The sequence below is a fragment of the Bacillus sp. LJBS17 genome, from assembly GCF_019334685.1.
Taxonomy (GTDB): Bacteria; Bacillota; Bacilli; order Bacillales; family Bacillaceae; genus Bacillus; species Bacillus subtilis.
In genome coordinates this window covers 57,672-170,000 of the sequence record NZ_CP079759.1, presented here as the reverse complement: position 1 = coordinate 170,000, position 112,329 = coordinate 57,672, and the positions used below count along the sequence as shown (strand labels likewise).

The 112,329-nt window shown below is 44.5% G+C and carries 107 protein-coding genes, 17 tRNA genes, 11 rRNA genes, 1 pseudogene and 2 other annotated features (2 of these 138 running past the window's edge); of the genes and pseudogenes, 2 read left to right on the top strand and 134 right to left on the bottom strand.

From position 1 onward, the window contains the following. The 11 genes from KXZ66_RS00990 to KXZ66_RS00940 all read right to left on the bottom strand — a co-directional run. Window positions 1–2,262: ribosomal RNA gene (locus KXZ66_RS00990) — 23S ribosomal RNA — on the bottom strand (it extends 662 nt beyond the left edge of the window). Window positions 2,263–2,432: 170 nt separating this feature from the next. Next, window positions 2,433–3,981: ribosomal RNA gene (locus tag KXZ66_RS00985) — 16S ribosomal RNA — on the bottom strand. 172 nt (window positions 3,982–4,153) lie between these two features. Further along, window positions 4,154–4,229 (bottom strand) — tRNA-Ala (locus tag KXZ66_RS00980). An 8-nt stretch (window positions 4,230–4,237) separates the two neighbouring features. Further along, a tRNA-Pro gene (locus KXZ66_RS00975) sits at window positions 4,238–4,314 on the bottom strand. 27 nt (window positions 4,315–4,341) lie between these two features. Beyond that, a tRNA-Arg gene (locus KXZ66_RS00970) sits at window positions 4,342–4,418 on the bottom strand. A 31-nt stretch (window positions 4,419–4,449) separates the two neighbouring features. Beyond that, a tRNA-Gly gene (locus tag KXZ66_RS00965) sits at window positions 4,450–4,524 on the bottom strand. Between the two features lie 60 nt (window positions 4,525–4,584). Further along, a tRNA-Thr gene (locus KXZ66_RS00960) sits at window positions 4,585–4,657 on the bottom strand. A 2-nt stretch (window positions 4,658–4,659) separates the two neighbouring features. Next, window positions 4,660–4,734: transfer RNA gene (locus KXZ66_RS00955), tRNA-Asn, on the bottom strand. Window positions 4,735–4,779: 45 nt separating this feature from the next. Next, window positions 4,780–4,895, bottom strand: a 5S ribosomal RNA gene (gene rrf / locus KXZ66_RS00950). A gap of 133 nt (window positions 4,896–5,028) precedes the next feature. Continuing rightward, window positions 5,029–7,951 (bottom strand): 23S ribosomal RNA (locus tag KXZ66_RS00945). 170 nt (window positions 7,952–8,121) lie between these two features. Then, window positions 8,122–9,669 (bottom strand): 16S ribosomal RNA (locus KXZ66_RS00940). The 16S, 23S and 5S rRNA genes sit together here with 6 tRNA genes alongside, the layout of an rRNA operon. A 349-nt stretch (window positions 9,670–10,018) precedes the next feature. Here KXZ66_RS00940 and pdaB point away from each other — a divergent pair. Beyond that, complete coding sequence (gene pdaB / locus KXZ66_RS00935) at window positions 10,019–10,783, top strand: polysaccharide deacetylase family sporulation protein PdaB (RefSeq protein ID WP_021481998.1); 765 nt, start codon at window positions 10,019–10,021, stop codon at window positions 10,781–10,783. On the opposite strand, the gene kbaA is transcribed toward pdaB, so the two are convergent. Beyond that, entirely contained in the window at window positions 10,784–11,380 is a 597-nt protein-coding gene (gene kbaA / locus KXZ66_RS00930; protein ID WP_004399693.1) for a KinB-signaling pathway activation protein, read from the bottom strand. Between the two features lie 109 nt (window positions 11,381–11,489). On the opposite strand from kbaA, the gene gerD reads away from it, so the two are divergent. Next, on the top strand, window positions 11,490–12,047 hold the full coding sequence (gene gerD / locus KXZ66_RS00925; protein WP_003235126.1) for a spore germination lipoprotein GerD: 558 nt from the start codon (window positions 11,490–11,492) through the stop codon (window positions 12,045–12,047). 35 nt (window positions 12,048–12,082) lie between these two features. Here the strand turns inward: gerD and salA are convergent, their stop codons facing one another. The 122 genes and pseudogenes from salA to KXZ66_RS00315 form a co-directional block, all read right to left on the bottom strand. After that, window positions 12,083–13,141, bottom strand: coding sequence for an iron-sulfur carrier protein/transcriptional regulator SalA (gene salA, locus KXZ66_RS00920; protein ID WP_038827773.1), 1,059 nt, complete (start codon window positions 13,139–13,141; stop codon window positions 12,083–12,085). Window positions 13,142–13,236: 95 nt separating this feature from the next. Further along, window positions 13,237–13,950 carry an N-acetylmuramoyl-L-alanine amidase CwlD gene (cwlD, locus tag KXZ66_RS00915; RefSeq protein ID WP_015252979.1) on the bottom strand — a complete coding sequence of 238 codons (714 nt, stop codon included), beginning with the start codon at window positions 13,948–13,950 and terminating at the stop codon, window positions 13,237–13,239. Window positions 13,951–14,009: 59 nt separating this feature from the next. Beyond that, entirely contained in the window at window positions 14,010–14,453 is a 444-nt protein-coding gene (locus KXZ66_RS00910) for a YbaK family protein (protein WP_003235118.1), read from the bottom strand. A gap of 185 nt (window positions 14,454–14,638) precedes the next feature. Beyond that, window positions 14,639–15,406: a class I SAM-dependent methyltransferase gene (locus tag KXZ66_RS00905; protein ID WP_021482000.1), complete on the bottom strand. Its 768-nt coding sequence runs from the start codon at window positions 15,404–15,406 to the stop codon at window positions 14,639–14,641. 460 nt (window positions 15,407–15,866) lie between these two features. Next, entirely contained in the window at window positions 15,867–16,259 is a 393-nt protein-coding gene (gene rpsI / locus KXZ66_RS00900) for a 30S ribosomal protein S9 (RefSeq protein WP_004399691.1), read from the bottom strand. A gap of 20 nt (window positions 16,260–16,279) precedes the next feature. Then, window positions 16,280–16,717 carry a 50S ribosomal protein L13 gene (gene rplM / locus KXZ66_RS00895; RefSeq protein ID WP_003241966.1) on the bottom strand — a complete coding sequence of 146 codons (438 nt, stop codon included), beginning with the start codon at window positions 16,715–16,717 and terminating at the stop codon, window positions 16,280–16,282. A 161-nt stretch (window positions 16,718–16,878) separates the two neighbouring features. After that, window positions 16,879–17,622 carry a tRNA pseudouridine(38-40) synthase TruA gene (gene truA / locus KXZ66_RS00890; protein ID WP_004399657.1) on the bottom strand — a complete coding sequence of 248 codons (744 nt, stop codon included), beginning with the start codon at window positions 17,620–17,622 and terminating at the stop codon, window positions 16,879–16,881. Window positions 17,623–17,631: 9 nt separating this feature from the next. Continuing rightward, on the bottom strand, window positions 17,632–18,429 hold the full coding sequence (locus tag KXZ66_RS00885; RefSeq protein WP_004399656.1) for an energy-coupling factor transporter transmembrane component T family protein: 798 nt from the start codon (window positions 18,427–18,429) through the stop codon (window positions 17,632–17,634). Then, window positions 18,426–19,295, bottom strand: a complete 870-nt coding sequence (locus KXZ66_RS00880; protein ID WP_128739967.1) for an energy-coupling factor ABC transporter ATP-binding protein — start codon at window positions 19,293–19,295, stop codon at window positions 18,426–18,428. The genes KXZ66_RS00885 and KXZ66_RS00880 overlap by 4 nt, the downstream gene beginning before the upstream one ends. After that, the gene (locus KXZ66_RS00875) at window positions 19,271–20,116 is read right to left on the bottom strand and encodes an energy-coupling factor ABC transporter ATP-binding protein (protein ID WP_128739966.1); all 846 of its coding nucleotides are present in this window, start codon (window positions 20,114–20,116) and stop codon (window positions 19,271–19,273) included. The genes KXZ66_RS00880 and KXZ66_RS00875 overlap by 25 nt, the downstream gene beginning before the upstream one ends. A gap of 129 nt (window positions 20,117–20,245) precedes the next feature. Then, window positions 20,246–20,608: a 50S ribosomal protein L17 gene (rplQ, locus tag KXZ66_RS00870; protein ID WP_003225836.1), complete on the bottom strand. Its 363-nt coding sequence runs from the start codon at window positions 20,606–20,608 to the stop codon at window positions 20,246–20,248. A 77-nt stretch (window positions 20,609–20,685) separates the two neighbouring features. After that, window positions 20,686–21,630, bottom strand: a complete 945-nt coding sequence (locus KXZ66_RS00865; RefSeq protein WP_003225835.1) for a DNA-directed RNA polymerase subunit alpha — start codon at window positions 21,628–21,630, stop codon at window positions 20,686–20,688. A 176-nt stretch (window positions 21,631–21,806) separates the two neighbouring features. Then, window positions 21,807–22,202 (bottom strand): 30S ribosomal protein S11, encoded by a 396-nt coding sequence (gene rpsK / locus KXZ66_RS00860; protein ID WP_009966385.1) that lies wholly within the window; start codon window positions 22,200–22,202, stop codon window positions 21,807–21,809. A gap of 20 nt (window positions 22,203–22,222) precedes the next feature. Next, entirely contained in the window at window positions 22,223–22,588 is a 366-nt protein-coding gene (gene rpsM, locus KXZ66_RS00855; RefSeq protein WP_003235095.1) for a 30S ribosomal protein S13, read from the bottom strand. Between the two features lie 22 nt (window positions 22,589–22,610). Then, a complete protein-coding gene (gene rpmJ, locus KXZ66_RS00850; protein WP_003156543.1) occupies window positions 22,611–22,724 on the bottom strand; it encodes a 50S ribosomal protein L36 in 114 nt (37 codons plus the stop codon). Between the two features lie 33 nt (window positions 22,725–22,757). Continuing rightward, on the bottom strand, window positions 22,758–22,976 hold the full coding sequence (infA, locus tag KXZ66_RS00845; RefSeq protein WP_003156508.1) for a translation initiation factor IF-1: 219 nt from the start codon (window positions 22,974–22,976) through the stop codon (window positions 22,758–22,760). Continuing rightward, a pseudogene (locus KXZ66_RS00840) lies at window positions 22,954–23,222 on the bottom strand (ribosome-binding protein ybzG). Before KXZ66_RS00840 ends, infA begins: the two are co-directional and overlap by 23 nt. A gap of 65 nt (window positions 23,223–23,287) precedes the next feature. After that, window positions 23,288–24,034 (bottom strand): type I methionyl aminopeptidase, encoded by a 747-nt coding sequence (gene map / locus KXZ66_RS00835; RefSeq protein ID WP_003225828.1) that lies wholly within the window; start codon window positions 24,032–24,034, stop codon window positions 23,288–23,290. Beyond that, window positions 24,031–24,684 carry an adenylate kinase gene (locus KXZ66_RS00830; protein ID WP_003241987.1) on the bottom strand — a complete coding sequence of 218 codons (654 nt, stop codon included), beginning with the start codon at window positions 24,682–24,684 and terminating at the stop codon, window positions 24,031–24,033. Before KXZ66_RS00830 ends, map begins: the two co-directional genes overlap by 4 nt. Window positions 24,685–24,738: 54 nt before the next feature. Continuing rightward, a complete protein-coding gene (gene secY / locus KXZ66_RS00825; RefSeq protein ID WP_004399662.1) occupies window positions 24,739–26,034 on the bottom strand; it encodes a preprotein translocase subunit SecY in 1,296 nt (431 codons plus the stop codon). Window position 26,035: 1 nt separating this feature from the next. Further along, entirely contained in the window at window positions 26,036–26,476 is a 441-nt protein-coding gene (gene rplO, locus KXZ66_RS00820; RefSeq protein WP_003225819.1) for a 50S ribosomal protein L15, read from the bottom strand. Window positions 26,477–26,506: 30 nt separating this feature from the next. Then, complete coding sequence (gene rpmD / locus KXZ66_RS00815; RefSeq protein ID WP_003156497.1) at window positions 26,507–26,686, bottom strand: 50S ribosomal protein L30; 180 nt, start codon at window positions 26,684–26,686, stop codon at window positions 26,507–26,509. Between the two features lie 13 nt (window positions 26,687–26,699). After that, window positions 26,700–27,200 carry a 30S ribosomal protein S5 gene (rpsE, locus tag KXZ66_RS00810; RefSeq protein WP_003328273.1) on the bottom strand — a complete coding sequence of 167 codons (501 nt, stop codon included), beginning with the start codon at window positions 27,198–27,200 and terminating at the stop codon, window positions 26,700–26,702. A 24-nt stretch (window positions 27,201–27,224) separates the two neighbouring features. Next, window positions 27,225–27,587 (bottom strand): 50S ribosomal protein L18, encoded by a 363-nt coding sequence (gene rplR, locus KXZ66_RS00805; RefSeq protein WP_003225816.1) that lies wholly within the window; start codon window positions 27,585–27,587, stop codon window positions 27,225–27,227. 32 nt (window positions 27,588–27,619) lie between these two features. Then, window positions 27,620–28,159, bottom strand: a complete 540-nt coding sequence (rplF, locus tag KXZ66_RS00800; protein WP_004399690.1) for a 50S ribosomal protein L6 — start codon at window positions 28,157–28,159, stop codon at window positions 27,620–27,622. A gap of 29 nt (window positions 28,160–28,188) precedes the next feature. After that, window positions 28,189–28,587, bottom strand: a complete 399-nt coding sequence (gene rpsH / locus KXZ66_RS00795; protein ID WP_003241998.1) for a 30S ribosomal protein S8 — start codon at window positions 28,585–28,587, stop codon at window positions 28,189–28,191. A gap of 31 nt (window positions 28,588–28,618) precedes the next feature. Next, entirely contained in the window at window positions 28,619–28,804 is a 186-nt protein-coding gene (gene rpsN / locus KXZ66_RS00790) for a 30S ribosomal protein S14 (RefSeq protein WP_003156488.1), read from the bottom strand. 22 nt (window positions 28,805–28,826) lie between these two features. After that, window positions 28,827–29,366: a 50S ribosomal protein L5 gene (gene rplE / locus KXZ66_RS00785; protein WP_003225809.1), complete on the bottom strand. Its 540-nt coding sequence runs from the start codon at window positions 29,364–29,366 to the stop codon at window positions 28,827–28,829. Window positions 29,367–29,392: 26 nt separating this feature from the next. Continuing rightward, window positions 29,393–29,704 (bottom strand): 50S ribosomal protein L24, encoded by a 312-nt coding sequence (gene rplX / locus KXZ66_RS00780; RefSeq protein ID WP_003156486.1) that lies wholly within the window; start codon window positions 29,702–29,704, stop codon window positions 29,393–29,395. Window positions 29,705–29,740: 36 nt separating this feature from the next. Continuing rightward, on the bottom strand, window positions 29,741–30,109 hold the full coding sequence (gene rplN, locus KXZ66_RS00775) for a 50S ribosomal protein L14 (RefSeq protein ID WP_003225805.1): 369 nt from the start codon (window positions 30,107–30,109) through the stop codon (window positions 29,741–29,743). Window positions 30,110–30,149: 40 nt separating this feature from the next. Next, the gene (rpsQ, locus tag KXZ66_RS00770) at window positions 30,150–30,413 is read right to left on the bottom strand and encodes a 30S ribosomal protein S17 (protein WP_003225804.1); all 264 of its coding nucleotides are present in this window, start codon (window positions 30,411–30,413) and stop codon (window positions 30,150–30,152) included. Window positions 30,414–30,435: 22 nt separating this feature from the next. Next, the gene (rpmC, locus tag KXZ66_RS00765) at window positions 30,436–30,636 is read right to left on the bottom strand and encodes a 50S ribosomal protein L29 (RefSeq protein WP_003156482.1); all 201 of its coding nucleotides are present in this window, start codon (window positions 30,634–30,636) and stop codon (window positions 30,436–30,438) included. Then, entirely contained in the window at window positions 30,626–31,060 is a 435-nt protein-coding gene (gene rplP, locus KXZ66_RS00760; protein WP_003225801.1) for a 50S ribosomal protein L16, read from the bottom strand. Before rplP ends, rpmC begins: the two co-directional genes overlap by 11 nt. A 1-nt stretch (window position 31,061) precedes the next feature. Next, window positions 31,062–31,718 carry a 30S ribosomal protein S3 gene (gene rpsC, locus KXZ66_RS00755; protein WP_003242001.1) on the bottom strand — a complete coding sequence of 219 codons (657 nt, stop codon included), beginning with the start codon at window positions 31,716–31,718 and terminating at the stop codon, window positions 31,062–31,064. A 3-nt stretch (window positions 31,719–31,721) separates the two neighbouring features. Beyond that, complete coding sequence (gene rplV / locus KXZ66_RS00750; RefSeq protein ID WP_003156475.1) at window positions 31,722–32,063, bottom strand: 50S ribosomal protein L22; 342 nt, start codon at window positions 32,061–32,063, stop codon at window positions 31,722–31,724. 16 nt (window positions 32,064–32,079) lie between these two features. After that, a complete protein-coding gene (rpsS, locus tag KXZ66_RS00745; RefSeq protein ID WP_003156472.1) occupies window positions 32,080–32,358 on the bottom strand; it encodes a 30S ribosomal protein S19 in 279 nt (92 codons plus the stop codon). A 57-nt stretch (window positions 32,359–32,415) separates the two neighbouring features. Beyond that, entirely contained in the window at window positions 32,416–33,249 is an 834-nt protein-coding gene (rplB, locus tag KXZ66_RS00740) for a 50S ribosomal protein L2 (protein WP_003225795.1), read from the bottom strand. Window positions 33,250–33,280: 31 nt separating this feature from the next. After that, a complete protein-coding gene (rplW, locus tag KXZ66_RS00735; RefSeq protein ID WP_003156467.1) occupies window positions 33,281–33,568 on the bottom strand; it encodes a 50S ribosomal protein L23 in 288 nt (95 codons plus the stop codon). Then, complete coding sequence (gene rplD, locus KXZ66_RS00730) at window positions 33,568–34,191, bottom strand: 50S ribosomal protein L4 (protein ID WP_003225792.1); 624 nt, start codon at window positions 34,189–34,191, stop codon at window positions 33,568–33,570. The genes rplW and rplD overlap by 1 nt, the downstream gene beginning before the upstream one ends. Before the next feature lie 27 nt (window positions 34,192–34,218). Beyond that, window positions 34,219–34,848: a 50S ribosomal protein L3 gene (gene rplC / locus KXZ66_RS00725; RefSeq protein ID WP_004399671.1), complete on the bottom strand. Its 630-nt coding sequence runs from the start codon at window positions 34,846–34,848 to the stop codon at window positions 34,219–34,221. Window positions 34,849–34,887: 39 nt separating this feature from the next. Next, the gene (rpsJ, locus tag KXZ66_RS00720) at window positions 34,888–35,196 is read right to left on the bottom strand and encodes a 30S ribosomal protein S10 (RefSeq protein ID WP_003156464.1); all 309 of its coding nucleotides are present in this window, start codon (window positions 35,194–35,196) and stop codon (window positions 34,888–34,890) included. A gap of 236 nt (window positions 35,197–35,432) precedes the next feature. Further along, a complete protein-coding gene (locus KXZ66_RS00715; protein WP_038827780.1) occupies window positions 35,433–36,389 on the bottom strand; it encodes an alpha/beta fold hydrolase in 957 nt (318 codons plus the stop codon). A gap of 98 nt (window positions 36,390–36,487) precedes the next feature. Then, window positions 36,488–37,678: an elongation factor Tu gene (gene tuf, locus KXZ66_RS00710; RefSeq protein WP_003235058.1), complete on the bottom strand. Its 1,191-nt coding sequence runs from the start codon at window positions 37,676–37,678 to the stop codon at window positions 36,488–36,490. A 119-nt stretch (window positions 37,679–37,797) separates the two neighbouring features. Continuing rightward, window positions 37,798–39,876 carry an elongation factor G gene (gene fusA, locus KXZ66_RS00705; protein ID WP_003235056.1) on the bottom strand — a complete coding sequence of 693 codons (2,079 nt, stop codon included), beginning with the start codon at window positions 39,874–39,876 and terminating at the stop codon, window positions 37,798–37,800. Window positions 39,877–39,929: 53 nt separating this feature from the next. Further along, window positions 39,930–40,400 (bottom strand): 30S ribosomal protein S7, encoded by a 471-nt coding sequence (gene rpsG, locus KXZ66_RS00700; protein WP_003225784.1) that lies wholly within the window; start codon window positions 40,398–40,400, stop codon window positions 39,930–39,932. A 41-nt stretch (window positions 40,401–40,441) separates the two neighbouring features. Then, window positions 40,442–40,858: a 30S ribosomal protein S12 gene (gene rpsL, locus KXZ66_RS00695; protein ID WP_003225781.1), complete on the bottom strand. Its 417-nt coding sequence runs from the start codon at window positions 40,856–40,858 to the stop codon at window positions 40,442–40,444. Window positions 40,859–40,971: 113 nt separating this feature from the next. Next, window positions 40,972–41,220, bottom strand: a complete 249-nt coding sequence (locus KXZ66_RS00690) for a 50S ribosomal protein L7ae-like protein (RefSeq protein WP_003225778.1) — start codon at window positions 41,218–41,220, stop codon at window positions 40,972–40,974. Between the two features lie 179 nt (window positions 41,221–41,399). Beyond that, on the bottom strand, window positions 41,400–44,999 hold the full coding sequence (gene rpoC, locus KXZ66_RS00685; RefSeq protein ID WP_004399688.1) for a DNA-directed RNA polymerase subunit beta': 3,600 nt from the start codon (window positions 44,997–44,999) through the stop codon (window positions 41,400–41,402). Between the two features lie 61 nt (window positions 45,000–45,060). Further along, window positions 45,061–48,642 (bottom strand): DNA-directed RNA polymerase subunit beta, encoded by a 3,582-nt coding sequence (gene rpoB / locus KXZ66_RS00680; RefSeq protein WP_151870500.1) that lies wholly within the window; start codon window positions 48,640–48,642, stop codon window positions 45,061–45,063. Between the two features lie 245 nt (window positions 48,643–48,887). Beyond that, window positions 48,888–49,493 carry a class I SAM-dependent methyltransferase gene (locus KXZ66_RS00675; protein ID WP_003235045.1) on the bottom strand — a complete coding sequence of 202 codons (606 nt, stop codon included), beginning with the start codon at window positions 49,491–49,493 and terminating at the stop codon, window positions 48,888–48,890. An 89-nt stretch (window positions 49,494–49,582) separates the two neighbouring features. After that, on the bottom strand, window positions 49,583–49,954 hold the full coding sequence (gene rplL / locus KXZ66_RS00670; protein WP_003156436.1) for a 50S ribosomal protein L7/L12: 372 nt from the start codon (window positions 49,952–49,954) through the stop codon (window positions 49,583–49,585). A gap of 45 nt (window positions 49,955–49,999) precedes the next feature. Then, a complete protein-coding gene (gene rplJ / locus KXZ66_RS00665) occupies window positions 50,000–50,500 on the bottom strand; it encodes a 50S ribosomal protein L10 (RefSeq protein ID WP_003235042.1) in 501 nt (166 codons plus the stop codon). 65 nt (window positions 50,501–50,565) lie between these two features. Beyond that, window positions 50,566–50,706 (bottom strand) — a sequence feature (ribosomal protein L10 leader region). Window positions 50,707–50,751: 45 nt separating this feature from the next. After that, the gene (gene rplA / locus KXZ66_RS00660) at window positions 50,752–51,450 is read right to left on the bottom strand and encodes a 50S ribosomal protein L1 (protein ID WP_003235040.1); all 699 of its coding nucleotides are present in this window, start codon (window positions 51,448–51,450) and stop codon (window positions 50,752–50,754) included. 94 nt (window positions 51,451–51,544) lie between these two features. Continuing rightward, complete coding sequence (gene rplK / locus KXZ66_RS00655) at window positions 51,545–51,970, bottom strand: 50S ribosomal protein L11 (RefSeq protein ID WP_003156430.1); 426 nt, start codon at window positions 51,968–51,970, stop codon at window positions 51,545–51,547. A 167-nt stretch (window positions 51,971–52,137) separates the two neighbouring features. Further along, window positions 52,138–52,671 (bottom strand): transcription termination/antitermination protein NusG, encoded by a 534-nt coding sequence (nusG, locus tag KXZ66_RS00650; protein WP_003225764.1) that lies wholly within the window; start codon window positions 52,669–52,671, stop codon window positions 52,138–52,140. Between the two features lie 178 nt (window positions 52,672–52,849). After that, a complete protein-coding gene (gene secE / locus KXZ66_RS00645; RefSeq protein WP_004399676.1) occupies window positions 52,850–53,029 on the bottom strand; it encodes a preprotein translocase subunit SecE in 180 nt (59 codons plus the stop codon). Window positions 53,030–53,062: 33 nt separating this feature from the next. Then, window positions 53,063–53,212 (bottom strand): 50S ribosomal protein L33, encoded by a 150-nt coding sequence (gene rpmG, locus KXZ66_RS00640; protein ID WP_003156421.1) that lies wholly within the window; start codon window positions 53,210–53,212, stop codon window positions 53,063–53,065. Window positions 53,213–53,304: 92 nt separating this feature from the next. Next, window positions 53,305–53,961 (bottom strand): RNA polymerase sporulation sigma factor SigH, encoded by a 657-nt coding sequence (gene sigH / locus KXZ66_RS00635; protein ID WP_003225758.1) that lies wholly within the window; start codon window positions 53,959–53,961, stop codon window positions 53,305–53,307. Window positions 53,962–54,023: 62 nt separating this feature from the next. Continuing rightward, complete coding sequence (rae1, locus tag KXZ66_RS00630; protein WP_003235032.1) at window positions 54,024–54,536, bottom strand: ribosome-dependent mRNA decay endonuclease Rae1/YacP; 513 nt, start codon at window positions 54,534–54,536, stop codon at window positions 54,024–54,026. Window positions 54,537–54,542: 6 nt separating this feature from the next. Further along, window positions 54,543–55,292 (bottom strand): 23S rRNA (guanosine(2251)-2'-O)-methyltransferase RlmB, encoded by a 750-nt coding sequence (rlmB, locus tag KXZ66_RS00625; protein ID WP_014475598.1) that lies wholly within the window; start codon window positions 55,290–55,292, stop codon window positions 54,543–54,545. Further along, complete coding sequence (locus KXZ66_RS00620; RefSeq protein WP_014475597.1) at window positions 55,276–55,707, bottom strand: mini-ribonuclease 3; 432 nt, start codon at window positions 55,705–55,707, stop codon at window positions 55,276–55,278. Before KXZ66_RS00620 ends, rlmB begins: the two co-directional genes overlap by 17 nt. A 3-nt stretch (window positions 55,708–55,710) precedes the next feature. Then, complete coding sequence (cysS, locus tag KXZ66_RS00615) at window positions 55,711–57,111, bottom strand: cysteine--tRNA ligase (protein WP_128739963.1); 1,401 nt, start codon at window positions 57,109–57,111, stop codon at window positions 55,711–55,713. Beyond that, window positions 57,108–57,761, bottom strand: a complete 654-nt coding sequence (cysE, locus tag KXZ66_RS00610) for a serine O-acetyltransferase (protein ID WP_003225749.1) — start codon at window positions 57,759–57,761, stop codon at window positions 57,108–57,110. The genes cysS and cysE overlap by 4 nt, the downstream gene beginning before the upstream one ends. Window positions 57,762–57,829: 68 nt before the next feature. Then, window positions 57,830–58,060, bottom strand: a binding site (T-box leader). 2 nt (window positions 58,061–58,062) lie between these two features. Further along, a complete protein-coding gene (gltX, locus tag KXZ66_RS00605; protein ID WP_014478617.1) occupies window positions 58,063–59,514 on the bottom strand; it encodes a glutamate--tRNA ligase in 1,452 nt (483 codons plus the stop codon). 90 nt (window positions 59,515–59,604) lie between these two features. Next, window positions 59,605–60,081, bottom strand: a complete 477-nt coding sequence (ispF, locus tag KXZ66_RS00600; protein ID WP_014475594.1) for a 2-C-methyl-D-erythritol 2,4-cyclodiphosphate synthase — start codon at window positions 60,079–60,081, stop codon at window positions 59,605–59,607. After that, window positions 60,074–60,772 carry a 2-C-methyl-D-erythritol 4-phosphate cytidylyltransferase gene (gene ispD, locus KXZ66_RS00595; protein ID WP_032726598.1) on the bottom strand — a complete coding sequence of 233 codons (699 nt, stop codon included), beginning with the start codon at window positions 60,770–60,772 and terminating at the stop codon, window positions 60,074–60,076. Before ispD ends, ispF begins: the two co-directional genes overlap by 8 nt. 14 nt (window positions 60,773–60,786) lie before the next feature. Then, entirely contained in the window at window positions 60,787–61,887 is a 1,101-nt protein-coding gene (locus KXZ66_RS00590; RefSeq protein WP_003235014.1) for a PIN/TRAM domain-containing protein, read from the bottom strand. Window positions 61,888–62,002: 115 nt separating this feature from the next. Continuing rightward, on the bottom strand, window positions 62,003–63,085 hold the full coding sequence (disA, locus tag KXZ66_RS00585) for a DNA integrity scanning diadenylate cyclase DisA (protein WP_003225736.1): 1,083 nt from the start codon (window positions 63,083–63,085) through the stop codon (window positions 62,003–62,005). 3 nt (window positions 63,086–63,088) lie between these two features. Then, window positions 63,089–64,465 (bottom strand): DNA repair protein RadA, encoded by a 1,377-nt coding sequence (gene radA / locus KXZ66_RS00580; RefSeq protein ID WP_015252992.1) that lies wholly within the window; start codon window positions 64,463–64,465, stop codon window positions 63,089–63,091. A 91-nt stretch (window positions 64,466–64,556) separates the two neighbouring features. Then, window positions 64,557–66,989, bottom strand: a complete 2,433-nt coding sequence (gene clpC / locus KXZ66_RS00575; protein ID WP_014475592.1) for an ATP-dependent protease ATP-binding subunit ClpC — start codon at window positions 66,987–66,989, stop codon at window positions 64,557–64,559. Continuing rightward, the gene (locus KXZ66_RS00570; RefSeq protein WP_021482008.1) at window positions 66,986–68,077 is read right to left on the bottom strand and encodes a protein-arginine kinase McsB; all 1,092 of its coding nucleotides are present in this window, start codon (window positions 68,075–68,077) and stop codon (window positions 66,986–66,988) included. Before KXZ66_RS00570 ends, clpC begins: the two co-directional genes overlap by 4 nt. After that, window positions 68,077–68,634, bottom strand: coding sequence for a protein-arginine kinase activator protein McsA (gene mcsA, locus KXZ66_RS00565; RefSeq protein ID WP_015252993.1), 558 nt, complete (start codon window positions 68,632–68,634; stop codon window positions 68,077–68,079). The genes KXZ66_RS00570 and mcsA overlap by 1 nt, the downstream gene beginning before the upstream one ends. 13 nt (window positions 68,635–68,647) lie before the next feature. Continuing rightward, on the bottom strand, window positions 68,648–69,112 hold the full coding sequence (ctsR, locus tag KXZ66_RS00560; protein ID WP_003225724.1) for a transcriptional regulator CtsR: 465 nt from the start codon (window positions 69,110–69,112) through the stop codon (window positions 68,648–68,650). Window positions 69,113–69,352: 240 nt separating this feature from the next. Beyond that, window positions 69,353–69,468: ribosomal RNA gene (gene rrf / locus KXZ66_RS00555) — 5S ribosomal RNA — on the bottom strand. A 55-nt stretch (window positions 69,469–69,523) separates the two neighbouring features. Further along, a 23S ribosomal RNA gene (locus KXZ66_RS00550) occupies window positions 69,524–72,451 on the bottom strand. 170 nt (window positions 72,452–72,621) lie between these two features. Continuing rightward, window positions 72,622–74,170: ribosomal RNA gene (locus KXZ66_RS00545) — 16S ribosomal RNA — on the bottom strand. A 172-nt stretch (window positions 74,171–74,342) separates the two neighbouring features. Further along, window positions 74,343–74,418: transfer RNA gene (locus KXZ66_RS00540), tRNA-Ala, on the bottom strand. A gap of 8 nt (window positions 74,419–74,426) precedes the next feature. Then, window positions 74,427–74,503: transfer RNA gene (locus KXZ66_RS00535), tRNA-Pro, on the bottom strand. 27 nt (window positions 74,504–74,530) lie between these two features. Further along, window positions 74,531–74,607: transfer RNA gene (locus KXZ66_RS00530), tRNA-Arg, on the bottom strand. 9 nt (window positions 74,608–74,616) lie between these two features. Beyond that, window positions 74,617–74,702 (bottom strand) — tRNA-Leu (locus KXZ66_RS00525). A 14-nt stretch (window positions 74,703–74,716) separates the two neighbouring features. After that, window positions 74,717–74,791, bottom strand: a tRNA-Gly gene (locus KXZ66_RS00520). Between the two features lie 40 nt (window positions 74,792–74,831). After that, window positions 74,832–74,914: transfer RNA gene (locus KXZ66_RS00515), tRNA-Leu, on the bottom strand. Between the two features lie 6 nt (window positions 74,915–74,920). Beyond that, window positions 74,921–74,996 (bottom strand) — tRNA-Lys (locus KXZ66_RS00510). 36 nt (window positions 74,997–75,032) lie between these two features. Next, window positions 75,033–75,108 (bottom strand) — tRNA-Thr (locus KXZ66_RS00505). A 4-nt stretch (window positions 75,109–75,112) separates the two neighbouring features. Further along, window positions 75,113–75,188 (bottom strand) — tRNA-Val (locus KXZ66_RS00500). Between the two features lie 22 nt (window positions 75,189–75,210). Beyond that, window positions 75,211–75,326: ribosomal RNA gene (rrf, locus tag KXZ66_RS00495) — 5S ribosomal RNA — on the bottom strand. Between the two features lie 55 nt (window positions 75,327–75,381). Further along, window positions 75,382–78,305 (bottom strand): 23S ribosomal RNA (locus KXZ66_RS00490). Between the two features lie 170 nt (window positions 78,306–78,475). Beyond that, window positions 78,476–80,024: ribosomal RNA gene (locus tag KXZ66_RS00485) — 16S ribosomal RNA — on the bottom strand. Between the two features lie 309 nt (window positions 80,025–80,333). Further along, complete coding sequence (lysS, locus tag KXZ66_RS00480; protein WP_134992061.1) at window positions 80,334–81,833, bottom strand: lysine--tRNA ligase; 1,500 nt, start codon at window positions 81,831–81,833, stop codon at window positions 80,334–80,336. A gap of 91 nt (window positions 81,834–81,924) precedes the next feature. After that, window positions 81,925–82,926: a tRNA dihydrouridine synthase DusB gene (gene dusB / locus KXZ66_RS00475; RefSeq protein ID WP_014475588.1), complete on the bottom strand. Its 1,002-nt coding sequence runs from the start codon at window positions 82,924–82,926 to the stop codon at window positions 81,925–81,927. A 23-nt stretch (window positions 82,927–82,949) separates the two neighbouring features. Continuing rightward, on the bottom strand, window positions 82,950–83,159 hold the full coding sequence (locus KXZ66_RS00470) for a helix-turn-helix domain-containing protein (RefSeq protein ID WP_003226678.1): 210 nt from the start codon (window positions 83,157–83,159) through the stop codon (window positions 82,950–82,952). Beyond that, window positions 83,111–83,614, bottom strand: coding sequence for a 2-amino-4-hydroxy-6-hydroxymethyldihydropteridine diphosphokinase (folK, locus tag KXZ66_RS00465; RefSeq protein ID WP_041850247.1), 504 nt, complete (start codon window positions 83,612–83,614; stop codon window positions 83,111–83,113). Before folK ends, KXZ66_RS00470 begins: the two co-directional genes overlap by 49 nt. Then, entirely contained in the window at window positions 83,611–83,973 is a 363-nt protein-coding gene (gene folB / locus KXZ66_RS00460; RefSeq protein WP_014478613.1) for a dihydroneopterin aldolase, read from the bottom strand. The genes folK and folB overlap by 4 nt, the downstream gene beginning before the upstream one ends. Beyond that, window positions 83,966–84,823 (bottom strand): dihydropteroate synthase, encoded by an 858-nt coding sequence (gene folP / locus KXZ66_RS00455; RefSeq protein ID WP_041850248.1) that lies wholly within the window; start codon window positions 84,821–84,823, stop codon window positions 83,966–83,968. The genes folB and folP overlap by 8 nt, the downstream gene beginning before the upstream one ends. Then, the gene (gene pabC, locus KXZ66_RS00450; protein ID WP_003226685.1) at window positions 84,805–85,686 is read right to left on the bottom strand and encodes an aminodeoxychorismate lyase; all 882 of its coding nucleotides are present in this window, start codon (window positions 85,684–85,686) and stop codon (window positions 84,805–84,807) included. The genes folP and pabC overlap by 19 nt, the downstream gene beginning before the upstream one ends. Further along, the gene (gene pabA, locus KXZ66_RS00445) at window positions 85,686–86,270 is read right to left on the bottom strand and encodes an aminodeoxychorismate/anthranilate synthase component II (protein ID WP_015715111.1); all 585 of its coding nucleotides are present in this window, start codon (window positions 86,268–86,270) and stop codon (window positions 85,686–85,688) included. The genes pabC and pabA overlap by 1 nt, the downstream gene beginning before the upstream one ends. Window positions 86,271–86,283: 13 nt before the next feature. Beyond that, a complete protein-coding gene (locus KXZ66_RS00440; protein ID WP_015715110.1) occupies window positions 86,284–87,696 on the bottom strand; it encodes an anthranilate synthase component I family protein in 1,413 nt (470 codons plus the stop codon). A 166-nt stretch (window positions 87,697–87,862) separates the two neighbouring features. Then, window positions 87,863–88,789 carry a cysteine synthase A gene (cysK, locus tag KXZ66_RS00435; RefSeq protein ID WP_003218399.1) on the bottom strand — a complete coding sequence of 309 codons (927 nt, stop codon included), beginning with the start codon at window positions 88,787–88,789 and terminating at the stop codon, window positions 87,863–87,865. A gap of 75 nt (window positions 88,790–88,864) precedes the next feature. Next, on the bottom strand, window positions 88,865–89,758 hold the full coding sequence (locus KXZ66_RS00430; protein WP_219144754.1) for a peptidyl-prolyl cis-trans isomerase: 894 nt from the start codon (window positions 89,756–89,758) through the stop codon (window positions 88,865–88,867). A gap of 46 nt (window positions 89,759–89,804) precedes the next feature. Continuing rightward, the gene (hslO, locus tag KXZ66_RS00425) at window positions 89,805–90,680 is read right to left on the bottom strand and encodes a redox-regulated molecular chaperone HslO (protein ID WP_003226695.1); all 876 of its coding nucleotides are present in this window, start codon (window positions 90,678–90,680) and stop codon (window positions 89,805–89,807) included. An 11-nt stretch (window positions 90,681–90,691) separates the two neighbouring features. Continuing rightward, window positions 90,692–91,468 (bottom strand): type III pantothenate kinase, encoded by a 777-nt coding sequence (locus KXZ66_RS00420; RefSeq protein ID WP_010886388.1) that lies wholly within the window; start codon window positions 91,466–91,468, stop codon window positions 90,692–90,694. Window positions 91,469–91,662: 194 nt separating this feature from the next. Next, on the bottom strand, window positions 91,663–93,576 hold the full coding sequence (gene ftsH, locus KXZ66_RS00415; RefSeq protein ID WP_003243881.1) for an ATP-dependent zinc metalloprotease FtsH: 1,914 nt from the start codon (window positions 93,574–93,576) through the stop codon (window positions 91,663–91,665). 97 nt (window positions 93,577–93,673) lie between these two features. After that, window positions 93,674–94,216: a hypoxanthine phosphoribosyltransferase gene (hpt, locus tag KXZ66_RS00410; RefSeq protein ID WP_003226700.1), complete on the bottom strand. Its 543-nt coding sequence runs from the start codon at window positions 94,214–94,216 to the stop codon at window positions 93,674–93,676. Beyond that, window positions 94,213–95,631 (bottom strand): tRNA lysidine(34) synthetase TilS, encoded by a 1,419-nt coding sequence (gene tilS, locus KXZ66_RS00405; protein WP_070548359.1) that lies wholly within the window; start codon window positions 95,629–95,631, stop codon window positions 94,213–94,215. The genes hpt and tilS overlap by 4 nt, the downstream gene beginning before the upstream one ends. 103 nt (window positions 95,632–95,734) lie before the next feature. Next, window positions 95,735–96,751 carry a serine/threonine protein kinase PrkT gene (gene prkT, locus KXZ66_RS00400; protein ID WP_021479718.1) on the bottom strand — a complete coding sequence of 339 codons (1,017 nt, stop codon included), beginning with the start codon at window positions 96,749–96,751 and terminating at the stop codon, window positions 95,735–95,737. After that, the gene (locus tag KXZ66_RS00395) at window positions 96,717–97,454 is read right to left on the bottom strand and encodes a vWA domain-containing protein (protein ID WP_003243782.1); all 738 of its coding nucleotides are present in this window, start codon (window positions 97,452–97,454) and stop codon (window positions 96,717–96,719) included. Before KXZ66_RS00395 ends, prkT begins: the two co-directional genes overlap by 35 nt. 84 nt (window positions 97,455–97,538) lie before the next feature. Beyond that, on the bottom strand, window positions 97,539–100,022 hold the full coding sequence (gene spoIIE / locus KXZ66_RS00390) for a stage II sporulation protein E (RefSeq protein WP_049140518.1): 2,484 nt from the start codon (window positions 100,020–100,022) through the stop codon (window positions 97,539–97,541). 199 nt (window positions 100,023–100,221) lie between these two features. Continuing rightward, a tRNA-Glu gene (locus KXZ66_RS00385) sits at window positions 100,222–100,293 on the bottom strand. Between the two features lie 9 nt (window positions 100,294–100,302). Continuing rightward, window positions 100,303–100,379 (bottom strand) — tRNA-Met (locus KXZ66_RS00380). A 168-nt stretch (window positions 100,380–100,547) separates the two neighbouring features. Beyond that, a complete protein-coding gene (locus tag KXZ66_RS00375) occupies window positions 100,548–100,934 on the bottom strand; it encodes a S1 domain-containing RNA-binding protein (RefSeq protein ID WP_003218379.1) in 387 nt (128 codons plus the stop codon). 80 nt (window positions 100,935–101,014) lie between these two features. Then, the gene (gene divIC, locus KXZ66_RS00370; RefSeq protein WP_003243211.1) at window positions 101,015–101,392 is read right to left on the bottom strand and encodes a cell division protein DivIC; all 378 of its coding nucleotides are present in this window, start codon (window positions 101,390–101,392) and stop codon (window positions 101,015–101,017) included. Between the two features lie 17 nt (window positions 101,393–101,409). Continuing rightward, window positions 101,410–102,045, bottom strand: a complete 636-nt coding sequence (gene yabQ / locus KXZ66_RS00365) for a spore cortex biosynthesis protein YabQ (protein WP_021479720.1) — start codon at window positions 102,043–102,045, stop codon at window positions 101,410–101,412. Then, window positions 102,042–102,344, bottom strand: coding sequence for a sporulation protein YabP (yabP, locus tag KXZ66_RS00360; protein WP_003226714.1), 303 nt, complete (start codon window positions 102,342–102,344; stop codon window positions 102,042–102,044). Before yabP ends, yabQ begins: the two co-directional genes overlap by 4 nt. A gap of 78 nt (window positions 102,345–102,422) precedes the next feature. Then, on the bottom strand, window positions 102,423–102,683 hold the full coding sequence (locus tag KXZ66_RS00355; protein ID WP_003226716.1) for an RNA-binding S4 domain-containing protein: 261 nt from the start codon (window positions 102,681–102,683) through the stop codon (window positions 102,423–102,425). A 2-nt stretch (window positions 102,684–102,685) separates the two neighbouring features. Continuing rightward, a complete protein-coding gene (gene mazG, locus KXZ66_RS00350) occupies window positions 102,686–104,155 on the bottom strand; it encodes a bifunctional methyltransferase/pyrophosphohydrolase YabN (RefSeq protein WP_151870501.1) in 1,470 nt (489 codons plus the stop codon). Continuing rightward, the gene (locus KXZ66_RS00345; protein WP_151870502.1) at window positions 104,145–105,743 is read right to left on the bottom strand and encodes a putative polysaccharide biosynthesis protein; all 1,599 of its coding nucleotides are present in this window, start codon (window positions 105,741–105,743) and stop codon (window positions 104,145–104,147) included. Before KXZ66_RS00345 ends, mazG begins: the two co-directional genes overlap by 11 nt. Before the next feature lie 181 nt (window positions 105,744–105,924). Next, entirely contained in the window at window positions 105,925–106,461 is a 537-nt protein-coding gene (gene spoVT / locus KXZ66_RS00340) for a stage V sporulation protein T (protein ID WP_003218365.1), read from the bottom strand. A 135-nt stretch (window positions 106,462–106,596) separates the two neighbouring features. Further along, window positions 106,597–110,130: a transcription-repair coupling factor gene (gene mfd, locus KXZ66_RS00335; RefSeq protein WP_151870503.1), complete on the bottom strand. Its 3,534-nt coding sequence runs from the start codon at window positions 110,128–110,130 to the stop codon at window positions 106,597–106,599. 69 nt (window positions 110,131–110,199) lie between these two features. Next, window positions 110,200–110,430: an anti-sigma-F factor Fin gene (gene fin, locus KXZ66_RS00330; protein ID WP_003243417.1), complete on the bottom strand. Its 231-nt coding sequence runs from the start codon at window positions 110,428–110,430 to the stop codon at window positions 110,200–110,202. Between the two features lie 59 nt (window positions 110,431–110,489). Continuing rightward, entirely contained in the window at window positions 110,490–111,056 is a 567-nt protein-coding gene (pth, locus tag KXZ66_RS00325; protein WP_219144753.1) for an aminoacyl-tRNA hydrolase, read from the bottom strand. A 106-nt stretch (window positions 111,057–111,162) separates the two neighbouring features. Continuing rightward, entirely contained in the window at window positions 111,163–111,777 is a 615-nt protein-coding gene (locus tag KXZ66_RS00320) for a 50S ribosomal protein L25/general stress protein Ctc (protein ID WP_003243443.1), read from the bottom strand. 84 nt (window positions 111,778–111,861) lie between these two features. Further along, a protein-coding gene (locus tag KXZ66_RS00315; protein WP_003218353.1) for a ribose-phosphate diphosphokinase crosses the window boundary here: on the bottom strand, window positions 111,862–112,329 show its 3' end. 486 nt of this gene lie beyond the right edge of the window; only the last 468 of its 954 coding nucleotides appear in the window; its start codon lies off the right edge, out of view — the gene reads right to left on this strand; the stop codon is at window positions 111,862–111,864.

The following is a 112,329-nucleotide window of genomic DNA, read 5'->3' as shown; positions in this document are numbered from 1 at the left end:
ACCTGACACTGTCTCCCCGCCCGATAAGGGCGGCGGGTTAGAAGGTCAATACAGCCAGGGTAGTATCCCACCGATGCCTCCACCGAAGCTGGCGCTCCGGTTTCCAAGGCTCCTACCTATCCTGTACAAGCTGTACCAACATTCAATATCAGGCTGCAGTAAAGCTCCACGGGGTCTTTCCGTCCTGTCGCGGGTAACCTGCATCTTCACAGGTACTATAATTTCACCGAGTCTCTCGTTGAGACAGTGCCCAGATCGTTGCGCCTTTCGTGCGGGTCGGAACTTACCCGACAAGGAATTTCGCTACCTTAGGACCGTTATAGTTACGGCCGCCGTTTACTGGGGCTTCAATTCGCACCTTCGCTTACGCTAAGCGCTCCTCTTAACCTTCCAGCACCGGGCAGGCGTCAGCCCCTATACTTCGCCTTACGGCTTCGCAGAGACCTGTGTTTTTGCTAAACAGTCGCCTGGGCCTATTCACTGCGGCTCTCTCGGGCTTGCACCCTAACAGAGCACCCCTTCTCCCGAAGTTACGGGGTCATTTTGCCGAGTTCCTTAACGAGAGTTCTCTCGATCACCTTAGGATTCTCTCCTCGCCTACCTGTGTCGGTTTGCGGTACGGGCACCTCTCACCTCGCTAGAGGCTTTTCTTGGCAGTGTGGAATCAGGAACTTCGCTACTATATTTCGCTCGCCATCACAGCTCAGCCTTATGGGAAACGGATTTGCCTATTTCCCAGCCTAACTGCTTGGACGCGGATATCCAATACCGCGCTTACCCTATCCTCCTGCGTCCCCCCATTGCTCAAATGGTGAGGAGGTGGTACAGGAATATCAACCTGTTGTCCATCGCCTACGCCTTTCGTACCTCGGCTTAGGTCCCGACTAACCCTGAGCGGACGAGCCTTCCTCAGGAAACCTTAGGCATTCGGTGGAGGGGATTCTCACCCCTCTTTCGCTACTCATACCGGCATTCTCACTTCTAAGCGCTCCACCAGTCCTTCCGGTCTGGCTTCACAGCCCTTAGAACGCTCTCCTACCACTGTTCGAAGAACAGTCCGCAGCTTCGGTGATACGTTTAGCCCCGGTACATTTTCGGCGCAGAGTCACTCGACCAGTGAGCTATTACGCACTCTTTAAATGGTGGCTGCTTCTAAGCCAACATCCTGGTTGTCTAAGCAACTCCACATCCTTTTCCACTTAACGTATACTTTGGGACCTTAGCTGGCGGTCTGGGCTGTTTCCCTTTCGACTACGGATCTTATCACTCGCAGTCTGACTCCCAAGGATAAGTCATTGGCATTCGGAGTTTGACTGAATTCGGTAACCCGGTAGGGCCCTAGTCCAATCAGTGCTCTACCTCCAAGACTCTTACCTTGAGGCTAGCCCTAAAGCTATTTCGGAGAGAACCAGCTATCTCCAGGTTCGATTGGCATTTCACCCCTACCCACACCTCATCCCCGCACTTTTCAACGTGCGTGGGTTCGGCCTCCATTCAGTGTTACCTGAACTTCACCCTGGACATGGGTAGATCACCTGGTTTCGGGTCTACGACCACGTACTCATGCGCCCTATTCAGACTCGCTTTCGCTGCGGCTCCGCATCTTCTGCTTAACCTTGCACGGGATCGTAACTCGCCGGTTCATTCTACAAAAGGCACGCCATCACCCGTTAACGGGCTCTGACTACTTGTAGGCACACGGTTTCAGGATCTCTTTCACTCCCCTTCCGGGGTGCTTTTCACCTTTCCCTCACGGTACTGGTTCACTATCGGTCACTAGGGAGTATTTAGCCTTGGGAGATGGTCCTCCCGGATTCCGACGGAATTTCACGTGTTCCGCCGTACTCAGGATCCACTCAGGAGAGAACGAAGTTTTGACTACAGGGCTGTTACCTCCTATGGCGGCCTTTCCAGACCTCTTCATCTACCTCGTTCCTTTGTAACTCCGTACAGAGTGTCCTACAACCCCAAGAGGCAAGCCTCTTGGTTTGGGCTAATCCCGTTTCGCTCGCCGCTACTCAGGGAATCGCATTTGCTTTCTCTTCCTCCGGGTACTTAGATGTTTCAGTTCCCCGGGTCTGCCTTCTCATATCCTATGAATTCAGATATGGATACCACTCCATTACGAGTGGTGGGTTTCCCCATTCGGAAATCTCCGGATCAAAGCTTGCTTACAGCTCCCCGAAGCATATCGGTGTTCGTCCCGTCCTTCATCGGCTCCTAGTGCCAAGGCATCCACCGTGCGCCCTTTCTAACTTAACCGTTAAAAAGAATCACTATGTGATATCTTGTGTTACTAATTGAATGTGATGTCTACTGTTATCTAGTTTTCAAAGAACACGTTTCGAAGGAATGATCCTTCAAAACTAAACAAGACAGGGAACGTTCTGTTTATAAGACCCAAGGTCTTATATTCCGTATAATATCCTTAGAAAGGAGGTGATCCAGCCGCACCTTCCGATACGGCTACCTTGTTACGACTTCACCCCAATCATCTGTCCCACCTTCGGCGGCTGGCTCCTAAAAGGTTACCTCACCGACTTCGGGTGTTACAAACTCTCGTGGTGTGACGGGCGGTGTGTACAAGCTCGGGAACGTATTCACCGCGGCATGCTGATCCGCGATTACTAGCGATTCCAGCTTCACGCAGTCGAGTTGCAGACTGCGATCCGAACTGAGAACAGATTTGTGGGATTGGCTTAACCTCGCGGTTTCGCTGCCCTTTGTTCTGTCCATTGTAGCACGTGTGTAGCCCAGGTCATAAGGGGCATGATGATTTGACGTCATCCCCACCTTCCTCCGGTTTGTCACCGGCAGTCACCTTAGAGTGCCCAACTGAATGCTGGCAACTAAGATCAAGGGTTGCGCTCGTTGCGGGACTTAACCCAACATCTCACGACACGAGCTGACGACAACCATGCACCACCTGTCACTCTGCCCCCGAAGGGGACGTCCTATCTCTAGGATTGTCAGAGGATGTCAAGACCTGGTAAGGTTCTTCGCGTTGCTTCGAATTAAACCACATGCTCCACCGCTTGTGCGGGCCCCCGTCAATTCCTTTGAGTTTCAGTCTTGCGACCGTACTCCCCAGGCGGAGTGCTTAATGCGTTAGCTGCAGCACTAAGGGGCGGAAACCCCCTAACACTTAGCACTCATCGTTTACGGCGTGGACTACCAGGGTATCTAATCCTGTTCGCTCCCCACGCTTTCGCTCCTCAGCGTCAGTTACAGACCAGAGAGTCGCCTTCGCCACTGGTGTTCCTCCACATCTCTACGCATTTCACCGCTACACGTGGAATTCCACTCTCCTCTTCTGCACTCAAGTTCCCCAGTTTCCAATGACCCTCCCCGGTTGAGCCGGGGGCTTTCACATCAGACTTAAGAAACCGCCTGCGAGCCCTTTACGCCCAATAATTCCGGACAACGCTTGCCACCTACGTATTACCGCGGCTGCTGGCACGTAGTTAGCCGTGGCTTTCTGGTTAGGTACCGTCAAGGTACCGCCCTATTCGAACGGTACTTGTTCTTCCCTAACAACAGAGCTTTACGATCCGAAAACCTTCATCACTCACGCGGCGTTGCTCCGTCAGACTTTCGTCCATTGCGGAAGATTCCCTACTGCTGCCTCCCGTAGGAGTCTGGTAGTGTCTCAGTCCCAGTGTGGTACGATCACCCTCTCAGGTCGGCTACGCATCGTTGCCTTGGTGAGCCATTACCTCACCAACTAGCTAATGCGCCGCGGGTCCATCTGTAAGTGGTAGCCGAAGCCACCTTTTATGTTTGAACCATGCGGTTCAAACAACCATCCGGTATTAGCCCCGGTTTCCCGGAGTTATCCCAGTCTTACAGGCAGGTTACCCACGTGTTACTCACCCGTCCGCCGCTAACATCAGGGAGCAAGCTCCCATCTGTCCGCTCGACTTGCATGTATTAGGCACGCCGCCAGCGTTCGTCCTGAGCCAGGATCAAACTCTCCGATAAAGTAGTTTGACTGACTACGCACATCGCTGTGCGATTTTTAAAAACTGAATTAACAGGTACGTTTTGTCTTGTTTAGTTTTCAAAGATCATTTTGTTTGTCCGCTTTGTTAAAGCAACTTTATTAGTATACAACGTCACTTCTTCAAAGTCAACAACTTTTTTAAAAAACTTTTGGTGGAGCCTAGCGGGATCGAACCGCTGACCTCCTGCGTGCAAAGCAGGCGCTCTCCCAGCTGAGCTAAGGCCCCATAAAAAATGGTCGGGAAGACAGGATTCGAACCTGCGACCCCATGGTCCCAAACCATGTGCTCTACCAAGCTGAGCTACTTCCCGATTCCCTATCTATTCTATTAAAAGATATGGCGCGCCCGAGAGGAGTCGAACCCCTAACCTTTTGATCCGTAGTCAAACGCTCTATCCAATTGAGCTACGGGCGCAATTCAATTTACAATATCCCGTTGGGATAAATGGAGCGGAAGACGGGATTCGAACCCGCGACCCCCACCTTGGCAAGGTGGTGTTCTACCACTGAACTACTTCCGCATATCGCAATAAAAAAAGCTTTCTCCTTATGAGAAACCTTGGTAATAATACATTTAATAAAGCTTCCAAGCGGGCTCGAACCGCTGACCTCTTCCTTACCATGGAAGTGCTCTACCTGCTGAGCTATGGAAGCAATGGCTCCGCAGGTAGGATTCGAACCTACGACCGATCGGTTAACAGCCGATAGCTCTACCACTGAGCTACTGCGGAATAATATAAAGCTTCATAAACAAACATGGTAGAATTAATAAATCTGCTTGGCGGCGTCCTACTCTCACAGGGGGAAACCCCCGACTACCATCGGCGCTGAAGAGCTTAACTTCCGTGTTCGGTATGGGAACGGGTGTGACCTCTTCGCTATCGCCACCAAACAAATGCCTTCAGGATGAAGGTACTGGGCGTTTCTCACAGGATGTGAGAGCCCTTAGCGGAGTTTCCTTACCTTCCGCCTTTAGAGAGGTGTTCTCTCAAAACTAGATAACAGGTGTGACATCATTCAAAAATATGGTTAAGTCCTCGATCGATTAGTATCTGTCAGCTCCATGTGTCGCCACACTTCCACCTCAGACCTATCAACCTGATCATCTTTCAGGGATCTTACTTCCTTGCGGAATGGGAAATCTCATCTTGAGGGGGGCTTCATGCTTAGATGCTTTCAGCACTTATCCCGTCCGCACATAGCTACCCAGCGATGCCCTTGGCAGAACAACTGGTACACCAGCGGTGCGTCCATCCCGGTCCTCTCGTACTAAGGACAGCTCCTCTCAAATTTCCTGCGCCCGCGACGGATAGGGACCGAACTGTCTCACGACGTTCTGAACCCAGCTCGCGTACCGCTTTAATGGGCGAACAGCCCAACCCTTGGGACCGACTACAGCCCCAGGATGCGATGAGCCGACATCGAGGTGCCAAACCTCCCCGTCGATGTGGACTCTTGGGGAGATAAGCCTGTTATCCCCGGGGTAGCTTTTATCCGTTGAGCGATGTACCTTCCATGCGGAACCACCGGATCACTAAGCCCGACTTTCGTCCCTGCTCGACTTGTAGGTCTCGCAGTCAAGCTCCCTTGTGCCTTTACACTCTGCGAATGATTTCCAACCATTCTGAGGGAACCTTTGGGCGCCTCCGTTACCTTTTAGGAGGCGACCGCCCCAGTCAAACTGCCCACCTGACACTGTCTCCCCGCCCGATAAGGGCGGCGGGTTAGAAGGTCAATACAGCCAGGGTAGTATCCCACCGATGCCTCCACCGAAGCTGGCGCTCCGGTTTCCAAGGCTCCTACCTATCCTGTACAAGCTGTACCAACATTCAATATCAGGCTGCAGTAAAGCTCCACGGGGTCTTTCCGTCCTGTCGCGGGTAACCTGCATCTTCACAGGTACTATAATTTCACCGAGTCTCTCGTTGAGACAGTGCCCAGATCGTTGCGCCTTTCGTGCGGGTCGGAACTTACCCGACAAGGAATTTCGCTACCTTAGGACCGTTATAGTTACTACCGCCGTTTACTGGGGCTTCAATTCGCACCTTCGCTTACGCTAAGCGCTCCTCTTAACCTTCCAGCACCGGGCAGGCGTCAGCCCCTATACTTCGCCTTACGGCTTCGCAGAGACCTGTGTTTTTGCTAAACAGTCGCCTGGACTATTCACTGCGGCTCTCTCGGGCTTGCACCCTAACAGAGCACCCCTTCTCCCGAAGTTACGGGGTCATTTTGCCGAGTTCCTTAACGAGAGTTCTCTCGATCACCTTAGGATTCTCTCCTCGCCTACCTGTGTCGGTTTGCGGTACGGGCACCTCTCACCTCGCTAGAGGCTTTTCTTGGCAGTGTGGAATCAGGAACTTCGCTACTATATTTCGCTCGCCATCACAGCTCAGCCTTATGGGAAACGGATTTGCCTATTTCCCAGCCTAACTGCTTGGACGCGGATATCCAATACCGCGCTTACCCTATCCTCCTGCGTCCCCCCATTGCTCAAATGGTGAGGAGGTGGTACAGGAATATCAACCTGTTGTCCATCGCCTACGCCTTTCGGCCTCGGCTTAGGTCCCGACTAACCCTGAGCGGACGAGCCTTCCTCAGGAAACCTTAGGCATTCGGTGGAGGGGATTCTCACCCCTCTTTCGCTACTCATACCGGCATTCTCACTTCTAAGCGCTCCACCAGTCCTTCCGGTCTGGCTTCACAGCCCTTAGAACGCTCTCCTACCACTGTTCGAAGAACAGTCCGCAGCTTCGGTGATACGTTTAGCCCCGGTACATTTTCGGCGCAGAGTCACTCGACCAGTGAGCTATTACGCACTCTTTAAATGGTGGCTGCTTCTAAGCCAACATCCTGGTTGTCTAAGCAACTCCACATCCTTTTCCACTTAACGTATACTTTGGGACCTTAGCTGGCGGTCTGGGCTGTTTCCCTTTCGACTACGGATCTTATCACTCGCAGTCTGACTCCCAAGGATAAGTCATTGGCATTCGGAGTTTGACTGAATTCGGTAACCCGGTAGGGACCCTAGTCCAATCAGTGCTCTACCTCCAAGACTCTTACCTTGAGGCTAGCCCTAAAGCTATTTCGGAGAGAACCAGCTATCTCCAGGTTCGATTGGCATTTCACCCCTACCCACACCTCATCCCCGCACTTTTCAACGTGCGTGGGTTCGGCCTCCATTCAGTGTTACCTGAACTTCACCCTGGACATGGGTAGATCACCTGGTTTCGGGTCTACGACCACGTACTCATGCGCCCTATTCAGACTCGCTTTCGCTGCGGCTCCGCATCTTCTGCTTAACCTTGCACGGGATCGTAACTCGCCGGTTCATTCTACAAAAGGCACGCCATCACCCGTTAACGGGCTCTGACTACTTGTAGGCACACGGTTTCAGGATCTCTTTCACTCCCCTTCCGGGGTGCTTTTCACCTTTCCCTCACGGTACTGGTTCACTATCGGTCACTAGGGAGTATTTAGCCTTGGGAGATGGTCCTCCCGGATTCCGACGGAATTTCACGTGTTCCGCCGTACTCAGGATCCACTCAGGAGAGAACGAAGTTTTGACTACAGGGCTGTTACCTCCTATGGCGGCCTTTCCAGACCTCTTCATCTACCTCGTTCCTTTGTAACTCCGTACAGAGTGTCCTACAACCCCAAGAGGCAAGCCTCTTGGTTTGGGCTAATCCCGTTTCGCTCGCCGCTACTCAGGGAATCGCATTTGCTTTCTCTTCCTCCGGGTACTTAGATGTTTCAGTTCCCCGGGTCTGCCTTCTCATATCCTATGAATTCAGATATGGATACCACTCCATTACGAGTGGTGGGTTTCCCCATTCGGAAATCTCCGGATCAAAGCTTGCTTACAGCTCCCCGAAGCATATCGGTGTTCGTCCCGTCCTTCATCGGCTCCTAGTGCCAAGGCATCCACCGTGCGCCCTTTCTAACTTAACCGTTAAAAAGAATCACTATGTGATATCTTGTGTTACTAATTGAATGTGATGTCTACTGTTATCTAGTTTTCAAAGAACACGTTTCGAAGGAATGATCCTTCAAAACTAAACAAGACAGGGAACGTTCTGTTTATAAGACCCAAGGTCTTATATTCCGTATAATATCCTTAGAAAGGAGGTGATCCAGCCGCACCTTCCGATACGGCTACCTTGTTACGACTTCACCCCAATCATCTGTCCCACCTTCGGCGGCTGGCTCCTAAAAGGTTACCTCACCGACTTCGGGTGTTACAAACTCTCGTGGTGTGACGGGCGGTGTGTACAAGGCCCGGGAACGTATTCACCGCGGCATGCTGATCCGCGATTACTAGCGATTCCAGCTTCACGCAGTCGAGTTGCAGACTGCGATCCGAACTGAGAACAGATTTGTGGGATTGGCTTAACCTCGCGGTTTCGCTGCCCTTTGTTCTGTCCATTGTAGCACGTGTGTAGCCCAGGTCATAAGGGGCATGATGATTTGACGTCATCCCCACCTTCCTCCGGTTTGTCACCGGCAGTCACCTTAGAGTGCCCAACTGAATGCTGGCAACTAAGATCAAGGGTTGCGCTCGTTGCGGGACTTAACCCAACATCTCACGACACGAGCTGACGACAACCATGCACCACCTGTCACTCTGCCCCCGAAGGGGACGTCCTATCTCTAGGATTGTCAGAGGATGTCAAGACCTGGTAAGGTTCTTCGCGTTGCTTCGAATTAAACCACATGCTCCACCGCTTGTGCGGGCCCCCGTCAATTCCTTTGAGTTTCAGTCTTGCGACCGTACTCCCCAGGCGGAGTGCTTAATGCGTTAGCTGCAGCACTAAGGGGCGGAAACCCCCTAACACTTAGCACTCATCGTTTACGGCGTGGACTACCAGGGTATCTAATCCTGTTCGCTCCCCACGCTTTCGCTCCTCAGCGTCAGTTACAGACCAGAGAGTCGCCTTCGCCACTGGTGTTCCTCCACATCTCTACGCATTTCACCGCTACACGTGGAATTCCACTCTCCTCTTCTGCACTCAAGTTCCCCAGTTTCCAATGACCCTCCCCGGTTGAGCCGGGGGCTTTCACATCAGACTTAAGAAACCGCCTGCGAGCCCTTTACGCCCAATAATTCCGGACAACGCTTGCCACCTACGTATTACCGCGGCTGCTGGCACGTAGTTAGCCGTGGCTTTCTGGTTAGGTACCGTCAAGGCACCGCCCTATTCGAACGGTACTTGTTCTTCCCTAACAACAGAGCTTTACGATCCGAAAACCTTCATCACTCACGCGGCGTTGCTCCGTCAGACTTTCGTCCATTGCGGAAGATTCCCTACTGCTGCCTCCCGTAGGAGTCTGGTAGTGTCTCAGTCCCAGTGTGCTGATCACCCTCTCAGGTCGGCTACGCATCGTTGCCTTGGTGAGCCGTTACCTCACCAACTAGCTAATGCGCCGCGGGTCCATCTGTAAGTGGTAGCCGAAGCCACCTTTTATGTTTGAACCATGCGGTTCAAACAACCATCCGGTATTAGCCCCGGTTTCCCGGAGTTATCCCAGTCTTACAGGCAGGTTACCCACGTGTTACTCACCCGTCCGCCGCTAACATCAGGGAGCAAGCTCCCATCTGTCCGCTCGACTTGCATGTATTAGGCACGCCGCCAGCGTTCGTCCTGAGCCAGGATCAAACTCTCCGATAAAGTAGTTTGACTGACTACGCACATCGCTGTGCGATTTTTAAAAAATGAAATAACAGGTACGTTTTGTCTTGTTTAGTTTTCAAAGATCATTACCGCCACTTAACGAAGCAGCTTTATTACTATAACATTTAGCTTCTTTTAAGTCAATAATTTTTTTCAAAGTACTTAATGAAGCTTTTAGTTGATGTCAGCTGTTTATCAGCGACGAATAATAATATATCACGGATATTATCAAAAGGTCAACACCTAATTTAGGCTATGTGAAGAGACATTTTATCGGTTATATTCAATTGTCCATGCTCATAAGATGTAAAACAAGAATGATGGACAAGATAAGGAGGCATCATCAGTGAATCACTTCTATGTGTGGCACATTAAACGGGTAAAACAATTAATTATTATACTTATCGCCGCATTTGCAGCTGCCAGCTTTTTTTATATCCAAAGAGCTGTCCCGCTTCCCGTGTTTTCAACTGACACCGGACCTAAAGCCATTTATAAAGGAGAAACAGACTCTAAAGATATTTCACTTACTTTCGATATCAGCTGGGGTGATGAGAGAGCAGAACCGATACTTAATACTCTGAAAGCAAACGGGATTAAAAATGCAACGTTTTTTCTTTCCGCTTCTTGGGCAGAACGCCATCCCGACACAGTGGCCCGTATCGTAAAGGACGGACATCAAATCGGGAGCATGGGCTACGCTTATAAAAACTATGCCAATTTAGAGAGCAGCGAAATAAAAAAGGACATGAACCGTGCGCAAACAGCCTTTGAAAAGTTAGGGGTCAAAGACATACAGCTATTAAGACCCCCTACCGGCCAATTCAATAAGAATGTTCTAAAGGTCGCAAAGCAATACAATTATACAGTCGTTCATTACAGTGTGAACTCTCAAGACTGGACAAATCCCGGAGTTGAAAAAATCATCGACAATGTGACCAAGCAAGTTTCCGGTGGAGACATTATTCTTTTACATGCCTCCGATTCGGCAAAACAAACAGAAGAAGCATTGCCTGATATCATCCATCAGCTGAAAGAAAAAGGATTAAAAAATGTAACCGTGGGTGATCTCATCGCAAATTCTGATGCCAGATCCGCAGAGGTAAAGTAATTACTTTGCTGCAAACTTCGGCAGCATAAGCAATTGGAAGGCATTACATGCCATTAACGGAAAAAGCATTAAATAAAGCCAGTCCTCATCATTTACTCTTAATGCAGGGAACCATTCTAATGCGGTAATCACAACCATCAAAAACAACGATGACACAAATGTTTTCTTAGAGGACTGCTTTTGCTTTATATAAGCTGTAATCACTCCAAAGATCAATAAAAACACCGGTAACCACGCATACCCAGCCAGCGATTCTCCGCTCTCTCCAAAAAATAAAAAACGCACGTACATTAAATCAAAAGCAACAAACAGGATGAAAAACAACTGCAGCAAATTCCACAAAGAGGAGGACCTTAATATCTCAAGCGCAAACCGATGGACTGTTAAAAACACGAAAAAACCCATTTGGCTGATCACACTGAAAATCATGCCTACACCGATAAACCAAAATAAAACAGAGAAAATCTGTCCCGCTTCAAATGTCAGAAACAGCCCTCTATATTCTCCCCATTTTAAAGCAAAACCCACAATACTCGTGATAAGCGCCCCGACAGCTAAAATAGAAAAGAAAAAACGAACTAAACCACGGCTTTTCATTTCTTTATTCATCCCCTCAAAAATCGCGAACAGCGATATTTTGTTATGTATAATTCCAAACAGATGAATCATATTAAAGGTAAGACAAGTATGTGAAAGGAGCTTAAGCATGTCAAAAGCCAAAACGCTATTGATGAGCTGTTTTTTATTATTATCTGTAACAGCTTGCGCTCCAAAAGACCAAGCAGCGGATATGGACTATGATCAGACCAAAAAAATGGTTGTTGATATATTAAAAACTGATGATGGAAAGAAAGCTATTAAGGAATTATTAAATGATGATGCCATGAATGAAGCGCTGGTGATTGACCAAGATGCAATTAAAGGAACAATAGAAAAAACACTCACATCTAAAAAAGGTGAAGAATTTTGGAAAAACATCTTTGAAGACACTGATTTTGCTGAGGGCTTTGCCAAAACTCTTCAAACAGAGCATGAAAAAGTGATTAAAAAGCTGATGAAGGATCCAGATTACCAGAAGATGCTGATGAGCGTTATGCAGGATCCCGGCATGGATAAAAAGTACAGCCAGCTGGCAAAAAGCCAAGAATTCCGCAGTTATTTAGAAGAGGTTATTAACGAAACACTTTCTAGTCCGCTTTACAAAAAACAGTTCGAAGATGAACTGAAAAAAGCAGCAAAAGACACGGCCAAAGAAAGTGAATAAAGGGAAAGCCGGGATCTGGAATCCCGGTTCACCTTTTATACCTGCACTGACATTTTTGCATCTATTTTTTTTGCGATGTCCTGATATATTTCTCCGATTGGATGATTTTCGTCATAAACAGACGGAGCAAATTGGTCCTTATCCCAATCGGGCTGTTTCAATGGGATTCTGCCGAGTAAAGGCACGTTTAGTTCCTCAGCCAGTTTATCTCCTCCGCCTTTTCCAAACACATATTCTCTTTCCCCTGTCTTTGCACTTTCATAATAAGCCATGTTCTCTATAACACCCACGACCTCATGATCGGTTTTAATCGCCATAGAGCCCGCTCTGGCCGCGACAAAAGCAGCTGTCGGATGTGGCGTAGATACGATAATTTCTTTGCAGCTCGGAAGCATTGTATGTACATCGAGAGCAACGTCCCCTGTACCAGGCGGAAGATCAAGAACAATATAGTCTACTTCTCCCCACTCTACTTCATGGAAAAAGTTATTCAGCATTTTGCCGAGCATCGGCCCTCTCCATACGACCGGGGCATTTTCTTCTACGAAAAAGCCCATTGACATGACCTTTACTCCAAAGCGTTCAACAGGAAGAAGTTTCTCTCCTTCAATTGTTGGACGCACAGTGATACCCATCATGTCCGGCACACTGAACCCATAAATATCCGCATCAATTAAACCAACCTTTTTCCCTAGACGAGCCAGAGAAATAGCTAGGTTTACTGACACAGTTGACTTGCCTACGCCGCCTTTTCCACTTGCTACAGCAAGAAAGACTGGCGGGTTATCCATATTTAATAATGTTTTTTTCTCAGCTGACGGCTCCCGGAATTTAGCAACCGTTTCTTCAGGCAGCTCTTCAAATCGAAGGCCGACTGTCTCAGCTCCTGCCCCTTTTAATACGTTTACGATCTCTTGCTGAATCTGCATTTGTTCTGCAGTTCCTGTTTTTGCAAGAGCGACTTTTACACTGATATGCCGTTTTTCAGGCTTTATTTTAATTTCCTTAACGGCATCCAATTCTCCCAGAGGTCTTTGAAGAAAAGGTTCGCGCATTTCTCCGACTAGTTTTCTTACTTCATCTTCTCTTATCATCGAACCTCACCCTTTTGTGTATTCGTTTACAATTATTATTATATCATACATAAATGGCGGGTGTCTTATGCTTAGAACCACAAGAAAACCCTCCATTACTCCGGAGGGTCTCCTTTTTCTGTGAAATATCGCAAAATGCCTTTATATATGGAAGATGCCACCTTGTCTTGATATTTCGGTTTACCGAGCAGCGTTGCTTCGTTTGGATTGGATAAAAATCCGACTTCTATAAGCGCCCCCGGTTTGGTGACGTTTTGCATTAAGTAGATGCCATGAATCCGCTTTGCTTTCCGGGTTGTGTTTTCCAGATTTCTTCTCAGCTCATCCTGGATGTATTTTGCGACTTTCTCATTTTCCGCATATTTCCCGTAATAAAAGCTTTGGGCTCCGCTCCATTTTTGTGACGGAATCGCATTAAGATGAATGCTGATATAGAGCTCCGCCTCTGAATGGTTTATTAATTTGACTCGTTGTCTTAGATCCTCAGCTTTTCGTCGACTATAGCCTTTTGTTCCTTCTGGAGCGAGATCAGTATCACTTTCTCTGGTCATGATAACAAGCGCTCCTTGTTCTTGAAGATAATCCCTGACTCTAAAGGCCACTTCCAGGGTAACATCCTTCTCTAACAGCTTTCCGCCGACTGCTCCGCCGTCAGGCCCGCCATGACCTGGATCTAGATAAATGATTTTACCGCTCAAGGGCAGGCTCCACGGCTTCCAAGAGTCGTTATTGCTGAACTGATATTTGAACAGAAATAGTAATACGATGAAGCCTAGCAAAAAACTGAGCCATTTAAGCTTTTTCCTCATCCCTTCCCCTCCCGCTTGTCCGTTATTACATAACTATGGGACAGGGCCGGGAAATATGATTATCGCATGCGAAGCTTACACTGTTTTTCTCTTTGAACAAACCCCGCTGTCCACCAATCTTTAATGAACTTGCGTGCCGCTTCATAAACCGTGTTTTTATCAAATGTTGCGTATTGCTCGTGTATCCAATTATAGAGATAATCAAAAAACTCCATACGCAGCTCTTCTTCTTCTCTTGCAGAGCGGGCACTGATACTTTGCATGGATTCTCCGTAATAGCCGAATATCCCAAAACGCCCGCCTAACAAATAAGCTTCAATCGCAAAATCAATACAGCCTTCAGTAATAATATCTCGTTCATCATGTAAAAATGGAAATAATGGTTCCAAACAATCCTTAACAGACTGGATAATTTGTCTCAGAGAGAGTTCTTTGAGCAAGTTCTTTTCTAATTCAAAATCCTTTTGGCGTTTCACATCCATAAAAGACAGTACTTCTGCCATATAAATTCACTCTCCTTTTATCGATTATTTTGAGGTTTGGATAATGAAACAATGCCCGAATTCGGTTGGAAATTCGCCCAAATGAAGGTGTAAAATCGATAAAAAATCAACTTTCTGCAGGGTCAGGAACAAACGTTCTGTAATTGGTTATGAAAAAAGCAGCCCCTCTAACAGGTCGCTGCTTTTCATACTTTCACGCTTCTTGTTGCAGAATATGTATGGATATATTGGTCTAATACAAACCCGCCTTTATCTTCATAAAAACCAGTAACGATAAAACCAGCATCAATTTGGCCTTTGATTTGGTCTTCTAAGGAATGGCCGAATTCCAGAGCCTCATTATTTTCGATCAGTTTTTTCACTCTATGTTTCGGAAGATCTTCTGGGTCAGCATATGGAATGGAGTGTTTTACTTTTAAAACACCTTGCTGTTCTAATTCTGTATCAAACAGAAATACAACAGGATTGACAAAACCCGAGATTAGAACACCGTTCCTTTTCAACACACGGTGCGCTTCCTTCCATACCGGGAGGACATTCTCAACAAAAACATTGGCAACAGGATGTACAATGACATCAAATGATTCATCATTAAATACACTTAAATCGTCCATGCTTCCTTTGACAGTGTGTATCGTGAGACCATCTCGCTCAGCAACCATTCTATCCTGATTCAGCTGTTTTTCTGAGTTATCTAATACGGTGACATCCGCACCTGCGGCTGCCAAAACTGGACCCTGCTGGCCACCGCCTGAGGCTAAACAGAGTACTTTCAGACCTTTGATAGGCGGAAACCAATCCTTCGGTACATCTTTCATTGGCGTTACCCTTATATCCCAATTACCTTTTTTTGCTTGTTCGATAACCTGCTGCTCAGCAGCAACAGTCCATTCATTGCCTGTTTCTACTTTTTTATCCCAGGCTTTGCTATTATGAGCTACTAACGCATTCATGAATCTTCTCCTTACTTTAATGTATAGAGTATAACAAATATTTCTAGATTGATATCGCTTTCCCTTTGTATATTTAGAAAAAAGTTCATAAAAACGCAAAAAAATCACAAAGGAGATATGTGATTTATATCATCAGATTTACTTTTACTTCGTTACATAAAGCCATTAGCAATGAGAGCTATTGTTTCTCCGGGTTAATCAGCAGTGAACTTTAACGGATGAGATACAGTGGTTAAATGGAGCTGGGCTGTCGACATAACGATAATAAACATTGACCGAACTTCCAATTGAATAAAAATGAAAGCTATCATGATTTTTACAGTGAGACCGTTTATAAACAAACAAATTGTTTAACCCCGTCAAGCGTCCATTCAGTGTTATTTTTATGCGGAGCTGGCCACGTTATATTAAAAGAAAAAAGCTCCCAACCCAAGGTCGAGAGCTTTTTGAAAACGTAAAATTAACGTTTTGAGAACTGAGGTGCACGACGAGCGCCTTTAAGACCGTATTTTTTACGTTCTTTCATACGAGCGTCACGAGTCAGAAGACCTGCACGTTTAAGAGTTGTACGGTATTCTGGATCTGCTTCAAGCAAAGCACGAGCGATACCGTGACGGATTGCTCCAGCTTGACCAGATAAGCCGCCTCCATGTACGTTTACTAAAACATCATAAGTGCCAGCTGTTTCAGTCAAAGTTAATGGTTGTTTGATATCTTCGATTAAAGCTGCAGATGGGATATGTTCGCTGATTTCACGATTATTAACGACGATACGGCCTTCTCCTGGAACTAAACGCACACGCGCTACAGAGCTTTTACGACGGCCAGTACCGTAATATTGAACCTGTGCCAAATTGGTAACCTCCTTTTTAATTAACCGCGAAGTTCGTAAACTTCAGGTTTTTGTGCTTCGTGTGGATGCTCAGAACCACGGTATACGTTCAATTTTTTGAACATTTGACGACCTAGAGAACCTTTTGGAAGCATGCCTTTGATAGCAAGCTCAAGCATTTTCTCAGGGTAGTTTGTACGCATTTCAAGAGCAGTTCTTGATTTTAATCCGCCTGGATGTTGAGTATGACGGTAGTAGATTTTGTCAGTTAACTTTTTACCAGTTAACTCGATTTTTTCAGCGTTGATGATGATCACATGATCTCCAGTATCAACGTGTGGTGTGTAAGTTGGTTTGTGTTTTCCGCGAAGGATAGCTGCAACTTCTGAAGAAAGACGACCTAAAGTCTTGCCAGCAGCATCAACAACTAACCACTTGCGTTCAATAGTACTTGCGTTAGCCATAGGTGTTGTACGCATTGAATTTCCCTCCTAAATGATCTGTCATTTTCAATAAACTTCGATTACGTTCTATTTCACAACACAATAAGTTCCGGGGCTTATCGTGGGGTTGAAATACATACCATATGATATCTTATAACTTTATGCAGACTCTGTCAAGAAAATATTATACACCTGGTTTAGTTGTCATAGTAAACGTTCCATAAATATAGCCCGTGCCCCGGCGCTGTGCGCCCTGCCGCTTCGCGATCCTTCGCTTCCAGCATGGATTTCACCTCATCGGGAGAAATTTTTCCAATACCTGCATCAAGCAAAGTACCCGCAATAATTCTGACCATATTATATAAGAAACCGCTGCCTGTGATCCGCATTTGCAGGCCGTCAGCCGTCTCAGTCCAATCAAGTTCGTATATCGTTCTTACCTTGTCCTGCACTTCTGTTTTAGCCGCGCAAAAGCTCGTAAAATCATGTGTCCCTATAAGATGCTTTGCCGCTTCTCTCATGTCCTGCACATTAAGGCGATATGAAAAATGGTAAGCGTAATGCCGTTTAAATACGTCCGGGTGTTTCTCCGTGTATACAAAGTAGCGATATTCTTTTTTGACTGCGCTAAATCGTGCATGGAACCCATCATCCGCAATTTCTGCCTGTTTGACTGCGATATCGTCCGGAAGCAGTGCATTTAAGGCATATGGCCATCTCTCAGCCGGGATAGACAGTGGAGTGTCAAAATGAATCACCTGTCCGGCTGCGTGAACCCCGCTGTCTGTTCTTCCAGACGAAACGACCGGAATTCTGTCTTTTGACTTATGCAGGACAGCCAAAGCCTTCTCCAGTTCATCCTGAACCGTTCTTTTGCCCGGCTGAACCTGATAACCGTTAAACAAATGTCCGTCATAAGAAATCGTGCATTTCAGTCTCATACAGCACCTCTAAGCCCTTAAGAAAAATAACAAAGCAGCTAATACAATTAAGCTGACAATGACAGAAGTGTCTTTTCCTGTCCATACAAGCTTTCTATATTTCGTACGTCCTTCTCCGCCTTGATAGCCTCTTGCTTCCATTGCCACCGCAAGCTCTTCGGCGCGTTTAAATGCGCTGACGAAGAGCGGGACAAGAAGCGGGACAATAGCCTTCACTCTTTCTTTGACAGGCCCGCTTGTAAAATCAACGCCTCGCGCCATCTGAGCCTTCATGATCTTATCTGTCTCCTCCATCAGTGTCGGAATAAACCGTAAAGAAATTGACATCATAAGAGCCAGCTCATGAACAGGAAGCTTTAATTTTTTCAATGGGTTCAGCAGCTGCTCCATTCCATCGGTAATCTCAATCGGTGTAGTCGTAAGCGTTAATAAAGTTGTGATTAAAATCAAATAGACGAATCTAAGAGAAATGAATATCCCCTGAACCAGACCGCCCTCATAGACTTTGAAAAAACCTATTTGAAAGATAATCGGTCCTTCATGTGTCATAAGGATGTGAAGAAGGAACGTAAAAAGGACAATCCAGATGATTGGCTTCAGCCCTTTCATTAAAAAAGAGAAAGGAACTCTTGTTAAAGAAACGACGCCAATTGTAAATAAACCAAGCAACGCATATGTCTGAACATTATTGGCTAAGAATACAATGCAGACAAATAAAAAGATCGTGATCAGTTTTGTTCTGGGGTCAAGCCGGTGAACAAGTGAAGTCCCCGGTACATACTTGCCGATAATCATGCTGTCCATCATAAAGTCTTCTCCCCCTGAAAAAGAGCACGGATTTCAGCAGCGGCATCTTCGATTGTGAGCATAGGCTCATTAAATCTCACACCCAGTACAGCTTCAAGGTGTCTTTGGAATTTTATTGTTTCAGGAAGATCCAGCCCCCAGCCGGCCATCTCTTCACCCTTTAAAAACAGATCACGCGGACTGCCTGATGCTTGTATCGTTCCTTTATGCATAACAATCATTTCATCAGCGTATGCAGCTGCATCCTCCATGCTGTGTGTCACAAGGATCGTCGTCAGGTTCCCGCGTTGATGAAGCTCATAAAACATGTCCATAATCTCTTTTCGCCCTCTTGGGTCCAATCCTGCAGTCGGTTCATCCAGAACAAGCACTTCAGGGTCCATTGCAAGTACGCCGGCAATTGCAACTCTGCGCATTTGTCCCCCGCTTAATTCAAAGGGTGACCTGTCCAAAAGCTCTTCTGATAAACCTACAAGCTGCAGCATCTCTCTCGCTTTTTGTTCAGCATCTTCTTTTTTAACACCAAAGTTCATCGGTCCGAATGAAATATCTTTAAGAACTGTTTCTTCGAATAATTGATGCTCAGGAAATTGGAAAACGATTCCGACTTTTTTACGAAGTTTTTTCAGATCTTTATTCTTTCTCCCTGCCTGAATGACAGTGTTGCCTAGTGATATCTGTCCCTTCGTCGGCTTTAGGAGACCATTTAGGTGCTGAAGAAGAGTGGACTTGCCAGAGCCTGTATGCCCGATAACTGCTACGTAGCTTCCTTCTTTAATCGATGCATTGATATCATATAGTGCTAGGCGCTCAAACGGCGTCTTCATCTGATAGCGATGCTCTACATCTTTGATTGTAATGTCCACAGCTCTTTCACCAGCCCTTCCTGAGTCAAATGGTTTTCTTCCAAAGCCAGTCCATTTTCTCTTAAAAGCTGGCAAAGCTGGAATGAGAAGGGTAAATCAAGCCCGATTCGAACAAGTTCTTTATTCAATTTAAAAATCTCTTTAGGCGGCCCTTCAGCATATTTTTTACCGCCATTCATGACAATGATCCTGTCTGCTTTTGCTGCCTCATCCAGATCATGTGTAATGGATATGACAGTCGCCATTCCCTGCTCTTTTAAATGTCTTACCGTTTCAAGCACTTCTTCTCGCCCGATCGGATCAAGCATGGATGTTGCTTCATCTAAGATAATAATATCAGGACGTGCGGCAATAACCCCCGCAATCGCAACTCTCTGCTTTTGGCCTCCGGAGAGATGGTGCGGCTCTTGATCGAGAAAATCTTGCATATTTACCTGTTTTACTGCCCAGTCCACTCTCTCAATCATTTCTTCCCGCGGTACACCATTGTTTTCTAAACCAAAAGCCACATCATCGCGAACAGTCGTTCCGACAAATTGGTTATCCGGATTTTGAAAGACCATACCTATCTTCTTACGCACTTCCCAAACGGATTCCTCTGTCAATTGAATCCCGGCAACCTCAATGTCGCCTGATTCAGGAAGAATTAAACCATTCAATGCCCGGGCCAGTGTTGATTTCCCTGAACCGTTATGACCTACGATTGCAAGCCATTCACCCTCATACACCTGCAGGGAGACGCCGTCTAGTGCTCGTCTTTCTGCGTCCTTCCGATATCGAAATACGATATCCTCTACCGATATCAACTGATTTTGATTCATGGAAAACCGGCCTCCTCTCAGCTAATGCTCTGCTTTTCTCTCTATATTAAAAGTTGCAGTATCTAAAAAAAGGGCATAGATCCAGTTAGAAACTGTCCCGCCCTTCTTTAGATACACAAAAATATGTGATTAAACCAATTCGATAATTGCCATTGGTGCTCCGTCACCACGGCGAGGACCAAGCTTCATAATACGTGTGTATCCGCCTTGGCGCTCCTCGTAACGAGTTGCAATGTCAGAGAATAATTTTTGAAGTGCATCTTGGTTATTTTCTTCGTTTGCAACCTCGTTGCGGATGTATGCAGCAGCTTGACGGCGAGCGTGAAGATCACCGCGTTTGCCAAGCGTGATCATTTTTTCAACTACAGAGCGAAGTTCTTTCGCACGTGTTTCAGTTGTTTCGATTCTTTCGTTGATGATCAAATCAGTTGTAAGATCACGAAGCATAGCTTTACGCTGTGCACTCGTACGTCCTAGTTTTCTGTATGACATGTGATGTCCCCTCCTTTATTGGAATGCTGTTTCTGAATAATAAACACACGAAAATCCTAGTTCACAAGGGAAACTAGTCAATCGTCTTTGCGAAGTCCGAGTCCAAGTTCTTCTAGTTTCGCTTTCACTTCTTCAAGTGATTTGCGTCCTAGATTTCGAACTTTCATCATATCTTCTTCCGTCTTGTTCGCAAGCTCTTGAACCGTGTTAATACCCGCACGCTTTAAGCAGTTGTAAGAACGAACAGAAAGATCCAATTCTTCAATTGTCATTTCAAGAACTTTCTCTTTTTGATCTTCTTCTTTTTCAACCATGATTTCAGCATGTTGAGCTTCGTCAGTTAAACCAACGAATATATTAAGGTGTTCAGTTAAAATCTTTGAACCAAGCGCAATTGCTTCTTTCGGTCCAGTGCTTCCATCAGTCCAAACATCAAGTGTAAGTTTATCATAGTTTGCAACTTGGCCTACACGAGTGTTCTCTACCTGATAAGATACACGAGAAACTGGCGTATAGATAGAATCGATCGGAATCACGCCGATTGGCTGATCGTCTCTCTTGTTTGCGTCAGCAGGCGTATACCCACGTCCTCTTTGAGCAGTAAGGCGAACTCGGAAACTCGCATTCTCACCAAGAGTCGCGATATGAAGATCAGGATTTAAGATCTCTACATCACTATCGTGTGTAATATCAGCTGCCGTTACAGTTCCTTCACCCTGTACATCAATTTCTAGCGTCTTCTCTTCATCAGAGTAGATTTTCAATGCAAGCTTTTTAATGTGTAAGATAATCGTTGTAACATCTTCCACAACGCCTTCAATTGTCGAGAATTCGTGCAGTACACCATCTATCTGGATTGATGTTACAGCGGCACCAGGGAGTGAGGATAAGAGGATACGACGTAAGGAGTTACCCAGAGTTGTACCATATCCACGCTCAAGTGGCTCTACGACAAACTTACCAAATTTGGCATCGTCGCTGATTTCAACCGTTTCGATTTTTGGTTTTTCAATCTCGATCATTACTTAAAACCCTCCTTCAAAACGTCGAAACCTCGAATAGAATCATATGAGATTCCATCCGAAATTCCCCATTGTTTAGTCCCGTATGTGCTCAGGCAACGAGTCGGTGCATTCGTTTCATAAATAACTGTATCATAACCCATTATTGACAGGGACACAAAATCTATACAAACAAATTACACGCGGCGACGTTTTGGTGGACGGCATCCGTTATGAGGAACAGGAGTTACGTCTCTGATAGCAGTGACTTCTAGTCCAGCAGCTTGAAGTGCACGGATTGCAGCTTCACGGCCTGAACCAGGTCCTTTAACAGTAACCTCTAGAGTTTTAAGACCATGTTCGATTGAACCTTTAGCAGCTGTTTCTGCAGCCATTTGCGCAGCAAAAGGAGTAGATTTACGAGAACCTCTGAATCCTAAAGCTCCGGCACTAGACCAAGAAATAGCATTACCATGAGTGTCAGTGATCGTAACGATCGTGTTATTGAAAGTTGAACGAATATGAGCAATTCCAGACTCAATATTCTTTTTCACGCGACGTTTACGCGTGTTAGATTTACGAGCAGCAGCCATTGTTTAAGAACCTCCCTTACTTATTTTTTCTTGTTAGCTACAGTACGACGCGGACCTTTACGAGTACGCGCATTGTTTTTAGAGTTTTGTCCGCGAACAGGTAATCCTCTGCGATGACGGATTCCGCGGTAGCTTCCGATTTCGATCAGACGTTTGATATTAAGAGAAACTTCACGGCGAAGGTCACCTTCTACTTTCAGTTTGTCAATAATATCACGGATTTTACCAAGTTCTTCTTCAGTAAGATCGCGCACACGAGTATCTTCTGAAACTCCAGCTTCTTTTAAAACTTGCTGAGCCGTTGTGCGGCCAATTCCGAAGATGTATGTTAAAGAAATAACAACACGTTTGTCACGTGGGATATCTACACCAGCAATACGAGCCATTCTCTGGGCACCTCCTTATAAATTATCCTTGTTTTTGTTTATGCTTTGGATTTTCACAGATCACCATTACTTTTCCTTTTCTGCGAATAACTTTACATTTTTCGCAGATTGGTTTAACTGATGGTCTCACTTTCATGTGTTTCCAACCTCCTTCAGTTTCCGGAGTGCTTTATTTGTAACGGTACGTAATCCTGCCACGAGTTAAGTCATATGGAGATAATTCTACCGTAACTTTGTCTCCAGGTAAAATGCGAATGAAGTGCATGCGGATTTTACCAGATACATGAGCCAAAACAGTGTGGCCATTTTCAAGTTCAACTTTGAACATCGCGTTTGGCAGTGTTTCGACTATAGTACCTTCCACTTCAATTACATCGTCTTTCGCCATTCAAGTGTTCTCCCTTCTTCAAATCAGTAACTTGCTTTCTGACAAATTTCAAAAGAAGTTTGTCACACGCCCTGTTTCGTTTATACTGTTCTGAACTTCCGGAGATACGCAATCATAAAGGGTTAAATGATTGATATTCTTTTTCTTAGGAGAATGAAATGTACGCTTTTCTCCGTCTGCTGTTAGTACATTGATGATGGTTAAAATTCCAACGACAAGCAGCAAGATGAATTCGGTCTTGCCAATGTTCACCCAAGCTTTCTGCCCTATCAAGCTTGAAAAACATCTGTCTTCGGAATTATTTTCATCATCTAGACTCTCGTCAGTATATCAAAACCCGTTTCCGTAATCGCAATCGTATGTTCAAAATGAGCACACTTTTTCCCATCTACCGTTACAACCGTCCAGTTATCAGCCAATGTTTTCACGTAGCGGCTGCCAGCGTTCACCATAGGTTCAATAGCGAGAACCATGCCAGGTTTAAGCCGTGGTCCTTTGTTGGGCGGACCGTAATGAGGAATTTGCGGGTCCTCATGCAAGTCTTGACCAACACCATGTCCGACATACTCCCTAACAACTGAAAACTGCTCATTTTCGACATACGTTTGTATTGCGTGGGAAATATTCGACAAACGTTCACCTGGTTTTGCTTCCTGCAAGCCTTTATATAAAGACTCCTCTGTCACTTCCAGAAGTTTTTTGTCATCATCGCTGATGTTTCCTACCGGATATGTCCATGCAGAGTCACCATGATAACCATTTAATTTAGCACCGATATCAATACTGATGATGTCACCGTCCTTCAGCACCCTGCTGCCAGGTATGCCGTGAACGAGTTCTTCATTAACTGATACGCAAATGCTCCCGCGAAACCCATTATACCCCTTAAAAGATGGGATTGCACCCTGCTTCTTAATAAAACGTTCGGCAATTTGATCCAATTCTTTTGTCGAGATTCCTGGTTTAATGTGCTTTTTTAACTCTTCATGAGTTAAAGCCACGATTCGCCCTGCTTCCCGCATGATACCAAGTTCACGTGGGGTTTTACAGATAATCATTTTTTTAATCCTCCAAGAAGATCCTTCACATCTGCATAAACGTCTTGAATGTCCTGCTGGCCATTCACGTTTGCAAGATAACCTTTCTCTGAATAGAAATCGAGTAAAGGCTGAGTTTGCTTCATGTTTACCTCAAGCCGTTTAGAGACTGTTTCCTCATTATCATCTGCCCGTTGATAGAGTTCGCCTCCGTCTTTATCACAAATACCCGGCGTTTTCGGCGGATTAAAGACTAAATGATAGGTTGTGCCGCAAACACTGCAAATTCTGCGTCCAGTCAGACGTTCCATAAGAGCGTCTTTGTCGACTTCAATGTTAATGACATAATCAATCGGCTTGCCGTATTCCTCAAGAATTTCTTCAAGAGCTTCGGCTTGAGCGACTGTTCGCGGAAATCCGTCCAGAAGAAAACCTCTTTCACAATCATCTTTGCCAAGTCTCTCTTTTACAATTCCGATTGTGACTTCGTCAGGTACGAGCTCTCCCTTATCAATATAAGATTTTGCTTCGAGTCCGAGTGGTGTTTCTTCTTTCATAGCAGCACGGAACATATCTCCTGTTGAGATATGAGGAATCCCATAATCCTCAACAATTCGTTCGCCCTGTGTGCCTTTACCGGCACCAGGAAGCCCCATTAAGACTAAGTTCATTCGGATTTCCCCCGTCCTCTCTTTATTAAGAGGGAATGGATAAATCCATTTCCTCTAGTTTTTCATAAATCCACGGTAGTTTCGTTTCACCAACTGGCTTTCTAGTTGTTTCATTGTCTCCAAGGCTACCCCGACAACAATTAACAAAGACGTTCCGCCAATTTGTGCACTTTGAGGCAATCCAGCGAATTGAATGAAAAAGATAGGAAGAATGGAAATCACGGCTAAGAATATAGAACCCACAAACGTAAGTCGATACAAAATGCTCGTAATTCTATCTTGAGTCATTTTCCCTGGACGAACCCCCGGGATATAGCCACCCTGTTTTTTAAGGTTATCAGCCATTTGTTCAGGGTTTACCTGTACAAAAGCATAAAAGTACGTAAAGGCAATAATCAACGCAACATATATCGCCATACCCACCGGATGCGTATTATCAAAGTTGTTTTGAATCCACTTTGTCACATCGTTTGTTCCAAAGAATGACGCGATCGTCCGCGGCGTTATCAAAAACGCAACCGCAAAGATTACCGGAATAACCCCTGCAGGATTCACTTTCAATGGAAGGTGTGTAGACTGACCTCCGCCAGCAGGTGAACGACCTGTGCCTTTAGCATATTGAATCGCAATTTTCCGTACGGCTTGCTGAATGAAAATAACTCCAACAATAACTGCTAAAATCGCAATCACAAGAAGTGCGACTTTCACAATATGAATAAACAACTGATCGTTGCTGCCGACAAATTGAGTCTCATATATTTGCCCAATTGTTTTTGGAATACTTGACACAATCCCCGCGAAGATAATGATCGATATTCCGTTGCCTACTCCATGAGAAGTAATTTGTTCCCCAAGCCACATTAAAAAGGCAGTTCCGCCAGTGAGCACTAAAGCAATGATAAGATATGTCGATACACCGGATTTTTCGATCAGCATACCGTTTGCCAGATTGTTGAATCCATATGACATACCTAACGCTTGGATGAAACCAAGCACAATCGTAAAGTACCTTGTGAACTGAGCTAATTTACGGCGGCCAACTTCACCTTGCTTAGACCACTCGGTAAACTTCGGTACAACATCCATCTGAAGCAGCTGAATGATGATCGAAGCCGTGATATAAGGAGTAATTCCCATTGCGAAAATGGAAAATTGGTAAAGCGCACCGCCGCCAAATGTATTAAGGAGATCAAAAACACCCATTTGAGACTGCGCCTGTAACGCTTCAGCGTTAACGTAAGGCACAGGAATAAACGCACCTATGCGAAAGACGATAAGCATGAGTAAAGTGAATATGATTTTATTCCTGATATCACTCACACGCATAAAGTTGGAGATTGTTTTAAACAAGTTAGATCACCTCAGCTGTACCGCCAGCAGCTTCAACAGCTTCTTTCGCAGAAGCAGAGAATTTATTGGCTTTTACAGTTAATTTTTTCTCTAATTTACCGTTGCCAAGAATCTTTACTCCTGCATTAAGTTTGCTAATAACACCAGTCTCTAGAAGAAGTTCAGGAGTGACTTCCGTTCCTTCTGCAAAACCGTTCAATTTGTCTAGGTTGACTACAGCGTATTCCTTGCGGTTGATGTTAGTGAAACCGCGTTTAGGAAGACGTTGGAATAAAGGCATTTGTCCCCCCTCGAATCCAGGGCGTACACCGCCGCCAGAACGAGCGTTTTGACCTTTGTGACCTTTACCAGCTGTTTTACCGTTGCCAGAACCAATACCACGACCTACGCGATTACGCGTTTTGCGTGAACCTTCTGAAGGTTTTAATTCATGAAGTTTCATTAGGACACCTCCTTATCCGATCAAATATTTTTATTGTTCTTTAACAGAAACTAAATGAGATACTTTATTAATCATACCACGGATCGCAGCGTTGTCTTCATGCACAACAGTTTGGTTTGTTTTCTTTAAACCAAGTGTTCTTACAGTAACGCGTTGGTCTTCCGGGCGACCGATTACACTTCGTTTGAGGGTAATTTCTAATTTAGCCATTAATGTTCCCTCCTTATCCTAACAGTTCTTCTACAGATTTTCCACGAAGCTTCGCAACGTCTTCAGCACGTTTAAGTTCACTTAAACCTTGAAGTGTTGCACGAATCATGTTGATCGGTGTGTTAGAACCTAAAGACTTAGAAAGGATATCAGCTACACCAGCTAGCTCAAGTACCGCACGTACAGGGCCTCCAGCGATAACTCCAGTACCTTCAGAAGCAGGTTTTAACAAGATGTTACCTGCACCGAAACGTCCGATGATTTCGTGTGGAATTGTAGTTCCAACCATTGGTACTTCAATCAAATTCTTTTTCGCATCTTCAACAGCTTTGCGGATCGCTTCTGGTACTTCTTGTGCTTTACCAGTACCGAATCCTACGTGTCCGTTTTTGTCACCGACAACGACTAGAGCTGCGAAGCGGAAACGACGACCACCTTTAACAACTTTCGCTACGCGGTTAACCGTAACTAAGCGTTCTTCTAACTCTAATTTGCTTGGGTCAATACGACGCATAATCATGTGTCCCTCCTTCTTTTATTAAAATTTAAGTCCAGCTTCACGAGCGGCATCAGCCAAAGCTTTTACACGTCCATGGTATAAGTATCCGCCACGGTCAAATACTACGTCAGAAATGCCTTTTTCAGCAGCGCGTTTTGCAACTAATTCTCCAACTTTAGTAGCAGCAGAAGTATCTCCAGTGCTTTCAACGTTCAAGTCTTTATCGAGAGTAGATGCACTAGCAAGTGTTACACCATTTACATCATCGATGATTTGAGCGTAAATGTGCTTGTTAGAACGGAAAACGTTCAGGCGCGGTCTTTCAGCAGTACCGGAAAGTTTAGCGCGAACACGAGCGTGTCTTTTAAGACGAGCAGCATTTTTGCTAGTTTTCGTAATCATCTAGGTCACTCCTTTCTTCACTTTAAGCGATCTTACTTAGCAGATTTACCTTCTTTACGGCGAACAACTTCACCTTCGTAGCGGATTCCTTTACCTTTGTAAGGCTCTGGAGAACGTACAGCGCGGATGTTAGCAGCAATAGCTCCTACACGTTCTTTGTCTGTACCTTTTACAACTACTTTTGTTTGAGAAGGAACTTCGATTTCGATGCCTTCTTCAGGAACGATCTCAACAGGATGAGAGTATCCAACGTTTAAAACAAGTTTATTTCCGGATTTAGAAGCACGGTAACCGACACCGACTAATTCCAAACCTCTTTCAAATCCTTTAGATACACCTTCAACCATGTTGCCAAGCAGACTGCGAGTCGTACCATGCAGGGCACGGTGCTCTTTTTGATCAGAAGGACGAGCGACTGTAAGCACATTGTCCTCTACTTTAATCTCCATATCAGGGTGAAACGTACGAGTTAATTCTCCTTTTGGTCCTTTCACAGCTACAGTGTTGTTATCATTTAACGTTACTGTAACATCAGAAGGAATCTCAAGTAGCTTCTTACCTACACGAGACATACCAAACACCTCCATTCATGTTAAACTTCTTACCAAACGTATGCTAGAACTTCTCCACCAGCTTGTTTTGCACGGGCTTCTTTGTCCGTTAAAACACCTTGTGATGTAGAAATAATCGCGATTCCAAGACCGTTAAGTACGCGAGGTACTTCATTAGATTTAGCATAAACACGCAAACCAGGCTTGCTGATTCTTTTAAGACCAGTGATAACGCGCTCGTTGTTTTGTCCGTATTTCAAGAAAACGCGGATGATACCTTGTTTGCTGTCTTCTACGAACTCAACGTCACGAATGAAACCTTCACGCTTTAAAATTTCAGCAATTTCTCTTTTCAATTTAGAAGCAGGAATTTCAAGCTTCTCATGACGTACCATGTTTGCATTGCGAATACGAGTTAGCATATCTGCAATTGGATCTGTCATAACCATTATATAATTACCTCCTTCCCTTTCTTGGGGATTACCAGCTGGCTTTTTTCACGCCAGGAATTTGTCCTTTATATGCAAGCTCACGGAAACAAATACGGCAAAGTTTAAATTTACGAATGACTGAATGCGGACGTCCGCAGCGTTCACAGCGTGTGTACTCTTGTACTTTAAACTTTGGTGTACGTTGTTGTTTCGCAATCATAGACTTTTTAGCCACGATTTCGCCTCCCTTTCATTGATTATTTCTGGAACGGCATACCTACTTGAGTTAATAGCTCACGAGCTTCTTCGTCAGTATTAGCAGTTGTTACGATAACGATGTCCATTCCGCGAACCTTTGTTACTTTATCGTAGTCAATTTCAGGGAAGATTAACTGTTCTTTGATACCAAGTGTGTAGTTACCGCGACCGTCGAAAGATTTTTTAGAAACCCCGCGGAAGTCACGTACACGCGGTAAAGATACAGAAATAAGTTTATCAAGGAAATCATACATGCGCTCTCCGCGAAGAGTTACTTTCGCACCGATAGGCATTCCCTCACGAAGACGGAATCCAGCAATTGATTTCTTCGCACGAGTAACGACAGGTTTTTGACCTGCGATAAACGTTAATTCTTCAACAGCACTGTCGATTGCTTTGGCGTTTTGAACAGCGTCACCAACACCCATGTTGATTACGATTTTTTCGATTTTAGGCACTTGCATGACTGAATCATAGTTGAACTTAGTCATTAAAGCAGGTGCAATTTCTTTATTGTACTTTTCTTTAAGGCGGTTCATGAGATAGACCTCCCTTCCTTTTAATACTATTTATCTAGAACTTGCCCAGATTTTTTTGCTACACGAACTTTTTTGCCATCTTCCACTTTGTATCCTACGCGAGTCACTTCACCTGTTTTAGGATCGAGCGGCATAACGTTTGATACATGAATTGGCGCCTCTTGATTAGAAATACCGCCTTGAGGGTTAGCTTGAGTTGGTTTAGAGTGTTTCTTTACCATGTTAACACCTTCAACTAAAACGCGGTCCTTTTTAGGGAAAGCAGCAAGGATTGTTCCTTGTTTGCCTTTATCTTTACCAGAGATAACCATAACTTTATCGCCTTTTTTTACATGCATCCTGATCGCACCTCCTTGAGTAAGGCATTTATTTCATTAGATAACTTCTGGAGCTAGAGAAACAATTTTCATAAAGTTGTTTTCACGCAATTCACGAGCAACTGGTCCGAAGATACGAGTTCCGCGTGGGCTCTTGTCGTCACGGATGATAACACATGCATTCTCATCGAAGCTGATGTATGAACCGTCACTTCTGCGCGCTCCGCTTTTAGTGCGAACGATAACAGCTTTTACGACTTCACCTTTTTTGACAACGCCTCCTGGTGTTGCTTGTTTAACCGTGCAAACAATTACATCACCAATGTTAGCTGTTTTACGTCCAGAACCACCAAGAACTTTAATAGTAAGTACTTCACGTGCGCCAGAGTTGTCAGCTACTTTTAAACGAGTCTCTTGTTGAATCATTATTTGTTACCTCCCTTCGGAAAAAGAATTCCGAACTTTATTAGATAATAACAGCTTCTTCGACAACTTCAACTAGACGGAAACGCTTAGTTGCAGACAATGGACGAGTTTCCATGATCTTAACGATGTCACCGATTTTAGCTTGATTATTTTCATCATGTGCTTTGAATTTTTTTGAGTATTTTACGCGTTTACCGTAAAGTGTATGTTTTTTGTATGTCTCAACAACAACAGTAATGGTTTTATCCATTTTGTCAGAAACAACACGGCCTTGGTAAACTTTGCGTTGGTTACGTTCGCTCATGCTCACGACCTCCCCTCAGTGATTATTTATTAGCAGCAATTTCTCTTTCACGAATCACAGTTTTCATGCGCGCGATAGCTTTGCGCACTTCACGAATGCGAGCAGTATTTTCAAGTTGTCCTGTCGCTAATTGAAAGCGAAGATTGAAAAGTTCTTCTTTAAGAGACTTTACTTTTTGTTCAATTTCAGCAGTGGTAAGGTCACGAATTTCATTAGCTTTCATTTGATTCACCACCAATTTCTTCACGTTTTACGAACTTCGTTTTAATTGGCAATTTGTGAGATGCAAGGCGAAGCGCTTCACGAGCAACCTCTTCAGACACACCAGAAATTTCAAATAAAACTTTGCCCGGTTTTACAACAGCTACCCAACCTTCTGGAGCCCCTTTACCGGATCCCATACGTACCTCAAGTGGTTTAGCAGTGTAAGGTTTAGAAGGGAAAATTTTGATCCAAACTTTACCGCCACGTTTCATGTAACGAGTCATCGCAATACGTGCAGCTTCGATTTGACGGTTAGTAATCCAAGAAGCTTCTAGAGCTTGGATACCGAATTCTCCGAAATGTACTTCAGTACCGCCTTTCGCACGGCCACGCATTTTTCCGCGATGCTCTCTGCGATATTTAACGCGTTTTGGTAATAACATATTATTTTCCTCCTTCCTCAGTTTTCTTCTTAGTAGGAAGAACCTCTCCACGATAGATCCAGACTTTTACACCAAGCTTACCGTAAGTAGTATCAGCTTCAGATGTTGCATAGTCAATGTCCGCACGTAATGTGTGCAATGGAACAGTTCCTTCACTGTAGTATTCAGAACGAGCGATATCTGCACCGCCAAGACGACCAGAAACCATTGTTTTCACACCTTGTGCTCCAGCACGCATAGTACGTTGGATTTGTTGTTTCTGCGCACGGCGGAAAGAAACACGGTTTTCTAATTGACGAGCGATGTTGTCAGCAACTAGCTGTGCATCAAGATCTGCTCTTTTGATTTCAAGAATGTTAATGTGTACACGCTTGCCAGTAAGGCTGTTAAGGGCTTTGCGAAGTGCTTCGACTTCAGAACCGCCTTTACCGATAACCATACCAGGCTTAGCTGTGTGGATCGTAATGTTAACGCGGTTTGCTGCACGCTCGATTTCTACTTTAGAAACAGAAGCGTCAGAAAGGCGTTTGCTAATGTATTCACGAATTTTTAAATCTTCGTGCAGGAAGTCAGCGTAATCTTTACCAGCGTACCACTTAGATTCCCAATCACGAATGACTCCGATACGAAGACCGACTGGATTTACCTTTTGACCCACTACTTATCCCTCCTTCTTTTCTGATACAACGATTGTAATGTGGCTCGTACGTTTGTTGATTTGGCTCGCACGTCCCATAGCACGTGGGCGGAATCTTTTTAACGTAGGGCCTTCGTCAACGAATGCTTGAGAAATAACCAGGTTGTTAGCGTCCATTTCATAGTTATGCTCAGCATTTGCAATAGCGGATTTTAATACTTTCTCGATAATTGGAGAAGCAGCTCTTGGTGTAAGGTTCAAGATTGATACTGCCTCACCTACTTGCTTGCCTCGAATCAGGTCCATTACTAGACGTGCTTTACGAGGAGCAATACGGACTGTTCTTGCAACAGCTTTAGCTTGCATTTAAAAGCCTCCTCTCTTAGCGTCTTGTTTTTTTGTCATCACTAGCATGACCTTTGTACGTACGAGTTGGAGCGAATTCACCCAACTTGTGCCCTACCATATCTTCAGAGATGAATACAGGCACGTGTTTACGTCCGTCATAGACTGCGATTGTGTGACCAATAAACTGTGGGAAAATAGTAGAACGACGAGACCAAGTTTTTACGACTTGTTTCTTGTCTGTTTCATTTAATTTCTCGATTTTAGTCATCAAGTGTCCATCGACAAATGGTCCTTTTTTTAAGCTGCGAGCCATTTTGGAACCTCCCTTCGTGATTGCACTACGGTCCGAAAAGAACCGTAGACAACCCCGTTATTTATTTTTACGACGACGTACGATAAATTTATCGGATTTGTTCTTTTTCTTACGAGTCTTGAATCCAAGAGTTGGTTTGCCCCATGGAGACATTGGTGATTTACGTCCGATTGGCGCACGTCCTTCACCACCACCGTGTGGGTGATCGTTAGGGTTCATTACAGAACCACGAACTGTAGGACGGATGCCTTTCCAGCGAGAACGTCCAGCTTTACCAATGTTGATAAGTTCGTGCTGTTCGTTACCTACTTGACCGATAGAAGCACGGCAAGCAGAAAGGATCATGCGAACTTCACCAGAGTTAAGACGTACAAGAACGTATTTACCTTCTTTACCAAGAACCTGAGCAGATGTACCAGCTGAACGTACAAGCTGTCCGCCTTTACCAGGTTTTAATTCAATGTTATGCACAACTGTACCAACAGGGATGTTGATAAGTGGAAGTGCATTACCTACTTTAATGTCAGCTTCAGGACCTGACATGATTTCAGTACCTACTTGAATTCCTTTAGGAGCAAGAATGTAACGTTTTTCTCCGTCTGCATAGTTGATTAGAGCGATGTTAGCTGAACGGTTTGGATCGTATTCAACTGTAGCAACGCGTCCAGGTATACCATCTTTATCGCGTTTGAAGTCGATAACACGGTATTGGCGTTTATGTCCGCCACCTTGGTGACGTACAGTCAATTTACCTTGGTTGTTACGTCCGCCTTTTTTGTGAAGGGGAGCAAGCAAGGATTTTTCCGGCTTGTCAGTCGTGATTTCAGCAAAATCTGAAGTTGTCATGCCACGACGTCCATTAGAGGTCGGTTTATACTTTTTAATCGCCATTTTGAATTTCCCTCCTTCTTTTTACAGATAATTAAGCTTCAAAAATTTCGATTTCTTTGCTGTCTGCAGTAAGTTTTACGATCGCTTTTCTGCGACGGCTAGTCATACCAGTGTAGCGTCCAACACGTTTTGATTTACCTTTGTAGTTCATGATGTTGACTTTGTCAACTTTCACTCCAAAGATGCTTTCAACCGCGTCTTTCACTTCTGTTTTGTTAGCTCTTACATCAACTTCAAAAGTATATTTCTTTTCAGTCATTAAATCAGCAGAACGTTCAGTAATGACGGGGCGCTTTAGAACATCACGAGGATCTTTCATTATGCAAGCACCTCCTCTACTTTTTCAACCGCTGCTTTTGTAATCAGAAGCTTCTCGTGGTTGACAACGTCTAAAACGTTGATTCCGTTAGCTTCAACAACAGTAACTCCAGGAATGTTACGAGCAGATAAAGCTACTGCTTCGTTTGCATCCGCAGTTACGATTAAAGCTTTTTTCTCAACAGATAATCCTTTAAGGATAGCTGCCATTTCTTTTGTTTTAGCCGTATCAAGAGTAAGATCTTCAAGAACGATGATGTTGTTGTCGTTCACTTTAGAAGACAATACTGATTTGATTGCCAAGCGGCGAACTTTTTTAGGTAATTTATAAGAATAGCTGCGTGGTGTTGGGCCGAATACGACACCACCTCCGCGCCATTGCGGTGAACGGATTGAACCTTGACGGGCACGTCCAGTACCTTTTTGACGCCATGGTTTACGACCTCCGCCGCGTACTTCAGAACGATTTTTTACTTTGTGAGTTCCTTGACGTAAGGAAGCTCTTTGCATAAGAATAGCGTCGAATACAACACTCTCATTTGGTTCGATACCAAATACAGAAGCGTTTAATTCGATGTCACCAGCAGTAGAACCGTTTTGGTTGTATAATGCTACTTTTGGCATAATCAATTTCCTCCTTTCCTAAGAGAATTATTTAGATTTAACAGCACTTTTAACAGTGATTAAAGATTTCTTCGCACCAGGTACGTTACCTTTGATCAAAAGAAGATTGCGTTCTGCATCAACTTTTACGATTTCAAGGTTTTGAACAGTGATTTGCTCTCCGCCCATACGTCCAGGTAATAATTTACCTTTGAATACACGGTTAGGATCTACAGGTCCCATTGAACCAGGACGACGGTGGTAGCGTGAACCGTGAGACATAGGTCCGCGAGATTGTCCGTGGCGCTTGATCGCACCTTGGAAACCTTTACCTTTAGATACTCCTGTTACATCTACGATTTCTCCAGCAGAGAAAATTTCAACCTTGACTTCCTGACCAACTTCATACGCATCCATTTCCACTCCGCGTAATTCTTTAACGAAGCGCTTAGGAGCAGTTTCCGCTTTTGCAACGTGCCCTTTTTCAGGTTTGTTAGAAAGCTTTTCACGCTTGTCGTCAAAACCAAGCTGGATTGCTTCATAACCGTCGTTTTCAGCTGTTTTCTTTTGAAGAACAACGTTTGGAGCAGCCTCGATAACAGTTACCGGAATAAGATCACCATTCTCAGCGAATACTTGCGTCATACCAATTTTTCTTCCTAAGATTCCTTTGGTCATTCGTCACACCTCCTATTAAGATCATTCTATATTTTAGAATTAAAGTTTAATTTCGATATCGACACCAGATGGTAAGTCTAATCGCATAAGAGCATCAACAGTTTGTGGTGTTGGGTTCACAATGTCGATTAAACGTTTATGTGTACGCATTTCAAATTGCTCACGAGAATCTTTGTATTTGTGCACCGCACGAAGGATTGTGTAAACTGATTTTTCAGTTGGCAACGGAATCGGACCAGATACGCTGGCACCAGAACGTTTTGCCGTTTCAACAATCTTCTCTGCAGATTGATCAAGGATTCTATGATCATATGCTTTCAAACGAATACGAATTTTTTGTTTTGCCATTATTTTCCCTCCTTTTCGCCTACATCACGTTAGACAGTTCTCCGTGAGAAAAACCTGAACACCTTGCCATGGCAAAGCGGCCGGGTGTGTCAGCAACCTCTCACTTCATCGCAGTCAAAGACCAACATACACCATTATACAGAAAATAGGCGCATGTTGCAAGACTTATTTAAAATATGCATGGTTTGCACACTTTTTTTATTATACAGGGGTTTTTCTTATTTATCAAGGATCTATCATAAATGGTGTCGTGCATGTCGACTTAATGTGTTCGCGAATAATGACGGTTCCTCAATATGCGGGGTGTGAGCTGATTTCTCAAATTGAAACCAGCGCTTTTCGGGTGCCTCAAGTTTATGATAATACTGTTTCGATATTTCAGCAGGAACAATTAAGTCATGTTTCCCTGAAATGAAAACACACGGTACTTTAATAGAAGGAACTGATGTAAAAGCATTAAACTGGTACAACTCATCAGTTAAATGTTTTTTACTGTAGCGCAATCCATTAAGGAAGCTGTGCATGTTCCGCACTCCATACTCATTGCCAGTAAGCATTTGAAATAATACAGCTAGAGATTGACGATGACGGCGAGTGAAGCCTCCCCTGCTTAGCTCGACACAAAACCGATAGATAAGGTGCTGGATATCCTGCTTCCAAGGCGGAGCACCAATGAAACGTATGAGGAAAGATAATAAGCTGGCTTTTTTTGATTCAGAAATTTCACGAATATGTTGATAAGCAGTTGATTCTTCATCGTGGGGGTTAACAACCTGGCTGATTCCATAATACGCGTAAAATAAATCAGGACACTGCTGCAGCACATGAAGCGCCAGTATTGACCCCCACGAATGACCGGCTAGGTAAAGTTTTGATTTTGAAAAATGAGCTAAAAGCCATTGAGTGACTTGGATTGTATCTTTAATGAAGTGATTTATTGTCATAGAGTGATGCGAAATTCGCTTAGAATAAGAAAGCCCCGATCCTCTCTGATCCCAATGAACTACTGTAAAATACTGTTCCAGCTCTTTTTGATAATGTCTAACATATCCGATTTGCGGCGTTCCCGGCCCGCCATGTAAAAAAAGCAGCAATGGATTTTTCACATCAACTCCATTAATCATTAGCATTTGCTTTGTATTCCCAATGCTTAGTTCTTTCATGATTGCGATTGATTTCTTTTCAGGAATCATAAATATTAGCCCCTCGAATATGATAGATCCTATTATACAAGAAAAAGATAAGCAAACAAAAAACGAGACCCGTAGGGGTCTCGTTTAAAATCATACTATTACTCAGTGATTGTAGAAACAACGCCTGAACCAACAGTACGTCCGCCTTCACGAATAGAGAAACGAGTTCCTTCTTCGATAGCGATTGTAGAAATAAGTTCAACGTTCATTTCAGTGTTATCTCCAGGCATAACCATTTCTACGCCTTCTGGAAGATGGATGATACCAGTTACGTCAGTTGTACGGAAGTAGAACTGAGGACGGTAGTTAGAGAAGAATGGAGTATGACGTCCACCCTCTTCTTTAGAAAGAACGTAAACTTCAGCTTTGAATTTGCTGTGTGGAGTGATTGTACCTGGTTTAGCAAGTACTTGACCACGTTGGATTTCTTCACGAGATACACCGCGAAGAAGGGCACCAATGTTGTCACCAGCTTCAGCGTAATCAAGAAGCTTACGGAACATTTCAACACCTGTAACAGTTGTTTTCTTGTTCTCTTCTTGAAGACCGATGATTTCAACTTCGTCACCGACTTTAACTTGTCCGCGTTCTACACGGCCAGTAGCAACTGTACCACGACCAGTGATTGAGAATACGTCCTCAACTGGCATCATGAATGGTTTTTCAGTATCGCGTTCTGGAGTTGGGATGTACTCATCAACCGCATCCATAAGTTCGAAGATTTTAGCTTCCCACTCAGCGTCTCCTTCAAGAGCTTTAAGAGCAGAACCTTTAACAACTGGTACATCATCACCAGGGAAGTCGTATTCGCTAAGAAGATCGCGAACTTCCATTTCAACTAGTTCAAGAAGCTCTTCGTCGTCTACCATGTCGCATTTGTTTAAGAATACAACGATGTATGGTACACCAACGTTTTTAGAAAGAAGGATGTGCTCACGAGTTTGTGGCATTGGGCCATCAGCAGCAGATACTACAAGGATAGCTCCGTCCATTTGAGCAGCACCAGTGATCATGTTTTTAACATAGTCAGCGTGTCCTGGGCAGTCAACGTGTGCATAGTGACGAGTTTCAGTTTCGTACTCAACGTGTGCAGTAGAGATTGTGATACCGCGCTCACGTTCTTCTGGAGCACCATCAATTTGATCGTACGCCATAGCTGTACCTTTACCAGATTTCTTATGAAGTACTGTTGTGATAGCAGCAGTTAAAGTTGTTTTACCATGGTCAACGTGTCCAATTGTACCAATATTGGCATGTGATTTGGAACGGTCGAATTTTTCTTTAGCCATTCTAAAATCCTCCTTAAGAGCTTTTAATTAGTAATGTATAGAGTGATAGGAAGTGAAAGAAAGCTTTCACTTCCTCATCTTACAATAGTAGTTATACTTGAGTTAAGCGGCAAAATCAATTATTCGCCTTTATTTTTTTTGATAATTTCTTCTGCGACGCTCTTCGGCACTTCTTCGTAGTGATCCATGTGCATAGTGAACGTACCGCGACCTTGCGTATTAGAACGAAGTGCAGTAGCGTAACCGAACATTTCAGCAAGAGGAACCATAGCGCGAACAACTTGAGCGTTACCGCGTGCTTCCATACCTTCTACGCGTCCGCGACGTGAAGTGATATCACCCATGATATCTCCCATGTATTCTTCTGGAATAACCACTTCTACTTTCATGATTGGTTCAAGAAGAACTGGGTTACATTTGCTGACTGCATTTTTCAATGCCATAGAAGCAGCAACTTTAAATGCCATTTCGTTTGAGTCAACATCATGGTAAGAACCGTCGAAAAGTTTAGCTTTAATGTCGATAAGCGGGAAGCCTGCTAGTACACCATTTTCAAGTGCATCTTCCAGACCTGCTTGAACAGCTGGGATGTATTCACGAGGAACAACCCCACCGACAATCGCATTTTCAAATTCAAAGCCAGCGCCTTCTTCGTTTGGTTCGAATTCGATCCAAACGTGTCCGAACTGACCGCGTCCACCAGACTGACGTACGAATTTACCTTCAACTTTTGCACCGGTACGGAATGTTTCACGGTACGCAACTTGAGGAGCACCAACGTTGGCTTCTACTTTAAATTCGCGTTTCATACGGTCAACAATGATATCAAGGTGAAGTTCACCCATACCAGAGATGATCGTTTGGCCAGTTTCTGGGTTTGTTTGAGTACGGAATGTAGGATCTTCTTCAGCAAGTTTCGCTAAAGCGATACCCATTTTATCTTGGTCAGCTTTTGATTTAGGCTCAATAGCAACGTCGATAACTGGTTCTGGGAATTCCATTGACTCAAGGATAACAAGATCCTTCTCATCACATAGAGTATCTCCAGTAGTTGTATCTTTTAGACCTACAGCAGCTGCGATATCCCCTGCGTATACAGTAGAGATTTCTTCACGGCTGTTAGCGTGCATTTGAAGAATACGTCCAACACGCTCACGTTTGCCTTTAGTAGAGTTTTTCACGTATGAACCAGAATCAAGTGTTCCAGAGTACACACGGAAGAACGTCAACTTACCAACGTAAGGGTCAGTCATAACTTTAAATGCTAATGCAGAGAATGGCTCTTCGTCAGAAGAATGACGCTCAATCTCTTCATTTGTATCAGGACGTGTACCTTTGATTGCAGCAACGTCAGTTGGTGCAGGAAGGTAGTCAAGAACAGCATCAAGTACTAGTTGAACACCTTTGTTTTTGAAGGCAGAACCAACAAGAACAGGGTAGAATTCAACATTTAATGTACCTTTACGAATTCCTGCTTTTAACTCGTCAATTGTGATTTCTTCACCCTCAAGGTACTTATCCATAAGCTCTTCATCAAGCTCACATACAGCTTCAATAAGGCTGTTGCGAAGCTCTTCAGCTTGCTCTTTGTACTCTTCAGGGATTTCTTTTGCATCAGAACGAGTTCCGAGGTCATCTTCGTAGAAATACGCAACGTTTTCTACAAGGTCAATGATGCCTTCGAAGTTATCTTCAGCACCGATCGGCAATTGAATTGCATGAGCGTTTGCTTGAAGACGGTCTCTTAAAGTTCCTACAGAGTAAAGGAAATCTGCACCGATTTTGTCCATTTTGTTAACAAAAACGATACGCGGTACTCCATAAGTTGTTGCCTGACGCCAAACAGTTTCTGTTTGAGGCTCAACGCCTGATTGCGCGTCAAGTACAGCAACAGCACCATCAAGTACACGAAGAGAACGTTCAACTTCAACTGTGAAGTCTACGTGTCCTGGAGTATCGATGATGTTTACGCGGTATCCTTTCCACTGTGCAGTTGTCGCAGCGGAAGTGATTGTGATACCACGTTCTTGTTCCTGCTCCATCCAGTCCATTTGTGAAGCTCCTTCATGAGTTTCACCAATTTTGTGGATACGACCAGTATAGAACAAGATACGTTCTGTAGTTGTCGTTTTACCGGCATCGATGTGAGCCATGATACCGATATTACGAGTTTTTTCTAAGGAGAACTCTCTTGCCATTGGGTAATTTCTCCTTCCTTATTAGGAAATTGTGTTTTGTTAATCTATAAATCCTACCAGCGATAGTGAGCAAATGCTTTGTTTGCTTCAGCCATCTTATGAGTGTCTTCACGTTTCTTAACAGCAGCACCAGTGTTGTTAGCTGCGTCAAGGATTTCGTTAGCTAAACGCTCTTCCATCGTTTTTTCTCCGCGAAGACGAGCGTAGTTAACTAACCAGCGAAGTCCAAGAGTCGTACGACGTTCAGGACGAACTTCTACAGGAACTTGGTAGTTCGCACCACCTACACGGCGTGCTTTTACTTCAAGTACAGGCATGATGTTTTTCAATGCTTGTTCGAAAACCTCCATTGCATCATTGCCAGTACGTTCTTTAATGATATCGAATGACTTGTATAGGATTGTTTGAGACTTACCTTTTTTACCATCGATCATCATTTTGTTGATTAGACGAGATACAAGCTTAGAGTTGTAAATCGGATCAGGTAAAACATCTCTTTTTGCTACAGGACCTTTACGTGGCATCTGAATATCCTCCCTTCATCAATTATGCGTATTTTCGTATATTATTTTGCTTTAGGTTTTTTCGTACCGTATTTAGAACGGCCTTGTGCACGGTTTTCAACTCCAGCAGTATCAAGCGCACCACGAACGATGTGGTAACGTACCCCTGGTAAGTCTTTTACACGTCCGCCGCGGATAAGTACAACACTGTGCTCTTGTAGGTTGTGACCGATACCAGGAATGTAAGCAGTAACCTCGATTCCGTTAGTCAAACGAACACGAGCATATTTACGAAGTGCTGAGTTCGGTTTTTTCGGTGTCATTGTACCAACACGAGTACATACCCCGCGTTTTTGTGGAGAAGATACGTTAGTGTGCTCTTTTTTAAAGCTGTTGTATCCTTTGTTAAGTGCAGGAGACTTTGAGTTTTCTACTTTACTCACGCGTCCTTTGCGAATTAGCTGATTAATTGTAGGCATGAATTTTTCCTCCCTTCATTACGTTTTATAACCCACATACCCAGGTGGTTCATCAAAAGGCAAAAAACAATGTCTTTACACAAGATGGAATCTTACGCAAAAACAAAAGTACGTTATAAAATAATGGCAACAGCGGCTGCTCCTACCTCAATTCCGCAGGCTTTGCCGAGCTTTTTCATGGATTCAACCATTGAGACAGAGATACCTTGATCTTCAGCAAGTGAAACAACACTTGACGTGAGTATCGGATCTGCGTCTTTTGCAACGACTACTTCCTTTACTGAACCTCGCTTTAGAGCTTTCACTGTTTGCTTCGTACCAATAATAATTGATTTGGCCTGTGATACTTTATCATAAGACATAAACATATCCTCCAAAGTAACAGGTTTATTTCGAGCACCTTGGTTATATTATCATTCTAGGAGACGAATGTCAACAAGGTATGACATTTTTTAGTTTCGTTCTTCTCATAGAGTGACTTTTTCATAAATATATCTGCTGAAAGACTGTTTTTGCAGTCTTTCAGCAGCATTAAAATCAGTTATTCAACCGGAACCATATCGTCAGTCGGCTGAACATTTGATACTGGTTTTACTTTACGGTATTTCATCATTCCTGTACCAGCTGGAACAAGCTTACCGATGATAACATTCTCTTTCAAGCCGAGAAGCTCGTCACGCTTACCTTTGATCGCTGCATCTGTAAGGACACGTGTTGTTTCCTGGAAGGAAGCAGCAGATAAGAATGAATCAGTTTCAAGAGATGCTTTTGTAATACCGAGTAAGACAGGACGGCCTGTGGCAGGTCGATTGCCTTCAAGTAATACCTTTTTGTTCGCTTCAGTAAATTGGTGAATATCAAGCAATGTACCTGGAAGTACATCAGTGTCACCGGCATCAATTACGCGTACTTTGCGAAGCATCTGGCGAACCATTACTTCTACGTGTTTATCACCGATTTCAACACCCTGCATACGGTAAACCTTTTGAACCTCATGGAGAAGATACTCTTGAACAGTCGTCAGGTCAGTCACTTTAAGAAGTTCTTTCGGATCGATTGAACCTTCTGTCAGTACTTGGCCTCGAGTAATTTTATCTCCTTCCGCTACTTTCAGGCGGGAGTTGTAAGGTGCCGTATAAGAACGTGTTTCCACTGCGCCTTGAACCACAATTTCCTGTTGCTTATCACGAACTTCATTGATCTCAACGACTGTACCGTCGATTTCTGTAATTGTTGCCTGACCTTTCGGATTACGCGCTTCGAAAAGCTCTTGGATACGCGGAAGACCCTGTGTGATGTCGTCTCCGGCAACCCCGCCTGTATGGAATGTACGCATTGTTAACTGTGTACCAGGCTCACCGATTGATTGGGCAGCAATGATTCCGACAGCTTCACCGACTTCAACATCGGAGCCAGTTGCAAGATTTCGGCCATAGCATCGTTTACATACACCATGAGGCGTATTACATGTGAAGGCAGAACGAATCCACACTTCTTCAATGCCGGCTTCGACAATCTCCAGTGCTTTATCTTCATCGATCAGTTCGTTTTCATTCACAAGCACTTCACCTGTTTCAGGGTGCTTCACTTGTTTTCTTGCAAAACGTCCGATTAAGCGTTCTTCTAAGCGCTCAATTGTTTCGGTTCCTTCTTTAAGAGGCTTAGCAAGAATGCCTCGGTCAGTTCCGCAATCAGTTTCACGGATGATAACATCCTGCGCAACGTCAACGAGACGGCGTGTAAGGTAACCTGAGTCAGCAGTTTTAAGAGCGGTATCGGCAAGACCTTTACGCGCACCGTGTGTGGAGATAAAGTACTCCAATACTGTCAGACCTTCACGGAAACTTGATTTGATCGGCAACTCAATGATACGTCCAGCCGGGTTGGCCATCAGGCCGCGCATTCCGGCAAGCTGCGTAAAGTTAGATGCGTTACCACGGGCACCAGAGTCACTCATCATGTAGATCGGGTTGAGTTCATCAAGTGATTTCATCAGTTTGCCTTGGATAACGTCTTTTGCAGCACTCCAGATAGAGATGACTCTCTCATAGCGTTCTTCTTCAGTGATAAGACCGCGGCGGAACTGCTTCATAACGTTGTCAACTTTGCTTTGCGCTTCCTCAAGAATTTCTTGTTTATCATCGAGTACGACGATGTCAGAAACCCCAACTGTAATACCAGCTTTAGTTGAATATTTGAAGCCTAGGTTTTTCATGCGGTCAAGCATTTTAGACGTTTCCGTAATATGGAATCGTTTAAAGATTTCCGCGATGATTTTACCCAGAATGCCTTTTTTAAACGGCGCATTGATTGGCTGCTGTGCGATAACAGCTTTAACGTCAGCACCTTTTTCTAAGAAGAAACGGTCAGGTGTTTTCTCTTCAATGTTGCTCTTCGTTGGTTCATTCATGTAAGGGAATGATTCCGGAAGAATTTCATTGAAGACAAGCTTACCGACAGTTGTAATTAACAATTTTGAGCGCTGTTCTTCGGTAAATGTCACATTCTTAAGTGAGTTAGCTGCAACAGCTACTCTCGTATGAAGGTGAACATATCCGTTTTGATAAGCAAGAAGCGCTTCGTCTGTATTTTTGAAGACCATACCTTCACCGACAGCACCGGCACGCTCAAGTGTCAGGTAATAGTTACCTAGTACCATATCCTGAGACGGTGTTACAACCGGTTTACCATCTTTAGGGTTCAAGATGTTTTGAGCAGCAAGCATCAAGATGCGTGCTTCAGCTTGTGCTTCAGCAGATAATGGTACGTGAACCGCCATTTGGTCACCGTCAAAGTCAGCGTTGTAAGCTGTACATACGAGCGGGTGAAGACGGATTGCGCGTCCTTCAACAAGCGTTGGTTCAAACGCCTGGATACCTAATCTGTGAAGTGTAGGGGCACGGTTCAGCAGTACCGGATGCTCCTTAATAACTGATTCTAGTACATCCCAAACTTCAGGCTGTACGCGCTCAATTTTGCGTTTCGCACTCTTAATGTTGTGAGCAAGACCTTTTTCAACAAGTTCTTTCATAACGAAAGGTTTGAAAAGTTCAAGCGCCATTTCCTTCGGTAATCCGCATTGGTACATTTTCAAATGAGGACCAACAACGATTACAGAACGTCCGGAGTAATCGACACGTTTACCAAGAAGGTTTTGACGGAAACGGCCTTGCTTCCCTTTCAGCATGTGAGAAAGAGATTTTAACGGTCTGTTACCAGGGCCTGTTACAGGGCGTCCGCGGCGGCCGTTGTCAATTAAGGCATCGACAGCCTCTTGAAGCATACGCTTTTCGTTTTGAACAATGATGCTAGGTGCACCAAGGTCCAAAAGGCGTTTCAAACGATTGTTACGGTTGATGACACGACGATAAAGGTCATTCAAATCAGAAGTCGCAAAACGTCCGCCATCTAGCTGAACCATCGGTCTAAGCTCCGGAGGAATAACAGGAAGCACATCAAGGATCATCCAAGAAGGCTTGTTTCCTGAGTTACGGAAGGCTTCTAAAACTTCAAGACGTTTGATCGCACGAGTACGGCGTTGTCCTTGTGAAGTTTTTAGCTCTTCTTTTAACATATCAACTTCTTTGACAAGATCGATATCTTGAAGAAGTTTATGAATTGCTTCAGCACCCATAGATGCTTGGAATTTATTACCGTATTTATCAAGATAAGCACGGTATTCTTTCTCAGACAGAAGCTGTTTCTTTTCAAGCGGTGTATTCGCCGGATCAGTTACAACGTAAGAAGCAAAGTAAATGACTTCTTCTAAAGCACGAGGTGACATATCCAGCACAAGACCCATACGGCTTGGAATACCTTTGAAATACCAAATGTGGGAAACTGGGGCAGCCAGTTCAATGTGCCCCATTCTCTCACGACGGACTTTAGCCCGTGTTACTTCGACTCCGCAGCGGTCACAAACTACGCCTTTATAACGAACTCGCTTGTACTTCCCGCAATGACATTCCCAGTCCTTAGTAGGTCCGAAAATGCGCTCGCAGAATAGACCGTCCTTTTCAGGTTTTAACGTACGATAGTTTATCGTTTCAGGCTTTTTCACTTCACCAAAAGACCATGAACGGATTTTATCTGGTGAAGCAAGACCGATGTTCATATACTCAAAATTGTTCACATCTAGCAAGGGGCCTACCTCCCTTTTTATCTTCGGATTAACCGATGTCACTTGCCTTTATAACTAGAGATTATTCTTTTGTTACTACATCGCGTTCAACGTCTGCAGATGCTGTTTCTTCCGGCTCTTCATCACCTGATAATGCCAGGCCGTCAGCTTGTTTCGCATCTTCTTCGTCTTCTAAATCTCTCATTTCTATTTCTTCTTCATCACCAGAAAGGATTTTGACATCCATACCTAAGCTTTGAAGTTCTTTGATTAATACTTTGAATGATTCCGGAACACCTGGTTCAGGAACATTTTCGCCTTTAACGATGGCTTCGTATGTTTTCACACGTCCAACCACGTCATCAGACTTAACAGTCAGAATTTCTTGAAGAGTATAAGCCGCACCGTAAGCTTCAAGTGCCCAAACCTCCATCTCACCAAAACGCTGTCCGCCAAATTGCGCTTTACCGCCAAGAGGCTGCTGCGTAACAAGTGAGTAAGGACCTGTAGAGCGTGCATGAAGTTTATCGTCAACCATGTGAGCTAGTTTGATCATGTACATGATACCGACAGATACACGGTTATCAAACGGCTCTCCAGTACGTCCGTCGTAAAGCACTGTTTTGGCGTCACGAGACATGCCGGCTTCTTCAAGTGTTTCCCAGACATCCTCTTCTCGCGCTCCGTCAAATACAGGAGATGCAATGTGAATGCCAAGGTAACGAGCGGCCATACCCATGTGAAGTTCCAATACCTGCCCGATGTTCATACGTGATGGTACGCCCAGCGGGTTAAGCATGATATCAATTGGTGTGCCGTCAGGAAGGTAAGGCATATCCTCTTCAGGAAGAATCTTAGAGATAACACCTTTGTTACCGTGACGACCGGCCATTTTATCCCCTTCAGAAATCTTACGTTTCTGAACGATATATACGCGTACTAACTGGTTAACACCTGGAGGAAGTTCGTCTCCGTCTTCACGGTTGAAGACTTTAACGTCATGGATAATTCCGCCGCCGCCGTGAGGCACACGAAGAGAAGTATCACGAACCTCGCGGGCTTTCTCGCCAAAAATGGCGTGAAGAAGGCGTTCTTCTGCAGTCAGTTCAGTTACGCCTTTAGGCGTTACTTTACCAACAAGAAGATCTCCGTCTTTTACTTCTGCCCCAATACGGATGATTCCACGGTCATCAAGATTGCGAAGCGCATCTTCACCGACGTTTGGAATATCGCGAGTGATTTCTTCAGGTCCAAGTTTCGTATCACGTGCTTCTGATTCGTATTCTTCAATGTGGATAGATGTATAAACATCATCCTTCACTAGGCGTTCACTCATGATGATGGCATCCTCATAGTTGTAGCCATCCCATGTCATGAAGCCGACCATTACGTTACGGCCAAGTGCAAGTTCACCGAGCTCCATAGAAGGACCGTCAGCAAGGATTTCTCCTTTTACCACTTCATCGCCGACACTTACGATCGGACGCTGGTTGTAGCACGTACCTTGGTTAGAGCGGACAAATTTCAGCAGGCTGTATTTATCCAGGTTTCCTTTTACTTTTTGACCGTCTACTTCTTCATAACGGCGAACCCAAACGTTTTTCGCTTCTACGCGTTCAACGATACCAGGGTGTTTACAAATAACAGCGGCACCAGAGTCTTTTCCTGATACGTATTCCATACCAGTTCCAACAAATGGCGCTTCCGGCTGCATCAAAGGCACAGCCTGACGCTGCATGTTCGCTCCCATGAGGGCACGGTTCGAGTCATCGTTTTCTAAGAACGGGATACATGCTGTCGCAGCAGATACAACCTGCTTAGGCGATACATCCATGTAGTCTACACGGTTTCTGGAAACAACAGTGTTCTCCCCGCGGAAACGAGCTACGATGCTGTCATCAATAAAGGCGCCTTCGTCATCAAGACGAGCATTCGCTTGAGCGACAACATAGTTATCCTCTTCATCAGCAGTTAAGTAATCGATTCTGCCCGTTACCTTCCCTGTTTCAGGGTCAACGCGGCGATATGGCGTTTCAATAAAGCCAAAACGGTTTACTTTTGCATAAGATGATAGTGAGTTGATCAAACCGATGTTCGGGCCCTCAGGCGTTTCAATCGGACACATACGGCCATAGTGGGAGTAGTGAACGTCACGCACTTCCATTCCGGCACGCTCACGTGTCAATCCGCCCGGTCCTAATGCTGACAGACGACGCTTGTGCGTTAATTCAGCAAGCGGGTTCGTCTGATCCATGAATTGAGAAAGCTGTGAGCTTCCAAAGAACTCTTTAATGGACGCAATAACAGGACGAATATTGATCAGCTGCTGAGGCGTAATTGTATTCGTATCTTGAATTGACATTCTCTCACGAACCACACGCTCCATACGGCTTAAACCGATACGGAATTGGTTCTGGAGAAGCTCGCCTACAGAGCGTAAACGGCGGTTTCCAAGATGATCGATATCATCTGTATCGCCTACTCCGTGCAGCAAGTTGAAGAAGTAGCTGATTGAAGAAATAATATCAGCAGGCGTGATGTTTTTAATCTCTTCTTCGATGTAAGCATTGCCGATTACATTAATAACCTGTTCTCCTTCTTGATCAGTCGGAGCAAAGATTTTAATTGATTGAAGAGTCACTTCATCTTCAACAACGCCGCCATTCGGATACAGCTTTCTAAAACCGATTCCGTTTTCTAAGTATGGCAGTACTTTATCAAGTGTTCTTCTATCAAGAATCTGGCCTTTTTCAGCAAGGATTTCTCCTGTTTCAGGATCAACAAGCGTTTCAGCAAGTCTCTGATTGAAGAGGCGATTCTTAATATGAAGTTTTTTATTAATTTTATAGCGTCCTACATTGGCAAGATCGTATCGTTTCGGATCAAAGAAACGAGAATCAAGCAAGCTTTTCGCATTTTCTACTGTAGGCGGCTCTCCAGGACGGAGACGCTCGTAAATTTCCAGCAACGCTTTGTCACTGTTTTCTGTGTTATCTTTATCAAGCGTATTTCGCAGGTATTCGTTTTCTCCTATGAGATCAAGAATCTCTTGATCGGAGCCGAAGCCGAGAGCACGCAAAAGAACCGTAACCGGCAACTTACGTGTGCGATCAATGCGGACATAAACAACATCTTTCGCATCAGTTTCGTATTCTAACCATGCGCCACGGTTTGGAATGACAGTTGCGGTAAAACCTTTTTTACCGTTTTTGTCTACTTTACCACTGAAATATACACTTGGAGACCGAACAAGCTGGGAAACGATAACACGTTCCGCACCGTTAATGATAAAAGTACCTGTATCTGTCATAATAGGGAAATCACCCATGAAGACATCTTGGTCTTTTACCTCTCCAGTTTCTTTGTTAATTAAACGAACCTTCACTCTTAGCGGAGCTGAGTAAGTCACATCACGTTCTTTTGATTCCTCTACAGGATATTTAGGCTCACCTAAACTATAATCAATGAACTCAAGAGAGAGGTTACCAGTGAAATCCTCAATTGGTGATATGTCTTGAAACATCTCTCTAAGACCCTCATCAAGAAACCACTGATAAGAAGAGGTTTGAATTTCAATGAGATTTGGTAATTCTAACACTTCGCTAATGCGAGCATAGCTTCTGCGCTGGCGGTGTCGTCCATACTGAACTAGTTGACCTGTCAACTGATTCACCCCTCAAATCATGCGTATTATATGTGTAATAAGCATTTCTTCCAAAGAAAGAAAATACTTTTACAAGACAAAAGAAAAAAGGGTTTCTAATTAAGAAAACCACATCCAAAAACAAATACCGATTTTATTAGCATTTCCATACTTGTATAATTTATACATAGATATTGACAATTCATCATATCAAGCAAAATATATACATTGGCATTTTACAATATTAACATAGTTAAAATACCGAGTCAAACTTTTTTTGCTTTTATGATATAATAGCCTTTCTTTTTTTGAACGACGGAAACTTCATCGAACAGTTCCTCGAGCTTTTCAATGGCAGAAGGCGCGCCTTGCTTTTTCTGTATGACGATCCACAATTCACCTGAAGCTTTTAAGTGTTCAGCGCTTTTCTCAAAGATAGCATGGACAACTTTTTTTCCGGCTCGGATTGGGGGATTTGTAAGAATAGAAGCAAATGTTTGAGCAGAATCAACGTTTGAAAACAAATCGCTTTGATAAATCTTAACGTTTGTTATTCCGTTCTGTTCCGCATTTTCATTTGATAGTTCTACGGCTCTCTCATTAACGTCAATCATGTGGATAGTCCGGTCTTTAAAGTCGCTGGCGAGCGATAAACCAATCGGGCCGTACCCGCAGCCTACATCCAAAATGCCGCCCTCAACCTCAGGCTCTTCAAAAGAATCAATCAGCAGGCGGGAGCCGAAATCAACTTCTTTTTTAGAAAAAACCCCGCTGTCGCTGGTAAACGTGAAATCTTTATTCCGAAGCCTAAAAGACCAGGTTTGCTTGTTGCTTTTCACTGAAGGTTTTTCTGAATAATAGTGCTCACTCATTATTAGAACCTCCTTTTTTCATGGCTTAAAGAATGGCAAAGAAAAAGCTCGCCTCATAAAAGCGAGCTTCCCCTACAGGTAAGTGAAGATTACTTAACTTCTACAGAAGCGCCAACTTCTTCAAGTTTAGCTTTAAGCTCTTCAGCTTCTTCTTTAGCAATACCTTCTTTAAGTGGTTTTGGAGTGTTGTCAACAAGTTCTTTAGCTTCTTTCAAGCCAAGACCAGTGATTTCACGTACAACTTTGATAACTTTGATTTTTTGAGATCCTGCACCAGCAAGGATAAGATCGAATTCGCTTTGCTCTTCAGCAGCTCCGCCAGCAGCAGCTCCGCCAGCTACAGCTACAGGAGCAGCAGCAGTTACGCCAAATTCTTCTTCGATTGCTTTTACTAGGTCGTTCAATTCAAGTACAGTTGCTTCTTTAACGGAAGCAATGATTTCTTCGATATTTAAAGCCATTTGTAATTCCTCCATTTTGTTTTAATTTATGAAAAACTGATTAGATTAAGCGCCTTGTTCTTCCTTTTGTTCTGCCACAGCTTTTGCAGCAAGAGCAAGGTTGCGAACTGGAGCTTGAAGTACGCTAAGCAACATAGAAAGCAAGCCTTCGCGTGATGGAAGTTCAGCAAGAGCTTTCACTTCTTCAACAGTAGAAACTTTACCTTCGATAACGCCAGCTTTGATTTCAAGAGCTTCGTGATTTTTAGCGAAGTCATTAAGAACTTTAGCCGGAGCGACAACATCTTCAGTGCTGAATGCGATCGCGTTCGGTCCAGTTAAGAAATCATTCAAACCATTAAGCTCAGCTTGTTCAACCGCACGGCGAGTCATCGTATTTTTGTAAACTTTGAACTCAACGTTAGCTTCGCGAAGCTGTTTACGAAGTTCAGTTACTTCAGAAACGTTAAGTCCGCGATAGTCAACGATGATCGTTGATTTACTTTCTTTCAGTTTAGAAGCAATTTCTTCAACAACAACTTTTTTTGTTTCAATTGCGCTGCTCATGGTTACACCTCCTGTAGATTCTTGTGTAACACTTATACCGTTAGGTGATCACGACTGAGACGACGGATTCCATATAAAAAGCCTCCATGAGACATGGAGGCTGTATATACAAGCATACGTAACGTAATAGCTGTGATAATATACACCTCGGTAGGATAATTAAGCGGTTAGGCCCCTACTGTCTACGGTATAAATGATATTCTATTTTACAACATTTTGAATAATATCAGAATGTTGATGTCATGTCAATATTATTTTACGTTAAAAGTTGAAGAGTCTACTTTGACACCAGGTCCCATAGTAGAAGTTACAGCAACGTTTTTCACGTAAACGCCTTTAGCTGCAGCAGGTTTAGCTTTAAGGATTGTATCGTACATTGTTGTGAAGTTCTCAACAAGTTTTTCATCCTCGAAAGAAACTTTACCGATAGGAACATGAATGTTTCCAGCTTTATCAACGCGGTATTCAACTTTACCAGCTTTGATTTCGCCGATCGCTTTCTCAACTTCGAAAGTAACTGTACCAGTTTTAGGGTTTGGCATTAAACCTTTTGGTCCAAGTACACGACCGATTTTACCAACTTCACCCATCATGTCAGGTGTAGCTACGATAACATCGAAATCGAACCAGCCTTGTTGAATTTTGTTGATGTAGTCAGTATCGCCTACGAAATCTGCACCAGCAGCTTCAGCTTCTTTCGCTTTTTCGCCTTTTGCGAAAACGAGAACGCGCTGAGTTTTACCAGTTCCGTTTGGAAGAACAACTGCTCCACGGATTTGCTGGTCGTTTTTACGAGGGTCAACCCCTAAACGGAAAGCCACTTCAACTGTAGCGTCGAATTTAGCTGTGTTTGTTTTTTTAACGAGAGCTACTGCTTCAGAGACGTCGTAAGCTTTAGAACGGTCTACAAGCTTAGCAGCTTCAACGTACTTTTTACCTTTTTTAGCCATTTTAAAATTTCCTCCTTATGTGGTTATAGCGGAATAACCTCCCACGAATAAGGGTTGCGAACTTGTTAAAACTCGCAACCCGACAAGAAACAAATTAATCCTCGATTACAATACCCATACTGCGGGCAGTACCTTCAACCATGCGCATTGCCGCTTCAACGTCTGCTGCGTTTAAGTCAGGCATTTTCGTTTCAGCGATTTCGCGTACTTTATCGCGCTTAACGGTTGCCACTTTATTACGGTTTGGTTCACCAGAACCAGACTCAATTCCAGCTGCTTTTTTAAGCAATACTGCAGCAGGTGGAGTTTTTGTAATAAATGTAAATGAACGGTCTTCGTAAACCGAAATTTCAACAGGAATGATTAAACCAGCTTGGTCAGCTGTACGAGCGTTAAACTCCTTACAGAATCCCATGATGTTAACACCGGCTTGACCAAGTGCAGGTCCAACTGGTGGTGCTGGGTTAGCTTTTCCAGCAGGAATTTGCAATTTTACAACTTTAACTACTTTTTTAGCCACGAGACACACCTCCTTAAGTCCGTGATGTGGTAATAGGGTAAACCCTCCCACTCAAGGTTTCATTCTTTATATGAATGACGAAATATCATGCTAGTTGCCTTGGATAAGTCCAAGACGTACCTTTGCTATATTATCATTTATATATAGCAATTTCAAGTTTTTTCACATTACAATTTGTCGATTTGGGTAAATTCCAGCTCAACCGGCGTTTCACGGCCAAACATATTAACGAAAACTTTGACCTTGCTTTTATCATAATCAATCTCTTCAATTGATCCTGTAAAGTTAGCAAAAGGTCCGTCTATTACTTTCACTGTCTCTTTCAGTTCAAAGTCAATATCAGTTTTTCGTTCATCCATGCCCATTCTCTTCAGAATGGTTTCTGCTTCGCCCGGAAGAAGCGGCGTCGGTTTTGAACCTGACCCGGCAGATCCTACGAATCCAGTAACGCCCGGCGTGTTGCGGACAACATACCAAGAGTCGTCTGTCATTACAATTTCAACAAGCACATAACCAGGGAATACTTTCTTTTTCACGACTTTTTTCTTGCCGTTTTTGATATCTGTTTCTTCTTCTTCGGGTACGACTACACGGAAAATTTTATCCTGCATCCCCATTGATTCAACACGTTTTTCCAAGTTGGCTTTTACTTTATTCTCATAACCAGAGTACGTGTGAACAACATACCAATTCTTTTCCATTCTATTCAGGACTGTCCAGTCCTTCCCTCCCCGCATTTGGTTTTAGTGAATTACCATAACGCTTCAAAAAATAGGCGGCAAGCCTATGATAACTTTCATTTTAAGCCACAATAAAAAACCCGCTGAACGGGTTTTGGCAAGTAATATTATGATCTATTATAGCACGTATTGCTGATCATTATTCAACTATTAAACGAATTAATTGAGAAATTCCTGTGTCAAGGAGGGCAAAAAAGATAACAAAAAAGATAACTGTTGAAATTACCGTAATGGTATAACGCGTTAACTCTTTTCCTTTAGGCCAGCTTACCTTTTTCATTTCTTTCCCAACATCTTTAAAGAATTTCATAATACGCATGTAAAAGACCTCCACAATTTAAAAGCGCAAAAACTATTTTGTTTCAAGATGAGCTGTATGTGAATTGCAAGTACTGCAGTATTTCTTTACTTCTAATCGCTCAGCCGCTGATGCAGAGCTCTTCATTGTCGTATAATTACGGTTTCCGCATGTCTTGCATGCTAACGTAATCTTTTTTCTCATGTCATTACACCTTTTTCTAAATAGACATTAGTTCTTATCTTTAGTAACATATCATAGTCAGAAAAATACTGTCAATATAGCATAAATTCCTATTACAAACTGATTTCGCGAATTTCCAAGTACTTCTCCAGCTTGCGTTTCACACGCTGAAGGGCATTGTCGATCGATTTCACATGTCGGTTCAGTTCATCAGAAATCTCTTGGTAACTTCTCCCGTCGAGATATAAGACGAGTACTTTTCTCTCTAAATCACTTAATAGTTCTCCCATTTTCATTTCAATATCATCAAATTCTTCCTGATTAATGATCATTTCCTCAGGATTTAAGGTTTTCGCTCCTGAAATGACATCCAGCAGCGTTCGGTCTGATTCTTCATCAAAAATCGGTTTATCTAATGAGACGTAGGAATTCAAAGGAATGTGTTTCTGGCGAGTAGCTGTCTTTATTGCGGTAATAATTTGGCGGGTAATACATAATTCTGCGAAAGCTTTGAATGAGGTAAGCTTGTCCTCTTTGAAGTCACGAATAGACTTATAGAGGCCTATCATGCCTTCCTGAACAATATCCTCTCTGTCCGCCCCTATTAAGAAATAGGATCTTGCTTTTGCCCGAACAAAGTTTCGGTACTTCGTAATCAAGTAATCTAACGCATCACTGTCCCCAACATGAACCTTTTCAATGACCTGCTCGTCCTCCAACTGGCAAAACTGCTCTTTGTTGAATTTTCCCTTGTTGTTCTGTAGATTCACTCCGATCCCCCCGGCGCACGTAGATAGAAATATTATACAGTATTGGGCAAAAAAGCGTCAACTTAATCTAAGTCTCCCCGCCTCCACTTTTCAAACGTTTTCAAAACCTCTTCCGATAAAGCAATTTTACCCGCCGGCTTTTCGGAAGTGATTTTTCTTACCCGTCTCTCTATTCGCCTTTCAATCGTTTCTACCTCTCTCAAAAGCTCCCGGGCCGATTTCCGCAATGCCCCCTGTCCGAAAATCGCCCACTGCTCAGTATAGTCAGAGGTCGCAACGTGAATTTGAGTCGCAATATTATTCAAAGCCTGAGCGAGCTTTTCTATCCGCTCATCAGCCGTCTCATTTTCTTTTGTAAAAATCACTTCAACTCTATGGTTGGTCTGTTTTTTCTCAAGCCCTTTTACGAGATGCGCGTCAAAAACAACAATAACCCTGTTTCCTGTATACGATTGATATTCCGCCATTTTCTGAATCAGTACGTCTCTCGCCTCTTCAAAACTGTTCGCTTTTAAATCCTTCAGCTGCGGCCAGGCTCCAATCATGTTGTACCCGTCTACTAACAGGATATCCATGGGTCTTTATTCTCCCAGAGGGTTTCGTTTCCGGTAGACTTCATACATCAAAAGACCAGCCGCGACAGATGCATTTAGTGAAGTTACCTTTCCGGCCATCGGGAGTTTAATGAGAAAATCGCACTTTTCTTTCACAAGGCGGCCCATCCCTTTTCCTTCACTTCCGATGACTAGAGCCAAAGGCATATTGCCGTCCATATTACGGTAATCCTCACGCGCGGACGCATCCGTTCCGACAACCCAGATTCCCCGCTCTTTCATCTCTTCTAACGTCCGTGCCAAATTGGTGACTCTTGCTACAGGAATGTGCTCAATTGCTCCTGTTGAAGCTTTTGCCACTGTTGTTGTCAGCCCGACAGCTCTCCGTTTTGGAATGACGATGCCATGAGCGCCGACCGCATCTGCTGTCCTCATAATGGAACCAAGATTATGAGGGTCTTCAAGCTCGTCCAGAATGAGGAAGAAAGGCTGTTCATTTTTTTCTTCGGCTGCTTTATATAAATCGTCCAGTTCTGCATATTCATACGCTGCAACCTGTGCCACTACGCCCTGATGCTGTCCTGTCACCATTTGATCGAGTTTTTTTCTCGGGACGTATTGAATCGTGATTCCCTGCTTTTTGGCAAGCTCAATCACTTGCTGTGCTTGTCCCTTTACGGTGTTTTCCGCCATCCACAGCTTATACAGCTTCCGATCAGATTTTAACGTCTCGATCACTGCATTTTTCCCTATGACGTAATCATGTTGCTGACTCATTTGTTTTCCTCCCTGACGTCCCGAATTGTATAGCTTCGGCTACGAGCTGACTAAGTCGTTCCTCTTTTTTCTCTAGAAAAAGGTAGCCCAGAAGCGCTTCAAATGCTGTACTGTAGCGGTACGTCTGAACATCTGTATTTTTAGGTATTGTCCCTGACTTGGCATTTCTGCCTCTTTTCAGCACCGCTTCCTCTTCTTCCGTAAAAAATGATTGATTCTGCAGAAAAAATAGGATCTCAGCCTGTGACTTTGCTGAAACAATCCGGCTTGATTTCTTATGAAGATCATTTGGTTTGGTAAAGCCCTGCTTAAGCAGGTGATGCCTGACATATACTTCAAAAATGGCATCACCTATATAAGCAAGCGCAAGACCGTTAAGCTGCTTAGAATCTTTTATCGTATCAAATTCAAGCATCTGTTATTGTCCCCGTTTCCAGCGAGTGCCTTGAGCCGTATCTTCAAGAATGATATTCATGTTTTTCAGCTGGTCGCGGATCTGGTCTGACAATGCAAAATCGCGATTCCGGCGCGCTTCATTTCGCTTTTCGATTAAGTCTTCAATCTCTTGATCGAGAAGTTCCTGCTCACCCAACGAAAAACCGAGGACAGAAACAATGCGGTCAAACATCTCAATAAACGCCGTAATCACATGATCAGCCGTATGATCTTTCTGAAGATAATAATTGGCGTGTTTCGCTAAGTCAAACAAGACTGAAATGGCATTCGCCGTATTAAAATCATCGTCCATCGCTTCTTCGAATGCTTTGCGGTGTTCTTCAACTTTTTCAAGCCATTGATCGTCATCTTCGGTTAAATTCGTACTGCTGTTCAGACGGTGCTGAAGATTGCTGTACGCTGTTTTTAAACGGTTGAACGCGCTTTTCGTATTCTCCAGAAGCTCTTCTGAATAGTTAATCGGATGGCGATAATGAACAGATAGCATAAAGAATCTCAAAAGCTGCGGATCATGCTGTTTAATGATGTCATGCACAAGCACAAAGTTGCCTAGTGATTTTGACATTTTTTCATTATCAATATTGATATAACCATTATGAAGCCAGTACTTCGCAAACGTTTTGCCTGTCAGCGCCTCAGATTGCGCAATTTCGTTTTCATGGTGAGGGAATGTTAAATCCTGTCCGCCCGCATGGATATCAATCTGGTCACCGAGATACTTTTTCACCATTGCTGAGCATTCAATGTGCCAGCCCGGACGTCCTTTCCCCCAAGGGCTATCCCAAGAGATTTCTCCTTCTTTTGCCGCTTTCCACAATGCGAAATCAAGAGCATCTTCTTTTTTCTCGCCGACTCGGATGCGTGCACCTGATCTAAGTTCATCGATTGATTGCTGAGAAAGCTTTCCGTACCCTTCAAATGCTCTGGTTTTGAAATATACGTCACCTTCTGATTCATATGCGTAGCCCTTTTTCACGAGCTGATCTACGAATTCGATAATGGCATCCATGTTCTCCATTACTCGCGGATGAAGGTCGGCTTTTCGGCAGCCGAGCGCACCTACGTCTTCAAAGTATGCTTTAATAAAACGCTCTGAAATGGTGGGTACATCCTCACCGAGTTCATTTGCCGCTTTAATTAATTTATCGTCTACGTCTGTGAAGTTAGAGACATACTGCACATCATAGCCTTTATACTCTAAATAGTTTCGAACCGTATCGTAAACGATTGCCGGACGCGCGTTCCCGATATGAATGTAATTGTAAACCGTGGGTCCGCATACATACATTTTCACTTTTCCCTCTTCAAGAGGAACGAATGTTTCCTTCTGTCTAGTCAATGTATTATAAAGTGTGATTGTCATTTTTGATTGATCCTTTCTTTTCTGTCTTCAAGTTCTGCCTTCAGCTCTAAAATCTGCTGTTCCAAAGACTTAAAGCGGTCAGCAACTGGATCGGGCAAATCCTGATGGTTTAAATCGCGTCTTACTTTCTTGCCATTTTGTACAACGACCCGTCCAGGGATACCGACAACTGTTGAAAAATCAGGAACATCATGCAGCACTACTGAACCAGCCCCAATCTTTGAGCCTTCACCGACCGTAATAGAACCGAGCACTTTAGCACCTGTGGCTATCAATGCGTCATCTTTAATCGTTGGGTGCCTTTTTCCCTTTTCTTTCCCCGTTCCCCCGAGGGTAACCCCCTGAAAAACGGTTACGTTATTGCCGATTTCACATGTCTCCCCAATGACAACCCCCATGCCGTGGTCTATGAAAAATCTTCTCCCGATTGTAGCGCCGGGGTGGATTTCTATCCCGGTAAAAAATCGGCTTACTTGAGATATAAGGCGTGCAAGGAAATAAAATTTTCGTTTATATAAAGCATGTGCAATCCGATGCGCCCATATAGCATGTAAACCGGAATAAGTTAAAATCACTTCAAAATAGCTTCTTGCTGCGGGATCTTGATCGAACACAGTATCAATGTCTTCTTTGAGCATTCTAAAAAACACATGCTTCCCCCCGTTTCTCTATCTGATTTCCTCTACCCAATAAAAAAAGCGTCTCTGCATGTAAACATGACAGAGACGCTTTAACCGCGCGGTTCCACTCTGTTTGAAAAGCAGACTTCTGCTCTCCCAACTTCAGCCTGTAACGGCGGCGGCCGCCTTTGAATACTGGTTTCAAAAAACGTTCTTCAAAGGTCTTAAGGGCGCACTTCTAAAACCCGGCTCATGGATCTCTCTCAGCCAATGGAGATCCTTTCTGTAATGACCTAAAGCTTTATACTCTTCCCTGTCAACAATCATTTATTTAGATATTTTTTAAACGCTGAATTGCAGTCTCTTTACCGATCAATTCAATTGATTGCGGCAGTTCCGGACCGTGAGTTTGCCCTGTTACAGCAACACGAATCGGCATAAACAGTTTTTTCCCTTTATGGCCAGTTTCTTTCTGCACTGCTTTGATCGATGCTTTGATGTTATCCGGAGTGAACTCCTCAAGCTCTTCAAGCTTCGCTGCGAATGTACTGAGCACTTCAGGAACCTGTTCTTCTTCCAGAACAGCTTTCGCTTCTTGATTATACTCGATCTCATCCGTAAAGAACAAATCAGTCAGCTCAACAATTTCCGCACCGTAGCTTAATTGCTCATGATACAGGGAAATCAGTTTACGAACCCATTCTTGTTCTTCAGCAGAAAGCTCAGTGCCAACTTTGCCGGCTTTTTGCAAATGCGGAAGCGTCAATTCAACAACCTGATCAAGATCCAGCTTCTTCACATATTGGTTGTTAACCCATTTTAGCTTATGCATATCAAACAAAGCTGGTGATTTAGATAAACGATTTACATCAAAAATTTCAATAAACTGCTCTTTTGTGAAAAGCTCTTCTTCTCCAACCGGTGACCAGCCTAACAGGCCGATAAAGTTGAACAGTGCTTCTGGCAGGTAGCCAAGCTCTTTGTACTGCTCGATGAATTGAATAATGGATTCATCACGTTTACTGAGCTTTTTACGGCTTTCGTTTACGATCAGCGTCATGTGTCCGAACTGAGGAATATCCCATCCGAATGCTTGATAAATCATAATCTGTTTCGGTGTGTTAGAAATATGATCCTCACCGCGCAGCACGTGTGTCATTTTCATTAAGTAGTCATCAATCGCTACCGCGAAGTTGTAAGTCGGCGTTCCGTCCTTTTTCACAATAACAAAGTCGCCGATGCCATCTGATTCAAAAGAGATTTCGCCTTTTACGATATCATTGAAGGCGATAATTTTTCCTTCCGGCACGCGGAAACGAATACTTGGTTTTCTGCCTTCAGCGATAAATTTCTCCTGTTCTTCCTGAGTCAGGTCTCTGTGTTTTCCGGAATAACGAGGCATTTCTCCGCGGGCAATCTGTTCTTCACGCTCTTTTTCAAGCTCTTCTTCCGTACAGTAACATTTATAAGCAAGCCCTTTTTCAAGAAGCTCTTCATAGTACACTTTATAGATATCGTTACGCTCTGACTGACGGTATGGGCCGTACTCTCCTCCGACATCCACACTCTCATCCCAGTCAATACCTAGCCACTTCAGATAATTCAGCTGGCTTTGTTCTCCGCCCTCAATATTGCGCTTTTTATCTGTATCCTCAACTCGAATGATAAACTTACCGCCTTGATTGCGGGCAAATAAATAATTAAAAAGCGCCGTTCTGGCATTTCCAATATGCAAATGTCCGGTTGGACTCGGTGCATAACGGACGCGTACTTCGTTTCCCATTTTCAAATACTTCCTTTCATGTCATGTATGGCCTCAGGCAAAAATGTATGAATCTATTCTACCACCAAATAGACCCGGCATCAAAACAAGTTAGCCTTTTTGTATCAGTACTGTCGCCTGAGCCGCTATTCCTTCCGCCCGGCCTGTAAATCCAAGCTTTTCTGTCGTTGTTGCTTTTACATTTACTTGAGAAACTTCTGCCTCAAGGCCTTCAGCAATTCTTTTTCTCATATCTTCTATGTACGGCAGCATCTTCGGCTTTTGCGCTATGATGGTGCAATCAATGTTCCCAAGGACATACCCCTTCTGTTTCACGATTCCCCAGACATGCTGAAGTAATTTGAAAGAATCTGCGTCCTTGAACTCGGGATCTGTGTCAGGAAAATGCTTGCCGATGTCTCCTTCACCCACAGCTCCCAGGCAGGCGTCAGCGACAGTATGCAGCAATACGTCTGCATCAGAATGGCCAAGCAGCCCTTTTTCGTACGGGATTTCAATTCCGCCAATAATGAGAGGACGGCCCTCAACTAATTGATGCACATCAAATCCTTGTCCAATTCTAAACATGTTTATTCCCACTTTCTGATTCCATGATAGCTTCAGCTGACGTCAAATCGTCTGGCGTCGTCAGCTTAATATTTGTATAGCTGCCTTCTACAACACGGACCGAACCGCCCTCCATCTGTTCAACGAGGCTGGCGTCATCCGTCCCTAAAAATCCCTTGCGCTCGGCCTCAGCGTGAGCCTTCATCAATAAAGAAAGACGAAAAGCTTGTGGCGTTTGGACAGCCCACAAGCTTGAACGTTCAATCGTCTCACTGACTTGTAAATCTTGAACGCGTTTAATCGTATCTTTTACCGGAACAGCAAGGATGGCCGCTCCTGTCTGTTCCGCCTCTGCGATCAGTTCGTCAATTTGTTCATGTTTTATAAATGGGCGGGCACCGTCATGTACAAGGACAATCTTTTCCTGCTTTACGGCTTTCAGCCCCTTATACACACTGTGCTGACGCTCATCTCCGCCTGCAACAAGCTCAATCGATGTTTGAAACGGATAATCGGTCAGCATTTGCTGAAAGTGCTCCCGCTCCTGCTCGTTAATCACCAAGATGATTTTTTCGCACTGCCGGTGGCTGTCAAACACTCTTAACGTGTGTATGATCACCGGGTCTCCTTTCAGCTCAATGAACAGTTTATTTCTCCCTGCCTTCATCCGCTTTCCCTGACCGGCTGCAGGAATCACCACATCATAACTCATTGTTTTTTCTCCCTTTACAGCGCCTTCTCCAACAGCTTAGGCTTCGCAAAAATCATTCGTCCCGCTGCTGTCTGCAGCACACTTGTGACGAGTACATCAATATGCTTGCCGATATAATTGCGTCCTTCTTCAACGACAATCATCGTACCGTCATCCAAGTAGGCAACTCCCTGATTATGCTCTTTCCCGTCCTTAATGACCTGAACATTCATTTCCTCGCCAGGAAGCACAACAGGCTTGACCGCATTGGCAAGGTCATTAATGTTTAATACTGCTACCTTCTGAAGCTCGCACACTTTATTTAAATTAAAATCATTCGTCACAACGACCCCGGATGTCAGCTTAGCAAGTTTGACGAGCTTGCTGTCAACCTCCTGAATATCTTCAAAGTCGCCTTCGTAAATTTCAACTTCAATGTCTAATTCTTTCTGAATGCGGTTCAGGATATCAAGACCGCGGCGTCCTCTGTTTCGTTTTAAAACATCTGAAGAGTCTGCAATATGCTGCAATTCCTCAAGGACAAACTGCGGAATCACGATAACTCCCTCTAAAAAACCAGTCTGACAAATATCTGCTATTCTCCCATCAATAATAACACTAGTGTCCAAAATTTTCAGCTTCTTGTCTTGAACCTCATGTTCTTCATCAGCTGTTCCTTTTTTCTTTTGCATTCTGGCGGAAATGGAAAACAGGCTGATCAATTCATCCTTTTTCTTAAAGCCCACCTGGAAGCCGAGATAACCGAGGAAGAAAGCCAAAAATACAGGAATTATTGTGCTGAATATGCGGTAAGGTATATTGTCTAAAGGAATAACATTTACGATAAGATAAGCAATTATAAGTCCAAAAACTAAGCCAAGACTTCCAAATAACAAATCTGGAACCGGCGCTTTTAACAATGAATCCTCTATCCACTTCACCCAGTTCACAACGTATTCTGTACCCCATATACTGATGAGAAAAAAGATAATTGCTCCTATTGCCGCAGACGTATATGCGTTTGTTATTAAAGGTATGTCCTGTATATTTAACAGTACAAACAATTCAGGTATCAAAAATATACCAACAACGCCGCCAAAAATAATGAAGAACGCCTGAACTATTCGTTTTAACATACCCCCACCTCCTTTTTTAACATTTTAATTTCACAAAGTCTTATGCATCCTACGAATATCAGAATAAACAAAAACCAACATTAATATACCCGTATTCATAAGGTTTTAACCGAAATCACAGTTGTCTGTCTAAATAATGCTTCTCTTGCAGGCGTTTTAATCCTTTTTTGATTTTTTGGGCTCGTACTTCACCGATTCCCTCTACTTCATCTAATTCTTCTGCACTCGCCTCAATAATCCTTGGCAGGACTCCAAATGCTTCTACAACATTTTCAACAATCGGCATCGGAAGACGCGGTATCTTATTTAACAACCTGTATCCTCTCGGCAATACATAATCATCAAGATTAGTAGAAGCAGGGTAACCGAGAAGCTTATACACAATGGAATCATCCAGCAGATCATAACTGGACATATCCTGCAGCTCCTTCAAGAGAACAAACGGATCTTTAATCTTTTCTTTTACATAGTCCTTAATAAATAAAGCAGCCTCTTCTTCCATATCCGTAATCAGTTCAATGACTTGCAGTTTGATCAGATGTCCTTCTGTCCCCAGCTCTTTGATATACATATTAATTTCGTTTTTGATTCTCAGGACCATTTCATAACGATGCATGACAGACAAGACATCACTAAAGGTAACAAGTTCCTCAAACTCTAACGCGTTCAGTGCATTAATCGTTTTATCGAGGATTGTCTTATATTTTTCAAGTGTTTGAATGGCTTGGTTCGCCTTGGTTAAAATAAATCCTATGTCTTTTAGTGTATACTTCATGTTTTCCTGATATAACGTTATGACATTTCTTCTTTCAGAAATAGCGATTACAAGACAGCCAGTTTGCTTAGCTACTCTTTCGGCAGTTCTGTGCCGCATTCCTGTTTCTGATGAAGAAATTGTGGCATCCGGCATCAGCTGAGTATTCGCGTAGAGGATCTTTTGACCAGAATCACTTAAAATGATCGCTCCATCCATTTTAGCCAGCTCATATAAATGCGCCGGAGAAAAAGCCGTGTTTATGTGAAAGCCGCCGTCCACTACTTCTTTTACTTTATCATTATATCCAACAACAATCAGACCGCCTGTATTTGCTCTCAAGACGTTTTCCATCCCCGCTCTGAGCGGTGTACCCGGAGCAACAAACTGCAATATAGATGACAGGTCTAACTCGTGTTTCGCCCCTTTTTTCTCTTTTTCCATCTATTATCCTCCTAATGAAGTACGAAGCGCTTCTGCAACATTTGCTACTCCGATAACCTCAATCCCTTTTGGTTTTGTCCATCCATCCAGATTTGCCGCGGGTATGATCATCCGTTTAAAACCAAGCTTTGCCGCTTCTTTCACACGCTGTTCAATTCTTGAAACCCGCCGGACTTCTCCGGTTAATCCCACTTCTCCAATAAAGCAATCTGCAGGATTTGGAGGTGTGTCTCTAAAGCTTGATGCGATACTAATCGCAATGGCAAGATCAATTGCCGGTTCATCAAGCTTAACGCCGCCAGCCACTTTCAAATATGCATCCTGATTTTGCAGCAGCAGCCCTACTCTTTTTTCTAACACAGCCATTAACAGAGAAACCCTGTTATGGTCTATTCCCGTTGCCATACGCCTTGGGTTGCCAAAGCTTGTTGGCGAGATGAGCGCCTGAATTTCAACGAGAATCGGTCTAGTGCCCTCCATAGAGGCAGTGATACTCGAACCTGCGGAACCAGCAGAGCGTTCTTCTAAGAAAATTTCCGAAGGATTCAAAACCTCAGTGAGCCCCTCTTCCCGCATTTCGAAAATGCCCATTTCGTTTGTAGATCCGAAACGGTTTTTTACAGCCCGCAAAATACGGAAAGTATGGTGGCGTTCTCCTTCAAAATATAAAACAGTGTCAACCATATGCTCCAACAGTCTCGGACCTGCAATAGACCCTTCTTTCGTCACGTGCCCTACGATAAAAATCGGAATACCTTTTGTTTTTGCGATTTTCATCAGCTCAGCAGTACATTCTCTGACCTGTGACACACTGCCTGGAGCCGATGTAATATCGCTTTGGTAAACCGTTTGAATAGAGTCAACAACGACAAACGCTGGATTCATCTCTTGTATAGCAGACGAAATATACTCCATATCGGTTTCAGATAAAACATGTAGTGACGGATTATTAATGCCAAGACGGTCTGCTCGCAGCTTCGTTTGCTTTACAGATTCTTCTCCCGAAATATACAGGACACTGTTTGATGAGCCTGATAATTGAGCGGAAACCTGCAGTAATAGCGTTGACTTTCCGATACCAGGATCACCGCCAATTAAAACGAGGGAGCCTTTAACGACACCTCCGCCGAGTACTCTGTTAAACTCGCCAAGCTGGGTTTTGACGCGGGGTTCTTCTGATGTTTCGATTGATGTAATAGGTGAAGGTTTCTGTACAGTTTGAACAGAATGAGAAAAAGCCGCTCTCCGATTGGCCGGTGCTTTTTTAATCATTTCTTCCACCATTGTATTCCAAGCACCGCAGCCCGGACATTTTCCCATCCATTTTGGAGACTCGTAGCCGCAGGATTGGCAGATGAATTTCGATTTTGTTTTAGCCATATATAGTGTAAGACCTCTCCCTTGTTCTATTTCTTGATATGAAAGTGAGGCATACACTTACATGCTGTATGCCTCATTCCCGTCTTCTATATTAATTCGTTTTAGCAGTCGTTTTTACGACAAATTCGCCATCTTCTACATCAAGAACAATATGCTGTCCTTTATGAATATTTCCTCTGAGGAGTTCTTCAGATAAACGATCCTCGACATGTTTTTGGATCGCTCTTCTTAACGGACGGGCACCGTATTCCAGGTCAACGCCCTCTTCCGCGACTTTCGCTTTTGCTGCATCTGTCAATTCGATAGAAAGATCTTGTTCTTTCAAGCGTTTCGTTAATTGATCAGACATTAATGACACAATTTCAGTAAGATGTTTTTTCTCAAGTGAATGGAAGACAATGATTTCATCGATACGGTTGATGAACTCAGGTCTGAACGCTCGTTTTAATTCACCCATCACTTTGTCTTTCATGTCTTTATGATTTTGAGTTTCATCCTGAACGTTAAAGCCGACATATTTATTGCGTTTCAGCTCACTTGCTCCGACGTTTGATGTCATGATCAGAATGGTATTGCGGAAATCGACTGTGCGTCCTTTAGAATCAGTCAATCGTCCGTCTTCAAGAACTTGCAGAAGGATATTGAAGACATCAGGGTGCGCTTTCTCGATCTCATCAAGAAGCACGACAGAGTAAGGTTTTCTTCTGACTTTCTCTGTCAATTGACCGCCTTCATCATATCCCACATATCCCGGAGGTGAACCAACAAGTCTTGAAGTTGAGTGTTTTTCCATGTATTCAGACATATCAATTCTGATCATGGATTCTTCATCGCCAAAAATGGATTCAGCGAGTGCTCGTGCAAGCTCTGTTTTACCTACACCTGTAGGGCCTAAGAAAATGAATGAGCCGATTGGGCGTTTAGGATCTTTCAATCCTGCTCTCGCACGTCTGACGGCTTTTGCAACAGCTACAACTGCTTCATCCTGGCCGATGACGCGGGAATGAAGAATGTTTTCCATATTGAGAAGCTTATCAGTTTCAGTTTGGGCGATTTTAGATACAGGCACACCAGTCCAGCTGGATACAACCATCGCAATATCATCCACAGTAACCTCTGAGTTTTCCTGCCCTTGCTTCTCTTTCCATGATTTCTTCGTATCCTCTACTTGCTCGCGCAGGCGTTGTTCAGTATCACGCAAGGAAGCAGCTTTTTCAAACTCTTGGCTTTGCACTGCCGCATCCTTCTCTTTACGAACCTCATCAAGCTTCTGCTCAAGCTCTTTTAAGTTAGGAGGCGTTGTAAATGAGCGCAGTCTCACCTTTGAACCCGCTTCATCGATCAAGTCAATTGCTTTATCCGGAAGGAAGCGGTCAGAAATATATCTGTCAGAAAGCTTAACCGCAGCTTCAATGGCATCATCAGTGATAGAAACGCGGTGGTGGGCTTCGTATCTGTCACGCAGACCTTGTAAAATTTGAATACTTTCATCTACAGATGGCTGATCAACCTGAATCGGCTGAAAACGGCGTTCCAGTGCTGCATCTTTTTCAATATATTTACGGTACTCATCAAGAGTCGTTGCACCAATACATTGGAGTTCACCGCGAGCAAGTGAAGGTTTTAAAATATTAGATGCATCAATAGCACCTTCTGCTCCGCCTGCCCCGATTAATGTATGGAGCTCATCGATGAATAGAATGATATTTCCTGCCTGGCGAATTTCATCCATGACCTTCTTCAGGCGATCCTCAAATTCTCCACGGTATTTTGTGCCGGCAACAACTGTTCCCATGTCTAATGTCATCACACGTTTATCACGCAAAATTTCGGGCACTTCATTATTGATAATTTGCTGTGCCAAACCTTCTGCGATAGCCGTTTTACCTACACCTGGTTCCCCAATGAGAACAGGGTTGTTTTTCGTTCTGCGGCTTAACACTTCAATGACACGCTGGATCTCCTTGCTTCTGCCGATTACAGGGTCAAGGCTGTCTTCCTTCGCAATAGCAGTTAAGTCTCTTGCCAAGCTGTCGAGCGTAGGCGTATTCGCATTGCTGTTTGTTCCTGCCGCTGATGATCCTGTTTCATTACTTCCTAGAAGCTGGAGCACCTGCTGTCTTGCTTTATTTAAGCTGACACCGAGATTATTCAGAACTCTCGCAGCAACACCTTCTCCTTCACGAATCAGACCAAGAAGAATATGTTCTGTTCCAACATAAGAATGACCGAGTTTTCTTGCCTCATCCATTGAAAGCTCAATGACTTTTTTAGCTCTAGGAGTATAATGAATCGTTTGAGACATTTCCTGCCCGCGCCCGATCAAACTTTCTACTTCTTTCTGAATTTTATCTGAACCGAGTCCAAGCGCTTGAAGAGCTTTAGCAGCAATGCCCTCTCCTTCTCTTACCAGTCCTAATAAAATATGCTCAGTGCCAATGTTATTATGACCTAACCGAAGTGCTTCTTCCTGTGCTAGCGCCAGTACTTTTTGAGCTCGTTCTGTAAATCTTCCAAACATCATATCGATTCATCCTCCTGTCTTTTCCCATTCATTTCTAAGTGAAGCCGTTCTCTGATGAGAGCCGCTCTTCGAATGTCCCTTTCGTTCGGACGCAAAGCGCCTCCCGAGTATTGCTGTAAAAATCCTGGCTGCGTCAAAATCATAAGTTCGTTAAGTATGTTGCTTGAAAGTCCTTTTATAATGCCTAGGTCTATGCCTAACCGAACATCTGAAAGGCACTTTGCAGTTTCTTTCGATTCTATCATCCGGCAATTAGACAAGACCCCATAAGACCGATATACCCGATCCTCAAGTTCGATTTTAGAAGTTTGATAAATCGCTTCTCGGGCAGATCGTTCTTGTTCAATCAACTGAGCAGCAACACTGTTAAGATCCTCTACAATATCCTGCTCTGACTTACCAAGCGTGATCTGATTTGAAATTTGAAAGATATTCCCTACTGCTTCGCTGCCTTCCCCATAAATTCCTCTAACAACTAAGCCTAATTGATTAATTGCCGGTATAATTCGATTTATTTGCCTAGTTAAAACCAGTGCCGGCAGATGCATCATGACCGAAGCCCTTAAACCTGTACCTACGTTTGTAGGACAGCTGGTTAAGTATCCTCTTTGCTCATTGAATGCATAATCAACTTTTTCTTCAATCCAGTCGTCGACCTGGTTTGCGGCTTTCATTGCTTCTAAAAGCTGAAATCCAGGGAAAAGACACTGAATTCTAATATGGTCCTCTTCATTTAGCATGACGCTTACTTCCTCATTTTCAGAAAGCAAACAGCCGCCAAAAGGAGACTCTGTCAAATTCGGACTGATTAGATGTTTTTCAACAAGTACACGCTTCTCTAAAGGCTGTGCATCATTCATTCTAATCAAAACAAATTTGCCGATTTCGGGAATTTCTTGCTCTGAAAACTGATCTTCAAATTGCTGTATGATGGATGAGGCTTCTTCATTGGAATACCGCGTAGGGAACCGAATATGCTCAAAGTTCCTTGCTAAACGTATGCGGCTGCTGAGTACAATGTCACTTTCAGGTCCTTTCTGCTTCATCCAACTGCTTAGTGCGTCCTGAATAAAATGCTTTAGCGACATTACTCCTGTTCCTCCTCACTATCTGTACTTTTGAGTGATTGTTCTAATGAACGAATTTGATCTCTTACATGAGCTGCATTTTCAAATTCTTCTTGATGGATTAAGGATTCTAATTCCTTTTTTAGCATATCAATCTGCCGTCTGACATGAAGATTGCCGCCTATTCGTTTCGGTATCTTACCTGCATGCACAGTGTTTCCGCTGTGCACTTTACGTAGGATTGGTGTAATGTTGCTATGAAATGTTTTGTAACATTCAGAACATCCAAAACGGCCAATTTTTCTGAATTGCTGAAAAGTCATTCCGCATTTCGGACAAGCAGATATTTGCTCCGAGTGACTGAACATTTGAGTTCCTGCATTTTGAAATGAAGAATCCATGTTCAGTAAACCCGAAAGTAAATTATGAATAGAGAAACCCTGATTTGCACTTATACCATATGAATCACTATTTTCTTTGGCACATTGTTCACAAATATGAACTTCTATTTTTTCTCCGTTAACAACCTTTGTAAAGTGAAAAGTGGCTGGTCTCTCGTGGCACTCTTGACAAATCAATCTTTTCACCCGCTTATTTTAATTTTAAAGAAGTCAGCATTGCCTTCATCATTCTCGCTCTTAATTCATCACGTTCAGGTAAGTCAATGTGTAAAACTGAGCGGTCCATTACGCTGACCATCATTTTTGCTTCTCTTTCTGAAATTACCTTGTCTTCTAATAGCCTTAAAATAATGTCATCAGAGGCTGCTTGAGACAAATGGGTATTAATTTGAGAAATTATATTATTGATCAGGACAACTTCATTGTTCATTTTAATTTTAATGATTCTGATGTAACCGCCGCCCCCGCGTTTGCTCTCAACAATATATCCTCTTTCGCTTGTAAATCTGGTGTTGATGACATAATTTATTTGGGAAGGAACGCATTGAAATTTATCTGCAATTTCACTTCGTTTAATCTCTAAAATTTCCTTGCCATTTTGATCTAACACTCGTTTTAAATATTGTTCAATGATGTCAGAAATATTATGTCCCACTCAACCCCCTCCTTTACTGACTTTGACTATATTTGACTATAATCTTACTATAAGCCGTTTCTCGAGAATTTTCAACTTTCTCGCTCTATCCTTTATTATTTCCATTTTCCCGGTCCACAAAACCTGATTGCTGATTTAAAATTCGGTATAAAGTTATTATATTATACAGTTAAGTGGAATTTTATGATACCAATAAACCAAAATACAAAAAACCCAGCTCAATGAGCTGGGTTTAAGCTTGCTTGGCGGCGTCCTACTCTCACAGGGGGAAACCCCCGACTACCATCGGCGCTGAAGAGCTTAACTTCCGTGTTCGGTATGGGAACGGGTGTGACCTCTTCGCTATCGCCACCAAACAAATTGAGAGTGTTCTCTCAAAACTAGATAACAGGTGTGACATCATTCAAAAATATGGTTAAGTCCTCGATCGATTAGTATCTGTCAGCTCCATGTGTCGCCACACTTCCACCTCAGACCTATCAACCTGATCATCTTTCAGGGATCTTACTTCCTTGCGGAATGGGAAATCTCATCTTGAGGGGGGCTTCATGCTTAGATGCTTTCAGCACTTATCCCGTCCGCACATAGCTACCCAGCGATGCCCTTGGCAGAACAACTGGTACACCAGCGGTGCGTCCATCCCGGTCCTCTCGTACTAAGGACAGCTCCTCTCAAATTTCCTGCGCCCGCGACGGATAGGGACCGAACTGTCTCACGACGTTCTGAACCCAGCTCGCGTACCGCTTTAATGGGCGAACAGCCCAACCCTTGGGACCGACTACAGCCCCAGGATGCGATGAGCCGACATCGAGGTGCCAAACCTCCCCGTCGATGTGGACTCTTGGGGGAGATAAGCCTGTTATCCCCGGGGTAGCTTTTATCCGTTGAGCGATGTACCTTCCATGCGGAACCACCGGATCACTAAGCCCGACTTTCGTCCCTGCTCGACTTGTAGGTCTCGCAGTCAAGCTCCCTTGTGCCTTTACACTCTGCGAATGATTTCCAACCATTCTGAGGGAACCTTTGGGCGCCTCCGTTACCTTTTAGGAGGCGACCGCCCCAGTCAAACTGCCCACCTGACACTGTCTCCCCGCCCGATAAGGGCGGCGGGTTAGAAGGTCAATACAGCCAGGGTAGTATCCCACCGATGCCTCCACCGAAGCTGGCGCTCCGGTTTCCAAGGCTCCTACCTATCCTGTACAAGCTGTACCAACATTCAATATCAGGCTGCAGTAAAGCTCCACGGGGTCTTTCCGTCCTGTCGCGGGTAACCTGCATCTTCACAGGTACTATAATTTCACCGAGTCTCTCGTTGAGACAGTGCCCAGATCGTTGCGCCTTTCGTGCGGGTCGGAACTTACCCGACAAGGAATTTCGCTACCTTAGGACCGTTATAGTTACGTACCGCCGTTTACTGGGGCTTCAATTCGCACCTTCGCTTACGCTAAGCGCTCCTCTTAACCTTCCAGCACCGGGCAGGCGTCAGCCCCTATACTTCGCCTTACGGCTTCGCAGAGACCTGTGTTTTTGCTAAACAGTCGCCTGGGCCTATTCACTGCGGCTCTCTCGGGCTTGCACCCTAACAGAGCACCCCTTCTCCCGAAGTTACGGGGTCATTTTGCCGAGTTCCTTAACGAGAGTTCTCTCGATCACCTTAGGATTCTCTCCTCGCCTACCTGTGTCGGTTTGCGGTACGGGCACCTCTCACCTCGCTAGAGGCTTTTCTTGGCAGTGTGGAATCAGGAACTTCGCTACTATATTTCGCTCGCCATCACAGCTCAGCCTTATGGGAAACGGATTTGCCTATTTCCCAGCCTAACTGCTTGGACGCGGATATCCAATACCGCGCTTACCCTATCCTCCTGCGTCCCCCCATTGCTCAAATGGTGAGGAGGTGGTACAGGAATATCAACCTGTTGTCCATCGCCTACGCCTTTCGTACTCGGCTTAGGTCCCGACTAACCCTGAGCGGACGAGCCTTCCTCAGGAAACCTTAGGCATTCGGTGGAGGGGATTCTCACCCCTCTTTCGCTACTCATACCGGCATTCTCACTTCTAAGCGCTCCACCAGTCCTTCCGGTCTGGCTTCACAGCCCTTAGAACGCTCTCCTACCACTGTTCGAAGAACAGTCCGCAGCTTCGGTGATACGTTTAGCCCCGGTACATTTTCGGCGCAGAGTCACTCGACCAGTGAGCTATTACGCACTCTTTAAATGGTGGCTGCTTCTAAGCCAACATCCTGGTTGTCTAAGCAACTCCACATCCTTTTCCACTTAACGTATACTTTGGGACCTTAGCTGGCGGTCTGGGCTGTTTCCCTTTCGACTACGGATCTTATCACTCGCAGTCTGACTCCCAAGGATAAGTCATTGGCATTCGGAGTTTGACTGAATTCGGTAACCCGGTAGGGGCCCCTAGTCCAATCAGTGCTCTACCTCCAAGACTCTTACCTTGAGGCTAGCCCTAAAGCTATTTCGGAGAGAACCAGCTATCTCCAGGTTCGATTGGCATTTCACCCCTACCCACACCTCATCCCCGCACTTTTCAACGTGCGTGGGTTCGGGCCTCCATTCAGTGTTACCTGAACTTCACCCTGGACATGGGTAGATCACCTGGTTTCGGGTCTACGACCACGTACTCATGCGCCCTATTCAGACTCGCTTTCGCTGCGGCTCCGCATCTTCTGCTTAACCTTGCACGGGATCGTAACTCGCCGGTTCATTCTACAAAAGGCACGCCATCACCCGTTAACGGGCTCTGACTACTTGTAGGCACACGGTTTCAGGATCTCTTTCACTCCCCTTCCGGGGTGCTTTTCACCTTTCCCTCACGGTACTGGTTCACTATCGGTCACTAGGGAGTATTTAGCCTTGGGAGATGGTCCTCCCGGATTCCGACGGAATTTCACGTGTTCCGCCGTACTCAGGATCCACTCAGGAGAGAACGAAGTTTTGACTACAGGGCTGTTACCTCCTATGGCGGCCTTTCCAGACCTCTTCATCTACCTCGTTCCTTTGTAACTCCGTACAGAGTGTCCTACAACCCCAAGAGGCAAGCCTCTTGGTTTGGGCTAATCCCGTTTCGCTCGCCGCTACTCAGGGAATCGCATTTGCTTTCTCTTCCTCCGGGTACTTAGATGTTTCAGTTCCCCGGGTCTGCCTTCTCATATCCTATGAATTCAGATATGGATACCACTCCATTACGAGTGGTGGGTTTCCCCATTCGGAAATCTCCGGATCAAAGCTTGCTTACAGCTCCCCGAAGCATATCGGTGTTCGTCCCGTCCTTCATCGGCTCCTAGTGCCAAGGCATCCACCGTGCGCCCTTTCTAACTTAACCGTTAAAAAGAATCACTATGTGATATCTTGTGTTACTAATTGAATGTGATGTCTACTGTTATCTAGTTTTCAAAGAACACGTTTCGAAGGAATGATCCTTCAAAACTAAACAAGACAGGGAACGTTCTGTTTATAAGACCCAAGGTCTTATATTCCGTATAATATCCTTAGAAAGGAGGTGATCCAGCCGCACCTTCCGATACGGCTACCTTGTTACGACTTCACCCCAATCATCTGTCCCACCTTCGGCGGCTGGCTCCTAAAAGGTTACCTCACCGACTTCGGGTGTTACAAACTCTCGTGGTGTGACGGGCGGTGTGTACAAGGCCCGGGAACGTATTCACCGCGGCATGCTGATCCGCGATTACTAGCGATTCCAGCTTCACGCAGTCGAGTTGCAGACTGCGATCCGAACTGAGAACAGATTTGTGGGATTGGCTTAACCTCGCGGTTTCGCTGCCCTTTGTTCTGTCCATTGTAGCACGTGTGTAGCCCAGGTCATAAGGGGCATGATGATTTGACGTCATCCCCACCTTCCTCCGGTTTGTCACCGGCAGTCACCTTAGAGTGCCCAACTGAATGCTGGCAACTAAGATCAAGGGTTGCGCTCGTTGCGGGACTTAACCCAACATCTCACGACACGAGCTGACGACAACCATGCACCACCTGTCACTCTGCCCCCGAAGGGGACGTCCTATCTCTAGGATTGTCAGAGGATGTCAAGACCTGGTAAGGTTCTTCGCGTTGCTTCGAATTAAACCACATGCTCCACCGCTTGTGCGGGCCCCCGTCAATTCCTTTGAGTTTCAGTCTTGCGACCGTACTCCCCAGGCGGAGTGCTTAATGCGTTAGCTGCAGCACTAAGGGGCGGAAACCCCCTAACACTTAGCACTCATCGTTTACGGCGTGGACTACCAGGGTATCTAATCCTGTTCGCTCCCCACGCTTTCGCTCCTCAGCGTCAGTTACAGACCAGAGAGTCGCCTTCGCCACTGGTGTTCCTCCACATCTCTACGCATTTCACCGCTACACGTGGAATTCCACTCTCCTCTTCTGCACTCAAGTTCCCCAGTTTCCAATGACCCTCCCCGGTTGAGCCGGGGGCTTTCACATCAGACTTAAGAAACCGCCTGCGAGCCCTTTACGCCCAATAATTCCGGACAACGCTTGCCACCTACGTATTACCGCGGCTGCTGGCACGTAGTTAGCCGTGGCTTTCTGGTTAGGTACCGTCAAGGTACCGCCCTATTCGAACGGTACTTGTTCTTCCCTAACAACAGAGCTTTACGATCCGAAAACCTTCATCACTCACGCGGCGTTGCTCCGTCAGACTTTCGTCCATTGCGGAAGATTCCCTACTGCTGCCTCCCGTAGGAGTCTGGTAGTGTCTCAGTCCCAGTGTGGCCGATCACCCTCTCAGGTCGGCTACGCATCGTTGCCTTGGTGAGCCGTTACCTCACCAACTAGCTAATGCGCCGCGGGTCCATCTGTAAGTGGTAGCCGAAGCCACCTTTTATGTTTGAACCATGCGGTTCAAACAACCATCCGGTATTAGCCCCGGTTTCCCGGAGTTATCCCAGTCTTACAGGCAGGTTACCCACGTGTTACTCACCCGTCCGCCGCTAACATCAGGGAGCAAGCTCCCATCTGTCCGCTCGACTTGCATGTATTAGGCACGCCGCCAGCGTTCGTCCTGAGCCAGGATCAAACTCTCCGATAAAGTAGTTTGACTGACTACGCACATTGCTGTGCGATTTTTAAAAACTGAATTAACAGGTACGTTTTGTCTTGTTTAGTTTTCAAAGATCATTTTGTTTGTCCGCTTTGTTAAAGCAACTTTATTAGTATACAACGTCACTTCTTCAAAGTCAATAACTTTTTTAAAAAACTTTTGGTGGAGCCTAGCGGGATCGAACCGCTGACCTCCTGCGTGCAAAGCAGGCGCTCTCCCAGCTGAGCTAAGGCCCCATAAAAAATGGTCGGGAAGACAGGATTCGAACCTGCGACCCCATGGTCCCAAACCATGTGCTCTACCAAGCTGAGCTACTTCCCGATTTCCTATCTATTCTATTAAAAGATATGGCGCGCCCGAGAGGAGTCGAACCCCTAACCTTTTGATCCGTAGTCAAACGCTCTATCCAATTGAGCTACGGGCGCAAAACATAATGCCGAGGGCCGGACTTGAACCGGCACGGTAGTCACCTACCGCAGGATTTTAAGTCCTGTGTGTCTGCCAATTCCACCACCCCGGCGTGGATGGTATAGTTGGAGCGGAAGACGGGATTCGAACCCGCGACCCCCACCTTGGCAAGGTGGTGTTCTACCACTGAACTACTTCCGCAGACAGGATGTCCAGTTTTTCTAACTGTTATCCTATATAATGCGGGTGAAGGGACTTGAACCCCCACGTCATAAAGACACTAGATCCTAAGTCTAGCGCGTCTGCCAATTCCGCCACACCCGCGTAAAATGGTGAGCCATGAAGGACTCGAACCTTCGACCCTCTGATTAAAAGTCAGATGCTCTACCAACTGAGCTAATGGCTCTTCTACAAGAGACTTGAGTATTATATCATATAAAAGTGGTGCCGGCAAGAGGACTTGAACCCCCAACCTACTGATTACAAGTCAGTTGCTCTACCAATTGAGCTACACCGGCATAATGGTGGAGGATGACGGGCTCGAACCGCCGACCCTCTGCTTGTAAGGCAGATGCTCTCCCAGCTGAGCTAATCCTCCATAATTGCACTAACGTGCAATTGCTTGGCGGCGTCCTACTCTCACAGGGGGAAACCCCCGACTACCATCGGCGCTGAAGAGCTTAACTTCCGTGTTCGGTATGGGAACGGGTGTGACCTCTTCGCTATCGCCACCAAACAAATTGAGAGTGTTCTCTCAAAACTAGATAACAGGTGTGACATCATTCAAAAATATGGTTAAGTCCTCGATCGATTAGTATCTGTCAGCTCCATGTGTCGCCACACTTCCACCTCAGACCTATCAACCTGATCATCTTTCAGGGATCTTACTTCCTTGCGGAATGGGAAATCTCATCTTGAGGGGGGCTTCATGCTTAGATGCTTTCAGCACTTATCCCGTCCGCACATAGCTACCCAGCGATGCCCTTGGCAGAACAACTGGTACACCAGCGGTGCGTCCATCCCGGTCCTCTCGTACTAAGGACAGCTCCTCTCAAATTTCCTGCGCCCGCGACGGATAGGGACCGAACTGTCTCACGACGTTCTGAACCCAGCTCGCGTACCGCTTTAATGGGCGAACAGCCCAACCCTTGGGACCGACTACAGCCCCAGGATGCGATGAGCCGACATCGAGGTGCCAAACCTCCCCGTCGATGTGGACTCTTGGGGAGATAAGCCTGTTATCCCCGGGGTAGCTTTTATCCGTTGAGCGATGGCCCTTCCATGCGGAACCACCGGATCACTAAGCCCGACTTTCGTCCCTGCTCGACTTGTAGGTCTCGCAGTCAAGCTCCCTTGTGCCTTTACACTCTGCGAATGATTTCCAACCATTCTGAGGGAACCTTTGGGCGCCTCCGTTACCTTTTAGGAGGCGACCGCCCCAGTCAAACTGCCCACCTGACACTGTCTCCCCGCCCGATAAGGGCGGCGGGTTAGAAGGTCAATACAGCCAGGGTAGTATCCCACCGATGCCTCCACCGAAGCTGGCGCTCCGGTTTCCAAGGCTCCTACCTATCCTGTACAAGCTGTACCAACATTCAATATCAGGCTGCAGTAAAGCTCCACGGGGTCTTTCCGTCCTGTCGCGGGTAACCTGCATCTTCACAGGTACTATAATTTCACCGAGTCTCTCGTTGAGACAGTGCCCAGATCGTTGCGCCTTTCGTGCGGGTCGGAACTTACCCGACAAGGAATTTCGCTACCTTAGGACCGTTATAGTTACGTACGCCGTTTACTGGGGCTTCAATTCGCACCTTCGCTTACGCTAAGCGCTCCTCTTAACCTTCCAGCACCGGGCAGGCGTCAGCCCCTATACTTCGCCTTACGGCTTCGCAGAGACCTGTGTTTTTGCTAAACAGTCGCCTGGACTATTCACTGCGGCTCTCTCGGGCTTGCACCCTAACAGAGCACCCCTTCTCCCGAAGTTACGGGGTCATTTTGCCGAGTTCCTTAACGAGAGTTCTCTCGATCACCTTAGGATTCTCTCCTCGCCTACCTGTGTCGGTTTGCGGTACGGGCACCTCTCACCTCGCTAGAGGCTTTTCTTGGCAGTGTGGAATCAGGAACTTCGCTACTATATTTCGCTCGCCATCACAGCTCAGCCTTATGGGAAACGGATTTGCCTATTTCCCAGCCTAACTGCTTGGACGCGGATATCCAATACCGCGCTTACCCTATCCTCCTGCGTCCCCCCATTGCTCAAATGGTGAGGAGGTGGTACAGGAATATCAACCTGTTGTCCATCGCCTACGCCTTTCGTACCTCGGCTTAGGTCCCGACTAACCCTGAGCGGACGAGCCTTCCTCAGGAAACCTTAGGCATTCGGTGGAGGGGATTCTCACCCCTCTTTCGCTACTCATACCGGCATTCTCACTTCTAAGCGCTCCACCAGTCCTTCCGGTCTGGCTTCACAGCCCTTAGAACGCTCTCCTACCACTGTTCGAAGAACAGTCCGCAGCTTCGGTGATACGTTTAGCCCCGGTACATTTTCGGCGCAGAGTCACTCGACCAGTGAGCTATTACGCACTCTTTAAATGGTGGCTGCTTCTAAGCCAACATCCTGGTTGTCTAAGCAACTCCACATCCTTTTCCACTTAACGTATACTTTGGGACCTTAGCTGGCGGTCTGGGCTGTTTCCCTTTCGACTACGGATCTTATCACTCGCAGTCTGACTCCCAAGGATAAGTCATTGGCATTCGGAGTTTGACTGAATTCGGTAACCCGGTAGGGCTCCTAGTCCAATCAGTGCTCTACCTCCAAGACTCTTACCTTGAGGCTAGCCCTAAAGCTATTTCGGAGAGAACCAGCTATCTCCAGGTTCGATTGGCATTTCACCCCTACCCACACCTCATCCCCGCACTTTTCAACGTGCGTGGGTTCGGCCTCCATTCAGTGTTACCTGAACTTCACCCTGGACATGGGTAGATCACCTGGTTTCGGGTCTACGACCACGTACTCATGCGCCCTATTCAGACTCGCTTTCGCTGCGGCTCCGCATCTTCTGCTTAACCTTGCACGGGATCGTAACTCGCCGGTTCATTCTACAAAAGGCACGCCATCACCCGTTAACGGGCTCTGACTACTTGTAGGCACACGGTTTCAGGATCTCTTTCACTCCCCTTCCGGGGTGCTTTTCACCTTTCCCTCACGGTACTGGTTCACTATCGGTCACTAGGGAGTATTTAGCCTTGGGAGATGGTCCTCCCGGATTCCGACGGAATTTCACGTGTTCCGCCGTACTCAGGATCCACTCAGGAGAGAACGAAGTTTTGACTACAGGGCTGTTACCTCCTATGGCGGCCTTTCCAGACCTCTTCATCTACCTCGTTCCTTTGTAACTCCGTACAGAGTGTCCTACAACCCCAAGAGGCAAGCCTCTTGGTTTGGGCTAATCCCGTTTCGCTCGCCGCTACTCAGGGAATCGCATTTGCTTTCTCTTCCTCCGGGTACTTAGATGTTTCAGTTCCCCGGGTCTGCCTTCTCATATCCTATGAATTCAGATATGGATACCACTCCATTACGAGTGGTGGGTTTCCCCATTCGGAAATCTCCGGATCAAAGCTTGCTTACAGCTCCCCGAAGCATATCGGTGTTCGTCCCGTCCTTCATCGGCTCCTAGTGCCAAGGCATCCACCGTGCGCCCTTTCTAACTTAACCGTTAAAAAGAATCACTATGTGATATCTTGTGTTACTAATTGAATGTGATGTCTACTGTTATCTAGTTTTCAAAGAACACGTTTCGAAGGAATGATCCTTCAAAACTAAACAAGACAGGGAACGTTCTGTTTATAAGACCCAAGGTCTTATATTCCGTATAATATCCTTAGAAAGGAGGTGATCCAGCCGCACCTTCCGATACGGCTACCTTGTTACGACTTCACCCCAATCATCTGTCCCACCTTCGGCGGCTGGCTCCTAAAAGGTTACCTCACCGACTTCGGGTGTTACAAACTCTCGTGGTGTGACGGGCGGTGTGTACAAGGCCCGGGAACGTATTCACCGCGGCATGCTGATCCGCGATTACTAGCGATTCCAGCTTCACGCAGTCGAGTTGCAGACTGCGATCCGAACTGAGAACAGATTTGTGGGATTGGCTTAACCTCGCGGTTTCGCTGCCCTTTGTTCTGTCCATTGTAGCACGTGTGTAGCCCAGGTCATAAGGGGCATGATGATTTGACGTCATCCCCACCTTCCTCCGGTTTGTCACCGGCAGTCACCTTAGAGTGCCCAACTGAATGCTGGCAACTAAGATCAAGGGTTGCGCTCGTTGCGGGACTTAACCCAACATCTCACGACACGAGCTGACGACAACCATGCACCACCTGTCACTCTGCCCCCGAAGGGGACGTCCTATCTCTAGGATTGTCAGAGGATGTCAAGACCTGGTAAGGTTCTTCGCGTTGCTTCGAATTAAACCACATGCTCCACCGCTTGTGCGGGCCCCCGTCAATTCCTTTGAGTTTCAGTCTTGCGACCGTACTCCCCAGGCGGAGTGCTTAATGCGTTAGCTGCAGCACTAAGGGGCGGAAACCCCCTAACACTTAGCACTCATCGTTTACGGCGTGGACTACCAGGGTATCTAATCCTGTTCGCTCCCCACGCTTTCGCTCCTCAGCGTCAGTTACAGACCAGAGAGTCGCCTTCGCCACTGGTGTTCCTCCACATCTCTACGCATTTCACCGCTACACGTGGAATTCCACTCTCCTCTTCTGCACTCAAGTTCCCCAGTTTCCAATGACCCTCCCCGGTTGAGCCGGGGGCTTTCACATCAGACTTAAGAAACCGCCTGCGAGCCCTTTACGCCCAATAATTCCGGACAACGCTTGCCACCTACGTATTACCGCGGCTGCTGGCACGTAGTTAGCCGTGGCTTTCTGGTTAGGTACCGTCAAGGTACCGCCCTATTCGAACGGTACTTGTTCTTCCCTAACAACAGAGCTTTACGATCCGAAAACCTTCATCACTCACGCGGCGTTGCTCCGTCAGACTTTCGTCCATTGCGGAAGATTCCCTACTGCTGCCTCCCGTAGGAGTCTGGCAGTGTCTCAGTCCCAGTGTGGCCGATCACCCTCTCAGGTCGGCTACGCATCGTTGCCTTGGTGAGCCGTTACCTCACCAACTAGCTAATGCGCCGCGGGTCCATCTGTAAGTGGTAGCCGAAGCCACCTTTTATGTTTGAACCATGCGGTTCAAACAACCATCCGGTATTAGCCCCGGTTTCCCGGAGTTATCCCAGTCTTACAGGCAGGTTACCCACGTGTTACTCACCCGTCCGCCGCTAACATCAGGGAGCAAGCTCCCATCTGTCCGCTCGACTTGCATGTATTAGGCACGCCGCCAGCGTTCGTCCTGAGCCAGGATCAAACTCTCCGATAAAGTAGTTTGACTGACTACGCACATTGCTGTGCGATTTTTAAAAACTGAATTAACAGGTACGTTTTGTCTTGTTTAGTTTTCAAAGATCATTTTATTCACTTCGTTCAAGCGACTTTATTATTATAACTCGTTGACTCAGTGAAGTCAATAACTTTTTTTGATTTCTTTTTTTCGTTATCGCCTTGTTTAGCGGCAACGAATAATATTATACCACCTAGTAAATAATAGTGCAATAGTTTTTTTGAAGAAATACTAAGGAATTTAAAAAGAGCGGCATCCTTTCCCTATGGAGGATACCGCTCTTCTTTATTAGCGTTGTCTCATTTGCGGGAATAACAGCACATCGCGAATAGAAGGGGCATTCGTCAGCAGCATAACCAGACGGTCGATACCGATGCCTAAACCTCCTGTTGGCGGCATACCGTATTCCAGAGCTTCAACAAAGTCTTCATCCATTAAATGAGCTTCATCATTACCGGCTTCACGCTCTTTTAATTGCGCTTCAAACCGTTCTCTTTGATCAATAGGATCATTCAGCTCTGTAAACGCGTTGGCATGTTCACGGCCAACGATAAACAGCTCAAAACGGTCTGTAAAACGCGGGTCCTCAGGGTTTTTCTTAGCAAGAGGAGAAATTTCTACAGGATGCCCGTAAATAAACGTTGGCTGAATAAGCGTTTCTTCAATTTTTTGCTCGAAGAATTCGTTGATGATATGGCCTACTGTCATAGAATTTTTAATTTCTACACCATGTTCTTTTGCATATTCACGCGCCTGTTCAACAGTAACCTCTTCCCAGAAATCAACGCCGGTCGCTTCTTTGACTGCGTCAACCATATGGATTCTTTTCCACTCCGGTTTAAGGTCGATTTGCTCTTCCCCGTATTGAATCGTAGTTGTGCCAAGCACTTCTTGGGCGATATGAGCGACAAGGTTTTCAGTTAAGCTCATGATATCTTTATAGTCCGCATATGCTTCATATAACTCAATCATTGTAAATTCAGGGTTATGGCGTGTAGAGACACCTTCGTTACGGAAAACACGGCCGATTTCATATACTTTTTCTAAACCGCCGACAATTAGACGTTTTAGGTGCAGTTCGATAGCAATACGCATATAGAGTGGAATGTCTAACGCGTTGTGGTGAGTGATAAACGGACGCGCAGAAGCTCCCCCAGGAATGCTGTGCATTGTAGGTGTTTCTACTTCTAAGTATCCATGATCATCAAGGTATCTTCTCATAGCTTGAATGATCTTGCTTCGTGTAATGAACGTATGTTTGCTGTCTGGGTTTACGATAAGATCCAGGTAGCGCTGACGGTAGCGCTGCTCAACGTCTTTTAAACCATGGTATTTGTCAGGAAGCGGACGAAGCGCTTTTGTCAGCAATTCAAAGGAAGTTGCTTTAACGGACAATTCGCCTACATTTGTTTTGAAGACTTTTCCGGTTACGCCGATAAGATCACCGAGGTCAGAAGACTTGAAGATTTCATATTGGTCGTCACCGACACTGTCTTTTCTTACGTAGATTTGGATTTGGCCTTCTAAATCCTGAAGATGGGCAAAGCCGGCTTTTCCTTTGCCGCGTTTTGTCATCATGCGGCCTGCGATTGTAACTTCAATAGCTTTTTCTTCTAACTCTTCTTTGGTTAGATCTTGATATGCCGAAATAACTTCTTGAGACTGATGAGTTCTTTCAAAACGTGCGCCGAATGGATCGATGCCGTTATCTCTCAGCTGATTCATTTTATCGCGTCTGACTTGCAGCTGATCATTCAATTCTTCATGGTTATGCTCTTCTTGACTCATTGTTATCACTCCATTACAGATATTGTTTCATGAAAAAAGCAGAAAAACTGCCAGCGTAAAACTAGCAGTGAGCAGCAAATAGAGGTGAGTATTATCCTACTTTTGCATTTTGAAGCTCTTTTGCCTCAACTTCAACCGTAAATGCATCTAAAAGCTGTACAAACTCTTCTCTCGTCTCGCAATGATTGATTTCATTACGAACGTTCGCATTGCCTTTCACGCCTTTCAGATACCATGCAGCGTGCTTTCTCATTTCTCTTACCGCTACGTTTTCACCTTTTAAGTCAATCAGGCGGTCAAGATGCAGTTTGCATACGGCCATTTTTTCGCGTACTTGCGGCTCTTCTTTTAATTCACCTGTTTCAAGATACTGAACCGTACGGTAAATCATCCACGGGTTGCCCAATGCAGCGCGTCCGATCATGACCCCGTCTACTCCTGTCTCATCGAGCATACGCTTAGCATCCTGCGGTGTCTTAACATCGCCGTTTCCGATAACCGGAATCGATACTGATTGTTTAACTTCTTTGATGATATCCCAGTTTGCCGTTCCTTCGTACATCTGCACTCTCGTACGGCCGTGAAGCGCCACTGCTTTACCGCCCGCACGTTCTACAGCCTGTGCATTTTTCACTGCGAAAATGTGGTCTTCATCCCAGCCCATTCTCATTTTCACTGTAACTGGTTTATTAACAGCATCCACTACTGCAGAAACCATTTCGTAAATCTTATCAGGGTCGAGAAGCCATTTGGCTCCCGCATCGCATTTTGTAATCTTCGGCACGGGACATCCCATGTTAATATCAATGATATCAGCAGTTGTGTTTTGGTCTACAAACTTCGCCGCTTCCACAAGGGTTTCCTTTTTTCCTCCGAAAATTTGAAGGCTCAGTGGTTTCTCGCGTTCATCAATATAAAGCATACCCATTGTTCTTGCATTGTTGTAAAGGATCGCTTTGTCACTGACCATTTCAGCGCATACCAATCCGGCTCCGAATTCCTTTACAGTCAATCTGAACGCAGAGTTGCAGACACCAGCCATAGGTGCGAGCACAACCCGGTTTTTCAATTGAATATCTCCGATTTTGAACAATTTTTCTCCTCCTTTCATTTGTTCTATTTTTCTGGCGGCGCCAATTCGTCCGCACTTATATTTAAAACATCAGCTGCATCTTGAATGATGGCAGCTGACGGCAATCGGTTTCCGCGTTCAATTTCGCCGAGAATAGAAACTGATATACCTAATGCTTTTGCAAAACCTTCTTGAGTATAACCTTTCAGCTTTCTGAATGCACGAATTCGTCTACCCCAGATTTCTGCTTCCATACTCTTACACCTTCTTGGTCTGTTTCGGCGCTTGTAGCCTCTTTTTCAACCTGCTGGCAAATTTCCGCAAGCGGCGCAAGGACAAACAAACGCTCATACATTCTCGGATGCGGAACAATTAGTTGCTCTGTTTCAATATTTTCACGATTAAATAACAAAATGTCAAGGTCTGCCGTCCGCGGCCCCCATCTTAATTCCCTTGTTCTGCCTAATTCATTTTCTATCTGCTGCGTCAGTTCAAGTAGTTCAAAAGGGTTCAGTGATGTCTTGATTTCAACAGCCATATTCAAAAATTGAGCTTGATCTTCGTATCCGACCGGGTCAGTTTCGTAAATAGACGACACTTTAGTGACTGTCACCGCAGCATGCTGATGCAGTAAAGCCACTGCTTGCCTTAAATACGTTTCTCTATCTCCAATATTAGATCCAAGTGCAATATAAGCTATGTTGTTCATGACTTTTTTCTCGTAATTTCAATTGCTACTGATTTATAGTGTCCGGGAATTGGCGGGTCTGGCTTAATCACTTTCACCGTACATTGCTGAACAGGCTGAAATTTTTCGAGAACAGTGCCAGCAATACGTTCCGCCAGCGTTTCTACCAATTTTACAGGCTCCCCTTCCACGATATCTTTACATACGTGATAGAGCTCAGCATAGTTGATCGTTTGCTCAAGGTCGTCTGTTTGTCCGGCTTTGCTTAAATCCAGCTCAGCGGTTAAATCGACTTTAAACCGCTGGCCAAGTTTGTTTTCTTCTTTGAACACACCGTGATATCCGTAAAACTCCATACCTTCTACATAAACTTTATCCATGGTGCACCCCTCCCTTATTCAGCATCGCGTCCATCATTTTCGCCATTCTGGCAATTTGCTTTACATCATGGACCCTGACAATGTCACAGCCTTTTTGAATGCCGAGACACACAGTCGCGCCTGTGCCCTCAGCCCGCTCCTCAGGCGGAAGATCCAGAACACGTCCGATGAATCTTTTTCGGGAGGTTGCCAGAAGAACCGGATATCCCAATCCGCTGAAAATCTCTAGTTTGTTCATCACTGCCAAGTTATCGTGATAGGTTTTCGCGAAACCGATACCGGGATCAAGAATAATGTTCTTCTCGTCTACTCCGGCCTTAACAGCAATTTTTACACTCTCCATTAAGTCCGACAGCATATCCGGCAATAAGTCATTGTAGTTTCTTTCAGGGCGGTTATGCATGAGAACAATTGGAACATTATGATCAGCTGCAACGGAAGCCATCTTCGGATCATGTTTGGCTCCCCAAATATCATTGATAATGGATGCACCGGCTTTCACTGCTTCATCTGCGACAGAAGCCTTGTACGTGTCTACAGAAATAGGAACACCAAGCTCTTTCGTAATCCGCTCAATCACCGGAATGACTCTGGACATCTCCTCATCCTCAGATACGCACTCAGCGCCAGGCCTTGTCGATTCCCCTCCGATATCAATGATATGGGCACCATCATCGATCATCTCTTTCGCGTGCAGCAGCGCCTTGTCCAAGCTGTCATATTTTCCGCCGTCCGAGAAAGAGTCAGGCGTTACGTTTAAAATTCCCATCACCAGCGTCTTCTCTTTATATGATAAAGCGCTGGGCTTAGTGTGGATTACTTGTGTTTGATCTATTGTGTGCTGCGCCATGCTCTTCCTCCCTTTTCATACATCATGTTCTTTATTTCTTTTTTGTATAACAATTGAAGAGCGGAGGTTGCTTCTCCGCTTTGGCTTCCATAGTTTACTTCTTCTATTTTAGTAAACGGGATGATTTCAAGAACCGAGTTCGTCATCCACGCTTCGTCAGCTGTCAAGAGAGCTTCTAGCTCATATCGGCCCGTTTTGAGCTCCAGGCCGATATTCTTTGCATTTTCTATGATAAAACGTCTCGTGACGCCGTCCAGAATACCGGTATCAAGCGATGGCGTATAGATACAGCGACCTTTTCTCCAGAAGACATTAGATATGATACCCTCTGCAACAGCTCCATCCTCCGTTAAGAAAATTCCCTCGACACGCGGATCATTTCCAATTTCCCGTTTCGCATACATATTATTTAGATAATGATGAGATTTTAACCGGAACGATCCCTCTGGAGTGTTTCTCCGTATCGATAAAACCTTTCCTTCTTTTTGCAAAGGAAGACTTTCTGGTTTCAGCTGATTCACAAAGCATAAAACGGTCGGCTTATCGTACGTCTGGGCGACAAAGCCTTTATCGCTGATTCCCGCTGATATGTTCAGTCTGACGCGGGCATTGCCATCCTTGATATCATTTAGCTTAAGCAGCTTGTCCAGCATCTCAAGGATCTCATGCTTTGAAACAGTATATTCGATTTGCAGATCCTTAAGCGCGCGTTCAAGCCTTTCTATATGCCAATCAAGCAAAAACGGGCAGCCTTCGTAGAGCCTGAAGGTTTCGAAAACACCGATCCCATATAAAAACCCATGGTCAAAAGGAGAAAGAACTGCATCTTTCTCCTCCATATACCGGCCGTTCACATATATCATCACGCAATAACTTCCTTGCGATATGTCTCAATAAAATTTCTGAGCATTTCTTTCCCAAAGGAGGTCATAATAGACTCTGGGTGAAATTGCACGCCCTCTATCGGGAGGTCATTGTGGCGAATAGCCATGATTTCTCCTTCTTTCGTTTGTGCTGTTACTGTAAAACAGTTTGGCAGCGTCTCAGGTTTTACGATCAGCGAGTGGTATCGCGTCGCAACAAGGGGGTTTTTCAACCCTTCAAAAATGGTTTTGCCGTCATGCTCGATATCCGAGGTTTTCCCGTGCATAAGCCGTTCTGCCCTAACAACATCACCGCCGAACACTTGTGCGATGGACTGATGTCCGAGACATACACCGAAAATAGGAATTTTCCCTGCGAAATGTTTAATTGCTTCGAGACTGATTCCCGCCTCATCAGGGCTGCACGGTCCAGGAGATATCATCAGAAAGTCCGGAGACAGTTCTTCAATTTCTTCGATTGTGATGCTGTCATTGCGTTTCACAACCAGCTCTTCCCCAAGCTCGCCCAAATACTGTACCAAGTTGTACGTGAATGAATCGTAGTTATCAATCATTAAAATCATTTCTCCGCTCACCTCATCTAATTTTTGTCTCTTCTTTGCTCAGCTCTAATGCTCTTTGCATCGCAAAAGCTTTTTTGAATGATTCCTTGTATTCGTGCTTCGGAACAGAATCAATCACAACTCCTGCGCCGGACTGCATAAATGCCTGCCCTCCGGTTGCATAAATGGTTCGAATGACAATATTAAACTGCAGATCGTGATTATATCCAAACCACCCTATAGATCCAGTATAAAGCCCTCGGCGTGTCGGCTCAAGTTCTTCTATAATTTCCATCGTTCTTACTTTCGGTGCACCAGTAATGGTTCCTCCGGGAAACACAGCATGAATAATATCTACAGCGTCATACCCATCCTGCAGTTCACCTTGGACATTAGACACAATGTGCATCACATGCGAGTATTTTTCAATTGCCATGAATTCATTTACGCGCACAGACCCGTACCGTGATACTCTTCCCAGATCATTTCGCTCAAGATCAACCAGCATGACATGTTCCGCGCGTTCTTTTTCATTGTGTATCAATTCGTTTGCAAGCGCCTCGTCTTCTTCATTTGTTTTCCCTCTGGAACGGGTGCCCGCAATCGGTCTCGTCTCTAATAGCTTGCCCTTTTTGCTGACAAGCAGTTCAGGCGATCCGCAAATGATTTGGAAATCAGGTGTTTCTAAATACGCCATATAAGGAGAAGGATTTACTTCTCTCAAGGTTTTGTAAATTTGATATGGGTGGGCAGACAGTGACTGTGACTGCCTTATTGATAGATTGACTTGAAACACATCTCCGCTGGCAATGTATTGTTTGATTTTCTCTACAGCTTGTGAGAACCCATCCTCGGTAAATGGCGCCGCGAAGGAACCATCTGTTTCATGCTTCATCTTTCGCGAAGAGACAGCGGGAAGCTCAGTCAGCCACATCTGCTCTAACTCAGATAGCCTCACATCCGCTGTTTCATGATCAGAACCATTAACATGAGTAATCAGCCATAGAGACTCTTCTTGATGGTCATAAACTGCTATATCATCAAAAACAAGAAAATAAATATCTGGTGTTTCTAGATCATCTAATGAGAGCATTTTAAAATTTTCAATGTACCGTGCGTAATCATAGCTGAGAAACCCGATTGCCCCGCCTTGAAAGTCAGGGAACTCATGATTCGTTTCTGTTTCCAGCGTTTTAAACCAGCTGTGGAAGGCCCGTAATGGATCACCTTCTTTAAACAGCATCTCATCACCATGCTTAATTGTAGTTATTCCGTCTTTTCCTTTCACAGTCGCAATTGGATCAAGACCGGCTATACTGTATCTGCCGCCTCTTGCACTTTCGAGAAGTACATGATGTTTTCGGGATTGCGCAAGTTTCTCAAATTGTTGTAAGAATGAGTCTTTTTGAAAAGGTACTTTTTTGCCTGCCGGTCTGCGTTGTGCCATTTGTATCATTCCTCTATTTTCTTTTTTACTTGTTTTTAATTGTAAAGCAATGTTGTTAGTGAAAAAAGTGAATTTCTCTTCCAAGAATAACATTCGTCGCAGACATGGCATATTTGATGCACGAAATATAAAAAAACTCCCGGCGGACCGGGAGTTTTGGCTTTTTTTAATCGAATTGATACAGCGGCGTGCTTAGATAACGTTCGCCGTTACTTGGAATGATGGCCAATACTTTTTTGCCTTTTCCGAGTTTTTTTGCTACTTGAAGAGCAGCATAAATTGCCGCACCTGATGAGATGCCTCCGAGAATTCCTTCTTCACGTGCAGCTCTGCGGGCATATTCGAATGCTTCTTCATTCTTCACAGGAAAGATTTCATCATATACTTCAGTGTTTAAGATGTCCGGCACGAATCCAGCTCCGATTCCCTGAATTTTGTGGGGGCCTGGTTTTCCTCCTGAAAGCACTGGGGAATCTGACGGTTCAACAGCGTAAATCTTGATGGAAGGGTATGCTTCCTTCAGCACTTCACCCGCTCCCGTAATCGTTCCGCCCGTTCCGATTCCGGCTACAAATGCGTCAAGCTGGTCATCACCGAATTGCTCAACGATTTCTTTACCCGTTGTTTGGCGGTGAATTTCTGGGTTAGAAGGGTTGTTAAACTGCTGCGGCACAAAGTATCCGTGCTTTTCAGCAAGCTCTTCAGCTTTCTTAATGGCACCTTTCATGCCTTCCGCACCAGGAGTCAGCACAAGCTCAGCACCGTATGCGCGAAGAAGGTTGCGGCGCTCCATGCTCATTGTATCAGGCATAACCAAAATAGCTTTTAATCCTTTAGCAGCAGCAACCATTGCAAGCCCGATTCCAGTATTTCCGCTTGTCGGTTCAATGATTGTATCACCGGCTTTTAATTTTCCTTCTTTTTCAGCCGCTTCAATCATGGCTAAACCGATACGGTCTTTTACACTGCTTCCAGGGTTCATGTATTCAAGTTTTAGATATACATCCGCACTGTTTTCATCTGCAAGGCGATTTAATTTAACGATTGGCGTATTCCCAATTAATTCAGTAATGGAGTTTGCTACACGTACCATTCTCGACACCTCAATTTCCGACTATTTGTATTGGTATTATGTATATAATCTATCAATTTCAAAATTTTTTGTCAATCACTTAGTACTTTTTTCCCCATAAAACCAAGATACATCGGCTTCTTTCCAAAGTGTCTTAACTGTCGCTTTATCGCCTAGCTGATCCATTGCGATTTGCCGTCTGATCTGGCCCTTTACTTCATCAAATGAGAACGTTCTTGCCTTTAGTTTTTCTTTCAGCTGGATAATGGCATATCCGTTGCTGACCTTTATTGGTTCCTGAGACCATTCATCCTCTTTGATTGTTTTCGCCTCTTCAATGTATGCTGATGGAATGTTGTCTGATGCCTCTGTGACAAAACCTAAATCTCCGCCGTATGGTGATGTATATCTGTCAGTGGATCTTTCAGCAGCGACAGCTTCAAAGCTTGATCCGCCTTTCAGTTCTTTCAGGACTTCTCTCGCTTCTTCTTCATCTTTTACAACAATGTGCCGAATTCGATACGAATCATCAAACTGATATAGTTCCTTATTTTTATTATAGAATGATTTCAATTCTTTGTTTGAGATATCGATATCCCTTGTTAACAATTCCTCAAGGAGGATATTATAACGAATTTGGTCTTTCCACTCTTTCTCCGTCGTATGTTCATCTTCGTAAAAGGAATTATTGACCGCTTTAATCAGCAAAAACTCACGATCAACTTCGCTTTTGGATATTTTAAGGTTGTTTTTTTTAGCCAGCTGCTCAACAACTCGGACATTGATCATATCTTCAAGCATTGACTTACCATACTGATCTTCCATTTCTTTCAGCCATTCTTCTCTTGTCACACTCTTGCCCCCGATAGTCGCAATAGACTCACCGGATGACGATGCGCCGGCTTGGGATTTCGTCAGCGTATATGCAACAGCAATACAGCAAACCAACAGCGCCCCTAAAATAATGGTCCAGATTGTTCTTGATTTCAAACCTGCTTTCAGCCCCTTTTCTCAAATTAAAAACCCGCTAAAGAGCTTAGCGGGTAGTTTGGTCACGAAGCCCTTCCAGCTCTTCTTTTGTAAATAAGTACTTTTCATTACAAAAATGGCATACTGCTTCGGCTTGTCCATCTTCTTCTATCATATCTTGAATTTCTTTTTTGCCTAGTCCTAAAATGGCTGTTTCGAACCGTTCTTTTGAACAAGGGCAATGGAATCTGACAGGCATCGTTTCCAAAATCTCAGGTTTCTCGCCTAGGACTTCTTCTAAAATTTCTTCTGGTGTCAGCCCTTTTTGGATGAGCTTAGAAATCGGCTCTACTTGAGATAGACGCTGTTCAATTTTTGTGATTGTTTCATCATCTGTTCCCGGCATCAGCTGAATAATAAAGCCCCCTGCCGCAAGAATGGTATTGTCAGGATTCACGAGCACACCTACGCCCACTGATGAAGGAACCTGCTCAGATGACACAAGATAGTAAGTGAAATCATCGCCTAATTCTCCTGAAACGATTTCTACTTGTCCTGTGAAGAACTCGCGCAAACCTAAATCTTTTACGACACTTAACGTTCCGTTTGTTCCAACCGCACGTCTGACATCAAGCTTGCCTTGTTCATTTAAATCAAAATGAACTTGCGGGTTAGAGACATAGGCTCTGACCTCTCCTTTCGCATTGGCATCAGCTACAATAGCTCCGATCGGACCTCCGCCCTCGATTTTCACGGTCAGCTTATCATCGCCCTTCAGCATAGCGCCGAGCATAAGTGAAGCTGTCATTGTGCGGCCCAATGCAGCGGACGCTGTCGGCCACGTACCATGGCGTCTCTGCCCCTCATTTACCATATCAGTCGTTCTCGCTGCATAAGCCCGAACTTTTCCGTCATACGCAAGTGCTTTTACTAAATAATCCATTACTAAACCTCCTATACACTTCCTACGCGGTTTCTTTCATAAATCAATTCCAGCCCTTTTAGGGTTAAGAATGGATCAACGATGTCTATACAATCTGATTCGTTCGCAATAAGCGGCGCCAGGCCTCCTGTCGCAATGACCTTTGGTTCCTGTTTTGCCTGCCATTTCATTCGCTTAACGATTCCTTCCACTTGGCCGACATAGCCAAATAAAATCCCAGATTGCATCGCGCTAACAGTGTTTTTTCCGATAATATTGTCGGGCCGGGTGATTTCGATACGCGGAAGCTTTGCTGCACGCGAGTAAAGCGCCTCTGTCGAAATTGTAATCCCAGGGGCAATCGCCCCGCCCATGTATTGTTTGTTTTCATCAATATAGCAGTACGTTGTGGCGGTTCCGAAATCGACAACAATTAATGGATTGCCGTACAAGTGTATCGCAGCGACAGCATTTACGATTCTGTCTGCCCCCACTTCTTTCGGATTATCATATTTTATATTTAAACCGGTTTTCATACCTGGACCAACAATTTGCGGCTCGATATGAAAGTATTTTGTGCACATTCTTTCTAACGCAAACATGATTGGCGGCACTACTGACGAAATAATAATGCCATCTATCTGTTCAAACATAAGCCCGGAGTGATCAAATAAGGAGCGCAAAATCATCCCAAACTCATCTTCTGTTTTATGCCTGCTTGTTTCTATACGCCAGTGATATTCTAATTTTCCATCATGATATACACCAAGTACAGTATTGGTGTTCCCCACATCGATAACCAGTAACAACCTCTATCACCACTTTTGAATAGTTTCTCTACTTTACTTTTTACAAACATTCTACAATACCATACACGATCAGCGGCTCATTTGTAAACAAATCGATACCAGAATTGGATGATTGTAAAAGCCGCACCTGAGCACATCATTTACATAAAAAAACTGCCAGCGTCAGCCGGCAGTTTTTTTAGAAAGAAAGCGAATTACTCTTTCGTATCGTCTTTCTTTTCTTCTGTTTTTGTCAGAATGTTTACTTTCACATCATCGTTCTTTTCATCATCTGAGAAATTACGCTCAGGTAATGTTCCATGATCGATAAGGTGTTTGATTTGTTCAGCGTCAAGCGTTTCAACTTTCAGAAGCGTTTGGGCAATCAATTCAAGCTTGTCACGATTTTCAGTCAGGATTTGTTTCGCACGCTCATAACATTCTTTGATGATGCGCTGAATTTCCTGATCAATTTCGTAAGCGATTTGATCACTGTAGTTCTGTTCGTTGTTGAAATCACGGCCTAAGAATACCTGACCGCCCTGAGACTGTCCAAATTGCAACGGTCCCAGTTTTTCTGACATACCGAATTCCGTAACCATTCGTCTTGCAATATTCGTCGCACGCTGGAAGTCATTGTGCGCCCCTGTGCTGACTTCACCGAAGATAATCTCTTCAGCAACACGTCCGCCCAAGAGGCCGACAATTTTATCAAGCAGCTCCGGCTTTGTTTGGAAATAACGGTCTTCTCTTGGCAGCATAACAGCATAACCGCCAGCCTGGCCCCGAGGAACAATCGTTACTTTATGAACCATATCTGCCTCATCTAAAACGAGACCGATAACGGTGTGTCCGCCTTCGTGATAAGCCACGATATTGCGTTCTTTCTTGGAGATAACGCGGCTCTTCTTAGCGGGTCCGGCAATTACACGGTCCGTCGCTTCGTCAATATCACGCGCATCGATTTTTTTCTTGTTTTGACGAGCCGCTACAAGCGCAGCTTCATTCAAGAGGTTTTCTAAGTCAGCGCCCGAGAAGCCTGGTGTTCTCATGGCAATTGATTTTAGGTTAACCGTTTCATCCAGCGGTTTGTTTCTCGCATGGACTTTCAATACAGCTTCACGGCCAATGACATCTGGACGGTCCACTGTAATTTGACGGTCAAAACGTCCCGGACGAAGTAAGGCTGGGTCCAAGATGTCCGCACGGTTCGTCGCAGCAATGATGATAATTCCTTCATTAGCGCTGAATCCGTCCATTTCAACAAGCAATTGGTTTAGCGTCTGTTCACGTTCATCGTGTCCACCGCCGAGACCAGCGCCACGTTGGCGTCCGACTGCGTCAATTTCATCAATGAAGATCAAACAAGGCGCATTCTTTTTCGCATTTTCAAACAAGTCACGCACACGGGAAGCACCGACCCCTACAAACATTTCAACGAAATCAGATCCGCTGATGCTGAAGAAAGGTACGCCGGCTTCTCCTGCACAAGCCTTGGCAAGCAATGTTTTACCGGTACCCGGAGGTCCGACTAAAAGCACGCCTTTCGGTATTCTGGCGCCGAGCTCGGCAAACTTGCGGGGATCTTTCAGAAACTCAACAACTTCAACAAGTTCTTGCTTTTCTTCGTCAGCCCCTGCAACGTCTTTAAATTTGACGCGTTTCTTTTCCTCTGTATACAGCTTCGCTTTACTCTTGCCAAAGTTCATGACACGGCTGCCGCCGCCTTGAGCCTGATTGAGCAGGAAGAAAAACAGAATAAAGATAATGACAAATGGGATGATGGTCGTCAGGAACGTCACCCATCCGCTTGTTTCTTGCGCGGGCTCAACCTTTACGTCTGTCTTTTTCAAAGCGTTAAATATCTGGTCTGCTCCCTTTCCTTCAGGAACATGAGTCAAAAAGTATTGATCTTTGTCGTAGTTTTTCAGCTGCCCTTTTACCTCATAAACACCTCTGACAGGCTGAACCGATACGCTATCAACTTTCCCGTCATCCAGGTTTTTGATGAACGTACTGTACGACATATTTTCTGTTTTCGGATTTGAGGTCTGGAAGTAGCTCACAACCCCGATTACTACTAATAAAATAAGTAAATAAAAAATGGTATTACGGAAGACCCGATTCATTCCTTACCTCCTCCCACAGTAAGCACAACTATGTTCAATAGTACCATAGAAAATCATTCCAATACAAACAATAACCATCTCGGAAGCAGGCTGCCGATCAGCTTTCATAAACTGCCGGTTTTAACACTCCGATATAAGGCAGATTGCGATAGCGCTCAGCATAATCAAGTCCGTAACCCACTACAAACGCGTCAGGAACTTCAAAACCGACAAAGTCTGCTTTGATGTCCGCTTTTCTTCCGCTCGGTTTATCCAAAAGGGTAACAATCTTAATTGATTTTGCTTTACGGTATCGGAAGAGCTCTACGAGATAACTTAAGGTTAACCCACTGTCGATGATATCTTCAATAATTAAGATGTCCCGGCCCTCTACAGATGTATCCAAATCTTTAATGATTTTTACTTCTCCAGAAGAAACCGTAGAATTTCCGTAGCTTGATACATCCATGAAATCCATTTCCAAATATGTATCAATATGCTTGATAAGATCCGCCATAAAAGGAAGTGCTCCTTTTAACACACCGATTGCCAACGGAAATGTATCTTGATACTCGCTCGTTAATTCTGCACCTAACTCTTTTACTTTCTTTTGTATCTCTTCCTCTGAGATCAGTACTTTCTCGATATCATGTTTCATCATGATTTTGCTTGCCCCCTACACTTTTCATGCTGTCTATATTGTAATACAATGCGGTCGCTGTTTGGAATCACAAGATCTTCAAAAATTGATTTTTTCAAGCCAGGTATCCAGATAATTTCACCGCTTGCGTCCGTCACAATCGGCCAGTTGTCTCTTTCTTGGAGAGGCAGTTTCTTATCAATAAATATATCCTTTACCTTTTTTGAGCCGTTCATCCCTTTTAGTTTGATCCGGTCTCCAGCTTTTCTCGTCCGGATTGTTAAGGGAAACCGCACCTTTTTTTCACTTGTGATAAAAACAGCATTCCCATGTTCTTCAGGCGAGTCCGCATAATGCTTTGCCTCTATCAGATATCCATTAGGGAGTACTGCCGTTTCATCAGCAGCTCCGCTAATTTGGTATTCAAAGGGAACATTTTTGCACTGCCATTGTTCAAATGTAAACAAACATGTCTGATATGATTTGACCACCTTCAGTCCTTTCGGAAAGTCCAGTACTCCTGAAGGACTGCCATTTTCCGCCCAATCGAGAAACTGCTGAATGTGATGGGCTGAAAAGGATGATGGAACGTTTTCATAAAGATAGTTTAATATTAGTTGAACTCCTCTTCTTTGTAAAGGCATCGGGAGGGCAAGCAATTGAGAGGAATTGATTTCAACTGATGTATTAGACTGGCTTGTGATTACTTTATTCATTTCATCTTTCGTTAATGACTGTAAGAATTGCTCATCTTCCGTCAGTGCTTCACTCACTTTCTGAAACCTTTTATGCACATCCGGAGATTCCTGCTTCAAAAACGGGAGCACTGTTTTTCTGAATCTGTTTCTTGTGTAGTCATCTTTGGCGTTGCTTTCATCCGTCCGGTAGCTCAAGCCGTTTTCACGGCAATAGTGAAGGATCTCTTCCTTTGTAATGGGTAAGAACGGCCTGATGATCCGCCCCGTCCCAAAACGTCTAACCGGCTGCATTCCCGCAAGTCCCGTTCCGAGCGTACCCTTAGCCAGTTTCATAAGCATTGTTTCAACCTGGTCATCACCATGATGCGCAAGAGCCAGATAGTCCGCTTGGTGCTTCGACATGATTTCCTCAAAAAACTGGTAGCGGCAATCGCGTGCTGCAGCCTGCTTATTGAGTCCTTTTTCCTGTGCATATGCGGTTACATTGATTTGAGCCGTTTCGCACACGAGCTGTTCAGCTTTACAATAAGCTTGGACAAAACGCATGTCCTCCTCGGATTCCGCACCTCTGAACCGATGGTCAACGTGAGCTGCAATAACATTCGCTGAACGGCCGCATAACGTATGCAACGCGTGAAGAAGAGCCATTGAGTCCGGACCGCCGGAAACGCCTACAATGATTGTCGCCCCTTTTAACGTCAGATTGTGTTTGTTTAAAAAATCTTTGACACTTTTCACAATGTCCTCCTCACAATGAGCAGGTATTTTAAAGATATTCATATCCTAACACTTTCAACCCCTCCAAGCAAAGAAGAAGCATAGGCTCTGCAGTTTGCGCCATTCAGATTAAGAAAAAGATAATATAGGCGAAATAAAGCGCTAAAACACTGATCACGATAAGCGTTGTTTCAAATAACCCCCCCGACTTAGCCGGTTTCTGTTTTGGGGTATATCGCGTCTTCGTTATTTTTCCTTGGCGCGGTATTTGCTGTCTTTGTCGTGTGGCAGGCTGCGGTGATGCTTTTATAGGCTGTTTTCTTTGTGATGCTTTTTGCCCCGCGTCTAGCATATCCTTTTTCATTTCATCTGCGGATTGATAATCTCCGTTCAAGGCTGAAAAAAGTGCTTTTTTATACTTTTGAAGCAGCGGGTTTCCTTCGATGAGAGACCTAAGCTGTTCTTTGGGCTGGTTCGTTTTCTTAAATTCTTTTTTATGCACACTGTTGATCATAATCATGGCAACTGCGAACAGATCATAGGATGGCTCTGCCTTTCTTGTTCCATACCCCCAATAGCCTCTGTCATAAAACTCCGTATACTCTTTTATCGCCCGGCCTTCCTTTGTCGTGCCGCCCACATCAATGCAGCGGATCCTTGCGGGCGGACCAGTTACGATCAGATTATCAGGTTTAAGATCGCCGAATATCCATCCTTGCTGGTGAAGCACCGATAAGCTGGATAACAGCTGAATCATTAATACAGGTATCCACTCTGCTCCTTTATCACTGACATACTTCAAAAGCAGCGGCCCTTTTATGTATTCCATTGCATAAAATGAAACTTTCGTATTGGCACTGGGAATATAGGCATCATCCGTATCAAAAAAAGAAGGCCCCATCGTAACGGACTGGGCCTTTGAGAAAGATTTCAAGACATTCACTTCAGAAGTAATAGACAGGCTGTCATCACTCACCTTTAAGGCAACATGTCCATCTGATGTATCTGCCAAATACACAATTCCATTGGCCCCTTTACCAAGCTGTTTACGCAATGTATAAGTGTTTTCATTCCACTTGCCTTTGATTGTCGTACCCGGCTTGAGGCTACATGCCAAACTCGTCAAAGCGTCGTTCATCATCTGCCAGCATGCCCCTTCTTGAGCGTATTTTTTCAAACTGCAGTGTCGCTTCACGAATCGCCGGACCTGTCGGCGTGATGCCGCCTGTCGAAAGCTTTGCAAAGAGTGTGGAAAGAGATTGCAGCTTCGGTGTCCAGTTCAGCACAAGCTCGACCTCTTGTTTTTTCCCGGGAAATATACACATCGCAAATTCGTTATTCCCGATTCGGGAATTGAGGCTTACAGACAAATCAATCAGCGCCTCTTTTACTGTTGGAAGCTTTGGCGCCATACTTGCACTTGTATCAACAAGAACCAAAACCTGAAGATGCACCGTTTCTCCAAGCTCGTCTACCACTTCCATGACTTCGCCGCGTTTTTCCGGAGAAAGCTCTTCCATTTCCACATTCTTTCCGAGAATCTGTTTCAGTTCTTGATTGACTACACCTTGTAAGGTTTGCGTCATCGCTTTTTTTGTTACCATTTGAACAGTTTGTGAAAGCTGAGATGCATAAACGACTTGGTGCACGCCTCCTCCGGCAAGTGCAATCCCTTCGACTTCCTTCATTGCCTCAGGGTCAATTTGATTTTCTTCCATTATACCAATGACATTTACCGTAATCCCCTGCTCTTTAGCAAAAGCAGCCATTGCAAGCGGGTCTTCCCCATGGTTTGAGCAGCCATCCGTTATCAGCAAAATTTGATTTAAATGTCCGTTGTTCACATTCATTCCTCCTGGAGAATACGAGGATTCTCAGATTCATATATTCCCATCTTCGCCAGAAGAAATTTGATTTATACGGAAGCGTTATGAAATTTCTTGTTTGTTTTGAAAGATTGCCGGAACAGGAATGGATGCCCACTTCGGTGTATTGTGATCAATCCGGACAACAACAACAGTCATATCGTCCTCAATTTGGCCGGATCTTGTGCGGATGACTTCTTCCATAAGCAAATCGGCAATCTCCTGCGGGTCATTTGTTTTCAACCCTTTCATTTTACGTTTCATCCATAAGTCGTGATTTTCCACATGCTTAGGCCCCTCAAAAATGCCATCACTCATCATAATTAAGAGGTCACCCGCTTTCAGCTGTTCACTCACAACCTCCACATCAAATTCATTAATAATACCGATTGGCAGATTGCTCGCTTGAACTTTCATGACCTGGTCACCCCGTTTGATAAAGCTAGGCGTCGATCCAACCTTCAAAAATTTACAACTGGCATCTTGAAGATCGATAATAGATAGGTCAAGCGTGGAATATATTTCATCAGTTGTCCTTAGAGACAGTATGCTGTTGATCGTTTTAATTGCTATTTTTTCATCAATGCCCGATTCAAGGATTTTTTCAAGAAGCTTGATCGTTTCATTGCTTTCAAAGTGCGCTCTTGCGCCATTGCCCATTCCGTCACTGATTGCTGCAGCATATTTTCTGGCTCCAAGCTCCATCATGCTGTAGCTGTCACCGGAGACAAGGCCGCCGCCCTTCGCAGCGTGAGCAGCTCCCGTGGACACCCTGTATGATTTTGTTGATCCAAAGGCGACATGGCTGTATCCATTCGGATGCGGAGAGTGCTGTTCGGCTTTCACAAGAATTTGTTCTTCCAGAATGTCAGAAAGCATAGGAGCAATGATTTTTTCACTTTCTCCATGTCCGCTGAACGGAATGGTCATTTCAATATCGATATTTCCTTGTTCAAGACTATAGATCTCGACATGCTGAATCTCAATTCCGAAATGCTGAAGCGCTTCTATGATTTGCTCTTCCTGCAGAAAGTGCTGTTCTCGCTCTCTTTTTATTTCCCGAGAAAAGTCGGCCATAACCTCAGAAACGCCTAAAAGCTGTTCAGCAACAAGGCGCCTGCTGTCTTGGACTTTTTTCTTGAGTGTCAAATGGGCATGATGATGTGCGAGCTCATCCTCAATCAGCTCTTCAACCTGCTTGGATTTAGAACAATGCTGTTGAAACTCTTTTTTCAGCCTTCGGTTTGATGCATATTCTTTTTCCTCTGTTTCAAGCATAACTTGTTTCATTAAGTCATATGTTTTATCAAAGTTCTGTACCCAGCACCTGTTTTTCTTGTAGCACGTCTGGCAGGAATGCTCCGTGATTTTGCTTAAGAACAGATCAACTTCGCTGTCATCTGTCTGTTCGTCTGATGCTTGATAAAAGGTTGCAAAGCTTTCAGACAGCGCGTGAAATACATTGGAGAACTGGTCTACCTTCTGAGCAGTGACATCACGGATTTTTCTAGCGTATTGCTGTTGCTCTTGAAGATGCTCGACAGTTCCCGGAATATATCTCGCCACTTTCCTTGTAATAGATTGAGGTGTGAGCAAAAACAGGCCGACTGCGATTAATGACTCATAGAGCGTTGTCATCAGACCGGCAGAGCCTTCACCATATAAAGATATAAGAAGTGAACCAACGATAAGACCGATTGCTGCACCCGCTTTTTTCCCTTCCTTCAGCAAACCGCCCAATAAACCGGAAAAAGCAAGCAGACTCATTTGATATAGGTTTCCGATATTCGCCAAGCCAAGAATCAGGCCGGTCACAACACCAACCGTACAGCCGATGCTTGCTCCGCCAATAAAGGAAAAACTCAATACAACATAACGAGCCAATATATGTTCTGCCTGCATCCCTTGGTAGGACAAACCGGCCAGCCCCGTTAAAACAGAGGCAATAAGAATCATAAAGCAAATGATTTCCTCTATTTTTAATGATTGTTTCACTTTTTTCACAGTAAAAATCGGAAGGCTCTGAAGGAAAATCAGTGTTAAGATAAACGATAGTCCAGCCTCAACGATAGCCATTACATAATCATAGGTTGTAAATAAGCCATTTTGGGCATAAACAAACCCGGCTCTTGCTGCAGCCATCGAGAAGAACACGACAATCGGGAGCGCTTTAACACGATCGTCGGTAATGAAGGTAGCCACTTTAGAAAATACGAAGAATGCCAGCAATGCCGCCAGTATGAGCAATGAGTGCTTTGGAGATATGGTCAGCGCACCTGCAAGCACAGCCAAAACCGCATAAAACGCTTTGTCTCTTCTGATAAGAAGCATCGCTCCAAAGAAAGGAAGTGCGAAAGGAAGCACCTCGGATAATATGAAAGCCCGTCCAAGCAAAAATCCGATGACAACATAAATGAATCCTTTATAGAAAAACAGTGAATGCAAATGATGAGTCACCAGCTTCGTGCCCCTGTTAAAAAACGATTGGAGTTTTTCCAAAGCTTGTCCCGCCATTGGCCCGTTCACTCTTCTTTCTGCTTTTTCCATTCCTCTCATCTCCCACCTGTTATATTCGTTGCCTGTCATTATAGCGAAAGCACAGATAGGATTTTGTCAAAAGAAGGTAACAATACCAAAGAAATCTTCGACGGTTTCTGCCTTGATATTCGTTTATGAAAAGAATTTCCGGAATGTTGTCTAAAAATGAAAAAAATCGGCTTCTGCAAGAGAAACCGATTTTTTAGGATGACCCGTACGGGATTCGAACCCGTGTTACCGCCGTGAAAGGGCGGTGTCTTAACCGCTTGACCAACGGGCCAAACAAATATGGTAGCGGCGGAGGGGATCGAACCCCCGACCTCACGGGTATGAACCGTACGCTCTAGCCAGCTGAGCTACACCGCCATATTGTTTTGTGCTTCTAAGCACAAGTTATATAATACAAAGGTTTGTCTCTTTCGTCAACAGAAACTTTAATGTTGTAATTTTCTGACTCTTAAAGAGGATGAGGATAATAAAAAAGCACCCGTCGGGATGAACGGATGCTTCATTTATTTTATAGAAAGCAGCAAGTTATCCTCTTCTTGCTCCGCGCCCTCCACGTTTTGATTCCGTATTGCGTTTTAAAGATGACAAGCGATCTTCGCTGTCTTTTAAAAACTTATTCATTTTCTGTTCAAAAGATTCTTTCGGACGGAAATCATTTCTAGGTCTGGCTTGCGGACGGTCTTTAGCTTTTTTAATAGATAAACCAATTTTCCCGTCTTTTTCAACGTTGATGACTTTCACTTCAACTTGGTCGCCGACTTTTAAGTGGTCGTTAATGTCTTTGACATAATTATCAGCTACCTCACTAATGTGAACGAGACCGGTTGAGCCTCCAGGCAATTCAACAAATGCTCCAAAATTTGTAATACCTGTAATTTTCCCTTGCAACTTGCTGCCAACTTCAATCGACATAAAAAAAGTGCTCCTCCTTAGGCTTATAAAAAGATCGTTTGCTTAATTATACCTAAATAAAAATTTAAGTGTCAACAAGGCTACTTGCTCTTCTTCTCCACATTGAAGATAATTTCTCCGTCTCCAGACATGAATAAGTCCCTTCTGGCAAGCTCTGTGACGTAATCCTCATCCTTCAATTTGGATATTTCTTCTTTTAAATCCGTTTGTTTTGTCTTTAAACTTTTCAGTTCTTTTTCAAGCTGTTCTTTCTTTTCTTCTTTTGCACTAAGGGAAGATGTTTGAGACCAGACAGAGCTTGCCAGCACAATTGCCGTCAGGAATACTAGGGCGCCGAATACAGTTAACCGTCTGTACAGCCCTTTGCGTCTTCGTTTCTTCAGCTGATTTTGCCGTTCTACTTGTTCTTTATAGTCGTTTTGTATTTCAGTTATCGTTCGTTCCCTGGAAAAATTCAAACCAGACGGTCCTCCTTTCATTTCTTCAAAAACCGTGTAATGGTCGTTCTTATGGTTATCAATAGTTTCTTCTTCTTTTTGAGAAATCCTGCACCTTTTTCAAAATAACGTCTAAAAGTTAGACGCATTTTCACAGGAAGAAGTTTCAAACATTGTTTCGCGATAAAACGGATCGGAAAACACAGAACCATGACTATTTTATATAGACACAGCAGGAGAAAACCTATCAGGCTGTATGTTTTCTTGAATAAAAATGCCGCCAGCCAGATGATCGCTCCGCATGTCCATACAATAGGACGAAATAACACGTGCTGAATGAGTTTTTTGAAGAATTGATAAACAGAAACAACAAGGTAAATGAAGAATTTCAGTATTTTTATATAGATTCGTTTGCAAAGGCTCTGATACGTCGCAACGCCCAGCAGAACCGCTAAAAAGATGTAAATCCTGAATTCTCCCTCATTTACATGAAGCAAGACATAAAAGAAAAGCAGCCCTTGCACAATCCAGAAAAGAATATCATGAATAAATAATAGCCATCTGGCTGTTTTGGCACGAATGACAAAGAGCCGGTATGTATCAAGCGAAGCACCAAGCCAGAGACCCATACCGGACATCGCCAGCATTGTATAGAATTGTGTCGTCAGCGTCATTTAAACAACTTGCTAAAAAACCCTTTAGCTTTATCCCCTTGTTGTTCGTCTAAGTACACTAAATCAAATACCCTGCCTTTAATCGAAACAATCCCTTTTTCCACATCAAGATTTTTCATCTGCAGGTTTTGGCCTCTGACGGAGAGCATTCCCATCACCGTTTCCAGCAGGAATTCTTCGTTATCAAAACTCTCCACATGCTTAACCCCAGAAATATCTAAATGCTTCCGGCCTTTCATTGTCACATCATGCTGTTCCGGAACAGACGAAGAACCTTTTTGATCATAATATGAATTCATCTATTCAGCCCCCATATCCTCGATACTTTTAGCATTATTACTGCATTGTATGAGGTAGGGGATTTTTTTAGAACAAGCCTATTCGCCGAGTTTTTCTTCTTTTAGAATCGTGTACATGTTTGCAGCTTCTTCTTTTTTCGTCGTGTCTTTCAATTCATTAACTTGAACCGTTACAAGCTTTTGGCCGAAGCGGACCGTTAGTTCATCTCCCGGTTTTACGTCAGAGCTTGCTTTAGCTTGGTTTCCGTTAATAGAGATGCGTCCTTGGTCAGCTACTTCCTTCGCTAGTGTACGCCGTTTGATCAGCCGTGATACTTTCAAAAATTTATCTAATCTCATATCTATGATCTCCTCTCAGTTTCTTTTGCTTCATTCCACAGTTTGTCCATGTCCTCAAGGGACATATCAGCCAACTCGACTCCCTTTTCCTTCGCTGTTTCCTCAATGTACGAGAAGCGTCTCCGGAATTTGTCATTAGTCATGGTCAGCGCTTCCTCTGGCTCTATTTTGTAGAAGCGGGCTACATTCACCAGCGCGAACAAAATGTCGCCAAACTCAGCTTTAAGATTGTGTTCGTGAGGAGCTTCAGAAACCTCAGAAGAAAATTCCTTCATTTCCTCACTTACCTTTTCCCATATATCGCTGACGTCTTCCCAGTCAAAACCGACCTTCGCTGCTTTTTTCTGCAATTTAGCAGCTTTCGAAAGAGCTGGAAGGGTTTTCTGTACGCTGTCTAGTAACGATGATTCAGATGTATTTTTTTCGGCCTTTTTTATATCTTCCCAATTGGCCAAAACATCGTTTTCATCCTGAACCTTAACATCTTTAAACACATGGGGATGTCTTCGGACCATTTTTTCACTGATTCCTTTTATGACATCATCAATTGTGAAATAACCTTCATCTTCACCAATTTGCGCGTGAAGCAAGACCTGAAGCAAAACGTCGCCAAGCTCTTCGATCATATGGTCTGTGTCTTCTTCGTCAATAGCTTCGAGAAGCTCATAACATTCTTCAATCATGTACTGTTTTAATGACTGATGCGTCTGCTTTTTATCCCACGGACATCCATTAGGTCCGCGAAGCTCTCTGATGATGCTTCGGAACGTGGAGAATTCGTGATAAAGCTGCTTCTCTTCTTTAATCGGCGGAATATACACACTTGTTAAGTTGTTCAAGGCGACATTGCGGTCCAGCTCAAATAATGGCACTGTCTTGATCTCCTCGCCACGGCTGCCTGCTGCAGTCACAATGACGACCTCATAATCATCAGGCAGCTTCTCCATCAATGTCAGCTTGACTTCAGAAGCCGTCATTTGGTCGTAAACCTGACATATGATCAGATGATGTCTGAGCTCAAGCTCCTCTGCGGACAATGTGCCGGCATCCACAAATTGAAAACCTTCAATCGGGTCAATTTGCAAGGCATTGAATGTGGCATCAAGGAAACTTTGTCCACCCGCGGCTTTCACTTGAACGTTTTCCTTTTCCTGCCGCTCCGTCAGCAGCTGAACTGTTTTTTCTGCGACAAAAGGGTGTCCCGGCACAGCATAAACCACGTCCTCACGCCGCGCCGCTTCAAAGAGGATATCAGCAATTTCTTCATATACCGCCTCAAACTGATCATGTTTCTCATATATATCATCAAAGAAACGGATGTTCTTCGTTTCTTTTTCAAGCTCCTCAATTAAAGGATGATCCTTGGTTCTGACATACAGCGTATCTGCCTTCGTCAGCAGCTTGTGTATACCAATTGTCAACTGGTCCATGTCTCCGGCACCAAGTCCCACGACTGTAATTTTACCCGCCATTTTGTTCTCTCCTTCTCATGAATTTGCTTAACTTGCTGCCGAATGGCACACTGTTCAGCTCTTCATCTGTAAATATTCCCAATCTCATCATACAATAAATAAACACCGCGCCACCAATTGCAACAGCAGAAAGACTCTCAATCACAGCAACTCCTCTTCCTGTTGCAGGAAACAAGAAAGTCCATAGACGCGTATACGCAAGCAAAACAGCTGACATCAAAAGAGCAGATCCAATAATCGGAATCAAAACGCCGCTAAGCTTATCGAGCCATTCCTTTTGCCGAAGCTGATACAAGTTAAGGCCGGCGACAGCCGCAAAGGAAGCCGCTGTCGCAAGCGATGCGCCTTCAATCCCATAGCGCGGAACCAAAAGTGTGTTTAACACCCATTTCACTGCAACACCCGCGCCCACCGCTATCGCAGGAAAAACTGTGTATCCCGCTCCCTGTAAGACTGCCGCTGCCGTTACCGCCAAGGATGCAAACAAAATGGAGCAGCTAAATACTTGTAACGCACCTGTCCCTTCTCCATTTTGAAACAGCATGATATTTACCGGCTTTAGAATGCAAATCAACCCAGCCGATGCGCCTGTACCGAGCACAAGGCATAGTTTCAAAGATGACGTGATTTTTTCTTTCATGATCTTCAGCTCTTTGTTTTTTACAGCCATAGAAATATACGGAACGAGTGACGTCGCAATGCTTACGGCAAAAACTGAACCGAGCTGCAACAAGGGTTGTCCCCGATCATAGATCCCCTTTAGGCGTTTTGCTTCTTCGCTTGCCTCACCACCCGAAAGCAATGCATATAAATTCAAAGCATCAACAAGCTGGATAAACAAAAGTAGCAAACTGCTTACACAAATTGTAACCGAATATAAAAGCAGTTTTTTCGTCAATTCTTTTGTTGTGATGACATTTTCGTTTTGCCTATCCGTTTGGTTGTCTCTTTTCGTTTTGAACCAAAAAAACCCCAGTATTATCAATGCAACCAAACTTCCGGCAAGAGAGCCTGAAGCGGCTGCCGCTCCCGCAGTATAAAGCGAGGCTCCCTTTTTCACGAGCCAAAATGATAAACCCAAGAGCACTGCAACACGCAGAAACTGCTCTGTCATCTGTGATAAGGCTGAAGGGAGCATTTCGTGCCGCCCCTGAAAACCGCCTCTAAGCAACGCGACAAATGGGAACAGCAGAAACGCGCATGCGGCCACTTGAATTAACACGGCTAGATGCGAATCCCCCATAAAGAGTGCAATAGGAACAGCACCCAGATATAAACAAAGAAATAATAAAATACCGATTAAAGACAAAAATAACGCTGATATTTTTAATATAGTGTGATGATTTTTTTCACTATAATCATTCATCAGCTTTGAAATAATGACTGGAAATCCTGATGTGGACAGCATGACCGCAATACCAAGAAAGGGATATACCTGCTGATATATATAAAATCCAACATCGCCGACAATGTTTTGAAACGGGACTCTGTAAACAGCGCTTAAAATTTTTGTGATGACGCCTGCCAGAATTAAAACAAAAGCCCCCTGCCAAATCCAATGCCGTTTAACGCCTATTGAATCGTCCATCCAAAAGCTCCTTCCCAACGTCAGGGGCAATACGGTTCACGTATTACCGCGGCACAAATAAAAACGAGGTTATTATACCACATCCCAACCCTTGGATTCCTTTTTCGTCACGCATGAAAAAGAACAGCGTCCCAAGGAGAGCTGTTCTTTACATACCTATTTTCGAAGAAAGGAATAAGACCTACTGTTCCATTTGACGAGCCAAAAATCCAGCTGCTGTTTCAACGGCTTTATGCTCTACTTCGCCCATTGTCTGATCTTTTGAAAAGATTACCACAGCACCTATCGGATCACCGTTCGCCACAATTGGGCCGACAGTATAAGAATTCATGTCCTCATCAATTCCATTCACAAGCTGTACTGATTTCGCATCACTCTCAAGCACGGAGCTGCGCTGATCCATTGTTCTTTCCAGCATTTCGCTGATTGACTTGTTTAAGTAATCTTTTTTGGAGCTGCCGGACACGGCAATATATACATCACGATCACAAATCAGCACTGAATGGCCGAGGCTGTCGTAAAGCGCGTCTGCATACTCCTTTGCAAAGTCTCCAAGCTCACTGATCGGAGAGTACTTTTTCAAAATCACTTCTCCATCACGATCTACAAAAATCTCAAGCGGATCGCCTTCCCTGATTCTCAGAGTTCTTCGAATTTCTTTAGGAATCACGACCCGACCTAAGTCATCAATACGACGTACGATACCGGTTGCTTTCATCTCTGGTGCCTCTCTTTCATTTGATGGTATATACATGTGGGAAAGACCTAAAGCAGTTACTTTATGTACCTTCCGCCTCGCTTGAAATTAGTATCCGTCACATCAAATGTAATATACACCAGAGAGTAACAAAATTTACGTTGATGAAATGGTTTGCTTCTTCACATCTTTTAAGCCCTTCAGCATGCCCAGCACGGTGTCGAGCCATTCATCAGCACTACGGCCTTTCGTCTGTATGGAGATTTTGAGTTTTTTCCCTTCCATTCCCAGTCCGATTTGTCTGCCATATTGATTGCCAAGCTCAAACAGCTTCTGTCCGTCAATTTCAGCACTTGCTTCTTCAGAAATTGTCAATCTGACAGCATCTTTATCCTGCTTAATCAGCTCGACACGTTCCTGTCTCGCATAGACCTTCATTTCTGCAACAGTAAACAAGTATTCGACTTCTTTTGGATAGTTTCCAAAGCGGTCGATCATTTCATCTTGAAGCTCATTCTTCTCTTCGATTGTCGCCACAGACCTGAAGCGTTTATACATATCAATTTTCTGTTTGCCGTCTTGAATATAAGTTTCCGGAATATACGCATCAAGCTCGACATCAATTTCTGTTTCAAACTGCTCTGTCTTCGCTGTGTCTCCTTTACGCTCCTCAATGGCCTCCTTCAGCATTTGTGAATAGAGGTCAAATCCGACCGAATCGATGAAGCCATGCTGCTGGGCACCAAGAAGATTCCCGGCTCCGCGAATCGTTAAGTCACGCATTGCGATTTTAAAACCGGAACCTAGCTCTGTGAATTCTTTAATAGCCTGCAGCCTTTTTTCAGCCACTTCTGTCAGCACTTTATCCCGGCGATACGTGAAGTACGCATATGCCACACGGTTAGAACGGCCGACACGCCCCCGCAGCTGGTAAAGCTGAGAAAGTCCCATCTTGTCGGCGTCAAATACGATCAGCGTATTGACGTTCGGGATGTCCACGCCAGTTTCGATAATGGTTGTGCTGACGAGAACGTCTGATTCTCCTTCAAGGAAACTTAGCATAACGGTTTCTAATTCATTTTCTGTCATTTTCCCATGCGCATATGCTACCTTCGCGTCAGGGACTAGCATTGAAATTTCATCCGCTTTCCGCTCAATGTCCTCTACCCGGTTGTACAAGAAATAGACCTGGCCTCCGCGTGCAAGCTCACGTTCAATCGCCTCTCTGACAAGAGCGCCGTTATATTCCACAACATACGTCTGTACAGGGAAGCGATTTTCCGGCGGAGTCTCGATGACTGAAAGGTCCCTTACGCCAAGCATAGACATATGCAGCGTACGCGGAATCGGTGTTGCTGTTAACGTTAATACATCAACATTGGCTTTTATTTGCTTGATCTTTTCTTTATGGGTTACACCGAAACGCTGCTCTTCATCAATGATGAGGAGCCCTAAATCTTTATACACGACATCCTTTGATAGCAGCCGATGCGTCCCGATGACGATATCAACTGTTCCGTTTTTCAGCCCTTTGATTGTTTCGTTTGCTTCTTTTCTCGTTCTGAACCTGCTGAGAAGTCCGATATTAATCGGATAGTCCTGGAAGCGCTCTTTTATGGTTTCATAATGCTGCTGTGCCAAAATTGTTGTCGGAACGAGCAGAGCTACCTGCTTTCCGTCACCGATCGCCTTAAACGCGGCACGTATGGCAACCTCTGTTTTACCGTAGCCCACATCTCCGCACAGCAAGCGGTCCATCGGACGTTCTCTTTCCATGTCTTTTTTGATTTCGTGAATCGAACGGAGCTGATCATCAGTCTCTTGATAAGGGAAAGCCGATTCGAATTCACGCTGCATCTCATGGTCAGGAGAAAACGCATAGCCCTTGCTCGCTTCTCTTTCGGCATACAGCTTAATTAAGTCGTCAGCAATATCCTGAACGGATGTCTCTACTTTTTTCTTGACCCGCTTCCATTCACTTCCGCCTAATTTATACAGCTTTGGCTCTTTTCCTTCGGAGCCGACATATTTTTGGACCTGATCAATTTGTTCTACAGGAACGTAAAGCTTGTCACTGCCCTGATAATGTATATTTAAATAGTCTTTATGAATGCCGTTGATTTCAAGAGTTTCAATCCCCAGGTATTTTCCGATCCCGTGATTAATATGAACGACATAATCTCCAATTTGAAGCTCAGAATAGCTCTTAATACGCTCTGCATTGGTAAGCTTCTGTTTTCGCGGCTTCTTTTTCACACGGTTTTTGAACAGTTCTTCTTCCGTAATAACGGCAAGCTTCATTAACGGCAGCTCAAATCCCGATTGGAGCTCGCCTTCCATGATATAGACCTGTCCCTGAGCAAGCGCTTTTTTGCTGTCTGTCACGGCGGCCTCGATATCATAATCAGCCAAAACAGATGACAATTTCTGTGTACGTTCCTTGTTTGCTCCTAAGAACACAACAGTGAAATTTGATTTTTTAAAACGCTCCATTTCGCCCGCAAGCACGTTCATTTGGCCATGGAAACTCTGCATTTGCCGGCCTGACACATTAACGATATTTTGCGGGCTCGTATGGTGTACATGCCGCAAAAATAAAGAGTAGTACAGCAGAGGCCGTTTTTGCTCAGCCACTATTTTTTGGAAGCTGAATGACAAACGAATGTCATGCAAAATCTTCCCTTCCTCAAGAAGATTTGTGATAAACTCCGCTTCTTCTTTTTGAAGCTGTTCTTCCATCTCATGAATCCGACTGACTTCATCCAAAATCAGAAGTGTATTATCAGGTGTATAATCTAGTAAACTAGCAGGCTTTTCATAGAAATATGAGAGATACTTCACGAGCTCCTGATCTGTCTGGCCTTCAGACAAGCGTTCTTTATCGTGAGAAATATTCGCATGAAGTATTTCTTTTTGTTTGTCAGCCTTTAATTTTTTCAAGCTCGCGGCAAGACCACTATCGATTTTCTCCATCGCCCGCGCTTTTTCTTCCGGTCTGATAATTAATTCCTTCGCGGGACCGATATTGATCGAGGTAAGGGTCTCAATTGACCGCTGATCATCTGAATTAAAGCTGCGGATTGAATCCACCTCGGTGTCAAAAAGTTCAATTCTCACCGGATTCTCTGAAGTCAACGGATAAATGTCGATGATTCCCCCGCGAATACTGAATTCCCCGGGCGCAGAAACCATATCAGACCGCTCATACCCTACCTCTACCAGCCGTGACGCAAGCTGGTCAGGTTCGATATCATGGCCTACTTGAATGAGCATCTGGCTGCTTTTCCACACCTCTACAGGCGGCAGCATTCTTCTGATTGCCGCTACCGGAGCAACGACAATTGGCGCTTCTCCATTCGTTAGTCTATTAATGACATCTAATCGCTGCGCCCGCAATTCAGGGCTTGCAACTGCGATTTCTGATGAAATGAGTTCATTGACGGGGTACAAAAGGACAGACCGATCCTCTAGAAGTGAAGTCAGATCATCTGTTACTTTCTGGGCTTGATATAAGTTATGGGTGATGAGAAAGATAGGCTTATTCGTTTCATTAGCCAGAGCAGAAGTAAAAACAGAACGCGCGGAACCCGACAGACCCGCGAGCAGCTGTTCCTTCAGGCCCTCGTGTAAACCGTTGATGATGGATTTAAAGTCATCGCTTTCTTTTATAAAGGTTTGAATGTTGTCCATATGGCCCCTCCTCTCTGTTTCCTGCGAGAACAGAAAAACGCTTTGGTCTAGTGTCTACACCAAAGCTTTTTATTGAATAAATGTGTGATATTCGTGGTAATGCGGATTTCGGTCAAGCGCCTCTTGGCAATCTTCACATATCGTCAAAACATGGACATCTCCATTTTCTTTATAAGAAATCATATCGTTTCTTTCCTCATTTGTTAAGTGCTGAAATCCAAGTGAGTCTGTCGATACCATTGAAGATTCGAGACTGCCTACTTTCACTCCGCAATGACGACAATAATAATGCAAAGCCATACAAGGGACCTCCTGATGAAAAAGTCATTTTGGTGTAGTATGGACTTTGTTGTTACATTTTATACCTTTGCGTTAAATTCGTTCATGACTTCTAAAAACGGTTTACTCAAAGAAGCCTCACAAGCCTTCACAGATTTATCAACCGCTTCTTCGATCTCAGGTGCCTCCTCCTTGGTAAAGGAGCCTAACACATAATCAACGATCTTCATGCCGTTTACAGGCCGGCCGATTCCGATGCGGATACGGTCAAACTCGGATGTTCCAAGATGCTGGATCAGTGATTTGATGCCATTGTGCCCTCCGGCGCTTCCTTTCGTTCTTAAACGGATCTTGCCAGTCGGAAGGTCAAGGTCGTCGTAAATGACTGTCAAATCTTCGTTATCGACATCATAGTAGTCCATTAAAGGCCGCAAACATTCTCCTGATAAATTCATATATGTAAGCGGTTTAACAAGTAGAACCTTTTTGCCGGAAACAAATCCGGTTCCGTATAATCCGTTAAATTTATTTTGATTCAGCTCTATATTCCATTCCTTTGCAAGCTGATCTATCACCATAAATCCGACATTATGCCGTGTATTTTCATAGTTCTTCCCCGGGTTTCCGAGACCGGCAATCACAAGCATGGCGAATCCTCCCTTAGTCACATAACTCCCGTCTTCATAAACGGGCTATAATTCTTCTCATTCTAGCACAAAAGACGTAACCGCGGGAGGGTTACGCCTTAAGCTATTATTGTTCGTTTTCACCTTCAGGCTGAGCATCGGCAGATTCCTCTTCATCGACCTCAGCTGCTTCCTGCTGCTGCGGAGGAAGGATTGAAGCCACAACCTCATCTGATTCATGATTAAAGGAGTAGTCACCGCCAGCAGGCAAATCCGCAATCGTCAGTACTTCATTTACATCGAGGCTTGAAATATCAGCCTCAATCGTTTGTGGAATGGCTTTTGGCTTGGCCTTTACAGTAAGTGCATATAACGGCTGCTGCAGTACGCCTCCGTTTTTCACTCCAATGGCTTCTCCGGTCAGATGAATCGGAACTTCCACTTCAATGTCCTCACTCATATTAACTACTTGAAAATCAGCATGAGTGATTTCATTTTTCAGCGGGTCCGTCTGCAGGTCTGTTACCATGACTGAGTGTTTTTCTCCGCTGACCTCAAGCGTAATGACTGCATTTTTGCCTTCGTCCCTCAGCGTTTTGATGAGCTCCACACTGTCTAATGACACAGGTTTGTTACCCGTATCCTTCCCATATATGATACCTGGAACATGTCCTGAAGTACGGATATTCCGAAGAGACGAACGAGTAAAGTCCGTTCTTTCTTTTGCCGTTAAAGTTGCCATATTCAGCACCATCCTATTGTCGTTTTAGTTGTCCTATTACAAACAATACCCATAACGATAAGGATTTAAACCTCGAAAAATGGTTTAGCTGAACAGATAGCTGACTGATTGCTGCTCATGAACGCGAATAATCGCTTCGGCCAGAAGCGGTCCGACTGAAAGCTGCTTAAAGCGTTCAATTTTCTTTTCTTCAGGAAGCTTGATGCTGTTTGTCACAACAAGCTCTTTAATTGTTGAATTATTAATCCGTTCTACCGCAGGGCCTGATAGTACAGGGTGTGTACAGCATGCATATACTTCTTTCGCTCCGTTTTCAACGAGCGCATTAGCAGCAAGTGTAATCGTACCTGCAGTATCAATAATGTCATCGATGAGGATAGCAGTCTTCCCTTCGATGTTACCTACAATATTCATGACTTCCGCCACGTTTGGACGCGGACGGCGTTTATCGATAATCGCAATTGGCGCTTTTAGTCGGTCAGCCAGTTTGCGGGCACGTGTCACACCGCCATGGTCTGGTGAAACAATGACGATATCTTCAAGATTTTTGCC

Excerpts from the sequence above, each read along its gene's own strand:
- KXZ66_RS00875 (WP_128739966.1), bottom strand. The coding sequence starts at position 20,116 with ATGAATCAAAATCAGTTGATATCGGTAGAGGATATCGTATTTCGATAT.
- rplF (WP_004399690.1), bottom strand. The coding sequence starts at position 28,159 with ATGTCTCGTGTAGGTAAGAAGCTACTTGAGATTCCTTCTGATGTTACA.
- rplL (WP_003156436.1), bottom strand. The coding sequence starts at position 49,954 with ATGGCTTTAAATATCGAAGAAATCATTGCTTCCGTTAAAGAAGCAACT.
- ispF (WP_014475594.1), bottom strand. The coding sequence starts at position 60,081 with ATGTTTAGAATTGGACAAGGATTTGATGTGCATCAATTAGTTGAGGGC.
- salA (WP_038827773.1), bottom strand. The coding sequence starts at position 13,141 with ATGATAAGAGAAGATGAAGTAAGAAAACTAGTCGGAGAAATGCGCGAA.
- nusG (WP_003225764.1), bottom strand. The coding sequence starts at position 52,671 with ATGGAAAAGAATTGGTATGTTGTTCACACGTACTCTGGTTATGAGAAT.
- cysK (WP_003218399.1), bottom strand. The coding sequence starts at position 88,789 with ATGGTACGTGTAGCAAACTCCATTACTGAATTAATTGGGAATACGCCA.
- rlmB (WP_014475598.1), bottom strand. The coding sequence starts at position 55,292 with ATGAGTCAGCAACATGATTACGTCATAGGGAAAAATGCAGTGATCGAG.
- KXZ66_RS00590 (WP_003235014.1), bottom strand. The coding sequence starts at position 61,887 with ATGTTAAAACGAATAGTTCAGGCGTTCTTCATTATTTTTGGCGGCGTT.
- radA (WP_015252992.1), bottom strand. The coding sequence starts at position 64,465 with ATGGCTAAAACAAAATCGAAATTCATCTGCCAATCCTGCGGCTACGAG.
- gltX (WP_014478617.1), bottom strand. The coding sequence starts at position 59,514 with ATGGGAAACGAAGTACGCGTCCGTTATGCACCGAGTCCAACCGGACAT.
- truA (WP_004399657.1), bottom strand. The coding sequence starts at position 17,622 with ATGAGACTGAAATGCACGATTTCTTATGACGGACATTTGTTTAACGGT.
- rpsS (WP_003156472.1), bottom strand. The coding sequence starts at position 32,358 with ATGGCTCGCAGCTTAAAAAAAGGACCATTTGTCGATGGACACTTGATG.
- map (WP_003225828.1), bottom strand. The coding sequence starts at position 24,034 with ATGATTATCTGTAAAACCCCACGTGAACTTGGTATCATGCGGGAAGCA.
- rpsJ (WP_003156464.1), bottom strand. The coding sequence starts at position 35,196 with ATGGCAAAACAAAAAATTCGTATTCGTTTGAAAGCATATGATCATAGA.
- folK (WP_041850247.1), bottom strand. The coding sequence starts at position 83,614 with ATGAACAACATAGCTTATATTGCACTTGGATCTAATATTGGAGATAGA.
- mfd (WP_151870503.1), bottom strand. The coding sequence starts at position 110,130 with ATGGACAACATTCAAACCTTTATAAAAGAAAGCGATGACTTTAAATCC.
- ftsH (WP_003243881.1), bottom strand. The coding sequence starts at position 93,576 with ATGAATCGGGTCTTCCGTAATACCATTTTTTATTTACTTATTTTATTA.
- tuf (WP_003235058.1), bottom strand. The coding sequence starts at position 37,678 with ATGGCTAAAGAAAAATTCGACCGTTCCAAATCACATGCCAATATTGGT.
- secE (WP_004399676.1), bottom strand. The coding sequence starts at position 53,029 with ATGCGTATTATGAAATTCTTTAAAGATGTTGGGAAAGAAATGAAAAAG.
- rplC (WP_004399671.1), bottom strand. The coding sequence starts at position 34,848 with ATGACCAAAGGAATCTTAGGAAGAAAAATTGGTATGACGCAAGTATTC.
- fusA (WP_003235056.1), bottom strand. The coding sequence starts at position 39,876 with ATGGCAAGAGAGTTCTCCTTAGAAAAAACTCGTAATATCGGTATCATG.
- pth (WP_219144753.1), bottom strand. The coding sequence starts at position 111,056 with ATGCTTGTGATTGCCGGTCTCGGAAACCCGGGGAAGAACTATGAAAAT.
- rpmJ (WP_003156543.1), bottom strand. The coding sequence starts at position 22,724 with ATGAAAGTGAGACCATCAGTTAAACCAATCTGCGAAAAATGTAAAGTT.
- pabC (WP_003226685.1), bottom strand. The coding sequence starts at position 85,686 with ATGATATATGTGAACGGCCGGTATATGGAGGAGAAAGATGCAGTTCTT.
- rpmG (WP_003156421.1), bottom strand. The coding sequence starts at position 53,212 with ATGAGAAAAAAGATTACGTTAGCATGCAAGACATGCGGAAACCGTAAT.
- prkT (WP_021479718.1), bottom strand. The coding sequence starts at position 96,751 with ATGATGAACGACGCTTTGACGAGTTTGGCATGTAGCCTCAAGCCGGGT.
- spoVT (WP_003218365.1), bottom strand. The coding sequence starts at position 106,461 with ATGAAAGCAACCGGTATCGTACGTCGTATTGATGACTTAGGTCGGGTC.
- kbaA (WP_004399693.1), bottom strand. The coding sequence starts at position 11,380 with ATGAAAAGCCGTGGTTTAGTTCGTTTTTTCTTTTCTATTTTAGCTGTC.
- clpC (WP_014475592.1), bottom strand. The coding sequence starts at position 66,989 with ATGATGTTTGGAAGATTTACAGAACGAGCTCAAAAAGTACTGGCGCTA.
- KXZ66_RS00345 (WP_151870502.1), bottom strand. The coding sequence starts at position 105,743 with ATGGACGATTCAATAGGCGTTAAACGGCATTGGATTTGGCAGGGGGCT.
- KXZ66_RS00675 (WP_003235045.1), bottom strand. The coding sequence starts at position 49,493 with ATGAGTGAGCACTATTATTCAGAAAAACCTTCAGTGAAAAGCAACAAG.
- rpmC (WP_003156482.1), bottom strand. The coding sequence starts at position 30,636 with ATGAAAGCTAATGAAATTCGTGACCTTACCACTGCTGAAATTGAACAA.
- KXZ66_RS00440 (WP_015715110.1), bottom strand. The coding sequence starts at position 87,696 with ATGGCACAACGCAGACCGGCAGGCAAAAAAGTACCTTTTCAAAAAGAC.
- rpsM (WP_003235095.1), bottom strand. The coding sequence starts at position 22,588 with ATGGCTCGTATTGCTGGTGTAGATATCCCACGTGACAAACGTGTTGTT.
- rplB (WP_003225795.1), bottom strand. The coding sequence starts at position 33,249 with ATGGCGATTAAAAAGTATAAACCGACCTCTAATGGACGTCGTGGCATG.
- lysS (WP_134992061.1), bottom strand. The coding sequence starts at position 81,833 with ATGAGTCAAGAAGAGCATAACCATGAAGAATTGAATGATCAGCTGCAA.
- hslO (WP_003226695.1), bottom strand. The coding sequence starts at position 90,680 with ATGGATTATTTAGTAAAAGCACTTGCGTATGACGGAAAAGTTCGGGCT.
- rplQ (WP_003225836.1), bottom strand. The coding sequence starts at position 20,608 with ATGTCATACAGAAAACTAGGACGTACGAGTGCACAGCGTAAAGCTATG.
- rpsH (WP_003241998.1), bottom strand. The coding sequence starts at position 28,587 with ATGGTTATGACAGATCCAATTGCAGATATGCTAACTCGTATTCGCAAT.
- rplR (WP_003225816.1), bottom strand. The coding sequence starts at position 27,587 with ATGATTACGAAAACTAGCAAAAATGCTGCTCGTCTTAAAAGACACGCT.
- rplO (WP_003225819.1), bottom strand. The coding sequence starts at position 26,476 with ATGAAACTTCATGAATTAAAACCTTCAGAAGGTTCACGCAAAACGCGT.
- cwlD (WP_015252979.1), bottom strand. The coding sequence starts at position 13,950 with ATGAGGAAAAAGCTTAAATGGCTCAGTTTTTTGCTAGGCTTCATCGTA.
- rae1 (WP_003235032.1), bottom strand. The coding sequence starts at position 54,536 with ATGGATATCCTGTTAGTAGACGGGTACAACATGATTGGAGCCTGGCCG.
- KXZ66_RS00320 (WP_003243443.1), bottom strand. The coding sequence starts at position 111,777 with ATGGCAACTTTAACGGCAAAAGAAAGAACGGACTTTACTCGTTCGTCT.
- rpsK (WP_009966385.1), bottom strand. The coding sequence starts at position 22,202 with ATGGCTGCTGCTCGTAAATCTAACACGCGTAAACGTCGCGTGAAAAAG.
- disA (WP_003225736.1), bottom strand. The coding sequence starts at position 63,085 with ATGGAAAAAGAGAAAAAAGGGGCGAAACACGAGTTAGACCTGTCATCT.
- KXZ66_RS00865 (WP_003225835.1), bottom strand. The coding sequence starts at position 21,630 with ATGATCGAGATTGAAAAACCAAAAATCGAAACGGTTGAAATCAGCGAC.
- rplM (WP_003241966.1), bottom strand. The coding sequence starts at position 16,717 with ATGCGTACAACACCTATGGCTAACGCAAGTACTATTGAACGCAAGTGG.
- KXZ66_RS00470 (WP_003226678.1), bottom strand. The coding sequence starts at position 83,159 with ATGGAAGCAGAAATCTGGGGTAGACGAATTCGTGCATTCAGAAAGCTG.
- gerD (WP_003235126.1), top strand. The coding sequence starts at position 11,490 with ATGTCAAAAGCCAAAACGCTATTGATGAGCTGTTTTTTATTATTATCT.
- pabA (WP_015715111.1), bottom strand. The coding sequence starts at position 86,270 with ATGATTTTAATGATTGATAACTACGATTCATTCACGTACAACTTGGTA.
- rplD (WP_003225792.1), bottom strand. The coding sequence starts at position 34,191 with ATGCCAAAAGTAGCATTATACAACCAAAACGGTTCTACTGCTGGTGAC.
- yabP (WP_003226714.1), bottom strand. The coding sequence starts at position 102,344 with ATGAATTCATATTATGATCAAAAAGGTTCTTCGTCTGTTCCGGAACAG.
- cysS (WP_128739963.1), bottom strand. The coding sequence starts at position 57,111 with ATGACAATCACACTTTATAATACATTGACTAGACAGAAGGAAACATTC.
- KXZ66_RS00690 (WP_003225778.1), bottom strand. The coding sequence starts at position 41,220 with ATGTCTTATGATAAAGTATCACAGGCCAAATCAATTATTATTGGTACG.
- yabQ (WP_021479720.1), bottom strand. The coding sequence starts at position 102,045 with ATGACGCTGACGACACAATTCTATACAATGCTGGCGATGTCCGGTATG.
- fin (WP_003243417.1), bottom strand. The coding sequence starts at position 110,430 with ATGGCTTTGCATTATTATTGTCGTCATTGCGGAGTGAAAGTAGGCAGT.
- rplE (WP_003225809.1), bottom strand. The coding sequence starts at position 29,366 with ATGAACCGCCTTAAAGAAAAGTACAATAAAGAAATTGCACCTGCTTTA.
- rplP (WP_003225801.1), bottom strand. The coding sequence starts at position 31,060 with ATGTTATTACCAAAACGCGTTAAATATCGCAGAGAGCATCGCGGAAAA.
- KXZ66_RS00355 (WP_003226716.1), bottom strand. The coding sequence starts at position 102,683 with ATGAGATTAGATAAATTTTTGAAAGTATCACGGCTGATCAAACGGCGT.
- rplV (WP_003156475.1), bottom strand. The coding sequence starts at position 32,063 with ATGCAAGCTAAAGCTGTTGCAAGAACAGTCCGTATTGCTCCTCGTAAA.
- folP (WP_041850248.1), bottom strand. The coding sequence starts at position 84,823 with ATGGCGCAGCACACAATAGATCAAACACAAGTAATCCACACTAAGCCC.
- rpmD (WP_003156497.1), bottom strand. The coding sequence starts at position 26,686 with ATGGCTAAATTAGAAATTACCCTCAAACGAAGTGTAATCGGTCGCCCG.
- KXZ66_RS00570 (WP_021482008.1), bottom strand. The coding sequence starts at position 68,077 with ATGTCGCTAAAGCATTTTATTCAGGACGCACTAAGCAGTTGGATGAAG.
- mazG (WP_151870501.1), bottom strand. The coding sequence starts at position 104,155 with ATGGCGGGTAAAATTACAGTCGTGGGACTTGGTGCCGGAGACATGGAC.
- ispD (WP_032726598.1), bottom strand. The coding sequence starts at position 60,772 with ATGAGTTATGATGTGGTGATTCCTGCAGCCGGTCAGGGAAAGCGGATG.
- rplX (WP_003156486.1), bottom strand. The coding sequence starts at position 29,704 with ATGCATGTAAAAAAAGGCGATAAAGTTATGGTTATCTCTGGTAAAGAT.
- KXZ66_RS00885 (WP_004399656.1), bottom strand. The coding sequence starts at position 18,429 with ATGATGGACAGCATGATTATCGGCAAGTATGTACCGGGGACTTCACTT.
- folB (WP_014478613.1), bottom strand. The coding sequence starts at position 83,973 with ATGGATAAAGTTTATGTAGAAGGTATGGAGTTTTACGGATATCACGGT.
- KXZ66_RS00910 (WP_003235118.1), bottom strand. The coding sequence starts at position 14,453 with ATGGCAGAAGTACTGTCTTTTATGGATGTGAAACGCCAAAAGGATTTT.
- rplA (WP_003235040.1), bottom strand. The coding sequence starts at position 51,450 with ATGGCTAAAAAAGGTAAAAAGTACGTTGAAGCTGCTAAGCTTGTAGAC.
- KXZ66_RS00830 (WP_003241987.1), bottom strand. The coding sequence starts at position 24,684 with ATGAACTTAGTCTTAATGGGGCTTCCTGGTGCCGGTAAAGGCACACAG.
- rpsL (WP_003225781.1), bottom strand. The coding sequence starts at position 40,858 with ATGCCTACAATTAATCAGCTAATTCGCAAAGGACGCGTGAGTAAAGTA.
- KXZ66_RS00620 (WP_014475597.1), bottom strand. The coding sequence starts at position 55,707 with ATGCTTGAATTTGATACGATAAAAGATTCTAAGCAGCTTAACGGTCTT.
- rpsE (WP_003328273.1), bottom strand. The coding sequence starts at position 27,200 with ATGCGTCGTATTGACCCAAGCAAATTAGAGTTAGAAGAACGCTTAGTT.
- rplW (WP_003156467.1), bottom strand. The coding sequence starts at position 33,568 with ATGAAAGATCCTCGTGATGTTCTAAAGCGCCCCGTCATTACTGAACGT.
- KXZ66_RS00715 (WP_038827780.1), bottom strand. The coding sequence starts at position 36,389 with ATGATTCCTGAAAAGAAATCAATCGCAATCATGAAAGAACTAAGCATT.
- hpt (WP_003226700.1), bottom strand. The coding sequence starts at position 94,216 with ATGATGAAACATGATATCGAGAAAGTACTGATCTCAGAGGAAGAGATA.
- rplJ (WP_003235042.1), bottom strand. The coding sequence starts at position 50,500 with ATGAGCAGCGCAATTGAAACAAAAAAAGTTGTTGTTGAAGAAATTGCT.
- rpsQ (WP_003225804.1), bottom strand. The coding sequence starts at position 30,413 with ATGAGCGAACGTAACCAACGCAAAGTTTACCAAGGCCGTGTTGTTTCT.
- rplN (WP_003225805.1), bottom strand. The coding sequence starts at position 30,109 with ATGATTCAACAAGAGACTCGTTTAAAAGTAGCTGACAACTCTGGCGCA.
- KXZ66_RS00905 (WP_021482000.1), bottom strand. The coding sequence starts at position 15,406 with ATGAATGCGTTAGTAGCTCATAATAGCAAAGCCTGGGATAAAAAAGTA.
- infA (WP_003156508.1), bottom strand. The coding sequence starts at position 22,976 with ATGGCGAAAGACGATGTAATTGAAGTGGAAGGTACTATAGTCGAAACA.
- spoIIE (WP_049140518.1), bottom strand. The coding sequence starts at position 100,022 with ATGGAAAAAGCAGAAAGAAGAGTGAACGGGCCAATGGCGGGACAAGCT.
- KXZ66_RS00375 (WP_003218379.1), bottom strand. The coding sequence starts at position 100,934 with ATGTCGATTGAAGTTGGCAGCAAGTTGCAAGGGAAAATTACAGGTATT.
- rpsG (WP_003225784.1), bottom strand. The coding sequence starts at position 40,400 with ATGCCACGTAAAGGTCCTGTAGCAAAAAGAGATGTTTTACCTGATCCG.